Annotated in this window: 109 protein-coding genes and 1 tRNA gene (2 of these 110 cut by a window edge); 58 read left to right on the forward strand and 52 right to left on the reverse strand. The window is 56.5% G+C overall.

Features of this window, described 5'->3' with window-relative positions; translation table 11 throughout:
* Positions 1–965 carry the 5' portion of a hypothetical protein gene (locus PQU98_RS11310; protein ID WP_272745051.1) on the reverse strand. 238 nt of this gene lie to the left of the window's left edge, so the window shows 965 of its 1,203 coding nt (coding positions 1–965); it begins with the start codon at positions 963–965; its stop codon lies beyond the left edge, outside the window.
* A 64-nt stretch (positions 966–1,029) separates the two neighbouring features.
* Positions 1,030–1,797, reverse strand: coding sequence for a TetR/AcrR family transcriptional regulator (locus PQU98_RS11315; RefSeq protein ID WP_272745052.1), 768 nt, complete (start codon positions 1,795–1,797; stop codon positions 1,030–1,032).
* A gap of 368 nt (positions 1,798–2,165) precedes the next feature.
* Here PQU98_RS11315 and PQU98_RS11320 point away from each other — a divergent pair, with 368 nt between their 5' ends.
* The 8 genes from PQU98_RS11320 (at position 2,166) to PQU98_RS11355 (ending at position 10,960) form a co-directional block, all read left to right on the forward strand.
* Entirely contained in the window at positions 2,166–3,377 is a 1,212-nt protein-coding gene (locus tag PQU98_RS11320; protein WP_272745053.1) for an efflux RND transporter periplasmic adaptor subunit, read from the forward strand.
* Between the two features lie 62 nt (positions 3,378–3,439).
* Positions 3,440–6,670 (forward strand): efflux RND transporter permease subunit, encoded by a 3,231-nt coding sequence (locus PQU98_RS11325; RefSeq protein WP_272745054.1) that lies wholly within the window; start codon positions 3,440–3,442, stop codon positions 6,668–6,670.
* On the forward strand, positions 6,663–8,054 hold the full coding sequence (locus tag PQU98_RS11330) for an efflux transporter outer membrane subunit (protein ID WP_272745055.1): 1,392 nt from the start codon (positions 6,663–6,665) through the stop codon (positions 8,052–8,054). Before PQU98_RS11325 ends, PQU98_RS11330 begins: the two co-directional genes overlap by 8 nt.
* Positions 8,055–8,241: 187 nt before the next feature.
* Positions 8,242–8,655, forward strand: a complete 414-nt coding sequence (locus tag PQU98_RS11335) for a DoxX family protein (protein WP_272745056.1) — start codon at positions 8,242–8,244, stop codon at positions 8,653–8,655.
* 208 nt (positions 8,656–8,863) lie between these two features.
* Positions 8,864–9,418, forward strand: coding sequence for a hypothetical protein (locus PQU98_RS11340; protein ID WP_272745057.1), 555 nt, complete (start codon positions 8,864–8,866; stop codon positions 9,416–9,418).
* Between the two features lie 27 nt (positions 9,419–9,445).
* Complete coding sequence (locus PQU98_RS11345) at positions 9,446–9,631, forward strand: hypothetical protein (RefSeq protein WP_272745058.1); 186 nt, start codon at positions 9,446–9,448, stop codon at positions 9,629–9,631.
* Positions 9,624–9,887 carry a hypothetical protein gene (locus PQU98_RS11350; protein WP_272745059.1) on the forward strand — a complete coding sequence of 88 codons (264 nt, stop codon included), beginning with the start codon at positions 9,624–9,626 and terminating at the stop codon, positions 9,885–9,887. Before PQU98_RS11345 ends, PQU98_RS11350 begins: the two co-directional genes overlap by 8 nt.
* Positions 9,888–10,156: 269 nt before the next feature.
* The gene (locus tag PQU98_RS11355; protein ID WP_272745060.1) at positions 10,157–10,960 is read left to right on the forward strand and encodes a sensor histidine kinase; all 804 of its coding nucleotides are present in this window, start codon (positions 10,157–10,159) and stop codon (positions 10,958–10,960) included.
* A 67-nt stretch (positions 10,961–11,027) separates the two neighbouring features.
* On the opposite strand, the gene PQU98_RS11360 is transcribed toward PQU98_RS11355, so the two are convergent.
* The 4 genes from PQU98_RS11360 to PQU98_RS11375 form a co-directional block, all read right to left on the reverse strand.
* Positions 11,028–11,210 (reverse strand): DUF1328 domain-containing protein, encoded by a 183-nt coding sequence (locus tag PQU98_RS11360; RefSeq protein ID WP_189485023.1) that lies wholly within the window; start codon positions 11,208–11,210, stop codon positions 11,028–11,030.
* A gap of 226 nt (positions 11,211–11,436) precedes the next feature.
* Positions 11,437–12,138 carry a response regulator gene (locus PQU98_RS11365; RefSeq protein WP_267524403.1) on the reverse strand — a complete coding sequence of 234 codons (702 nt, stop codon included), beginning with the start codon at positions 12,136–12,138 and terminating at the stop codon, positions 11,437–11,439.
* Between the two features lie 142 nt (positions 12,139–12,280).
* Positions 12,281–12,613 (reverse strand): YnfA family protein, encoded by a 333-nt coding sequence (locus PQU98_RS11370; RefSeq protein WP_272745061.1) that lies wholly within the window; start codon positions 12,611–12,613, stop codon positions 12,281–12,283.
* Positions 12,610–13,278, reverse strand: coding sequence for a dienelactone hydrolase family protein (locus PQU98_RS11375; RefSeq protein ID WP_272745062.1), 669 nt, complete (start codon positions 13,276–13,278; stop codon positions 12,610–12,612). Before PQU98_RS11375 ends, PQU98_RS11370 begins: the two co-directional genes overlap by 4 nt.
* A 222-nt stretch (positions 13,279–13,500) precedes the next feature.
* Between PQU98_RS11375 and PQU98_RS11380 the strand changes: the two genes are divergently transcribed.
* Positions 13,501–14,532, forward strand: coding sequence for an aldo/keto reductase (locus PQU98_RS11380; protein ID WP_272745063.1), 1,032 nt, complete (start codon positions 13,501–13,503; stop codon positions 14,530–14,532).
* Positions 14,533–14,558: 26 nt separating this feature from the next.
* On the forward strand, positions 14,559–16,529 hold the full coding sequence (locus PQU98_RS11385) for a TonB-dependent receptor family protein (RefSeq protein WP_272745064.1): 1,971 nt from the start codon (positions 14,559–14,561) through the stop codon (positions 16,527–16,529).
* 2 nt (positions 16,530–16,531) lie between these two features.
* Here the strand turns inward: PQU98_RS11385 and PQU98_RS11390 are convergent, their stop codons facing one another.
* Positions 16,532–17,575: a potassium channel family protein gene (locus tag PQU98_RS11390; protein ID WP_272745065.1), complete on the reverse strand. Its 1,044-nt coding sequence runs from the start codon at positions 17,573–17,575 to the stop codon at positions 16,532–16,534.
* A gap of 182 nt (positions 17,576–17,757) precedes the next feature.
* Between PQU98_RS11390 and PQU98_RS11395 the strand changes: the two genes are divergently transcribed.
* Genes PQU98_RS11395 through arsC form a run of 3 tightly spaced genes read left to right on the forward strand, consistent with a single transcriptional unit; the run spans position 17,758 to position 19,194 of the window.
* On the forward strand, positions 17,758–18,090 hold the full coding sequence (locus PQU98_RS11395; RefSeq protein ID WP_272745066.1) for an ArsR/SmtB family transcription factor: 333 nt from the start codon (positions 17,758–17,760) through the stop codon (positions 18,088–18,090).
* Positions 18,091–18,094: 4 nt separating this feature from the next.
* Positions 18,095–18,775 (forward strand): aquaporin, encoded by a 681-nt coding sequence (locus tag PQU98_RS11400; RefSeq protein ID WP_272745067.1) that lies wholly within the window; start codon positions 18,095–18,097, stop codon positions 18,773–18,775.
* Positions 18,772–19,194, forward strand: a complete 423-nt coding sequence (gene arsC / locus PQU98_RS11405) for an arsenate reductase (glutaredoxin) (protein WP_272745068.1) — start codon at positions 18,772–18,774, stop codon at positions 19,192–19,194. Before PQU98_RS11400 ends, arsC begins: the two co-directional genes overlap by 4 nt.
* 41 nt (positions 19,195–19,235) lie before the next feature.
* On the opposite strand, the gene PQU98_RS11410 is transcribed toward arsC, so the two are convergent.
* Together PQU98_RS11410 and PQU98_RS11415 are read right to left on the reverse strand one after the other, a co-directional pair.
* Positions 19,236–19,311: transfer RNA gene (locus tag PQU98_RS11410), tRNA-Ala, on the reverse strand.
* Positions 19,312–19,488: 177 nt separating this feature from the next.
* Positions 19,489–19,977: a TIGR02300 family protein gene (locus tag PQU98_RS11415; RefSeq protein WP_272745069.1), complete on the reverse strand. Its 489-nt coding sequence runs from the start codon at positions 19,975–19,977 to the stop codon at positions 19,489–19,491.
* Positions 19,978–20,254: 277 nt separating this feature from the next.
* On the opposite strand from PQU98_RS11415, the gene PQU98_RS11420 reads away from it, so the two are divergent.
* The 10 genes from PQU98_RS11420 to PQU98_RS11465 all read left to right on the forward strand — a co-directional run bounded on the left by PQU98_RS11420 (position 20,255) and on the right by PQU98_RS11465 (position 32,276).
* A complete protein-coding gene (locus tag PQU98_RS11420) occupies positions 20,255–21,520 on the forward strand; it encodes a 3-phosphoshikimate 1-carboxyvinyltransferase (RefSeq protein ID WP_272745070.1) in 1,266 nt (421 codons plus the stop codon).
* 33 nt (positions 21,521–21,553) lie between these two features.
* On the forward strand, positions 21,554–22,369 hold the full coding sequence (locus PQU98_RS11425; RefSeq protein WP_272745071.1) for a hypothetical protein: 816 nt from the start codon (positions 21,554–21,556) through the stop codon (positions 22,367–22,369).
* A gap of 91 nt (positions 22,370–22,460) precedes the next feature.
* Complete coding sequence (gene cmk / locus PQU98_RS11430; protein ID WP_272745072.1) at positions 22,461–23,099, forward strand: (d)CMP kinase; 639 nt, start codon at positions 22,461–22,463, stop codon at positions 23,097–23,099.
* A 231-nt stretch (positions 23,100–23,330) separates the two neighbouring features.
* A complete protein-coding gene (rpsA, locus tag PQU98_RS11435; protein WP_272745073.1) occupies positions 23,331–25,022 on the forward strand; it encodes a 30S ribosomal protein S1 in 1,692 nt (563 codons plus the stop codon).
* 299 nt (positions 25,023–25,321) lie between these two features.
* Entirely contained in the window at positions 25,322–25,618 is a 297-nt protein-coding gene (locus PQU98_RS11440) for an integration host factor subunit beta (RefSeq protein ID WP_272745074.1), read from the forward strand.
* Between the two features lie 75 nt (positions 25,619–25,693).
* Positions 25,694–26,083, forward strand: a complete 390-nt coding sequence (gene mscL / locus PQU98_RS11445; RefSeq protein ID WP_272745075.1) for a large-conductance mechanosensitive channel protein MscL — start codon at positions 25,694–25,696, stop codon at positions 26,081–26,083.
* Between the two features lie 93 nt (positions 26,084–26,176).
* A complete protein-coding gene (gene gshB / locus PQU98_RS11450) occupies positions 26,177–27,133 on the forward strand; it encodes a glutathione synthase (protein ID WP_272745076.1) in 957 nt (318 codons plus the stop codon).
* 170 nt (positions 27,134–27,303) lie between these two features.
* The gene (locus tag PQU98_RS11455) at positions 27,304–28,884 is read left to right on the forward strand and encodes a YifB family Mg chelatase-like AAA ATPase (RefSeq protein WP_272745077.1); all 1,581 of its coding nucleotides are present in this window, start codon (positions 27,304–27,306) and stop codon (positions 28,882–28,884) included.
* A gap of 53 nt (positions 28,885–28,937) precedes the next feature.
* Positions 28,938–30,491, forward strand: coding sequence for a response regulator (locus PQU98_RS11460; protein ID WP_272745078.1), 1,554 nt, complete (start codon positions 28,938–28,940; stop codon positions 30,489–30,491).
* Positions 30,492–30,566: 75 nt separating this feature from the next.
* Positions 30,567–32,276 carry an AmpG family muropeptide MFS transporter gene (locus PQU98_RS11465; protein WP_272745079.1) on the forward strand — a complete coding sequence of 570 codons (1,710 nt, stop codon included), beginning with the start codon at positions 30,567–30,569 and terminating at the stop codon, positions 32,274–32,276.
* A gap of 22 nt (positions 32,277–32,298) precedes the next feature.
* Here PQU98_RS11465 and PQU98_RS11470 read toward each other — a convergent pair whose 3' ends face one another.
* On the reverse strand, positions 32,299–34,581 hold the full coding sequence (locus PQU98_RS11470; protein ID WP_272745080.1) for an NADP-dependent malic enzyme: 2,283 nt from the start codon (positions 34,579–34,581) through the stop codon (positions 32,299–32,301).
* Between the two features lie 244 nt (positions 34,582–34,825).
* Between PQU98_RS11470 and mutS the strand changes: the two genes are divergently transcribed.
* On the forward strand, positions 34,826–37,555 hold the full coding sequence (gene mutS / locus PQU98_RS11475) for a DNA mismatch repair protein MutS (protein WP_272745495.1): 2,730 nt from the start codon (positions 34,826–34,828) through the stop codon (positions 37,553–37,555).
* Between the two features lie 51 nt (positions 37,556–37,606).
* Positions 37,607–40,429 carry a [protein-PII] uridylyltransferase gene (locus PQU98_RS11480; RefSeq protein WP_272745081.1) on the forward strand — a complete coding sequence of 941 codons (2,823 nt, stop codon included), beginning with the start codon at positions 37,607–37,609 and terminating at the stop codon, positions 40,427–40,429.
* On the opposite strand, the gene PQU98_RS11485 is transcribed toward PQU98_RS11480, so the two are convergent.
* The 9 genes from PQU98_RS11485 to miaB all read right to left on the reverse strand — a co-directional run bounded on the left by PQU98_RS11485 (position 40,430) and on the right by miaB (position 49,281).
* Complete coding sequence (locus PQU98_RS11485) at positions 40,430–41,035, reverse strand: hypothetical protein (protein ID WP_272745082.1); 606 nt, start codon at positions 41,033–41,035, stop codon at positions 40,430–40,432.
* Positions 41,036–41,199: 164 nt separating this feature from the next.
* The gene (trmB, locus tag PQU98_RS11490; protein ID WP_272745083.1) at positions 41,200–41,931 is read right to left on the reverse strand and encodes a tRNA (guanosine(46)-N7)-methyltransferase TrmB; all 732 of its coding nucleotides are present in this window, start codon (positions 41,929–41,931) and stop codon (positions 41,200–41,202) included.
* Between the two features lie 76 nt (positions 41,932–42,007).
* Positions 42,008–43,183 carry a methionine adenosyltransferase gene (gene metK, locus PQU98_RS11495; RefSeq protein WP_272745084.1) on the reverse strand — a complete coding sequence of 392 codons (1,176 nt, stop codon included), beginning with the start codon at positions 43,181–43,183 and terminating at the stop codon, positions 42,008–42,010.
* Positions 43,184–43,317: 134 nt separating this feature from the next.
* Complete coding sequence (locus PQU98_RS11500; protein ID WP_189484996.1) at positions 43,318–43,737, reverse strand: helix-turn-helix domain-containing protein; 420 nt, start codon at positions 43,735–43,737, stop codon at positions 43,318–43,320.
* Between the two features lie 87 nt (positions 43,738–43,824).
* Positions 43,825–45,516 carry an apolipoprotein N-acyltransferase gene (gene lnt, locus PQU98_RS11505; RefSeq protein WP_272745085.1) on the reverse strand — a complete coding sequence of 564 codons (1,692 nt, stop codon included), beginning with the start codon at positions 45,514–45,516 and terminating at the stop codon, positions 43,825–43,827.
* A 9-nt stretch (positions 45,517–45,525) separates the two neighbouring features.
* A complete protein-coding gene (locus PQU98_RS11510) occupies positions 45,526–46,431 on the reverse strand; it encodes a hemolysin family protein (protein WP_272745086.1) in 906 nt (301 codons plus the stop codon).
* A gap of 14 nt (positions 46,432–46,445) precedes the next feature.
* The gene (ybeY, locus tag PQU98_RS11515; RefSeq protein ID WP_272745087.1) at positions 46,446–46,931 is read right to left on the reverse strand and encodes an rRNA maturation RNase YbeY; all 486 of its coding nucleotides are present in this window, start codon (positions 46,929–46,931) and stop codon (positions 46,446–46,448) included.
* On the reverse strand, positions 46,931–47,893 hold the full coding sequence (locus tag PQU98_RS11520) for a PhoH family protein (RefSeq protein WP_272745088.1): 963 nt from the start codon (positions 47,891–47,893) through the stop codon (positions 46,931–46,933). The genes ybeY and PQU98_RS11520 overlap by 1 nt, the downstream gene beginning before the upstream one ends.
* Positions 47,890–49,281, reverse strand: a complete 1,392-nt coding sequence (gene miaB / locus PQU98_RS11525; protein WP_272745089.1) for a tRNA (N6-isopentenyl adenosine(37)-C2)-methylthiotransferase MiaB — start codon at positions 49,279–49,281, stop codon at positions 47,890–47,892. The genes PQU98_RS11520 and miaB overlap by 4 nt, the downstream gene beginning before the upstream one ends.
* Positions 49,282–49,446: 165 nt before the next feature.
* On the opposite strand from miaB, the gene PQU98_RS11530 reads away from it, so the two are divergent.
* Positions 49,447–50,862 (forward strand): glycoside hydrolase family 28 protein, encoded by a 1,416-nt coding sequence (locus PQU98_RS11530; protein WP_272745090.1) that lies wholly within the window; start codon positions 49,447–49,449, stop codon positions 50,860–50,862.
* Here PQU98_RS11530 and PQU98_RS11535 read toward each other — a convergent pair whose 3' ends face one another.
* The 6 genes from PQU98_RS11535 to PQU98_RS11560 form a co-directional block, all read right to left on the reverse strand.
* Complete coding sequence (locus PQU98_RS11535) at positions 50,863–51,282, reverse strand: Fur family transcriptional regulator (RefSeq protein ID WP_272745091.1); 420 nt, start codon at positions 51,280–51,282, stop codon at positions 50,863–50,865.
* A 104-nt stretch (positions 51,283–51,386) separates the two neighbouring features.
* Positions 51,387–51,830 carry a GNAT family N-acetyltransferase gene (locus tag PQU98_RS11540; RefSeq protein ID WP_272745092.1) on the reverse strand — a complete coding sequence of 148 codons (444 nt, stop codon included), beginning with the start codon at positions 51,828–51,830 and terminating at the stop codon, positions 51,387–51,389.
* Positions 51,827–52,522: a tRNA (adenosine(37)-N6)-threonylcarbamoyltransferase complex dimerization subunit type 1 TsaB gene (tsaB, locus tag PQU98_RS11545; protein ID WP_272745093.1), complete on the reverse strand. Its 696-nt coding sequence runs from the start codon at positions 52,520–52,522 to the stop codon at positions 51,827–51,829. The genes PQU98_RS11540 and tsaB overlap by 4 nt, the downstream gene beginning before the upstream one ends.
* Before the next feature lies 1 nt (position 52,523).
* Positions 52,524–53,093, reverse strand: coding sequence for a NifU family protein (locus PQU98_RS11550; RefSeq protein ID WP_272745094.1), 570 nt, complete (start codon positions 53,091–53,093; stop codon positions 52,524–52,526).
* A gap of 164 nt (positions 53,094–53,257) precedes the next feature.
* Complete coding sequence (locus PQU98_RS11555) at positions 53,258–53,725, reverse strand: universal stress protein (protein WP_272745095.1); 468 nt, start codon at positions 53,723–53,725, stop codon at positions 53,258–53,260.
* Positions 53,718–58,667, reverse strand: coding sequence for an NAD-glutamate dehydrogenase (locus tag PQU98_RS11560; RefSeq protein ID WP_272745096.1), 4,950 nt, complete (start codon positions 58,665–58,667; stop codon positions 53,718–53,720). Before PQU98_RS11560 ends, PQU98_RS11555 begins: the two co-directional genes overlap by 8 nt.
* Before the next feature lie 445 nt (positions 58,668–59,112).
* On the opposite strand from PQU98_RS11560, the gene PQU98_RS11565 reads away from it, so the two are divergent.
* From PQU98_RS11565 to PQU98_RS11575, 3 genes are all read left to right on the forward strand, one after another.
* The gene (locus PQU98_RS11565; protein WP_272745097.1) at positions 59,113–60,600 is read left to right on the forward strand and encodes a helicase HerA-like domain-containing protein; all 1,488 of its coding nucleotides are present in this window, start codon (positions 59,113–59,115) and stop codon (positions 60,598–60,600) included.
* A gap of 146 nt (positions 60,601–60,746) precedes the next feature.
* Positions 60,747–61,157, forward strand: a complete 411-nt coding sequence (locus tag PQU98_RS11570; protein WP_272745098.1) for an MAPEG family protein — start codon at positions 60,747–60,749, stop codon at positions 61,155–61,157.
* 13 nt (positions 61,158–61,170) lie between these two features.
* Positions 61,171–61,803, forward strand: coding sequence for a hypothetical protein (locus PQU98_RS11575; protein ID WP_272745099.1), 633 nt, complete (start codon positions 61,171–61,173; stop codon positions 61,801–61,803).
* A gap of 14 nt (positions 61,804–61,817) precedes the next feature.
* Here PQU98_RS11575 and PQU98_RS11580 read toward each other — a convergent pair whose 3' ends face one another.
* Complete coding sequence (locus PQU98_RS11580) at positions 61,818–62,948, reverse strand: MltA domain-containing protein (RefSeq protein ID WP_272745100.1); 1,131 nt, start codon at positions 62,946–62,948, stop codon at positions 61,818–61,820.
* Positions 62,945–63,598, reverse strand: coding sequence for a Tim44/TimA family putative adaptor protein (locus PQU98_RS11585; RefSeq protein ID WP_272745101.1), 654 nt, complete (start codon positions 63,596–63,598; stop codon positions 62,945–62,947). The genes PQU98_RS11580 and PQU98_RS11585 overlap by 4 nt, the downstream gene beginning before the upstream one ends.
* Positions 63,599–63,836: 238 nt before the next feature.
* Between PQU98_RS11585 and secB the strand changes: the two genes are divergently transcribed.
* Positions 63,837–64,349, forward strand: a complete 513-nt coding sequence (gene secB / locus PQU98_RS11590) for a protein-export chaperone SecB (RefSeq protein WP_272745102.1) — start codon at positions 63,837–63,839, stop codon at positions 64,347–64,349.
* A gap of 99 nt (positions 64,350–64,448) precedes the next feature.
* On the opposite strand, the gene dnaQ is transcribed toward secB, so the two are convergent.
* The 5 genes from dnaQ to PQU98_RS11615 form a co-directional block, all read right to left on the reverse strand.
* A complete protein-coding gene (dnaQ, locus tag PQU98_RS11595) occupies positions 64,449–65,153 on the reverse strand; it encodes a DNA polymerase III subunit epsilon (RefSeq protein WP_272745103.1) in 705 nt (234 codons plus the stop codon).
* A gap of 6 nt (positions 65,154–65,159) precedes the next feature.
* A complete protein-coding gene (gene coaE, locus PQU98_RS11600) occupies positions 65,160–65,789 on the reverse strand; it encodes a dephospho-CoA kinase (protein WP_272745104.1) in 630 nt (209 codons plus the stop codon).
* The gene (locus PQU98_RS11605) at positions 65,786–66,631 is read right to left on the reverse strand and encodes a shikimate dehydrogenase family protein (protein ID WP_272745105.1); all 846 of its coding nucleotides are present in this window, start codon (positions 66,629–66,631) and stop codon (positions 65,786–65,788) included. The genes coaE and PQU98_RS11605 overlap by 4 nt, the downstream gene beginning before the upstream one ends.
* Entirely contained in the window at positions 66,628–67,218 is a 591-nt protein-coding gene (locus PQU98_RS11610; RefSeq protein WP_272745106.1) for a Maf family protein, read from the reverse strand. The genes PQU98_RS11605 and PQU98_RS11610 overlap by 4 nt, the downstream gene beginning before the upstream one ends.
* A 114-nt stretch (positions 67,219–67,332) precedes the next feature.
* Positions 67,333–68,202 carry a pyruvate, water dikinase regulatory protein gene (locus PQU98_RS11615; RefSeq protein ID WP_272745107.1) on the reverse strand — a complete coding sequence of 290 codons (870 nt, stop codon included), beginning with the start codon at positions 68,200–68,202 and terminating at the stop codon, positions 67,333–67,335.
* A gap of 484 nt (positions 68,203–68,686) precedes the next feature.
* Here PQU98_RS11615 and hemE point away from each other — a divergent pair, with 484 nt between their 5' ends.
* The 10 genes from hemE (at position 68,687) to PQU98_RS11665 (ending at position 79,058) form a co-directional block, all read left to right on the forward strand.
* Positions 68,687–69,730, forward strand: a complete 1,044-nt coding sequence (gene hemE, locus PQU98_RS11620; protein WP_272745108.1) for a uroporphyrinogen decarboxylase — start codon at positions 68,687–68,689, stop codon at positions 69,728–69,730.
* Positions 69,727–70,755, forward strand: coding sequence for a ferrochelatase (gene hemH / locus PQU98_RS11625; RefSeq protein WP_438263876.1), 1,029 nt, complete (start codon positions 69,727–69,729; stop codon positions 70,753–70,755). Before hemE ends, hemH begins: the two co-directional genes overlap by 4 nt.
* A gap of 1 nt (position 70,756) precedes the next feature.
* Positions 70,757–71,203: a CopD family protein gene (locus PQU98_RS11630; RefSeq protein WP_272745110.1), complete on the forward strand. Its 447-nt coding sequence runs from the start codon at positions 70,757–70,759 to the stop codon at positions 71,201–71,203.
* A 320-nt stretch (positions 71,204–71,523) separates the two neighbouring features.
* Entirely contained in the window at positions 71,524–72,918 is a 1,395-nt protein-coding gene (gene rho, locus PQU98_RS11635; protein ID WP_368408154.1) for a transcription termination factor Rho, read from the forward strand.
* Positions 72,919–73,061: 143 nt separating this feature from the next.
* Positions 73,062–73,313: a DUF6489 family protein gene (locus tag PQU98_RS11640; RefSeq protein ID WP_272745111.1), complete on the forward strand. Its 252-nt coding sequence runs from the start codon at positions 73,062–73,064 to the stop codon at positions 73,311–73,313.
* A 9-nt stretch (positions 73,314–73,322) separates the two neighbouring features.
* Positions 73,323–74,657, forward strand: a complete 1,335-nt coding sequence (gene mnmE, locus PQU98_RS11645; protein WP_272745112.1) for a tRNA uridine-5-carboxymethylaminomethyl(34) synthesis GTPase MnmE — start codon at positions 73,323–73,325, stop codon at positions 74,655–74,657.
* A 138-nt stretch (positions 74,658–74,795) separates the two neighbouring features.
* Positions 74,796–76,670, forward strand: a complete 1,875-nt coding sequence (gene mnmG, locus PQU98_RS11650; protein WP_272745113.1) for a tRNA uridine-5-carboxymethylaminomethyl(34) synthesis enzyme MnmG — start codon at positions 74,796–74,798, stop codon at positions 76,668–76,670.
* Between the two features lie 17 nt (positions 76,671–76,687).
* The gene (gene rsmG, locus PQU98_RS11655) at positions 76,688–77,320 is read left to right on the forward strand and encodes a 16S rRNA (guanine(527)-N(7))-methyltransferase RsmG (RefSeq protein ID WP_272745114.1); all 633 of its coding nucleotides are present in this window, start codon (positions 76,688–76,690) and stop codon (positions 77,318–77,320) included.
* Complete coding sequence (locus PQU98_RS11660) at positions 77,310–78,128, forward strand: ParA family protein (RefSeq protein WP_267524687.1); 819 nt, start codon at positions 77,310–77,312, stop codon at positions 78,126–78,128. Before rsmG ends, PQU98_RS11660 begins: the two co-directional genes overlap by 11 nt.
* Before the next feature lie 21 nt (positions 78,129–78,149).
* Complete coding sequence (locus tag PQU98_RS11665; RefSeq protein WP_272745115.1) at positions 78,150–79,058, forward strand: ParB/RepB/Spo0J family partition protein; 909 nt, start codon at positions 78,150–78,152, stop codon at positions 79,056–79,058.
* A 132-nt stretch (positions 79,059–79,190) separates the two neighbouring features.
* Here the strand turns inward: PQU98_RS11665 and holA are convergent, their stop codons facing one another.
* The 4 genes from holA to PQU98_RS11685 are packed head-to-tail and all read right to left on the reverse strand — an operon-like array spanning position 79,191 to position 83,897.
* Positions 79,191–80,243 (reverse strand): DNA polymerase III subunit delta, encoded by a 1,053-nt coding sequence (gene holA, locus PQU98_RS11670; protein ID WP_272745116.1) that lies wholly within the window; start codon positions 80,241–80,243, stop codon positions 79,191–79,193.
* A gap of 15 nt (positions 80,244–80,258) precedes the next feature.
* Positions 80,259–80,762, reverse strand: coding sequence for a hypothetical protein (locus tag PQU98_RS11675; protein ID WP_272745117.1), 504 nt, complete (start codon positions 80,760–80,762; stop codon positions 80,259–80,261).
* Between the two features lie 6 nt (positions 80,763–80,768).
* A complete protein-coding gene (leuS, locus tag PQU98_RS11680; protein ID WP_272745118.1) occupies positions 80,769–83,345 on the reverse strand; it encodes a leucine--tRNA ligase in 2,577 nt (858 codons plus the stop codon).
* A gap of 48 nt (positions 83,346–83,393) precedes the next feature.
* Complete coding sequence (locus PQU98_RS11685) at positions 83,394–83,897, reverse strand: DUF3576 domain-containing protein (protein WP_272745119.1); 504 nt, start codon at positions 83,895–83,897, stop codon at positions 83,394–83,396.
* A 409-nt stretch (positions 83,898–84,306) separates the two neighbouring features.
* Between PQU98_RS11685 and PQU98_RS11690 the strand changes: the two genes are divergently transcribed.
* Positions 84,307–84,759, forward strand: coding sequence for an NtrZ family periplasmic regulatory protein (locus tag PQU98_RS11690; RefSeq protein ID WP_272745120.1), 453 nt, complete (start codon positions 84,307–84,309; stop codon positions 84,757–84,759).
* Positions 84,760–84,771: 12 nt separating this feature from the next.
* Here PQU98_RS11690 and PQU98_RS11695 read toward each other — a convergent pair whose 3' ends face one another.
* Complete coding sequence (locus PQU98_RS11695; protein ID WP_272745121.1) at positions 84,772–85,473, reverse strand: thiamine phosphate synthase; 702 nt, start codon at positions 85,471–85,473, stop codon at positions 84,772–84,774.
* Between PQU98_RS11695 and PQU98_RS11700 the strand changes: the two genes are divergently transcribed.
* Positions 85,472–86,155: a YggS family pyridoxal phosphate-dependent enzyme gene (locus PQU98_RS11700; RefSeq protein WP_272745122.1), complete on the forward strand. Its 684-nt coding sequence runs from the start codon at positions 85,472–85,474 to the stop codon at positions 86,153–86,155. The genes PQU98_RS11695 and PQU98_RS11700 overlap by 2 nt on opposite strands.
* Positions 86,156–86,171: 16 nt before the next feature.
* Here the strand turns inward: PQU98_RS11700 and PQU98_RS11705 are convergent, their stop codons facing one another.
* Positions 86,172–86,705 (reverse strand): L,D-transpeptidase family protein, encoded by a 534-nt coding sequence (locus tag PQU98_RS11705; RefSeq protein WP_272745123.1) that lies wholly within the window; start codon positions 86,703–86,705, stop codon positions 86,172–86,174.
* A 48-nt stretch (positions 86,706–86,753) separates the two neighbouring features.
* On the opposite strand from PQU98_RS11705, the gene PQU98_RS11710 reads away from it, so the two are divergent.
* The gene (locus PQU98_RS11710) at positions 86,754–87,440 is read left to right on the forward strand and encodes a response regulator transcription factor (protein WP_272745124.1); all 687 of its coding nucleotides are present in this window, start codon (positions 86,754–86,756) and stop codon (positions 87,438–87,440) included.
* Positions 87,441–87,530: 90 nt separating this feature from the next.
* On the opposite strand, the gene PQU98_RS11715 is transcribed toward PQU98_RS11710, so the two are convergent.
* The 5 genes from PQU98_RS11715 to PQU98_RS11735 form a co-directional block, all read right to left on the reverse strand.
* Positions 87,531–87,989 (reverse strand): hypothetical protein, encoded by a 459-nt coding sequence (locus PQU98_RS11715; protein ID WP_272745125.1) that lies wholly within the window; start codon positions 87,987–87,989, stop codon positions 87,531–87,533.
* Positions 87,990–88,153: 164 nt separating this feature from the next.
* Entirely contained in the window at positions 88,154–88,954 is an 801-nt protein-coding gene (gene xth, locus PQU98_RS11720; RefSeq protein WP_272745126.1) for an exodeoxyribonuclease III, read from the reverse strand.
* Positions 88,955–89,256: 302 nt separating this feature from the next.
* The gene (locus tag PQU98_RS11725) at positions 89,257–89,925 is read right to left on the reverse strand and encodes a LolA family protein (RefSeq protein ID WP_272745127.1); all 669 of its coding nucleotides are present in this window, start codon (positions 89,923–89,925) and stop codon (positions 89,257–89,259) included.
* Between the two features lie 118 nt (positions 89,926–90,043).
* On the reverse strand, positions 90,044–90,505 hold the full coding sequence (locus PQU98_RS11730) for a hypothetical protein (protein ID WP_272745128.1): 462 nt from the start codon (positions 90,503–90,505) through the stop codon (positions 90,044–90,046).
* Positions 90,506–90,877: 372 nt separating this feature from the next.
* Positions 90,878–93,343: a DNA translocase FtsK gene (locus PQU98_RS11735; protein ID WP_272745129.1), complete on the reverse strand. Its 2,466-nt coding sequence runs from the start codon at positions 93,341–93,343 to the stop codon at positions 90,878–90,880.
* A 184-nt stretch (positions 93,344–93,527) separates the two neighbouring features.
* Between PQU98_RS11735 and PQU98_RS11740 the strand changes: the two genes are divergently transcribed.
* The gene (locus PQU98_RS11740; protein ID WP_272745130.1) at positions 93,528–94,775 is read left to right on the forward strand and encodes a UbiH/UbiF/VisC/COQ6 family ubiquinone biosynthesis hydroxylase; all 1,248 of its coding nucleotides are present in this window, start codon (positions 93,528–93,530) and stop codon (positions 94,773–94,775) included.
* Between the two features lie 34 nt (positions 94,776–94,809).
* Here the strand turns inward: PQU98_RS11740 and PQU98_RS11745 are convergent, their stop codons facing one another.
* From PQU98_RS11745 to PQU98_RS11755, 3 genes are all read right to left on the reverse strand, one after another.
* A complete protein-coding gene (locus PQU98_RS11745) occupies positions 94,810–95,019 on the reverse strand; it encodes a Trm112 family protein (RefSeq protein WP_272745131.1) in 210 nt (69 codons plus the stop codon).
* An 8-nt stretch (positions 95,020–95,027) separates the two neighbouring features.
* On the reverse strand, positions 95,028–95,903 hold the full coding sequence (gene trxA, locus PQU98_RS11750; RefSeq protein ID WP_272745132.1) for a thioredoxin: 876 nt from the start codon (positions 95,901–95,903) through the stop codon (positions 95,028–95,030).
* A gap of 82 nt (positions 95,904–95,985) precedes the next feature.
* Positions 95,986–96,501, reverse strand: a complete 516-nt coding sequence (locus PQU98_RS11755; RefSeq protein WP_272745133.1) for a prolyl-tRNA synthetase associated domain-containing protein — start codon at positions 96,499–96,501, stop codon at positions 95,986–95,988.
* 78 nt (positions 96,502–96,579) lie between these two features.
* Here PQU98_RS11755 and PQU98_RS11760 point away from each other — a divergent pair, with 78 nt between their 5' ends.
* The gene (locus PQU98_RS11760; RefSeq protein ID WP_272745134.1) at positions 96,580–97,347 is read left to right on the forward strand and encodes a DUF6065 family protein; all 768 of its coding nucleotides are present in this window, start codon (positions 96,580–96,582) and stop codon (positions 97,345–97,347) included.
* Between the two features lie 130 nt (positions 97,348–97,477).
* On the opposite strand, the gene pyrF is transcribed toward PQU98_RS11760, so the two are convergent.
* Positions 97,478–98,161 carry an orotidine-5'-phosphate decarboxylase gene (pyrF, locus tag PQU98_RS11765; protein ID WP_272745496.1) on the reverse strand — a complete coding sequence of 228 codons (684 nt, stop codon included), beginning with the start codon at positions 98,159–98,161 and terminating at the stop codon, positions 97,478–97,480.
* 95 nt (positions 98,162–98,256) lie between these two features.
* Between pyrF and PQU98_RS11770 the strand changes: the two genes are divergently transcribed.
* Positions 98,257–98,985: a MarC family protein gene (locus tag PQU98_RS11770; RefSeq protein WP_272745497.1), complete on the forward strand. Its 729-nt coding sequence runs from the start codon at positions 98,257–98,259 to the stop codon at positions 98,983–98,985.
* 88 nt (positions 98,986–99,073) lie between these two features.
* Here the strand turns inward: PQU98_RS11770 and PQU98_RS11775 are convergent, their stop codons facing one another.
* Together PQU98_RS11775 and PQU98_RS11780 are read right to left on the reverse strand one after the other, a co-directional pair.
* Positions 99,074–99,871 (reverse strand): SDR family NAD(P)-dependent oxidoreductase, encoded by a 798-nt coding sequence (locus PQU98_RS11775; protein ID WP_272745135.1) that lies wholly within the window; start codon positions 99,869–99,871, stop codon positions 99,074–99,076.
* A gap of 7 nt (positions 99,872–99,878) precedes the next feature.
* Positions 99,879–100,298 carry an Rrf2 family transcriptional regulator gene (locus PQU98_RS11780; protein ID WP_272745136.1) on the reverse strand — a complete coding sequence of 140 codons (420 nt, stop codon included), beginning with the start codon at positions 100,296–100,298 and terminating at the stop codon, positions 99,879–99,881.
* A gap of 165 nt (positions 100,299–100,463) precedes the next feature.
* On the opposite strand from PQU98_RS11780, the gene PQU98_RS11785 reads away from it, so the two are divergent.
* The 5 genes from PQU98_RS11785 (at position 100,464) to PQU98_RS11805 (ending at position 105,892) form a co-directional block, all read left to right on the forward strand.
* Entirely contained in the window at positions 100,464–102,575 is a 2,112-nt protein-coding gene (locus tag PQU98_RS11785; protein ID WP_272745137.1) for a potassium transporter Kup, read from the forward strand.
* Between the two features lie 94 nt (positions 102,576–102,669).
* Positions 102,670–103,110 (forward strand): hypothetical protein, encoded by a 441-nt coding sequence (locus PQU98_RS11790; protein WP_272745138.1) that lies wholly within the window; start codon positions 102,670–102,672, stop codon positions 103,108–103,110.
* Between the two features lie 95 nt (positions 103,111–103,205).
* The gene (locus PQU98_RS11795; protein ID WP_272745139.1) at positions 103,206–104,441 is read left to right on the forward strand and encodes an argininosuccinate synthase; all 1,236 of its coding nucleotides are present in this window, start codon (positions 103,206–103,208) and stop codon (positions 104,439–104,441) included.
* Between the two features lie 130 nt (positions 104,442–104,571).
* Positions 104,572–105,243, forward strand: a complete 672-nt coding sequence (locus tag PQU98_RS11800; RefSeq protein WP_272745140.1) for a LysE family translocator — start codon at positions 104,572–104,574, stop codon at positions 105,241–105,243.
* Positions 105,244–105,322: 79 nt separating this feature from the next.
* Positions 105,323–105,892: a CC0125/CC1285 family lipoprotein gene (locus tag PQU98_RS11805; RefSeq protein ID WP_272745141.1), complete on the forward strand. Its 570-nt coding sequence runs from the start codon at positions 105,323–105,325 to the stop codon at positions 105,890–105,892.
* A gap of 129 nt (positions 105,893–106,021) precedes the next feature.
* Here PQU98_RS11805 and PQU98_RS11810 read toward each other — a convergent pair whose 3' ends face one another.
* Positions 106,022–106,249: a DUF1674 domain-containing protein gene (locus PQU98_RS11810; protein ID WP_272745142.1), complete on the reverse strand. Its 228-nt coding sequence runs from the start codon at positions 106,247–106,249 to the stop codon at positions 106,022–106,024.
* An 82-nt stretch (positions 106,250–106,331) separates the two neighbouring features.
* Between PQU98_RS11810 and htpX the strand changes: the two genes are divergently transcribed.
* The 5 genes from htpX to purH all read left to right on the forward strand — a co-directional run bounded on the left by htpX (position 106,332) and on the right by purH (position 113,004).
* Positions 106,332–107,231: a zinc metalloprotease HtpX gene (htpX, locus tag PQU98_RS11815; protein ID WP_272745143.1), complete on the forward strand. Its 900-nt coding sequence runs from the start codon at positions 106,332–106,334 to the stop codon at positions 107,229–107,231.
* A gap of 90 nt (positions 107,232–107,321) precedes the next feature.
* Positions 107,322–108,683 (forward strand): RsmB/NOP family class I SAM-dependent RNA methyltransferase, encoded by a 1,362-nt coding sequence (locus tag PQU98_RS11820; protein WP_272745144.1) that lies wholly within the window; start codon positions 107,322–107,324, stop codon positions 108,681–108,683.
* Positions 108,684–108,758: 75 nt separating this feature from the next.
* Complete coding sequence (gene rpe, locus PQU98_RS11825; RefSeq protein ID WP_272745145.1) at positions 108,759–109,418, forward strand: ribulose-phosphate 3-epimerase; 660 nt, start codon at positions 108,759–108,761, stop codon at positions 109,416–109,418.
* Between the two features lie 7 nt (positions 109,419–109,425).
* A complete protein-coding gene (locus PQU98_RS11830; RefSeq protein WP_272745146.1) occupies positions 109,426–111,156 on the forward strand; it encodes a heparinase II/III family protein in 1,731 nt (576 codons plus the stop codon).
* Between the two features lie 234 nt (positions 111,157–111,390).
* Positions 111,391–113,004: a bifunctional phosphoribosylaminoimidazolecarboxamide formyltransferase/IMP cyclohydrolase gene (gene purH, locus PQU98_RS11835; protein ID WP_272745147.1), complete on the forward strand. Its 1,614-nt coding sequence runs from the start codon at positions 111,391–111,393 to the stop codon at positions 113,002–113,004.
* Positions 113,005–113,060: 56 nt separating this feature from the next.
* Here purH and PQU98_RS11840 read toward each other — a convergent pair whose 3' ends face one another.
* Complete coding sequence (locus PQU98_RS11840; protein ID WP_272745148.1) at positions 113,061–113,651, reverse strand: nitroreductase family protein; 591 nt, start codon at positions 113,649–113,651, stop codon at positions 113,061–113,063.
* Positions 113,652–113,763: 112 nt separating this feature from the next.
* Between PQU98_RS11840 and PQU98_RS11845 the strand changes: the two genes are divergently transcribed.
* Positions 113,764–114,531, forward strand: a complete 768-nt coding sequence (locus PQU98_RS11845; RefSeq protein WP_272745149.1) for a dienelactone hydrolase family protein — start codon at positions 113,764–113,766, stop codon at positions 114,529–114,531.
* Positions 114,528–115,265 carry a dienelactone hydrolase family protein gene (locus tag PQU98_RS11850; protein WP_272745150.1) on the forward strand — a complete coding sequence of 246 codons (738 nt, stop codon included), beginning with the start codon at positions 114,528–114,530 and terminating at the stop codon, positions 115,263–115,265. The genes PQU98_RS11845 and PQU98_RS11850 overlap by 4 nt, the downstream gene beginning before the upstream one ends.
* Here PQU98_RS11850 and PQU98_RS11855 read toward each other — a convergent pair.
* Positions 115,262–115,343, reverse strand: the 3' portion of a protein-coding gene (locus PQU98_RS11855; RefSeq protein WP_272745151.1) for a copper chaperone PCu(A)C. 431 nt of this gene lie beyond the right edge of the window; the window shows 82 of its 513 coding nt (coding positions 432–513); the start codon falls outside the window, past its right edge — the gene reads right to left on this strand; it ends in the stop codon at positions 115,262–115,264. The two genes, PQU98_RS11850 and PQU98_RS11855, sit on opposite strands and share 4 nt — an antisense overlap.

Consider the following 115,343-nt stretch of genomic DNA (forward strand, 5'->3'; position numbering starts at 1 on the left):
CCCGGCTGGAGTTTTGCCAGCATATGGCCGTATTCCGGCCCATCCCGTTTCAGCAACCGGTTGATATCTAAAACCTCACCCCGGCGCAGGTCATAGAGCGCATAGCGGAAACTATTGTTGGGATAGGCCCCGCCACAATATGTCGAGCCGCCTTCGCGGATGACCATGAGGCTTTCGCTAATAAAGCTGACCTCGGAGTCATAGTCTTCCCAGCCGCCCAGCGTACCGCCACCGGCGTCTTCGGACTGCGCCCGGCAATCGAGCCCGTACTGGGTCATCCGGTAGCGCTCACGATCCAGCAGACGATTGACACGTGCCATAATGTCCGGTGACGGATGCCGTGACAGACGCGGATAGTGAATGCCCGTCCCCTTATCCGTCGCCATGACATAGCCAACCATACCGCTGCGCCGCTCCGGCCCATAGGTGGTCGTGGCCGCCAGTTGCCGCCACAGATAGGGGTTATCGCTGACCTCATAGTCGGACAGGTCATCAAGGGCGTAATAAAGCTCCGCCGCCTCGTGGACAGGTAAAAGGGCCACCACCTTACGATCTCCGACCGATTTTAACATCACTGGCAAACCGCTCAGGCGTCCGGTGGCAATCCATTGTCCGCTCAGGCCATTCGGACGGGGCGTCAGGGTAAAGCTGGCTTTGGCCGGGCACTGATCACTCTGAAGGTAGCAGGCCGGGTCATATTCACGCAGGATCAGGCGCACCCCGCGCCGTTCCACACCCAACTGAATATGGGTACGGTGTTGACGGTAAAAATAACGGGCGGCCGAGACGTCCTGACCCGCTTCTGTGCGGGTGCTCAAAATCTCCAGCACAATGGGGTGTTTACCGAGCGTGCCTTCATAGACCTGCTGATGGATCGCGGGGACAGCTTGCGCCGCAGCGGGGCTGCTGAACGCGGCCATGACAGCCCAGATGGCCAATGCTGTGATATGCGCAGTAATACGCAAAGCGCGCCTTCCCCTCCGTGACGATCAGAGCTTTATACCCTCCGAACCTCTGATTGCAAAGGCCTTACGCGCCAAACAATAACGCCGTTGTCCCACGCACCATGTCCTGAAGCGTTTCGCGGCTGGCCCCGGCGCGGGCACGCACGCCCAGATTGGCGGTCAGGCCGATAATCATCTGCGACAGGGCTTTGGGATCCTGATCCTGACGAATGAATCCCAAATCGCGGGCCTGAGCGAAAAAGGTCTCAAAGCGGTTATCAAACTGATCAATGGTATTTTGCAGCATCTCAAGGATGCTCTCGTGCTGGGGCGCTTCGTTCAGCGCCGTACACATGAAAGCGCACCCCAACGGATGCTCCGCCTCGCCGGTATAGGTGTCGATCATAATATCGAAATAGCGCCGAATGATCGAACGCACCGTATCATTTTGCCCGCTACAGGTCAGCACCGCATCAAGCTGACTGTCCGTACGGGCGCGGTAGCGCTGCATGGCTTTGAGATAGAGCGATTCTTTGTCGCCAAACCCGGCATAAAGGCTGGGGCGATTAACGCCGGTCGCTTCGACCAGATCATCCAGAGACGTGGCGGCAAAGCCTTTCTGCCAGAAAACCTTCAGCGCCTTATCGAGAACTTCACCCGGATCATAGGCACGCGGGCGGCCACGGGCCCGGCTGACGCGGGCATAGGCGCAGGCGGCATCATCAACGGCTTTGCCGGCACATTCCGCCGTTTCCGGCAGTTCCAGCTCCGCTTCAACCTCAATCCCATCGGACTTAATCCCATCAGATTGGGACGATGCCTTGGACCAGACGTCGGCACGATAGTGAACCATGATACCCAATACTCCTAAACGCAGCCACATCCGTGCAGCGCGCGACACCCCTTAATCTTATTATTGCCCGCCCGTGTTTCAAGTCACAGCCTTAAAGTCACTGCGGGCATTGCCTCAAGTGTAACCGCATCTAGCATTAATAGCCAATGCGTAAATGCCCCACCCGTTATGAACTAATTTTATGCGAATTAGTACAAAATTATTTACAAAACGGGGTTTGGGGTCTATTAATTTGCGAACCAGTACATAAATAGATCACGTTGGCGGTTATTCAAGAGCTAAAATGACCCTTTTCCGCGCTGACAGCGGGCCTTGCGTGATCGCATACCTTTAAGAATTTTACCCCTTTCTCCCCGAAGGACACTCACATGCGCACTTTCTCTTTTTCCCAGTTCTATAAGGAACGCCGTAAGACCCTCGTGGTCGCCGGTGCGTCGCTTCTGGTGCTCGGCGCTGCCACCGGCGGCCTGATCATCGCGTCATCGTCAACCGCGGCCTCAGATAAAACCGCCACCGCCGCCGCACCGGCCATTCCGGTCGGGGTCGCCATCACCACCGAGAGCAATGTCACGGCCTGGGAAGAGTTCTCCGGCAGATTAGAAGCCGTTGAACGCGTCGAAATTCGCCCGCGCGTCGCCGGTCAGATCAAGTCGGTGCATTTCCGCGAAGGCGCTCTGGTTCGTCAGGGCGATCTTCTGTTCACGATCGATCCGGCCCCTTATGCGGCTGAATATGCCCGCGCCAAGGCGCAAGTGGCCGCAGCCAGCGCCCGCCTTAACCTGACCCGCTCAGAGGAGGCCCGCGCCCAGCGTCTGCTGACGGATAACGCCATTTCGCGCAGTGAAGCCGAAAGCCGCCAGAACGACCTGCAGGAGGCTCAGGCCAATCTGGCCGCCGCCCAGGCCCAGTTACAATCGGCCAGCCTGAACCTCAGCTACACTCAGGTGCGCGCACCGGTTTCCGGCCGGGTCGGGCGCATTGACGTCACGCAAGGCAACCTTGTGGCCGCCGGGCCTTCGTCGTCCGTTCTGACCTCGCTGGTGTCGGTATCGCCGATCTATGCCAGCTTTGATGCCAACGAAGAGGTGATCACCCGCACCCTGTCTGAACTTAAGTCAGCGGGCGGCAGCGTGGCCTTTGAGCGCGTGCCGGTCACGCTGGAGGTCGGCGGCGGTGAGCCGGTAACCGGCAAGCTGCAACTGATCGACAACCAGTTCGATGCCTCAAGCGGCACGGTCAGGGCCAGAGCGGTCTTTTCCAATGCCGACGGCAAGCTGATCCCCGGTCAGTTCGTGCGCGTGCGCATGGGCGAAGCCTCAACCAAGCCCGCCGTGCTGATCCACGAACTGTCGGTCGGCACGGATCAGTCCAAGCGTTTTGTGTGGGTCGTCGGCAAGGATAACGCCGTCGAATACCGCGAAGTTACGCTCGGCGCCTCGGTCGACGGCCTGAAGATCGTCACCTCCGGCCTGAAAGCGGGAGAGCGGATCGTGGTCACCGGCCTGCAAGCCATCCGCCCCGGTGCGGTCGTGGCCCCGCAGATCGTCGCCATGACTGACGTTGGCAAGCCCAAGGCCTAATCCAGCCCCTTATCCCATTTTCAAAATTCTCGCCCACAAAGGGGCCCAAAAGGCACAAAGCCATGAATCTGTCCAAATTCTTCATCGACAGGCCCATTTTCGCCGGGGTTCTGTCGCTTCTGATCCTGGTGGCGGGGCTGTTAAGCTTACGCACGCTGCCGGTATCGGAATATCCCGAAGTCGTACCACCACAGGTTGTCGTGCGCGCCGTCTATCCGGGCGCCAGCCCGAACGTGATCGCCGAAACCGTGGCCACGCCTATTGAGGAAGCCGTCAACGGCGTTGAGAACATGCTCTATATGTCCTCGACCGCCACCTCTGACGGCGCCATGACCTTAACCGTCACGTTCAAGCTCGGCACCGATGCCGACCTTGCCCAGCAGATGGTGCAAAACCGCGTCTCTCAGGCCGAAGCCCGCCTGCCGGCCGATGTGCGCGCTCTGGGTGTGACGACGCAAAAGAGCCAGTCGTCCTTGCCGTTGGTGGTGCATCTTTATTCGCCCAATGACCGCTATGATGTGAACTACCTCAGGAACTACGCCCTGATCCACATCAAGGACCGCCTGCAATCGGTTAAGGGCGTCGCCCCTGTGCAGATGTTCGGCGGCGGCGAATACTCGATGCGCATCTGGCTTGATCCGCAAAAGGTCGCTGAACGCGGGCTGTCCGCCTCTGATGTCGCGCAGGCCATCCGCTCTGAGAACGTGCAGGCTGCCGCCGGTACCATCGGGTCTTCACCCGGCGTGCCTGATATCACCCTGCAAATGTCGGTCAATGCCCAGGGCCGCCTCAAGACCGAAGACGACTTCCGCGAAATCATCGTCAAGTCAGAAAACGGCGCGGTCACCCGTCTGGGCGACATTGCCCGCATTGAGCTGGGGGCTGCCGATTACGCCCTGCGCTCTCTGTTGAACAACAAAGCCGCGGTCGGTATCCCGATCAATGAAATGGCCGGGGCCAACTCGCTGCAATTGTCACGCGACATCCGCGCCACTATGGACGAACTGAAAAAGTCCATGCCCGAAGGTGTCGATTATCGCATCGCCTATGACACGTCGGAATATGTGCAAGAATCGATCGATTCCGTCATCCACACCCTGCTTGAGGCCATCATTCTGGTGGTGATCGTGGTCATCATCTTCCTGCAAACCTGGCGCGCCTCGATCATCCCGCTGCTGGCCGTGCCGGTCTCGGTCATCGGTACGTTCGCCGTGATGCACCTGTTCGGGTTCAGCATTAATGCGCTTACCCTGTTTGGTCTGGTGCTGGCCATCGGGATCGTGGTCGATGACGCCATCGTCGTTGTCGAAAACGTCGAGCGCAATATCGAAGCCGGTAAGACCCCGCGTGAAGCCACCTATCAGGCCATGCGCGAAGTCTCCGGCCCGATCATCGCCATCGCTCTGGTGCTGGTGGCCGTGTTCGTGCCGCTGGCCTTCATCACCGGCCTGTCGGGTCAGTTCTATCGTCAGTTCTCCCTGACCATTGCCATCTCGACCGTCATTTCGGCCATCAATTCGCTCACCCTGTCGCCCGCCTTGGCGGCTCTGCTGCTCAAAGGCCATGATGCCCCAAAGGACGGTCTTACCCGTTTCATGGACAAGTGGCTGGGTGGGTTCTTCAATGGCTTTAACAAGCTGTTCAAGACTGGCTCGAACAACTACGCTAAGGGCCTCGGCGGTATCATTCCGCGCAAAGCTTTGATGATGGGGATTTATCTCCTTCTGGTCGGCCTGACCATGGTCATGTTTAAGACTGTCCCTACCGGCTTTATTCCGGCGCAGGACAAGGCTTACCTTGTCGGCATGGTGCAACTGCCCGAAGGGGCCACGCTGGACCGCACCGAAGCCGTCGCCCGTGAACTGAGCGCCATTGCCATGAAGCAGGACGGGGTTGCCGATACGCTGGCCTTCCCCGGTTTGTCGATCAACGGCTTTACCCTGGCGTCCAATCAGGCGGTGGTATTCATGCCGCTGAAATCCTTCCATGACCGCACCTCCAAGGAAACCAGCGCCGGCGCGATTGCCGGAGCCTTAAACCAAAAGTTCCAGTCGATTGCCGGCGGCTATGTCGTCGTCTTCCCGCCCCCGCCCATTCTGGGGCTTGGCACCACCGGCGGCTTTAAGATGCAGCTTCAGGATCGCGGCGCTTTGGGCTCCGACGTGCTGGATAAGGCCGCCAAGGATTTTGTGGCCAAGGCGTACCAGACCCCGGAACTGGCCGGTGTGTTCACCAACTATCAGGTCAATGTCCCGCAAATCTATGCCGACATCGACCGCACCAAGGCCCGTCAGTTGGGCGTTAATGTCAATGACGTGCTGGAGACCATGCAGATCTATCTGGGGTCGCTTTATGTCAACGACTTCAACCGCTTTGGCCGCACCTATTCCGTCCGTCTGCAAGCCGATGCCCCTTACCGCGCCCGCGCCGAAGACATCGGTAAGCTACAGGTACGCTCCAACACCGGTGAGATGATCCCGTTATCGGCCCTGATGAAGATCGACCCGTCGTTCGGGCCGGTGACCGCCAGCCGCTATAACGGCTATCTGACAGCAGATATCAATGGTGGCCCGGCGCCTGGCTTCTCGTCCGGTCAGGCTGAGGCTGCGGCCATGAAGATCGCCGCCGAAGTCCTGCCGCCCGGCATTGAGTATGAATGGACCGACCTGACCTATCAGCAGATTTTGGCCGGGGACTCATCGACCATCATCTTCGCTCTGGTCATCCTGCTGGTCTTTCTGGTGCTGGCGGCTCAGTACGAAAGTCTTGTCCTGCCGTTATCGATCATCCTGATCGTGCCGATGGGTCTGCTGGCGGCCATGTTCGGGGTGTGGGTATCGGGGGGAGATAACAACATCTTCACCCAGATCGGCCTGTTCGTCCTGATCGGGCTATCGGCCAAGAACGCCATTCTGATCGTGGAATTTGCCCGTGAACTGGAACTGGCGGGACGAAAACCGCTGGCGGCGGCGATTGAGGCCTCGCGCCTCAGACTGCGGCCGATCCTGATGACGTCGATTGCCTTTATCATGGGCGTGCTGCCGCTGGTCACCTCCACCGGTGCCGGTTCGGAAATGCGCCATGCGATGGGGGTTGCGGTGTTCTCAGGCATGATCGGGGCCACTATCTTTGGCCTGTTCTTAACGCCGGTTTTCTACGTCACCTTACGCGCCATCAGCGGCAACCGTCCGCTGAAAGCCCATACACCCCACACCGACGATGCCGGACATCCGGTGATCGAAGGTACGCCGGTATCACTGTCGGCAAATTCAGAGGGAAATCCTCATGCTTAAGTCCATTACCACCTTTTCATTGGCCGCCCTGCTCCTCGCAGGGTGCGCCACCGAACCCCTGAACTCTGCCGCACTTACCCCGCCGCTGGCCTTTAAGGGCGAAGCAACTCCCGCCACCGCCGCCACAGCGCCGGTTGAGATGGGTCAGTGGTGGAAGGTGTTCGCCGATCCGACCCTTGATGGCCTGATCGAGCGGTCACTGGCCCGCAACACCGATATCCGCATCGCCGCCGCCCGTCTGGAACAATCAAAAGCTCTGGTCAAATCGGCCCGTTCCAGCCTGTTCCCGCAGGCCGGTATCGGCTACGGGGCATCGCGGGCCACGGAAGTGGGCCAGGACCCGAAAGCCTCGACCCTGCACAGCGCCGGTATCGATCTTTCTTACGAGGTCGATATCACCGGCAAGCTGTTCAGTGCGGCCAAGGCGGCCCGTCTGGATGCGCAGGCGTCCGAGGCACTGCTTGACGATACGCGGCTTTTGATCACAGGCTCTGTGGCGGAAACCTACTTTGCCCTGCGCGCTCTGGATGAAGAACGGGCTATTGTGCGCGACACGCTTACCGCCTACCGCACTACCTTAGACGTTACTCAACGGCGTTTTGAAGCCGGTGATGTGGCCGAACTGGATGTGGCCCGCCTTCAGACCGAAGTGTCGTCCAACGAGTCCGAGCTTCTGGCCCTTGATCGTCAGCGCGCCCAGATCGAAAACGCGCTAGCTGTGCTGACGGGTGAGGTTGCCACGACCTTTGATGTGGAATCCCAAAGCTGGGCGTCGCAGCCGTGGGCCGGTCATGTGCCGGTTGTACCTGCTGGTATCCCGTCCGATGTCCTGAAACGCCGTCCGGACGTTCAGGCCGCGGAGCTTTCGATGCAGGCCGCCCAACGCCGCGTCGGGATCGCCAAGGCCGCGTGGTTCCCATCGCTGACGCTAACCGCCTCTGGCGGCTATGCGTCCTCAGACCTGAGCGATTTATTCGAAGATGCAGGACGCAACTGGTCCCTGACCGGATTGCTCACTCAGGCGATCTTTGACGGGGGCCGCCGCAATGCCGGTATAGCGCTTGCCAAGGGTGATCTTGAGATTGCCTTTGCCGGGTATCAGCAGCAGGTTCTGGTCGCCTTTGCCGATGTCGAGGATCAACTGGCCGCCCGCCAGACGTTAGAGGCGCAGGCCCGCACCCAGACCGAGGCGCTGAACGCCGCGACCCGTGCGCTTAACCTGTCGCAGTCGCGTTATCGCAACGGCTATGTGTCGCAGCTTGATCTGCTCGATGCCCAGCGCTCAGAGTTACGCACGCGCCGGCTGGCCTTGCAGGTCAAGGCGGCCCAGTACCAGTCCAGTGTGCGCCTGATCCGCGCGCTGGGCGGAGACTGGACGGTATAAGCCACCTTATCTTCGATACGATGACCTCAACCCTCCCCTATCCGGGGGAGGGTTTTTCGTTGCATTTTCTGCAACACTGAATCAGCATTTGATTATCTTCTGAAACGCATGGATTGAGCGTACATATTCGCCAACGACCTGATGTCGCAGGCCGTCCTTGAACTCAGATTTGAAAGGAACCTGTGTCATGTCTAAATTGGAAACCGCAACCCCCGCCCTTGCCCGCACACTTATCGCGGCCATCTTTATCGTCTCTGGCCTCTCTAAGCTGGCCGCCCCCGAAGGCACGATTGGATATATCGCTTCGGTCGGCCTGCCCCTGCCGGAAGTCGCCTATATCGGGGCCGTGGCTGTCGAAGTGGTCGGCGGTTTGATTTTCCTGCTCGGCTATCAAACCCGTCTGGTAGCGCTGCTGCTGGCTGGTTTTACCATCGCGACCGCTGTGTTTTTCCATAATGCCCTGGGTGATCAAAACCAGTTCATCCACTTCATGAAGAACATCTCGATCGCCGGTGGCTTCCTATATGCCGCGGTATATGGCGGCGGGGTGTTAAGCGTCGATCATCTGATCAGCAGAGGCCGCAAACCCGTCGCCGCATAACCCGCAACCTCTCCCCCAAACCTCACGCCTGCCGCACCCCCGGCAGGCGTTTTGTTTTTGCGATAAATATCGGACAGCCGCCCCTAAGAAACCCGTAAGCGCCTGTGCTTACTCAGCCCTGATTTTCCGCTCGCGACTCACGCACTGATGCCTTGTGAGGCTGCGCCTATAGTCGGCTTAACAACCCACAGCGCAAGGAGAGCCTGCCGTGCTTGATGTTCAAAAAACACAAACGCTCGATACCGCATCCGACCATGAGGTTGTGGGATCTATCGTGCCACAAGCCCCGCAGCCGGCTGAAGATACTATAGTGGCCCCCAATACGGACTATGCGACCTCTCTTGATGCCGCCCAGTGTCTGGCCAAAGATATCCGTCGCCTGATGGATGGCGTGGAAAACACCGCCCTTAAAGGCGACGTGAAATCGCGCATCGAGAATCTTAACCGCTGGGCCAAGACCTATTGCGAAGGGCTCAATGCCGCCCGCAAAATTGGCAACCGCGGCCTGAGCGGACTTTATGAAGCGCAAAAGGAAATATCCCTAGCCCTCGAAGAATATTTGCGCCTCGATGACGAAGGTGGTCTGCCGTCGAACGACGATGACGCCCGTAAAACCGATGAACTGAGATACGCCCTTAAGCGGATCAACAAGCTCATCCCGGCCATCGAAAATTCGTTCGGTCAGCCAACTGAACTAAGCCCCGCAACTGGCCCCGTAACTGGCCCCGTAACTGGCATTGCCTCAGCCCTCAAGCCGTCCTGAACGCAAAAAGATAAAAAGGAGACACCCATGACTGCCTATAATGCGGCCCGTTACACACCCCCTGCACATCCTGTGGTACAGCCTTACGCCGGTGGATATGACGTGCCCGAACCCCGGCCCGAACCGCTGTTTGCAGACCTTTATGATGTCCATGACGATTTTAACGATATTGCGCTCTATGTGACGCGCGCGGAGGGTTATCGCGATGAATAAGAACCTTGTCATTGCTTCACTTATCGGCCTGCTGGTCATCGTGGCCGCCGCCGTATTCATGAACATGCCCGACAATCGCACCGCCGGAGAGCGGGTCGGTGATGCGGTCGATACCCTGCCGCAAGGGGTGGATAAGGCGGCTGAACAGCTTGAGGACCGCACCCCGGCCGAGCGCCTCGGTGATGATATTAAGGAAGGCGCTGAGACCACCGAACAGAAGGTCGATAAGGCTACCGACGGGAATCCCAAAACATAGGCCCAAAATCATAGGTGAGTAGATTATGAAACCGATTTTTCTTTGGCTTTTAGGCATCCCTATCCCGGTTATTATCCTGCTTTATGTTTTCGGGGTGTTTTAGCCTACGCCATTCAGGTTTGCGATCGCGCTCAGTCCCCGTCCGCGTCAGCAACCTGATCCGAGAGGGAGCAAGTTCACCGCTTGCTCCCTCTTTTTCCGCTTAAATCTTATCGCGTGATCACCGTCTTTGTTTGACCTTGGTGGCGTTGTGTTGGTATTGAAATCCTATGAAAAGTGATCACACGCCCACGTCGAAAGCCAGTGAAAATGGCACATCGACGAGCAATGCCTCCGGTACGGCGTCAATAGACGGGCAGTCTCATGACGAAATCCGTGAGCACCTGCACCGGCAGATGCTGTCGGCGGTGTCCCATGACCTTAAGACGCCTCTGTCGACCGTCATCGGATCTCTGGAAGTGATCAACCTGATGGGCGCACGCCTGTCCGAAGATAAGCGTAAAACCCTGATCGGGTCGGCCCTGACCGAAGCCTACCGGCTGGATAACTTCATCACCAATATTCTCGATATGGCCAAGTTTGAAGCAGAAGCCGTGAGGCCCCGACCGCAGCCGGTGGGACTGCATCAGCTCATTCAGGATGCCCTGACGCGGCTGGGCCCGCTCAAGGCGCGTGGGCGGATCGAAGTCATTCGCGGCGTCGGAGACGACGGCCTTACCACCGATCCCATGTTGTCGGCCCGCGCCATTGGCCTGGTGATCGAAAATGCCTTAAAACACGGCGGCAGCCGTGGCCCGGATGGTGCCGAAGCACCGGTCATCGAGATCAGCCTCGGCTTTGAAGAGGGGCACCCGTGCGTGCGCATCCGTGACCACGGCGCGGGCATACCTGCCGATAAGCAAACCATGATCTTTGATAAATATACCCGCCTCAGCAAGGCCGACCAGCAAAACGCCGGCACAGGTCTGGGCTTAACTCTGTGCCGCCATATCATGACGTTGCTGGGTGGGCAGGTGACGGTCACCAACCATGAGGATGGTGGTGCCGTATTCAAGCTGTGCTGGCCAAAGTAATCTTTAAATCACGGCATAAAAAAACCGGCCCTCCCAGGCCGGTTTTGTCGTTTAAAATAGCATAGTTTTAGAGCGGCGGATTGGCGTTTCGGCCGGTAACCATTCTGTAGATCAGGCCCACGACAAACAGCACCACAAAGATAACGGCGATGAATTTGGCGATATCGGCAAAGGTACCAGCCAGACCCCCGAAGCCAAAGAAAGCCGCGACGACCGCCAGAATGAAGAACGTGATAATCCAGTTGAGCATGGTATTCCTCCTTTAGCGCATCGTCCCCATTGTCAGGTCAGAAACGCGCAATTCAGTGTAAACGGCTTAACCGTAACGCGTGCGGCGATGCCTCAACATCCACACTAAATTTCCGCCGATAAAGAAACAAAACCTAGTTTCAATCTGAATATAAGTAAGCGGTAAGGCATGAAAAAACCCCTCGGCTCAAGCCAAGGGGTTGTTAGAAATAGGGGTAAAATTTCGCTTACATCACCAGATCCATACGGTAGCCAATACCAGACTCCGAAACGATGGATTTGCCCAGCCCCGGCACGGTTTCCAGCTTTTCGCGCACCTGACCAATATAAACGCGCAAATATTGCGTATCATCCAGATGCGCCGGCCCCCAGACTTCTTTCAGGATTTGCTTATGGGTCAGCATCCGCCCACGATTGACCAAGAAGTAACGCAGCAGGTCATATTCCTTGGGCGTAAAGGCGACGCGCTCATCATTGATGAAGACTTCGTGGCGCACCAGATCCATGCGGATCGGGCCGTGGGAAATGTCAGGCTCACCAACTTCTTTCACCGCCCACTTGCGCAGGTTGGCATTGATGCGCGCCAGCAGCACTTCGGCCGAGAACGGCTTGGTGACATAATCGTCCGCGCCCATATTCAGGGCCGGCGCGGCATCGAGGTCTTCGGAACGGGCGGTCAAAACCACGATCGGCACATTCGACCATTCACGAATCTGGGTGATGACATCCTTGCCATCCATGTCCGGCAGGCCAAGATCGAGCAGGATCAGGTCAGGGCGCACCGAAGCGCTCATCCGCAGGGCCTGCTTACCCGTCTCACATTCACAAACCTTGAAGTCCGCCACATCGAGAAAGATGTTCAGCATTTTGCGGATTTCTTCCTCATCATCCACGATAAGGATGGTGTTTTTCTTCTCTAACATGGACATGACCTGTCTTAGTGGGTTGTGAGGCGTTGTGGACGAATTTACCGTTTCTGAACGAAGTTTACGACCGCGTTTATGTGTTTAGAACTACGCACCCAAAAATAAAATTTAAATGCGTCCATAAGGGTTTACAAAGCGGTTTCCGCTAAAGGCGAATAAAACGCGGCCCCATCAGAATGATGGCTGCCCCGATCAGGCAAACGGTCGCGCCAATCAGGTCAGTTGCCAGTGGCCGCACCCCTTCGATCCGCCATAACCATACGAGCGAGGCGGCAATATAGACCCCGCCATAAGCCGCATAGGAACGGCCGGCATTATCCGCCTCGATCAGGGTCAGAAGGTACGCAAAAACCGCAAGTGCTGCCATACCGGGGATCAGCCACAGCGGCGACTTATCAAGCCTCAGCCATGCCCAGAAACTGAAACACCCAGCGATCTCGGTCAGGGCCGCCGCCCCATAGATTAGGATATTTTTCACGCCAGATGGGTCTTGAAAAAGGCCAGGGTGCGCGCAAACGACTGCTCGGCGATGGCCGCCTTATAGACCTCAGGGCGGGTCTTATTAAAAAAGGCGTGATCGGCCTCATAGCTGAACAGTTCCGGCGGATTACCGGCACCAACCATAGCAATCTGAATGTCGGAGACCACCTGCGGGGTGACCCAATCGTCCTGGCTGCCGAAGTGACCCTGAAACGGGATCTTGATATCCTTGGGATCAGCAAAGGCTTTCGGAGGCACACCGTAATAGCAGACCGCCGCTGCAAAACCATCAAGGCGGGCTGCTGCCGCAATCGTCAACGCCCCGCCCATACAAAAGCCCATAATACCGATCTTGCCGCCACGGGTGTTGAGATAGTCGCGGGTAGCCACAATATCCTGATGGACCGCGCCCGGAAAGTCGAGGTTGTTCATCATATGGCTGGCTTCATCGGCATCACCGGTGACGCGGCCATGATAGAGGTCGGGAGCGATGGCATTAAAGCCACCTTCAGACGCCACACGATCGACAATCCATTTGATATGATCGTTCAGCCCCCACCATTCCTGCAGCACAATGACGCTGGGTTTTGCCGGATCAAGGTCGGAGACATAGGCCGCAAACGTGCCGCCATCCGGTCGGTTGAGGTCAATAAGCTGTCCCATAAAAACTCTCCTGCAAACATGATCGCCTAAGGGGTACGCCGGTCTTCGGTATAGGATCAAGGTGTTTTTGCAATTGATTTGCGCGCATTTTGATTCTGGCATGGCAGGCGCCGAAACAATTGAGCGGCCCCGTAATGGCGCAGTAAAATAAAGTGACGGCTAACGGTTTAAATCGCATCTTTGCAGACTTAGATGAACAGCATCGGTTCATAGGAGTCACCCATGCAATATCGTCAGCTTGGCCGTTCGGGCCTTAAGGTTCCGCGTTTAAGCTTTGGCACCGGCACCTTTGGTGGCAAGGGCGACATGTTCTCCAAATGGGGGGCGACCGATGTGTCCGAAGCCTCACGCCTGATTGATGTCTGCCTCGATCACGGTCTTAACTTTTTCGACACCGCCGATGTCTATTCGTCCGGCGCATCCGAAGAAATCTTAGGCGCTGCCCTCAAAGGCCGCCGCGATCAGGCCCTGATCTCGACCAAGGCTACCTTTACCACCGGTAAGGGGCCCAATGATAAGGGCTCATCACGCTATCATATTGTGCGCGCCGCGGAAGCCAGCCTGAAACGGCTCGGCACCGATCATATCGATGTCTATTTCATGCACGGCTATGATGCCCTGACCCCGCCCGAAGAAATGCTGTCGGCGCTCGATACGCTGATCACATCCGGCAAGGTCGGCTATATCGGCGCATCCAACTATTCCGGCTGGCACCTGATGAAGTCGCTGGCCACATCTGAGCGTTATGGCCTCAGCCGCTTTGTGGCCTATCAGGGCTATTACTCACTGATCGGACGCGACTATGAGTGGGAACTGATGCCGCTGGCGCAGGATCAGGGCGTCGGTACGATGGTCTGGTCGCCGCTCGGCTGGGGGCGTTTGACCGGCAAGATCCGCCGCGGCGTTCAGGCCAGCGAAGGCCGCATTGCTCAGGGTGGCGACGCCGGCGGCCCGGCGGTCGAGGACGAATACCTTTATAATGTCGTCGATGCCCTGACCGAAATCGCCGCTGAGGTCGACAAAACTGTGCCGCAGGTGGCGCTCAACTGGCTGCTGCAACGCCCGACCGTGGCCAATATCGTCGTCGGCGCCCGTAACGAAGCGCAATTGACCCAGAACCTTGGGGCCCTAGGTTGGGATCTGACACCTGATCAGGTGGCCCGTCTGGATGCCGTCTCTACACGGCCCAAGCCTTATCCCTACTGGCACCAGATGGAATTTGACGAACGCAACCCAAAGCCGGTAAAGTGGTGATCTGAGGCTCAACAAGGGATAACATAATGCGGCAACTGCCTTTGGCCTTGATCTTCATAGGCAGTTCCGCGTTAGCGCAAACCCCGACCGTGGTCGTTGAGGGCAATCGATCGTCCGCAAACCCGATCGAGTCCTTACGTCAAAAAACCGGTGATGTGGCAGGGGCCACCGAATTTCTGAATCAGGACGACTGGTCAAACCGACGGGCGATTACGCTCAAGGACATGGTCGATTTCACGCCGGGCATAGTCGCTCAAGCGCGCAACGGCGCGGAATCGATGCGATTGTCCGTGCGCGGATCGGGCCTTACCCGCACTTTTCAGGGCCGCGGGATTTTGTTGCTTCAGGACGGTGTGCCGGTCAATACCGCCGACGGTAGCTTTGAGTTCAACACAATCGATCCGTGGCTGGTTTCCAATCTGCAAATCCTGAAAGGCGCCAATGCGCTGGAGCAGGGGGCGACCCAGCTTGGCGGATCGATCAATCTGATCACGCCGGTCGGCCGGGATCATGATGGTTACAACGTGCGGTTAGAGGGCGGGCCGGACGGGCACCAACACCATCTTGTACGCTATGGATTTGCGGACGGTTCGATTGATGGATTTATCGCCGCCACCTATCTGGCTCAGGACGGCTATCGTCGCAATAACGCCCAGGAGTCCATGCGTATCGCCGGCAATTTCGGGTGGCAGACCAACGATCAGTTCGAGCAGCGGCTTTATCTGACCCTGAGTCATGCCGAGGCCCAGATCCCCGGCACGCTGAACCTGGATGAAATCGCCACCGATCCCCGTCGCGCCAATCCGGCCAATGTGGCAGGCCGCTTCCGGCGCGATGTCGATCTGGGGCGGGTAGCCTACCGCGCCACCTATACGGACGGTCTGTCCGAATGGCAGAGCATAATCTACGCCAGCTACCGCGATCTGGATACACCGGTGACGGTCGCCATCCAGAGCCAGTCACGCGAAACCGGCGTGCGTTTGCGCTATGGTTACGGCCTGCGCCCCAATCGCTTTACGGCGGGCCTGAATGTCTATTACGGCCTTGAGAAAGAAAAGCGTTTCGTTAATGCGGGCGGAGTCGCCACAACACCCATTGTCCGGCGCGATCTGGAGGCCCTGACGACTGAGGCCTATGCGCAATATGAACACCTGATCGCGCCCCATACCACCGCTATTGCCGGGATTCAGGCCGCCATAGTTGCGCGCAATATTGCGCAGCATTTCCCCACAATTGCGCGCCGCGACCGTGATTTCAACGGCCTCAGTCCGCGCCTTGGACTGCGCTATGACGGCGACGGCGTGACCGTGTTTGGCAATCTCAGCCGCTCCTATGAACCGCCGACTTTGAGCGAACTGTCCGGCGGTAATGGGCCGGGTTTCAACAGTCTGGATGACCAGAGCGCTACTACCTTAGAGATCGGCGCACGCGGCCAACACCGCGACATCCGCTGGCAGGCCGCCGTCTATGATAGTGAAATCGACGGCGAATATATCATCCTGCGTCAGCCCGACGGCTCATCCGAAGCCATGAATGCCGACCGTACCCGCCATGCTGGCCTTGAGCTGGGTGCGGGCGGGCGTTTGAACGAGAAAGTATCGTTTAACGCCGCCTATACCTATAGCCGCTTCCGGTTCCGCAATGATCCGGTTTACGGCAATAATGTTCTGCCAGGCGCGCCGGAGCATTATCTGCGCGCAGAACTGAGCTATGATATCGGCCCTGTGACCGTCACGCCCAATGTTGAATGGACACCGCAAGGTTACCCGGTCGATATGGCCAATTCCTTAAAAACCGAAGCCTATACGGTGTGGGGCCTGAGAGCCAACTGGAAGCCTGTGGATGCCGATTGGTCAGTCTATGCCGACCTGCGCAACCTGACTGATGAGACCTATGTGACCACCACCAATGTCATCGCCAATGCGTTCGGTAATGATGGCCGCCATTTCTACCCCGGCGAAGGCCGTGCGCTCTATATCGGCCTCAGCCTGCGCTGAAGTTAGACGTCAACAGGTGCGGGCGCATTCGTCCGGGCAATCTCCACGATCACGTCACCGGCCTGCAGCGCATGGGTCTCAACCTCCCAGTAGCCATAGATCTTTCCGTGCCGGCAGATACGCACACCCTTGCCCGTAGTCAGCGCCTCCAGAGATTTGCCCACTTCTTTGGCGGTGATTTCGCGCTCACGTAGCACGACCTTACCATCGGCAGAGGCCAGATCGGTGATGTATTCGACGACATGGCGGCCTTCGGACGCGCGCGCCAGCAGATGCCCGCCCATGCTGACCGGATTGATGACATTGCCGGCACCTGCCTGACGCATCAGGTCTTCGTTTTCCGCCGCCCGCACCGCCGCACTGATCGAAACGTGCGGGTTCATCTGGCGCGCACTCAGCACGATCAGAACCGTGGAATCGTCGCGGTGGGTGGAGATAATAACCGCGCGCGCCGTTTTGATGCAGGCCGCGTCTTGTGTGGCATTCATGGTCGCGTCGCCTTCGATGCCGGTGACACCGCGCTCCATCGCCGCTTCAATACGTGCAGGACTTTGATCGACGACCACAATCTCCTGCGGCTTCACCCCCTGCCGCAGCAGTTCGGTGACCGCCGCTTCGCCGGTCGCGCCATAACCATAGACGATGATGTGATGATTCAACCCCTGACGGATCATGCGCGTTCGCAATTGCTCCCATGTACTTTTCAGCACCAGAGTATAGGCCGTGCCGAAGAAAATAATCCATATGAAAAGCCGGATAGGGGTCACAATGAAGGTATCAAACATGCGCGCGCGATCGGTCACCGGCACAATATCGCCGTAGCCCACCGTGGTCACCGTAATGGCGGTGAAGTAGACAACATCAAGGAAGGAGACGTTACCGTCAGTATTATCACGCAAGCCGCCGCGGTCGAACCAGTGACCGGCCATAGCGATCCCCAAAAGACCAATAACCAGCACCGCCCGCAGCCATAGCGACTGCCAGACATTCAAGCCGCCCTTACGTTTCAGCACCACCGGCGATGACGGTTTAGGCGCAAAGTGCATGGGCGCCCACCTTTTGCGAATATTGCCCGATCATTCTCCACGTCCCTTTCAACAGTACCTGACTACATGGCTACTTGATAAAATATCTATAGTCGGTTTTGGGCATGATACCACAGCCGCCCAGCGCCTGCGGAATTGCAACAGTCATTGACAATAGATTTTATATCTAATAATCATGATATATGGATAAATTGCAATCTCTTACCGCTTTTGGCGCCCTCAGTCAGGAAACCCGGCTTGACGTCGTGCGCCTGCTGATCACGTCCGGAAGCGATGGCATGGCGGCGGGCGAAATCGGTGACGCGCTGGGGGTTAAACAAAATACGATGTCGGCGAATCTGTCTGTGCTGGCCCATGCGGGACTGGTCAGATCCGTCCGCGAAGGCCGCAGCATTCGTTACTTTGCCGACTTTGACGGCATCAAGGGACTTTTGGGTTTTCTGATGCAGGATTGCTGCGGCGGTCAAAAGGATCTGTGCCAGCCGTTTATTGATCAGGTCATGTGCGGGTGCTGACGGTATGACCTACGCCTTGGGACGCAGACTGTTGGCCGAAGGCATCGGGACGGCACTACTGCTGGCCACTGTGGTCGGCTCAGGCATCATGGCCGAACGTTTGTCAGGTGGAAACATTGCCCTTGCCCTGCTGGGTAACACGATCGCAACGGGCGCGATGCTGGTCGTGCTGATCACCATGCTAGGCCCGATTTCGGGTGCGCATTTCAATCCGGCCGTGACCCTCATCTTTGCCCTTAGGCGTGGCATTTCTTTACGCCGCTCGATAGCCTATATCACCGCCCAAGGGGTCGGCGCCGTGGCGGGTGTGTGGCTGGCCCACGCCATGTTTGATGAGCCCTTGCTTCAGATTTCGCAGCGCATCCGCACCGGGCCATCACAATGGCTGTCGGAAGGGGTTGCGACCTTTGGCCTTGTCTTCGTCATTATGGCCACGCTCAGAGCCAGAGCCGATTTCATTGCGGTGGCCGTTGGCCTCTATATCACCGCCGCCTACTGGTTCACCGCATCGACCTCATTCGCCAACCCTGCCGTTACCCTGGCGCGCAGCCTGTCCGACAGCTTTGCCGGCATTCGCCCCGTGGACGCCCCGGCCTTTATCGCGGCACAGATCGCAGGCGCGCTTATGGCCTATCGGGTCTGCGCGTGGCTTCTCAAACCCGAAACGGAGCGAACAGCCTCATGACAATTACGATTTACCACAACCCCGACTGCGGCACGTCGCGCAATGTGCTGGCGATCCTTGAGGCTGCCGGTTACACCCCCACGGTTATTGAGTATCTAAAAGTTGGCTGGCAGCGCGATCAGCTTATGGGCCTGCTCACCGAGGCGGGCCTGACGCCGCGCCTGGCACTACGCGAAAGCAAATCCCCGGCAAAAGACCTGGGGCTGCTTGATCCCTCTATCAGCGACGAAGCCCTTCTGGAGGCGATGCTGGAACATCCCATACTGGTTAACCGCCCGATTGTGGTCACAGATAAGGGCGCAAAACTGTGCCGCCCCAGTGAGGCTGTCCTTGATCTGATGGATAGATTCCCAACCGGCCCGTTCTATAAGGAAGACGGAGGCCTTCTGATCGATGCGCAGGGCAACCGCGTCGCCTGACGTGAGCCACAAAAAAACCCCGCACTATGGCGGGGTTGTTTTGGTGGAGCTTAGCGGGGTCGAACCGCTGACCTCTTGCATGCCATGCAAGCGCTCTACCAACTGAGCTAAAGCCCCATTATCAAAATGGTCTCAGACCATATGTCGCGTCCGAGGCGGCGACTTCTAGTGCAGGCATTTTTGGAGCGCAAGCCCTTTTTCAAACTTTTCCAAATTTTTCACAGCCAAATAGCTGAGCCCAAAGAAAAGGCCGCACCCTTTGCAGGATGCGGCCCATACACAGGACAAGCCCGTTTAGATGTCGTCGTCTTTTTCCGGACCGATGCCGTCGATATCTTCATCGAAGGTGTCGTCATCCTCATCTTCGAGGAACGGCACATCATCGTCATCACCATCATCGACCAGATCGGCATCTTCGATGTCCATATCAACCGCATCAGGGGTGATGCGTGCCGGATCGGCGGGATCCAGGTCTTCGTCTTCGTCGATCAGCACCGGATCATCGGCAACGACTTCGTCGATTTCCGGGGTGATGATTTCGGGCTCTTCCTCATCATCGTCCTCATCGCCGGTCTTGCCCTTGACCTGATCCTCGGCCTCTTCGTCCGTATCCTCATAGTCGGTCGGGGTCGCACGTGTGCGCACCCGGCGAACCTTGATCGCTTCTTCAGGATCGAATTCAAAGGCACACTTTGGGCAATGCGCCGGGCGTTTTTGCAGATCGTAGAATTTTGCCGTGCAATTCGGGCAAATCTGTTTGGTACCTAAGGCGGGATCAGCCACGAGACGTCCTTCTTTAGAATATGCGCGTAAAACCATTTAGGATGGTCATCCGGGCACACAGAAATTTTGAGTCTTGGCCCATGCCACTAGAGAGGCCATCTGTCAAAGGCTTAAATATGCCCCGCCCCTAAAATTTATCGTGTTTTTGGTAAGCGCAACGTCTCATCAGAAACGCAAGCCGTGATTTACGGGCCCCACGACGTGGCCATCAGGATGATAAATCAATATTGTGCATTGGCCATTATTTGCTACTAAGCACGCCATGACCTCCTTTCAAATGCCCAATCCTGCTATTGCCGTAAAGCTGAAATGTCCGCAGCAAACCCTGAGCGGCCAGATCGCCCTGCCGGGATCGAAGTCGATCACCAACCGGGTTCTGTTGATCGCGGCTCTGGCAAGCGGCAAAAGTCACATCAGCGGCGCGCTCAAAAGCGATGACACGACCTATATGGCGCGCGCCTTGCGCCAGCTTGGCGTGACCGTTGAGGATGCGGGCGAGACCGATTTCGTGATCGACAGCTCAGGCACGCTTACGCCCTCATCTGAGCCGTTGTTTCTGGGCAATGCCGGCACGGCCGTGCGCTTTCTGACAGCCGCCGCAGCCAATATCACCGGCACGACCGTCCTCACCGGCGATGAACATATGCAGAAACGCCCGATCGCGCCGCTGGTTCAGGCGCTGAATGAGGCCGGTGTGACCGCCACGGCACCTACCGGTTGCCCGCCGGTGACCGTCACCAGCAATGGCGGCTTTGCCAATCGCACTATTGAGGTCGATGCCAGTTTGTCGAGCCAGTATGTCTCGGCCCTGATGATGGCGGGGGTCAAAGGTGATGCGCCGTTCAGCCTTAAGGTCAAGGACGGCGATATCGGCGCGCGCGGCTATATCGACATTACGCTTGAGTGCATGAAGGCGTTCGGTGCCGAGATTGAGCAGACAGGTCCGTTAAGCTGGGACATCGCCAACCGCCCCTATGCGGCCCGCAACTACTGGGTCGAACCGGACGCCAGTGCCGCGACCTATATCTGGGGCATCAATGCCCTGCTCGGCACTCAGATTGATATCGGCATCGCCCCCAAAGATATGATGCAGCCGGACGCTAAGGCCTATGACTTTATTGCGCAGTTCCCGAACCTGCCCGCGGTCATCGACGGCAGCCAGATGCAGGACGCCATTCCGACCATCGCTGTGCTGGCGGCCTTTAATAATCATCCGGTGCGTTTTGTCGGCATCGCCAACCTGCGCGTCAAGGAATGTGACCGCATCAATGCGGTCGCTACCGAACTGAACCGTATCAAGCCCGGTCTGGCTGAGGAAATCGGTGATGATCTGCTGATTACGCCCGACCGAAGTCTGATCGGCAAGACGGTTGAGGCTGACATTCACACCTATCATGACCACCGCATCGCTATGGCCTTTGCCCAGGCGGCCCTCGTGATTGATGGCTTACGCATCCTCGACCCCGCCTGCACCGCCAAGACCTATCCCGGCTACTGGCGCGACCTGAATAGCGTCGGTGTAGAAATGGTGTTTGATAACTAAATTTCGAGAACTGCTTATAATTGGGGCTTTAAGATGAAATTATTTTCGTACGTTTTTTTACTTGTCATTCTATTAGTACCACAAACTTCTTATGCTCAATTCAAAATAAAGCCCCCTAAATCCGGTACCGGTGTTGTCGTGATAGAGCTTATTCAGCCCGAAAAAATGACTATTGAAGAGATCAAAAAAGGTTTGGCTAATGAGCCGTATAGTTCAAACCCTAAAAAACTTCAGGAAAAAGCACTGAAGGAATGGAAGAAAATTAATCAACCAGATTATGGATTATTAATTGCGTATCTCGACGTACCTACAAAATCGTATGAAGTCGTAGATAAAGTTTGGGGTGCTGCATATGGGCGGGGAGCAGGTTTAATCAGTAGTCTGCCTTTGTACCGGGATGATATATCAGGTAGACAATGGTATATTGGCGAAGTTCCTGCGGGCGACGCACTCGTGTATGGTTTAAACGTGCAAATGGCATGGCAGGTCAGATTTGATAATGGTGCCGCTCATTTTGTAGTCCCAGACGGCGGTTTTATTTACATTGGAGCAATTGATGGGGCATTAAATCGTCAGCGCGTTTTTTCAGCCTCTGAAGGAGGCGTTCTACCAGAATCTCTAAAATTATATGATCGCTCGGTCGCTATCTGCAGTCAAAAAATAGAGGGCTACAGTGACCCGTCACACGAAACCTCATCAAGGATAGCTGCTCAAAACTATATCAGACGCATGTTGGATGCAGATATTAATGTGCAGCCTGCTGTTATCGACATAGTGCCGTTTAAAGCCAAAATAAGTAATGGGTGGACGAATGATGCCACTCACGAATGCTTAAAAAGCACGGAATAATCAGAGAATTTATTGGCAACAACCATACTCTCGTTTCAATATTTATTTGATCCGAATTGCTTACTTTACATTTCGCGTTGGATTTCAGTACATGCCCCCCCTCCTGATCGCATTTGATGGTCCGGCCGCGTCCGGCAAAGGCACACTGGCCTCAGTTATTGCCGCCGACTATGGCCTGCCGTTTCTCGATACCGGCCTGCTGTACCGGGCGGTCGGCCATGTGGCGCGCGAACGCGATATCGACCTTGAAGACGCCCAGGCTCTGGGTGAGGCCGCCAGATTCATCCATCCGACCCTGCTGGAAGACGATGCCTTGCGTGGCCGCGAAGCCGGTGAGTGGGCCAGCCGTGTCGCCGCCATCCCCGAAGTGCGCGCTGCCCTAAAGCAGTTCCAGATCGACTTTGCCCATCAGGCGTCCGGCGCGGTACTTGATGGCCGCGATATCGGCACGGTCATCGCCCCGGATGCGCAGGTTAAGCTGTTTGTGACCGCAGACCCTGAGACCCGCGCCAGACGCCGCTTCCTGCAACTGGTCAAGGTCAATTCGGCCCTGACATTTGAGGATGTCTTAAGTGATATCCGCATCCGCGATGAGCGCGATTCATCACGATCCAGTGCGCCGCTGGAGATGGCCCGCGATGCGGTCTTGCTTGATACGACTAATTTAGATATAGAAGCCGCCATCGAAGCTGCGCGATCCATCGTGAAGGCCCGCCGTGGGGACGTCTGACGTCACCAAATTTATCCGGCGTAGCACTTATAAGGATCACTCTTGGTCGCTTACAGGGTCGTATGACCTGCGGTTTCTCATTTGGCGTCCTTAAACCCGGACTCTGAATCTCCTTAAAATTTACACACGAAAGCCGCCCCCTTTGGGTCAGGCCCTGTGCCGGATATCCTTATGTCCCGACGCATTGCCGTAAACGCCCCTGAGACATGCGCCAACCAAAAGCAAGTTTATATGAGCGATTACAATCCCTCGCGCGACGATTTCGCCGCCCTTCTTGATGAGAGCCTTCACGGCCGTGAGATGCTCGAAGGCCAGGTCGTCCACGGTCTCGTCGTCGGCGTCGAAAAAGACTTCGTTATCGTCGATGTCGGTCTGAAGACCGAAGGCCGTATTCCGCTGAAGGAATTCGGCACCGAAGCCGCGGCTGCGTTGAAGGCCGGCGACAATGTCGAAGTTTATCTGGAACGCGTTGAAAACGCCATGGGCGAAGCGGTCATCAGCCGCGAGAAGGCCCGCCGCGAAGAAGCCTGGACCCGCCTTGAAGTTATCTTCAACAAGGGTGAGCCTGTTATGGGTACGATCGTGGGTCGTGTCAAAGGCGGCTTTACGGTTGATATGGACGGCGCTTCGGGCTTCCTGCCAGGCAGCCAAGTCGATATCCGCCCTGTGCGCGACGTGGCTCCGCTTATGGGCAAGGAACAGCCTTTCGCTATTCTGAAAATGGACCGTCCGCGCGGCAACATCGTTGTATCGCGTCGTGCCATCCTCGAAGAAGCCCGCGCTGAACAGCGCACTGAGCTGGTCGGTCAGTTGGCCGAAGGCGAAATCCGTGACGGCGTCGTCAAGAACATCACCGATTACGGTGCGTTCGTTGACCTCGGCGGCATTGACGGCCTGCTGCACGTCACCGACATGTCGTGGAAGCGCGTTTCGCATCCGTCGCAGGTTCTGGCCGTTGGCGATCAGGTTCGCGTTCAGATCATCAAGATCAACCCGGACACCCAGCGCATCAGCCTCGGCATGAAGCAACTGCAATCCGATCCGTGGGAAAATGTTGACGTTAAGTACCCTGTCAACGGCAAGTTCTCCGGTCGCATCACCAACATCACCGATTACGGCGCCTTCGTTGAGCTGGAGTCGGGCGTTGAAGGTCTGGTGCACGTTTCGGAAATGTCGTGGACCAAGAAGAACGTCCATCCGGGCAAGATCGTATCGACTTCGCAGGAAGTTGACGTGGTCGTTCTCGAAGTTGACGCCTCCAAACGCCGCGTATCTCTGGGCCTGAAGCAGGCTCAGGAAAACCCGTGGGAAGCCTTTGTCTCGGCCCACCCGATCGGTTCGACCATCGAAGGTGAAGTCAAGAACGCGACCGAATTTGGTCTGTTTGTCGGCTTTGAAAACGACATCGACGGCATGGTTCACTTGTCGGATCTCGACTGGAACGTGGCCGGCGAAGAAGCCATCGCCAAGTACAAGAAGGGCGATGTCGTCAAGACCAAGGTTCTGGACGTCGATGTCGACAAGGAACGCATCAGCCTGGGCATCAAGCAACTGGCTGAAGATCCGATGACCGGCGACACCTACCGTAAGGGCCAGACCGTGACGGTTACCGTCACCGAAGTCACGACCGGTGGTATCGAAGTCAAGTTCGGTGATGACAATGCCCCGATGACCGCCTTCGTGCGTAAGTCGGATCTGTCGCGCGACCGTAACGAGCAACGCGTTGAACGCTTTGCTGTCGGCGATCGTATCGATGCTCAGGTCACCAACATCGATAAGGCAGCCCGTAAGGTCTCCGTTTCGATCAAGGCGCTTGAAATGGCTGACGAAAAGCAGGCTATCGAGCAGTACGGTTCTCAGGACTCGGGCGCTTCGCTCGGTGACATCCTGGGTGCAGCTCTGCGCGGCGCCACCAAGGAGTAATCCTTAATATAGGGCCATCGGGGCGACTTTAGGTGCCCTGATGGCGTTATCCAATTAAGCTCCCGCATCCTATAGGGTTTTCGAACCCGATACCGGATGCGGGAGCTTTTTTATGGTTTCTATATTTTTTACCAAGGTATAATCGCTTAAACCTTAAACCAGTTGCATTTGTTAGCGGTAACATAAGCGTTAACACTAAATAACCCCTTGAACTGCCTTTAATTTTAAATCATGCTCATGACTTCAAGGTTACATTGTCTGGTTTAACCCATTATCTGCTTTATCTCTTGGGGGAGTAAATGCTGAAGTCCGAACTCATTGAGCGTTTGGCGTCTGAGTATCCGCATATGACTCAAAAAGATGTCGAGCGGGTCGTGAATCTGATCCTGGACTCGATGATCTCGACCCTCGAAGGTGGTGGCCGCGTCGAACTGCGTGGCTTTGGCGCCCTGTCAGTGCGCTCACGCCCTGCGCGCGTTGGTCGTAACCCCCGCACCGGCGAATCCGTCAATGTTCCCGCCAAGCACGTGCCCTTTTTCAAGAGTGGCAAAGAACTGCGTGAGCGCCTGAACCTCAGCGGCGACGACAACGAATAATTTGTAGCTGCCAACATCTGGCGAACTGCCGAAGCTGAAACGTCCGAAGAATTATTAACCATAAGGATGCCGGTTGTGAGCATTATCTCCGAATTCAAAACCTTTCTTATGCGCGGCAATGTCATCGACCTTGCAGTCGGTGTGGTCATTGGCGGCGCATTCGGCAAGATCGTGACGGCTCTGGTCGACAATATCATCATGCCACCGATCGGACTTCTGACCGGCGGTGTAGATTTTTCCCAACTTAAGTGGGTTCTGAAACCGGCCGTTGGTGATGTGGCCGAAGTCGCCATTTCCTACGGCCTGTTTATCAACACCCTGATCCAGTTTGTCATTATTGGTGCCGCCATCTTTATGGTGGTGAAGGCGATCAATCGCCTGATGCCGCCCCCACCCGCAGCGCCGGCTGGCCCGACTGAGGCGGAGTTACTGGCCGATATTCTAGCCGAACTGAAAAAGAAGTAAGTACCGGCCATCTTTGCAAATTTAAAAGCCCGCGCCGTCATTGCGCGGGCTTTTGATTGGCCTATATAAAAAGCTTAAACTAAGAGGTTTGCCATGAGTTTGCGCGTCGCCATCCAGATGGATCCGATTGAAAATATCAATATCGCGTCCGACACCACCTTTCTGCTGATGATGGCCGCACAGAACCGAGGACACAGCCTGTGGGTTTATGATCCCGCCCACCTCTCGCTCGAAAACGGTAAGGTCTATGCCCGTGCCCGCAAAGTGACCCTTCGTCCGGTTAAGGGTGATCATGTCACAGCCGGTGATTATGAAACCCTGAACCTGCACACCGACATTGATGTCGTGCTGATGCGCCAGGACCCGCCATTTGATATCGCCTACATCACCGCCACCTACCTGCTGGATCGCATCCATCCGCAAACCCTGGTGGTCAATAATCCGACCGCCGTGCGCGATTGCCCGGAAAAGCTGTTTGCTACGGCCTTTGATGGCCTTCAGCCCCCGACCCTGATCAGCGCCGACCCGGTCGCCCTCAACGCCTTTCACGAAAAGCACGGCGATGTGATCCTGAAACCCCTGCATGGCGCCGCCGGCTCCGGAATCATTAAGCTTGCCGCTGGTGACCGCAATCTCGACGCCCTGATTGAGTTGCACGCCTCGATCAGTCGTGAGCCACTGGTCTTACAAAAATTCATCCCCGCCGTAAGCCTTGGCGATAAGCGCATCATCCTCGTCGATGGTGAAGTTGTGGGTGCGATCAACCGAGTCCCCCCAAAAGATGCCGTACGCTCCAACCTACGCGTCGGTGGCGTGGCCGAGCCCGTTCAATTAACAAAACGTGATCTGGACATCTGCGCTGCGGTAGGGCCGGTACTCAAAGAAAAAGGTCTTATGTTTGTGGGTCTTGATGTCATCGGCGATTACCTAACCGAAATCAACGTCACCTCACCCACCGGTGCGGTGCAACTTAAGGCGTTTGAGGGGGTTGATGCCGGTGATATTTTGTGGGATCGCATAGAGCATAAACGCCTCCTCAGCAGACCCTAAATCGCTATCCGTAAGCCCTCACGGACACGCCTTAAACGGCGCATGGGCTTTATTGCGCGTTTGTTCATTTTTTGTTCTTGATTTGTCTTTGAGAATATGTTGTGCTGTGGATAAGTTCTGCATTTGATTCCACATTCTCCGCATAATTATTCCGTAAAAGGCATTTCTGCATGCGTGTCACGACCATTGCGTTCGAGGGCGCCGAGGCCCGTCGCGTCGAGGCTGAAATCCAACTCACGTCGGGTCAGGTCGCGTTTTCGATCGTCGGCCTGGGCGACAAGGCCGTGGCCGAAAGCCGGGAGCGGGTGCGCGGCGCTTTTGCAGGCCTAGGCCTCGGCTGGCCGGGTAAGCGTATCGTTGTCAATCTGGCCCCCGCCGACCTACCCAAGGAAGGCTCACACTTTGACCTGCCGATTGCCCTGGCCCTGATGTCCGTCATGGGCATTATCCCGCAAGACGCGCTCGATAACTATGTCTGTGTCGGCGAACTTAAACTCGATGGTTCCATCGGTGCGATCACCGGCGCCCTGCCCGCCGCTATGGCCGCCTCAAGCTTTGGCATGGGGCTGATCTGCCCCGAAGACAATGGTCGCGAAGCCGCATGGGCAGGGGATGTACCCATTCTGGCGCCACGGTCTCTGATTGCCCTGATCAATCATTTCAAAGGCCACAGCCTGTTATCGCGTCCTGAACCGGGCGATGTGGTGCAGCCTTCAAAACCGATGGATCTCAATGAGGTCAAGGGTCAGGAACTAGCCAAGCGCGCGCTCGAAATCGCCGCGGCGGGCGGCCATAATCTGTTGTTTGTCGGCCCACCCGGCTCAGGCAAATCTATGTTGGCCCAACGCCTGCCCGGCATATTGCCGCCCCTGACCTCACGCGAATTGCTGGAAACCTCGCAAATCTGGTCAATGGCGGGCCTGTTGAACAAAGGCGAACTGACCCGCGACCGGCCGTTTCGCGCCCCCCATCACTCGGCGTCTATGGCGGCCCTTACCGGCGGGGGAATGCGCGCCAAACCCGGCGAAGTGTCCTTAGCCCATAACGGCGTGCTGTTTTTAGATGAACTGCCGGAATTTTCACCGCAGGCGCTGGATTCCCTGCGTCAACCCCTTGAGACATCTGAGATTATCGTGGCTCGCGCCAACAACCACATTCGTTATCCAGCACGGGTGCAACTGGTCGCCGCCATGAATCCGTGCCGATGCGGTTACGGTGGCGTTGGGAAGGGCGCGTGTGGCAAGGCCCCAAAATGCCTGCGCGATTATCAGGGCCGGGTGTCCGGTCCGCTTATGGATCGTATAGACCTCCAGATTGACGTACCGCCGGTCACGGCCGCCGACATGGCCCTGCCTCCACCGGCAGAAGGCTCAAAAGAGGTCGCCGCCCGCGTGGTGGTCGCGCGCGAAACTCAAATCAGACGCGCGGAGCAGCTTGGGCTGTCATCCGACAACACACTTAATGCCACGGCTTACGGCGCGGGTCTTGATGCCATTAGCCCGCTGGATAACACCGCCCGCGATCTACTCACCCAAGCCGCACAGCAATCAGGCCTGTCCGCCCGCGGCTGGACGCGGTGTGTGCGACTGGCGCGAACCATTGCGGATCTGGAAAGCACTATATCTGGTATCACCACACCGATCCTACGGCGCCATATGGCCGAAGCCCTCATTTATCGCCGCACCGTGCAAACCGAGGGCCGGCAAGCCACAGCACTGCCAAAAACGGCGGATTTTTTGGCGGGACATTAACTTTTTACGTCTAAGATCAGGGCCGGGTTAGAATTATCTGTACGGGAGAGTCTATGACCGCTCACCAAGGTGCGCAAAATTTCAGTGCGGATGAGTTTGAGGCCAAGCTGGCCGAAACCCTTGCCGCCGAAGAACGGCTCAAAGGCCGCGAAGACTTCCTTAAGCTGTTAAGCCACGAAATCCGTACCCCGCTTAACGGGGTCATGGGCATGATGTCGCTGCTGTCGCGCACCGACCTGAGCGCTGAACAGGAATCCTACATCCGCACCGCCCGCGATTCCGGTGAACACTTGCTGTCGATGGTCAATGACTTGCTGGACTATGCCCGCATTGATGCCGGCCATATTGAACTTGAAACCACGCGGGTTGACCTGGAATCCCTGCTGCAAGGGGTGGCCGAACTGCTGTCGCCCCGCGCCTATAGTGGTGGCATTGAAATCGTCTGGAGCCTTGACCCACGGCTTGAAACCATACAGGCTGACGAAGGCCGCCTGCGTCAGATCCTGTTTAATCTGGCCGGCAATGCGCTGAAATTCACCACCACTGGCGGCGTACTTATTCATATCGGCCTGACCCCCGAAAGTCTTATCCGGTTCAGCGTCACCGACACCGGTCCCGGTATTCCGCTTGAGGCTCGCAGCCGCATTTTTGAAGAATATGGCCAGGTTGATCCCAAACGCGACGCGGCGCGATATGGCGGTGCCGGACTTGGGCTGATGATTGTCAAGAAACTGGTCGCGGCTATGGGGGGGGCGCTGACCCTCGACAGCGAAATGGGCATAGGCTCCACCTTTGCCGTTGAATTTCGCGCGCCCTACTGCCTACGCAAAGCGTCGGTATGTGACATGCCGGCTCAGGTCACATTGGTTTCGGCCAATAACACTCTGCTTCAGGGCGCCAAGGCACATCTGAGTGCCTATGGCACCGAGGTTCACTTGAGTGACACGACGCAAGGGCCAAACATTATCCTTGCCGACCGCAGCCATATGGCCGAAAGGCCCATAACCGCGCCCGGCCCGCGCTGCCTGATCCTGCTCACGCCTGAACAGCGCGCTGAGATCCCACAGTGGCGAGAACGGGGCTGGGCAGGATATCTCATTAAACCGTTGCGCCGGAAATCGCTCAAAGAACAGGTCGAAGCGCTACACAGCCAAAACCCCAATCGCGCTACCACACGCCCAGCCAATGATGACGATGAACGCATCACCGGCACAGATGAAGTAAAGATTAGCGGTGAACCGCATGTGCTTCTGGTCGAGGACAACCCCGTCAACGCGTTACTGGCCAAAATCCTGCTGCAACGGGAGGGTTGTCTGGTCGAGCGGGTGTGCTCCGGTGAAGACGCCATTGCCATCCTGCCTGAGCGAAATTTCGATATTGTCTTTATGGATCTGGGCCTGCCCGGCATCGATGGACTAGGCGCCACCCGCCAGATCCGGGCCATGAACATTACCACCCCGGTCGTGGCGCTCACCGCCAATGCCTATGATGAAGACCGGCGCGCCTGCCTTCAGGCCGGCATGAACGACTTTCTGACCAAGCCGATCGAGATAAATGCCCTGCGTCAGATGCTGGTGACGTGGACACCCAGAACCGCCCAAACTTAAGGCTTTATCCCCGTCCGGTTTCGCGTTACCAAATTGGCTAAAGCGTGATTTAATCGACGGGATTTCATAGCCTTCATGACTGATAAAACCAGTGCGGCCCCCAAAAGGAGTTTCAAGGAGGTTCTGAAAATCTTTTTTCAGCGCCGCACTCTGGTGATGATCGGGCTGGGATTTGCGTCGGGCCTGCCGCTGTCGCTGATCTTCGATACCCTCTCGATCTGGCTGCGCAGCGTGGATTTATCGCTTACCGCCATCAGTTATTTTTCACTGGTGACCTTTGTCTACAGTCTGAAATTCGTATGGGCGCCGGTCCTTGACCGCATCAGCATCCCCGGCCTGACCTATCTGATGGGGCACCGTCGCGGCTGGATATTGCTCAGTCAGGTCGTGATCATGTTCGGACTGTGGGCCATATCGACGCTCAATCCGCAAACCCAGCTTCCCCTCATGGCGCTGGTGGCCATACTGATCGGTTTTGCCGGGGCGACACAGGATGTCGTCATTGATGCCTGGCGGATCGAAACCGCGGGCGATTCCACTGACAATCAGGCGGTGCTGGCCACCGCCACCGCGTGGGGCGCACGCATCGCCCCGTTCGTGTCCGGCATTGTGCCGCTGTTGCTGGCTGACACACTGGGCTGGGGCTTTGCCTATGCGCTGATGGCAGCCCTTATGGGTATAGGCGTTCTGGCCGTACTATTTGCCCCCAAAGAAGCCGAACATAAGGTGCGGTCCATCGACTATGGCGATGCCGAGGCGCGTCCGGGACTGGAAGCGCTGGAATGGGGCGGCCGGTTGCTGGTCATGCTGATCGCCATCTGCCTTTTGGGGGCAGGCCTTACCGCCAATGTCGACCTGTTCAAAGGCCTGTTCCCCAGCGAGTCAGCCTTTGAGGCTGTCAAAACCGTCTGGACCGCCCGCGAAACCGGCATATTCCTGCAATTACCTGCGGTGCTGCTGGGCCTTACCCTCCTGGTCATGGCGTGCCTGCCGCTGCCCGGCACACCGACCCGTCCCGGAGCCTATCTGCGCCAGACCTTTGTGGTGCCTATAGTGGCGTTTTTTGAACGCTACGAAAACATCGCCTGGCTGATACTCGCCATGATCTGCATCTACCGCGTCTCGGATTTCGTACTGAACGTCAACGGTGCGTTTTATGTCGATCTGGGCTTCGACCTGCCGGTTATTGCTGAGGTGCGCAAAATTTTCGGCGTCATCATGACCATGGCCGGTGTCGCGCTGGGCGGGATCGTCATGACCCGTTTCGGCATTAAATTCTCGCTGATTTTCGGCGCCATCGTGGGGTCGTTGTCCAACCTCGCCTATGCGTGGCTGGCGACCAAAGGCAATGACGTGATGGCGTTCTCAATTGCGCTCGGTATCGACAATGCCTCTGGTGGGGTCGCGGGCACGGTGCTGATCGCCTATATGTCGTCGCTGATTTCCAAGGGCTATGCGGCGCAGCAATATGCGCTGTTCACCTCACTCTACGCCTTGCCGGGCAAGCTTTTAGCGTCGCAATCGGGTAAAATCGTCGAAGAGTCAGCCAAGGCTTCGGACGGGCAATCGTGGGTTAGCGGGTTTTTTGCCAATACGCCCGCCATCGCCTATGCCAAACCGGCAGAGACGCTCGGCGTATCGCCCCATGCGTTAGGGGCCGGTTACATGCTGTTTTTCACCTACACAGCCCTGATCGGGGTGGTGGCCATCATATTGGCCGTGTGGGTGATCCGCGCTTATGATCCGGACATGAAAAAACCGGCTGAGAAACCCCAGCCGGTTTAAAAGTTCGGGTTTTAAGGCGCGTTTAACCACCTATGTCGGCACGAACATCATAGGCGGCAAAGGTCGCCATGGTGAGAATCTTTGACACCGAATCCGACAACTGGCAGATCTGCACCGGTTTGGACAGACCGAGCAACAATGGCCCAACCACGGTTGCCCCACCCAGAGCCTCGATCAGCTTGGTGCCGATAGAGGCCGACTGAATGGCCGGCATGATCAGCACATTGGCCGGGGCCGTCAGGCGCTGGAACGGATAGTTGGCCCAGGTGTCAGGATTAAGCGCCACGTCCGGCGGCATATCGCCTTCGAACTCAAAATCGACGCCGCGCTTTTCGAGCAATTCAACGGCGCGGGCCACGCGTTCACCGCGCTCACCCGCCGGGTTCCCAAAGGTGGTATAGCTCATGAACGCGACGCGCGGGGTATGACCCATGCGGCGCACAGCCATAGCGGCCTCAATCGCGATATCGCCAAGCTCCTCCGGCGTCGGCAGTTCAGCCACGGTCGTGTCGGCGATGAACACCGTCTTGCCCTTAGCGAGGATGATCGACATGCCCATGACGCGACCGCCCGGTGCCGGATCGACCACGCGCAGCACATCTTCAAAGGCCTGATCGAAAGACCGCGTCAGGCCCGTCACCATACCGTCGGCGTGGCCGGAAATCAGCATGGCGGCGGCAAACGAATTGCGGTCAAGGTTGATCAGACGCTCGACATCGCGTTTGAGATAACCTTTGCGCTGCAGGCGGGAATACAAAAGCTGCGCATAGGCATCGCGCCGGTCGGTCAGACGGGCATTGATGATTTCAATGTTTTCTTCGGCCGGATTAAGGCCGGCCTTGCGCATGCTTTCATGCACCAGACTCTCACGACCGCACAGGATGGGCGTACCCAGTCCCTGCGCTTTAAAGGCATGGGCCGCGCGGATGACGCGAATGTCTTCGCCTTCGGCAAACACGATGCGCTTGCTTGGGCGCGACCGCACCGAAGCCGTGATGTTTTGCAGGAAACCCGCTGACGGATCAAGGCGCTGGGCCAAAACCTTCCGGTAAGCTTCCATGTCATCGATCGGTTTGCGCGCCACGCCGGTGTCCATCGCGGCCTGTGCCACAAACGGCGGCACATACCAGATCAGACGCGGATCGAACGGCGACGGGATGATGTAATCGCGCCCGAATTTCAGGTGACGGCCCTGATAGGCGGCGGCCACTTCGTCCGGCACATCTTCGCGGGCCAGTTGCGCCAGAGCCTGCGCACAGGCGATCTTCATCTCATGGTTCACGCGGCGGGCCCGGACATCAAGCGCGCCGCGGAAGATGTAGGGGAAGCCCAGTACATTGTTGACCTGATTGGGATAATCCGAACGACCCGTGGCGACGATGGCATCCGACCTGACCTTGGCCACATCTTCGGGCGTGATTTCCGGATCGGGATTGGCCATAGCAAAAATGATCGGCTGAGGGGCCATGGTGGCGACCATTTCCGGCGTCAGCACACCCTTGGCCGACAGGCCTAAGAACACATCGGCCCCGACCATAGCCTCAGCCAGAGTCCGCTTGGGCGTATCGGTGGCGTGGACCGACTTCCATTGATCCATATCGACCGTGCGGCCCTTAAAGACCACCCCGTGGATATCGACGACCGTGGTGTTTTCGGGCTTCACGCCCATCGCCTTGATCAGGCCGAGCGATGACAGACCGGCGGCACCGGCGCCACACAGCACGACCTTAACGTCTTCGAATTTCTTGCCGGTGACTTCCAGCGCGTTGATCAGACCGGCGGCGGCGATGATAGCCGTACCGTGTTGATCGTCATGGAACACCGGGATATCGGCCATGTCCTGAAGCGCGGCTTCGATGATGAAGCATTCCGGCGATTTGATATCTTCGAGGTTAATCCCACCGAACGCACCGGTGATGTTTTTCACGACCGTGATGAACTCATCGGGATCCTGCGTTGAGACCTCAATGTCAAAGCTGTCGATATCAGCAAAGCGCTTGAACAGCACCGACTTGCCTTCCATGACCGGCTTTGAGGCCAGCGCCCCCAGATTGCCCAGTCCCAGAATAGCGGTGCCGTTCGATATCACCGCCACCATGTTCCCTTTGGCAGTATAGTCGTAGGCAAGGTCAGGGTTTTCGGCGATCTTGCGCACCGGCACGGCCACGCCCGGCGAATAGGCCAGCGCCAGATCGCGCTGAGTGGCCATCGGCTTGGTAGCGGACAGGGCAATCTTGCCCGGCTGGGGGAACTGGTGCAGGTTTAGCGCTTCTTCATCACTGAAGGTCTGTTTTTCAATTGGCATGAGATACTCGGTTTCGGCCTTTTATATTATAAATTCCCGGTGATTTTTATTTTACGGGCTTTATATCAACACCTTAACAACAAAGGCGACTAAAATTTGTGCGCACAAAACTTCACTTAAAATATGCGTTTGTTTCTTAGGGTGCGCACACTTACCCCTACGTCAACTAAGGCTCCGAAAAATGACTGTGTAATGTGCCGCATAATAGCTAGGCACAAAGGTTAACAGTGTTTAAGTTATGGACATGAATGCTTCGTTTTCGACCCCCGACATAACCCCTGATGAGTTGGCGGCACGCTTAGAAGGTGCCACGCCCGTTATCGCCCAGTATATTGAAACCAAGGCGTCTCAACCCGATGCGCTGCTGTTTTTCCGCATGGGCGATTTCTATGAGGTGTTCTTTGAGGACGCCGTAAAGGCCGCGGCGGCCTTGGGTCTTGCGCTGACCAAACGCGGCAAATATCAGGGCGAAGACATCCCAATGGCCGGGGTGCCCGCCCATGCTGCCGAAGCCTATATCGCTAAGTTAATCCGCGCCGGTTTCCGCGTCGCCGTGTGCGATCAGCTCGAAGATCCGGCTGAGGCCAAAAAGCGCGGCTCAAAATCAGTCGTCAAACGCGGCATTGTGCGCATCGTTACCCCCGGCACCCTGACCGAAGACAGTTTGCTGGAGGCCAGTGGTGCCAACCGGCTGGTGGCTATATCTGCGCGTGCCGGCGTTATGGCGCTGGCCTGCGTTGAATTATCGACCGGCGAGGTTGAATGTCTGGAGGTCACGCCGGAAAGTCTGGGGTCGCACCTGTCGGCGCTGCGGCCCTCAGAAACCCTGATAGCTGACCGCCTGCTGGGCGATGAGGCGGTTTACGGTCTGGTCAAGGTTTTGGGCGGGGTCATTCAGCCTCAGCCGGGTGCTCTGTCCGATCCGGCGGCAGGTCTGACGCGATTAAAACGACTATACGGGGTTGAAACCCTTGATGGTTTTGGCGCGTTCAGTCCGGCGGAAGTCTCAGCTCTGGGTCTGATCGCCGCCTATATCGATGTTACTCAGGCCGGTAAACTGCCGGTACTCAAAGCGCCGCGCAGGCTGGGGGCCCAGACCTTTCTGGCCATCGATCCGTCAACCCGCGCCTCTTTGGAAATTGATCGCGCCCAGCGCGGGGGCCGCGAAGGTTCCCTGATCGCCGCCATCGACCGCACCATGACATCGGGCGGCTCGCGCCTGTTGTCGGCGCGGCTGGCGCGGCCGCTGATCGATCCGGTCGAGATCAATGCCCGCCTTGATGCCGTTGAGTGGCTGATTGAACGAAGACATCTGCGTCAGGACGTCCGCAATACCCTGCGCAGCCTGCCCGATATGGCGCGGGCCCTGTCACGGCTGGGGTTGGGGCGCGGGGGCCCGCGTGATCTTAAGGTCATCAAGGACTGCCTCAGCCATGCGGGCGGGTTGATCCAACTTTTGCAGTCGGCCGACCGTCAGACTTCGCCGCTGGAAACCCACCCGGCTGAGATCATGGCCCAGATCAGGGCGCTCACTGCTTCCGAAGCCGCCTCGGCCCTGAACTACCGGCTGGAGCAGGCACTGGTCGATGAGCCGCCGCTTATGGCCCGTGACGGCGGCTTTATCCGTCCGGCCTACAATTCCAATCTGAACGAGGCCATCAATCTGCGCAACGATAGCCGTCAGGTGATCCTGCAACTGGAGGCCCAGCTTCAGGTCGAGACCGCCCTGCCGCTCAAGATCAAATACAATGGCGTGCTGGGTTACTTTATCGAACTCTCGGCCAAACAGGCCGAAGGCATAGCTGCCCTACCTAATGCCGCCCACTTTATCCACCGCCAGACTCTGGCCAATCAGGTGCGCTATGCGACCACGGAACTGATCGATCTCGATAGCCGGATTCAGCGGGCGGCGTCCGATGCCCTGAACCTAGAACTGGCCATTTTCGAGGATCTGCGCGAAGAGGTGCGCCATCTGACCCACGAATTGCAGCAGATGTTCGATGCCGTCTGCGCGCTCGACGTCGCCTGTGCCGCCGCCGAATGGGCCGAAGATCATGAAGCCACTCGCCCGGTTATTTTCGATGGCCCGCTGTTTGAAGCCAAGGGCGCAAAACACCCGGTTGTGGTTCAGGCCCTGCGGGCTGAGGGTAAGCCGTTTACCCCCAATGACTGCTGCCTTGATGCGTCGGGGCAGAGCGGGGCGCGACTGTCACTGGTCACGGGGCCGAATATGGCCGGTAAATCGACCTTTTTGCGCCAGAACGCTATCCTGATCATCATGGCGCAGTCAGGTCTTTATGTGCCGGCCGCCTCGCTCAAGCTGGGGGTGGTTGACCGCCTGTTTTCACGCGTTGGCGCCGGTGATGATCTGGCGCAGGGGCGCTCGACCTTCATGATGGAAATGGTCGAAACGGCGGCGATCCTCAGTCAGGCGACCGATCGATCGTTTGTCATTCTGGATGAAATCGGGCGCGGCACGGCGACCTTTGACGGTCTGGCCATTGCGTGGGCGTCCGCCGAAAACCTGCATGAAACTATTCAGTGCCGCGCCCTGTTTGCCACCCACTATCATGAGATGTCAAAGCTGGAGCAATTGCTGTCAGCCTGCGAAAATATCTCGCTCACCGCCAAAGAGCACAATGGCGATCTGATCTTCCTGCACGAAGCCAGAAAGGGCGCGGCAGATCGCTCTTATGGGGTGCAGGTCGCCAAACTGGCCGGTATGCCTGCGCGTGTGGTCGCCCGCGCCCGCGATATTCTTGAACGATTAGAGTCAGAAAACGCCACGCGGCTTAAGCTGGATGACCTGCCGTTGTTTGCCAGCATCCAGCCCGAACCCGTCAAAAATGTTGCATCGCAACAACAATCCGAGGCCGAAAAAGCCCTGTTAGCGCTAAACCCTGATGATTTAAGCCCCCGTGAGGCCTTAGAGGTCATCTATCGTTTACGGAATCTGGTTAAGATAGAGGCTTAAACTTGCTAAACATCCGTTGCCAAATCTTTAGGGCATAACCACCTGTAGTTCATGTTGACCCACACCCACCCGCATCCTTACCAGTTCCGCATCAACGGACAGCTCCTGCGTCAGAAGCTGACGCAGGCCTATGAGGACTCGACGGGCGATGTCTATGATCTCAGGCGGCGGGCGATTGCGATCCTGAAAGAAGCGTGGGATCAGGGCCGCGAAAGCATCCTAAGCCACATCGACCATGAAAAAGGCGGGCTGTCGACCGCGCGCGCCGTGGCGAAATGTGCCGATGAAATCATCAGCGCGCTGTGGGACTTTACCCTGACCCACGTCTACCGCGCCCGCAACCCGACCGAGGGTGAGCGGCTGTCGCTGGTCGCCGTCGGCGGCTATGGGCGGGGTGAGCTTGCCCCCTATTCCGACATCGATCTTCTGTTTCTGCGGGCCTGGCGCGAGACGCCGCACTCAGAAAGCGTGATCGAGTTCATTCTCTACAGCCTGTGGGATCTGGGTTTCAAGGTCGGCCATGCCTCGCGCACGGTCGATGAAACCCTGAAATATGCCAGGGATGACCATACGATCCTGACCGCCGTGCTGGAGTTCCGTCCGATCGCCGGTGATCTGGATCTGGTGCAAAACCTCAAAGACAAGCTGGCATCCGATGTCATCCGCAACGGGGCCTATGACTTCATTGCCGCCAAGCTCGATGAACGCGACAATCGCCACGCCAAGCTCGGCGATGCCCGCTATGTGGTTGAGCCCAATGTTAAAGAGGGCAAGGGCGGCTTACGTGACCTGCATACCCTGTTCTGGCTGGCCAAGTTTCTGGCGGGCACCACGCCGTCACCGGTCAATAAGGGCTGGTTCGCGCTGGAAACCATACTGACCGATAAGGAACGCACGACCTTTTTGGCGGCCTTTGAGTTTTTGTGGAAGGTGCGCATCCTGCTGCACATCATCTCCGGGCGCGGCGATGACCGGCTGGGGTTCGATGTTCAGCCCGAAATCGCCCAGCGCATGGGCTATATCGATAAAAACGGCGAACCGGCCGTGGAGCGCTTCATGCGCCGTTATTTTGTGGTCACCAAAGAAGTCGGTGCCCTGACCCGTATCTTCTGCACCAAGCTTGAGGCCCAGCAGACCAAGCCTTTGCGTAAACTTAGCTACATGATCCAGTCGTCGATCATGTCACTGGCCAAGCCGGATCATCCGGGCTTTATTATCGATGCCGGCCGCTTAAGTGTGCAGTCGCCCGATATCTTCATCAAGTCGCCCGAAGCGATGTTTTCGCTGTTCAAGATGGCCGACCGGCTGGAGCTTGACCTGCATCCGGATGCCTTTACGGCTATCAACCGCAATTTGAAGCTGATCAATCCGGCTTTGCGGCGCGACCCTAAATCCGCCAAGCTGTTTCTTGATATCTTAGTGCGTGGCAAAAACCCGTACCGCACCCTGTCCCTGATGACCGAGACCGGATTGCTGGGGCGCTATATTCCTGAATTTGGCCATATCGTCGCCCAGACCCAGTTCAATATGTATCACGCCTATACGGTTGATGATCATACCCTGCGCGCCATCGGCATTATCCGCGATATCGAAACCGGCCGCTATACCGAAGACCACCCGCTATCGTCGTCGATCCTGCCGCATCTGGCGGACAAGGAAACGCTGTATCTGGCCATGCTGCTGCATGACGTCGGTAAGGGCGGCGAAGACGGTCAGGAAATCGGCGGCGAACGGGCCGCGCGCAAAGCCTGCGAGCGGCTGGGCCTTAAAGACTGGCAGATCGATCAGGTGGCCTGGCTGGTGCGCAATCATCTGGTGCTGTCGGATTTTGCGCAAAAACGCGATGTCTCTGACCCCGAAACCATTGCCGCCTTTGCCCGCATCGTCGAAACGCCGGAGCGCTTAAGGCTGCTGCTGGTGCTGACGGTGGCCGATATCCGCGCCGTTGGGCCCGGCGTATGGAACGGCTGGAAAGGGCAGTTGATGCGCGACTTGCTGCATGCGACCGAAGCCGTCTTCCGCGGTGGCCGCGAAGCCGATGCCGCGGGCTTTGCGCGTGAGAATATCCGCGAACGCTCTGAGGCCATCCGCAGCCATCTGATTGCTCAAAAGCCAGATATCCGCGACTGGCTGGCCACGATGGAAGATTCCTATGTGGTTGCGTTTAGTGAAAGTGAAATCCTGGATCATGCCGTTCTGGCGCGCTCCGCCGAGGCCGGCCAGCCGTCGGCTCTGGCCTATGTCGACCCCAAACGCAATGCCACAGCCTTATCTGTGGCTGCCAAGGACCGGCCCGGCCTGTTTGCCGATCTGGCCCGTGCTCTGGCTAATCTTGGCGCCAACGTCGTCGGTGCGCAGGTGTTCACCTCAAAAAACGGACTGGCGCTCGATATCTTCTATGTTCAGGATATTCAGGGCCTGCCCTACGGCCACGATACCGAACGCAATCTGAAACTGGCCCAGAGCGCGCTTGAAAAGGCGGCTGTAGGCGGAGCCAAGCCGCTGGAGATGGGCCGCAAACCGCTGGCGGCGCGCATGGCGGCGTTTGCAATCGCGCCGACCGTGGTGTTTGACGACGATAGCTGCAACCATGCCACCATTATCGAAGTCTCAGGTCGTGATCGCTCCGGGCTTTTGGCGGATATCGTCGACACTTTAAGTCAGGCGAAACTGAATATCGCCTCCGCCCATATCGATTGTTATGGGGAGCGCGCGGTCGATGCCTTTTATGTCAATCCGGCCAATGACGATCATGCCCACCTGAACAAGAACCAGAAATCCCTGCTAAAAAAAGAGCTGCTGAAAGTGCTTGATCCGGAACTTAAGCAGACCGGCAAGGTGCTGGCTAAGGCTCGGGCCTCTTTAGCCAGATAGCTAAAGCTTAAAGCGGGCATACTCTTCCGGCACCTCAATGCCATAGAGGTATCCACCGTACATGGCCATCAGCAGATAGGTCACATAGCCGCCGATACCAACCACCATCAGCAGCATAATCCAGGCGGCGGGCCGGTTCTTTTTCTTGAAGATATCAAAGGCGATGCAGCCCATATGGGTAAACAACGCCATGACCGCCAGTCCATAAAAACCATAGGCCAGATAGTGCCACGGATAGGCCTGAAACTGGGCGGCGATGAAATAGGCATTGGTGTCGAGGTTCAATACATACCGCGCCACCCCGATCATAGCGACATGCACAATCATAAAGACGGCCATGTAGATGCCGGATGCCGCCTGTAGCTGATGGATGATGTCCTTGCGCTCCGTCCATATCTCACGGCACAGGGCGTAGCCGGTGATGATCTGCATAGTCAGGGCCAGAAACAGGCCCATTTCCACGATCGGATGGCGATAAACCAGACGCACAGCGTCCATGAACTGAAGGCTGGCGTCCATGCCCATCAGTCCCACCAGATGATTTGTCAGATGTAAAATAAGGAAAGCAAAGACGACTGCCCCCGAAGTCTTATGCAGGCTTTCCATCTGTACGCTGCGGGCCCCCGCCCCTCGAAACCGTGCCTTATTTAAGTCTCATTTTCAGTCGGCTGAAAAGAGGTTTTTTCAAAAAACTTATCTAAATCTGATTTTTGTTGCATTCGTGCCGATGTTTAGCGCGTCAGGCGAATTTGACCGCCTGCATTATGGGGTTACCGTGGCTTTCTGACAAAATCGAAGAAGACCGGCGCACAATCGCCCAGCTTTTTTTCCTCATAGCGCGTGGTGACATGATCGGCCGGCGGTATATTCCACGCGGCTTGACCTTCGGCAGGCCAGATGAAATCAGGATTGGCCAGGAACCGCTCCAGCGTCCAATCGGCATAGTCAGCCCAGTCGGTCGCAAAACGCACCCGCCCGCCGTCTTTCAGCACCCGCGCAAAGGCTGCAATGGTTTCCGCTTGAATAAAGCGGCGCTTATGGTGGCGCGCTTTCGGCCACGGATCGGGGAACATGATGAAAATGCGCTCGATAAATCCATTGGGCAATTGATCAATCAGCGGACGCACGTCGCCTGCCAGCAGGCGCACATTGGTCAATCCCGCCTCATCGATGTGGCGCAGGGCCGAGCCGACCCCGTTCAGGAACGGCTCTCCGCCCATGATAAGGGCATGCGGATGACGACCCGCTTGCGCGGCCATATGCTCACCACCGCCAAAACCGATCTCAAGCCACACTTCGCTCGCCTCAGCATGTTCCGCGCGCGGATCGGCCACGATCCTGGCCACCCGCGCTTCATCCAGCACGATCTGCGGCAGAAGGCTATCGAACAGGCTGGCCTGACGCGGCTTTAAGGTGCGCGCCTTGATGCGCCCGAATGAGCGCATCGGCCCCCAAGTAGGAACATCTGTCGGTGTGTCTTGAGATTTAGTGTCGTCGGTCATGCGGCGCTTTTAGGCACTATTTTAAAGAAACTCTAGGGGGCAAGCCCCCTAGAACCCAAAACTTTCCATTGCCTCACTAAAACGACGAGCGCAACGCCTCAACCAGATCGGTCTTTTCCCATGAGAATCCACCGTCATTATCCGGCGTACGACCAAAGTGGCCATAGGCGGTCGTGCGCTCATAGATCGGCCTGTTCAGGCCGAGATGGGTGCGGATCGCGCGCGGCGTCAGACCCCCGATCAGTTCCGGCAGCAGCTTTTCGAGTGCTTCGGCATCGACTTCACCGGTGCCGTGGGTATCGACATAAAACGACAGCGGCTTCGACACCCCGATCGCATAGGACACTTGAAGCGTACATTTTTTAGCGAGGCCGGCTGCTACCACATTCTTGGCCAGATAACGCAGGGCATAGGCGGCCGAGCGGTCAACCTTGGTCGGATCCTTACCCGAAAATGCGCCGCCGCCATGAGGGGCCGCTCCGCCGTAGGTATCAACGATAATCTTACGGCCGGTCAGGCCAGCGTCACCATCCGGCCCGCCAATGACGAAATTACCGGTCGGATTGACCAGCCACTCCGTTTCATCGGTCACCATGCCTTCGGGCAGAACCTCAAGCGCATAGGGCTTTATGATCGCAGCCACATCGGCCGGTGACAAACCATTATGGTGTTGGTGAGACACCAGAACTTTCAGAATGCGGCTGGGCACACCGTTTTCATAAAGCACGGTGACCTGCGACTTGGCATCCGGTTCCAGAGACTTGGCCTCACCGCTGTGGCGGGCCTGTGCCAGACGATGCAGGATATTGTGAGACCATTGCAGCGGTGCAGGGGTCAGTTCTTCCGTTTCATCAGTGGCATAACCGAACATGATGCCCTGATCACCGGCGCCCTCGTCCTTATCGTCGCCTGAATCGACACCCATAGCGATATCCGCTGACTGCGCATGCAGGTGGCAGGCATAGTCCGCCGCGGCCCAGTGAAAGCCCTTTTGCGCGTAACCGATATCCTTAACGGCATGTCGCACCTTGTGCTCAAGCCCGCCAATGATGTCTTCGATCACATCATCATCGGCGCGCACTTCACCGGCCAGAATAATGCGGTTGGTCGTGACCATCGTCTCACAAGCCACGCGCGCTTCGGGGTCCTTGCTCAGAAAGGCATCGACCACGACATCGGAAATACGGTCGGCGACCTTATCCGGATGGCCTTCTGAGACGCTTTCGGAGGTGAATATATAGGAAGGACGCATGACTGGCTCCACCGTGAACTAATGCCATAACCATATAAAGATATGTTTATATGACTTCAAGGCCTATCATGACGCAAATAAGCCCTGCCGTTGGCAGGGCTTATTTATCAGAGTTCAAATATTCAAAACCGCCGTTAAGCGTCTTCGTCTTCCGCCAGCGTGCGCACCAGTTCCAGAATACGACGGCGCTGCTTGGTGCTCTTGATACGAGGGAAGGCTTCAGCCAATTCGATACCCTCGGTCGTCATCAGAAAGCCATGCACGAACTGCTCAGACTCGGATTCCGAAAAGCCCTCAACCGCCTCTGACTGGCCATAACCTTCAAAGAAATAAGCCACCGGCGCTTTAAGTGCCTTGGAAATTTCGTAAAGCTTTGAGGCGCTGATACGGTTCGAGCCGCGCTCATATTTCTGAACCTGCTGGAAAGTCAGATCGATCGTTTCGGCCAAACCTTCCTGTGACATGCCTAAAAATTTACGGCGCATCCGTACACGTGCGCCGACATGCAAATCGACCGGGTTTGGCGACCGGTCCGTTTTTGAGATATCGTCCAATTTCTGCCTCTGTAAAAAACTATACCTGACCTTAAAGGCTGGGGTCCCAGATTTAACAGCACCGGCCACACACGCCGCCGCTATCGTTTAACTGGTTTTTTTGACCGGCCTTAACAAAGTATTATACGGCAGAAGAATCAAGCAAAAAATTGAAATAAAGGTGACATAAATGACATGAAATTTTCCGTGCGCGGTAAGTTTTACCACTTTTGGTATCATTACATCAATGTAACCCGAATGCCCTGTCCCAAGTTTAGTTGACGGTATTACACGACCCAGTGGATCAATAACAACAGATATTCCCGTAGGTGTTGACCTTACCATAGGTAAACCTTGTTCAATAGCGCGATATGCTGACAGATTTAGATGCTGAACCGGCCCGCTTGTTGGCCCAAACCAGGCGTCATTGGAAATATTAACAATCCACTCAGGCCGGTTATCTTTTTTACCAAAGCTGTAGTTACTTTGGTCAAGGGCAGGAAACAGTCCCTCATAACAAATCAGCGGCAGGAATGCTGGCAGACCGTCAACCGACATCGCTTTTGTTCTGTCGCCCGGCGTGAAGCCATCACCAATATTAACCAGATTTTTCAGCCCTATCCTGGCCAGCAGATTTTCAAACGGCAGAAATTCTCCGAACGGGACTAATTTAAATTTATCATATGCTGCTACGATGCGCGTTTCATGCGCTTTTTGTTGAATAACCAGCATGGTATTGCGCCAGACCATATTACCGGACTTATCAAGGTCAGAACGATAGACTCCCATCATCAGCGTCTGATCCGCCTCCAGCAAACGGGCAAAAACCTCAGACGTCCACGAACTGGCCGAAAACAGCTCCTCAGCCGAGGCCGGTAATGCCCCTTCGGGCCAGATCACAATATCAGGCCGACGCCCGTAATCAGCGCCCTGCGCCGACCATTTGGCATATTTGGGCGCCGCACGGGTCATGGCCACATAGTCGCGGACGATGCGGGAAAACTCACTTTCCGTCCATTTGGCCTCCTGCCCGATATTGGTCTGCACCAAACGCACCGAAGTCTCGGACGGTGTGATCTGTGTACTGATCAAACGATACTGGCCGAAAGCAAAACAGACCCCTAAGGCCCCGGCGGCGACCATGACGGGACGATACCCTTTAAGCCCCAGTGCCGGTTTGATGATGGCAATGCTGGCAAAGGCCATGACGGTGATCAGGCTCAGGCCGTAAACCCCAACCACAGCCGCCATCTGCGACATGGCTGAGCCGGCTTCCCAGCTCGCGCCCGCCGGATTCCACGGAAAGCCAGTAAATATCCAGCCGCGGATCATCTCAAATCCGCAGAACCAGACGGCAAAACACAGCAGGCTTTTCACGCCGGATTTGGGCGCGAAACGGGCATAGACCGCACCAAACAGCCCCCAGAAAAAAGCGATCATGGCGGGCAGGATCATGACCGCAAACGGCGCCATCCAGCCAAAGGTTTCGGCATCGACCAGAAAGGCTTCGGCCACCCAGAAGCAACTGATCAGAAAATAGACAAACCCCGCCCAGAACCCGACCGCAAACGCGCGCTTCAGCGGTTTTGGCCCCAGATCACTGTTGAGCACATAAAGCAGCAACCCATACCCGAACAGGCCCGGCAAAAATCCAAACGGCGGATGGGCCAAGGCCGCCAACGCCCCGGCCAGGGCGGCCAGCCGCTTGGGGCCCAGATATTGCGGCCCAAGAAAGCGCATATAAGGCGAAAGTTTTGCACCAAACGCCGCAATCCGTGTCCGGATATCCTCTGAAAGCATGTGGCGCCCTTATTCGTCTTTGTCTGTGTCTTCGGACATTTGCGCCTCAGTCAGCGGATGCAGACGCAGGCGCTTGATCCGGCGGGTATCGGCATCCATGACTTCAATATCAAAGCCGGCAGATTTATGACGCACAACCTCACCCCGGCGCGGCACCCGCCCCGCCAGAACAGCGACCAGCCCCCCCAGAGTATCGACCTCTTCTTCGGTGTCTTCGGGGTAAAGCGTAAGATTCAGCCGCTCCTCAAGGGTTTTAAGCTCAACCCGGCCATCGGCCTCAATCACGCCCGCCCCATGTTCGATAATATCAAGGGCGGCGTCATCATCATATTCATCGTCAATGTCACCGACCACCGCTTCGATCAGGTCTTCCATCGTCACCAGACCGTCCGTGCCGCCAAACTCATCAATGACCATCGCCATGTGCGTGCGTTCAGTCTGCATCCGCAGCAGCAGTTCATGGGCCTTCATCGACACCGGCACATAGAGCACATCCCGTCTCAGTCGGTGCAGTATCGGCTCGGCCCAGTTCGGCCCTGATCCATCGACCGTTTCCGGCGACAGCACCTTGAGCAGATCTTTGATGTGCAACACCCCGATCGGATCATCAAGGGTTTCGCGAAAGATCGGCAGGCGCGAATGTTCGCTCTCAATGCAGATTTTTACAACGTCTGCCAGGGTACATGACACATCCGCTGCCACAATATCCGCGCGCGGGGTCATAACGTCGGCCACGCGCAGGGTCTGAAATTCACGGGCGTGATTGATGAGATCGGCGGCGACATCCTTAGCCAGACTGAGGGGGTCCGCGTCGACGTCCTCAGCGGCGGGCTTGCCCCAGCCAAACAGGGACAGGATGGATTTTTTTGAGGCTATCTGTGACGATTGACTCGCCGGGTCGTCGGAGCTGGGCATGATGTTAAGGGATATCAGGTCTCATCTGTCAAATAGGGATCGGCAATATTCAGGCTTTTGAGGACTTCGCGTTCAAGATCTTCCATCTCCTGTGCCTCGGCCTCAACCATATGATCATAGCCTAATAGATGCAGCGCGCCGTGTATACTGAGATGTGTGACATGGTTAGCCAGAGTCTTATTCTGCTCCTTAGCTTCGCGCACGCAGGTCTCAAGCCCCAGCGCCATGTCCCCCAGATGGGCGATGTCGGTAACCCCTGCGATCTTAGGCGCCGGAAATGACAGCACATTGGTCGGTGCATTCTTCTGACGGTACTGTTTGTTAAGGTCCTTCATCTCGGCATCGTCAGTCAAAAGCACGACAATATCGGCCTGTTGGCTGGTTTCCAGATGGGCAAAAGTCGCCTCGATCGCCGTCTGGATCAGGTACGGCGCATTAGGCAGGACGTCGAGCCAGTCATCATGCTCAACCTCAATATCAACCAGAACTTGGTTCTCCATCAGGATTCCTTAAATTCGTTATCATAGGCGCGCACAATCCGCGCCACCAGTTCATGCCGCACCACGTCATCGGCGGTCAGGCGCGACACGCCGACCCCCTCCAGCCGCCCCAAAAGAGCCACCGCATGGGCCAGACCGGATTCACGGGCATTGGGCAGATCAACCTGTGACGGATCACCCGTCACCACCATCTTTGAGCCTTCGCCCAGACGGGTCAGCACCATCTTCATCTGCTGCTTAGTGGTGTTCTGCGCTTCATCGATAATGACATAGGCGTTTGAAAGTGTGCGCCCACGCATATAGGCCAGAGGGGCCACCTCAATTTCATTGCGTTCACGGCGCTTACGCAAACCATCCGCCCCCAGAATATCATCCAGCGCCTGCCAGATCGGCATCATATAGGGATCGACTTTTTCATTGAGGTCACCGGGCAGGAACCCCAGCTTCTCACCGGCTTCAACGGCAGGACGCGCGATCACCAGACGGTCCACCGCGCCCTTCATCAGCAATTGTGTGCCGTGCGCCACCGCCAGAAAGGTCTTGCCCGACCCTGCCGGCCCAAGGCCAAACACCAGCGATTTGGTCAAAAGCTGCTGAAAATAGTTGGCCTGCCCTTCGGTCTTGGGCACGACAGCACCCTTGCGGCCCATGACAACCACATGGGAGTTTGAGTGATGATCCGCCCAGGCGGGGGTCTTACCCAACGGATTCTGGATCAGTAGCCGCACATCGGCCTCAGAGATATCCAGCCCCTTATCAAAGCGTTTTTTAAGGGCTGCAAATATGGCTTTGGCCTTCTGACGGCCTGCCACATCGCCGGTGATCATCAGCCCGCCACCTGGGGTTTCAACCAGCACATTATAGGCCCCTTCGATCAGGGCCAGATAGCGTTCATTCGGGCCGGTCAGAGCCAGAACCCCGTCTTCGCTCAGTTCGATAAAGTCGTCAGTTACAGTGCTCAAGCCATCTCTCTTATAAGTTCGCCCTGCAAACTGTTGTTGCCCAGAGCGACAATTTTGACCGGGACGATCTGTCCGATCAGGTGGGCGGCGTCTTCAGCAAAGACTGAGTGCAGCCACGGCGAGCGGCCAATGCCCTGTTCATTATGGCGGCCGCGCTTATCAAACAGCACGTCAATGGTGCGGCCCACAAGACCGGCCTTAAAGGCCTGCTGCTGCTCGATGATCAGGGCCTGCAGCGCCTTGAGGCGTTCATCAGCTTTCCTTTCGTCAACCTGACCCGGCATGGCGGCGGCAGGTGTCCCCGGCCGCTTTGAGTATTTAAACGAGAACGCCGAGGCATATTCGACCTGACGGATCAGATCCATGGTGTCCTCAAAATCCTTATCGGTCTCACCGGGGAAGCCGACGATGAAATCACCGGACATGGCGATCTGCGGATTGGCCGCCTTAATGCGGGCGATCAGCTCGATATAGCTTTCGCGCGTATGCTTGCGGTTCATAGCGCGCAGGATCTTGTTCGAACCCGATTGCACCGGCAGATGCAGGTATGGCATCAACTGCGGAATGTTGGCATGAGCCTGGATCAGATCATCGCCCATATCGTTCGGGTGGCTGGTCGTATAGCGGATGCGATCCAGACCGCGGATACCCGCCAGCTCTTCCACCAGACGCGACAGGGTCGATTCCGCACCGCTTGCGTCCGCGCCGTTAAAGGCATTGACGTTCTGGCCCAGCAGGGTGACTTCGCGCACGCCCTTATCGGCCAAACGGCGCGCTTCGTCCATAATCTGCGCCACCGGACGCGACCATTCCGCGCCGCGCGTATAGGGCACCACGCAGAAGGTACAGAACTTGTCGCAGCCTTCCTGCACCGTCAGGAACGCGGTCGGCCCTGAAACTTCGCGGTTGGCGGGCAACTTATCGAATTTCTCATCGGCAGCAAAATCAGCCAGCAGGCGCTCACCACGCGCGCGGGTCGTGCGGGCAATAAGCTCCGGCAACTGATGATAGGCCTGCGGCCCGACCACCAGATCAACCGCCGGCGCCCGGTTCATGATCTCGGCCCCTTCGGCCTGAGCCACGCATCCGGCCACAGCAATGGTCATGCGTCCGCCGCCACGCGCCTCTTTATCTTCGCGCATTTCCTTAAGACGGCCAATCTCAGAATAGACCTTTTCGGCGGCTTTTTCACGGATATGGCAGGTGTTCAGCAGCACCAGATCAGCGTCTTCGGGGGCGTCAGACATGACATAGCCCAGCGGGCGCAGGACATCGGCCATGCGCTCACTGTCATAGACGTTCATCTGACAGCCGTAGGTTTTGATATGCAGGCGCTTTTGGCCCGTCGTTTGAACAGCGGACGGTTCGGGAGATGCGGTTTCACTCATGCCGCAGCTTATGAGCGTTTGGGCCTTTTTTTTCAAGAGAGAAGACAGGATTTTATCCACAAGCCCGCCACGATTCCCATGAACGCCAATTGCTCAATACTGATTGTTGTTGATCATTTTGTATGATAATTGGATGAAAACAATAATACTGAGGAAATGCCGCCCATGACGAATGCCCTAGCCGCCCCTCTGTCACGCCGTTCGGTTTTGTATGCGGGATTTGCCGTCCCGTTGCTGGGGGCGTGCGCCGGATGGCCCCGCAGCCTGTCCGCCAAACAGGTCTCGGTCACCGTTCCGTTTGATATGCCGTCGATCACCGTGCCGGATTTTACGGGTGCGCAGCGTTTTGTGATCACCGATTTTGGTGCCTCGCAAGGTGACCAGACCGCCACCTCCGCCGCCATCGCCAAAGCCATAGATGCCGCCCATGCTGCCGGTTCCGGCACGGTGGTTATCCCCGAAGGCACATGGCCGACCGGGCCGATCCATTTCAAAAGCCATGTTAATCTGTATCTGGCTAAAGGCGCGGTTCTGCTGTTTTCCGAAAAACCCGAAGACTATCTGCCTGCCGTGCAGACCTCATGGGAGGGGATCGAGTGTTTCAACTATTCGCCGCTGGTCTACGCTTTTGAGTGCGAAAATGTCGCCATTACCGGCGAGGGCAAGCTGAAAGCCAAACTCGATGTCTGGCAGCTTTGGTATAAGCGCCTCAAGCCGCACATGGACGCGCTGGTGGCACTCTACAACATGGCCTATCACAATGTGCCGGTGGCTGAGCGCAACATGGCGGTTGGCGACAATAATCTGCGGCCGCATTTTGTGCAGTTCAACCGCTGCCGCAACGTCCTGATCGAAGATATCTCCGTTGAGGACAGCCCGTTCTGGACGATCCATCCTCTGCTGTGCCGCGATGTCGTCATCCGCCGCGTCAAAATCCGCGCTCACGGCCACAACAACGACGGCGTTGATCCGGAAATGAGCCAGAATGTGCTGATCGAGGACTGCCTGTTCGACCAAGGCGATGATGCCGTCTCGGTCAAGTCGGGCCGTGATATGGACGCCTGGCGGCTGAATACGCCTGCAAAAAACATCGTCGTGCGTAACTGCCGGATCAGAAACGGCCACCAACTCATGGCCATCGGCAGCGAATTATCAGGCGGCATCGAAAACGTCTTTGTCGATAATTGCCACTTCATCGGCGACGGCAAGGGTGAGGACGGCTGGGCGGTGCCGATCAACAATCTGCTGTTCGTCAAAACCAATGAACGGCGCGGTGGCTTTGTGAAGAACATCCACATGTCAAACGTCAGCGCCACCACCATCAAGGGCAGTATTCTGGCCGTTGAGACCGATGTGCTCTATCAGTGGCGCACCCTTTTGCCGACCTATGTGCGCAAACTGACCCCGATCGAGGGCCTGCATGTGTCAAACATCGCCGTGGGTGAAGCCAAACACCTGTGTGCCATCTCAGCCGAGGCCGAAATGCCGGTGAAAAACGTCAGCCTGCGGGGTGTGACGGCACAGACCTTAACAGGCGCGCCGGTCGTGACCAAAAATGTCGAAGGGTTTGTAAATAGCTGACTAGGCCTTAGTGTCTTCATCAAGCGGCACGCCGTACAGTTCCAGCTTGTGGCCGACCAGCTTAAAGCCCAGTTTTTTGGCGAGCGCTTCTTTTAAGGACTCGATTTCCTGATCGAAAAACTCAATGACCTGACCGGTCTTGATGTTGATCAGGTGATCGTGGTGATCGTCGCCGGCCTGTTCATAGCGTGAGCGGCCATCGCCAAAGTCATGGCGTTCGACCACACCGGCTTCTTCAAACAGGCGCACGGTGCGATATACGGTCGCCAGCGAGATGTGCGGATCAAGGGCAGCCGCGCGGCGGTAAAGCTCCTCAACGTCGGGATGGTCGGTCGCCTGAGACAGGACACGCGCCACGATGCGACGCTGATCGGTCATGCGCATGCCTTTTTCAATGCACTGCTTTTCGATACGATCCATGAGGATGACGCTCCCGTATTTAGCTTTATTCCAACCGGTTTCGACGCGGTAATGACAGGTTTAAGGATTGATGACCGCAAGTGCAAGACAGAATGTCGCAGGCGTCACGCCAAATTCAGTCTCAGCACATGACCATCGACCGGCGGGCCGATACGGCGGCTGTAATAGGATTTGCGCAAACCCACCCGCTCAAACCCCAGTTTTTTATAGAGCGACAGTGCCGCCGGATTGTCGACGGCGACTTCGAGGAAGATACTCTCGCCGCCAAGGCCTTTAAGCTCGTCAATTACCGCCGTAAGCAGGGCCGTGGCCATACCACGATTTTGCAAGTCAGACCGCGTCGCCAGTGTTAATATTTCTGCTTCTTGAGAAATATACGACAAGAACACAAATGACTGGATTTTATCATTTATTTTTACGTATTTGGCCAAGGTTGTATTTTTGGCCAATATTTCTATAAATTCAGAATCTTTCCAGCCAAAATCAAAGTTTTGTTCGTGAATTATAGAAATATCAGGATCGTAATGACTAATATTTTCGATAATCATGTCACCGGAGGCTCCGTATCGAAGCGCACAATGCGTTTGTCGGACACCTTGGCATCAGGTTCGCGAATATAGACCGGCTTGACATCCGAGCGGTCACGGCCATCGAAAACCAGACGCGCCATAGCTGCCGGAGAGGGGGAAATCTGCGGTATGACTGCGGCCTGAGGCCAGTATGACCGGACGTGGTCGCAACCACTGCCGGTCACAACCGCCACGTCAGACAGGGTATCCGCATAGGCCCGCAAAGACTCATTGTCATTAATATTCAATGCCATAGGCGAAGTGATTGCGGCCATACCGGCAAAGGCCTGCACATAGACCTGACCACGTCCGGCCTCGATCACCACCAGACGCCGTGCGTTCTCCAGCCCCCTAAACGCCGCCATCGCCTCTAAGGTTGAAAAACCACGCAAAGGCACACCCGCCCCTTCCGCCAGACCTTTGGCAAAAGACAAACCGACCCGCAACCCCGTAAACGAGCCCGGCCCCAGCGTTACACCGACAAAATTCAGCGCCTTTGTATTAATTCCCGTTTTATGGAAACAATTCCAGATTTGTGGGCCGATATGCTCCTGATGGCCGCGACTCATTAATGCGGTATCATCATAAAGGCACGTCAGGCCATTCGGGCCATTTTCGTAGAGGCCGACAGTACACGCGCCTACTGAGGTATCAATAACCAGCCCCAGCACCTTAGAGCACCGACTCCACGTGCTTTACTTCCGGAACATAGTGCTTCATCAGCGATTCAACGCCCTGTTTCAGGGTTGCCGATGATGACGGGCAGCCCGAACAGGCCCCGCGCATGTGTAGCCACAGGGTGCCGCTGTCGACATCAAAGCGGTCAAACTCGATATCCCCGCCGTCTTGCGCCACCGCCGGACGCACGCGCGTTTCCAGCAGTTCCTTGATCTCGGCCACAATCTGCCCCAGCTCGCCGTCATAGACGGTTTCTTCTTTAGCAGCCTCGGCCTCATTCAGGATCGGCTTGCCCGATGTGTAGAAATCCATGATCGCGGCCAGAATCGGCGCTTTGATCTGCGCCCAGATCAAGCCAGCCTCAGGATCGCGGCGCACGGTCAGAAAGTCATGGCCGAAATAGACGCCGGACACGCCATCAATCTGAAACAGGCTAAGCGCCAGCGGTGACTTTTCCGCCTCGCTCTCAGTGCGCAGATCAAGCGAGCCGCCCGCCAAGACCTCACGGCCGGGGATAAACTTGATCACGTCAGGATTAGGTGTGGCTTCGGTCTGAATAAACATAGGTGTATTCCTAGAGCGTTTTTCCATCAAATGGAATCATTTGATGGATCAAAAAGAGCGACCGCTAAAAATCCAGAGCATTTCATCTGATGCAATCAGATAGAAATTGGCTCTAGGACTGTAACGCCTCACATGGCCCTAAAGCTTCCGAAAAACAAGCCCCATCAGACCAGATCGAGAATCGCCGCCTCATCCAGATCGCCCGGCACGATGGTGATCGGTATCGGCCGCGCCCCACCGAGGCTGGCCACCCCATCGCGCATCAGGCTGGAAATCAGCGGCCCCGGATCACGACCTGATGCCGAGGCCAGCACCAGAATCTTCAGGCTGCGGTCCTCGGAAATCAGAGCTTTTATGGCCTCACGCACCGCACCGGTCTTGATGATAATCTCCGCCGGATGGCCGGATTTGACGGCAGCAATATCAGCCAGCTTCGACAACAGGCTTTCGGCGTCGGCGCGCTGTTCACGTTCGATCTCATCGCGCACACCGGCCCATTGGGTATAATCGGTTTCCGGCAAAACCCGCAGCAGAGTCACGACCCCTTTCGTCGCCCTGGCTCGCCCGCAGGCATAGGTCAGGGCCGCCTGAAATTCAGGGGAATCGTCGGCAATGATCAAAAACTTACGCACTCTGGGCTTCCTGCAACCTGTTGACCCACTCCCTGAGCACCGCATTGACAATCGTCAGCTTGGCAAAGGTCCACGACGCTTCGGCACCTTGGGTGGATTGTTCTATATCTTCTATCACCTGACGGGCCGGATCGCTAAGGGCTTTGTTGGCCTCGGCCCAGTCGCTCAGTTGCCCCGCCGGATCGGTAAGATTTGTGACGCCCGACAAAACCGCCGCGACAACGCTTTTGTGTTCCGCCAGCAGATCTTCGGTCAGACGGCGCAGGGCCATGCGATCCCACGGATCAGCGCTGAACAACTCATTCGCTCCGGCCCGCAGTCTATCAAAGCCGAACCGCTCACCGGCCAGATAATAGAGCCGCGCTACGGCCTTAAGATCAAAGCCGTGCTTTACCGCCAGATCGATAATATCCGTAGCGCTGGTGAATGAGCGCAGATAGGCGATGCGGTCAGCCAAGGCTTCATCCGCACCCGCCGCTTTCAGCCGCTCAAGCCGGCGCGTGACATTGCCGCTATCGTAAACACTGATCAGATCAGGCCCGTGGGCCAGCAATTCAGTGACACCGGCCTGATAGTCTGAGACCAGCTCATCAACCGTCTTGCCTTCCATACCGAACCGCCGCGCCAGCCAGTAGGTCTGACGGCGCAGGAACAGGGCGATTTCCTGATAAAGTGCCGTCTGGGCCGCCGCCGGGATGATATTATCCCGCGCCGACACCTGATCCCACAGGGCATTAAGGCCAAACAGCCGCCGCGCCGCCTCAAACGCCAGCACAAAGGCGCGCGCATCAACACCGGCGGATTTCATTAACCGCGCCGGGAAGCTGGCGCCCGTCATATTGACGATATCGTTGGCCAGAACAGTTGCGATGATTTCCCGTTTCAGCCGGTGTTCGTTGATCTCTGTGACATAGCCATGCAGAGCGGTCGGGAAATAATCGATCAACATCCGCTCAAAGGCCGCGTCATCTGGTGCTGATGACGCCACGATATCGTCAAACAGCACGATCTTGGCATAGGCTGTGGTCACCGCCAGTTCCGGCCGGAAAAGCCCCTGATTTTGGGCTTTACGGGCTTCGAGCACGGCATTGGACGGCAGGCCCTCGACCTTGCGATCCAGTTTCCCGCGCGCCTCTAACCCCGACATAAACATCTGAGCCGCACCATTATCGCCATAGGCGCTGGCTTCCTGCAAGGTCAGGGTCAAGGTCTGACGGTAATTATGCTGCAACACATGGCTGGCCACATCATCGGTCATGGAGGCCAGCAGCGCATCACGCTCCGGCATGGTCAACCGGCCATTCGTGACCAGAGAGCCGAGCAAGATCTTGATATTAACCTCATGGTCGGAGCAATCGACGCCGGCGGAATTATCGATGGCGTCGGTATTGAGCCGCACACCGTTTTGCGCCGCCGCGATCCGTCCGGCCTGGGTCATGCCAAGGTTGGCGCCCTCACCGATCACCTTGACGCGCAGATCGGTGGCATCGATGCGAATGGCGTCATTGGCCTTGTCGCCGACCTCAAGATGGCTCTGGGCCGGGGCTTTGATATAGGTGCCGATGCCGCCGAAATAGAGCAGTTCGGCCTCGGCCTTAAGGATGGCCTGCATCAGATCGAACGGGGAGACCGCATCGGCCTCGATCCCCAGCAGGGCCTTGATCTCCGGTGTCAGGTCGATCGACTTCAGGCCGCGCGAAAAGACACCGCCGCCCTTTGAAATCAGCGATTTATCATAGTCCTGCCAGCTTGAGCGCGGCAGGGCAAACAGCCGCTCACGCTCTGTGAAGGAGGCCGCCGCATCCGGGTTCGGGTCGATGAAAATATCGCGGTGATCAAAGGCTGCGACCAGCTTGGTCTGGCGCGACAGCAAAAGGCCATTGCCAAACACATCGCCCGACATGTCGCCCACCCCGACGACGGTAAAGGGCTCGGACTGGATATCCTTGCCCCGTTCGCGGAAGTGACGCTTAACCGCCTCCCACGCCCCGCGCGCAGTTATGCCCATCGCCTTGTGGTCGTAGCCGACACTGCCGCCCGACGCAAAGGCATCGCCCAGCCAGAAACCGTAATCGGCCGAAACGCCATTGGCGATATCGGAAAAGGTCGCCGTGCCCTTATCGGCCGCAACCACCAGATAGGGGTCAGGCTCATCCCACATGACGACCGCAACCGGATGCACAATCTCACCCTTTGGTCCGATATTGTCGGTCAGATCAAGAAGGCCCGACAGGAAGGTTTTATAGGCGCGGATGGCTTCGTTACGGACAGCGTCAGGCGTACCGCCTTTGGGCAAGGATTTGGGATAGAACCCGCCCTTCGATCCCACCGGCACGATGACCGCGTTCTTGACCTGCTGCGCCTTGACGAGGCCCAAGACCTCGGTGCGGAAATCATCCTTACGGTCAGACCAGCGCAGGCCACCGCGCGCCACCGGCCCGAAACGCAGATGCACGCCATTGACATCCGGCGACCAGACAAAGATTTCACGGAACGGCTTGGGTTCAGGCAGGTCGATCAGGTCACGGCTTTTGATTTTAAATGAGATATAGGTTTTCGGCTGGCCATCGCCATCGGTCTGATAATAGTTGGTGCGCACCATCGCCCCGATCAGGGCCGCCAGGCGGCGCAGCACGCGATCCTGCTCGAAATTGGACACGGCCTGTAATAGGGTATCGATCTTCGTTTTAGCCGCCCCAACCTCGCTCTGACGGATCGCGACATCACCGCCGCCATCTGGGGCAAATTTCAGCTCAAAATAGCGCCACAGGGCTTCGGTCACGTCACGGTTTTCGCGCAGGGCTTGCTGCTGCACGTCTTGCGAGGGATCAAGGCCCGATTGCTGACGATAGAGGCACAAAGCCCGCAGCAAAGCCGTCTGGCGCCAGTCCGCACCGGTGACCAGAAGGGCGTTAAAGCCGTCGTTTTCGGTCAGCCCCTGCCACAGGGCCAGCGCGCCCTGCTCAAAGCGCTGTTTGAACCCGGCAAAATCGCTGATCCTGGTCGGTGAGTGGACAATAAATTCGCGCACCCAGAAATAGGTTTTGCCATCACCGTCACCCACGATGATTTCGCTACCGTCTTCCTCAAGGGTTTTCAGGCCCATATTGTCGAGGATCGGCAAAATATCGGCCAAAGCGATCGGGGTGCGGGCGCGCTGATAGAGCTTAAACGCAAACTGGGTTTCCGAATCCTCCAGCCGCTGATAGGCGCGCAAATTGAGCGGCGATGGCGCCTCCAGCCGCGACAAATACCAGATATCTTTGACCGCTTCATAGGCGTCATAGCGTTCCTGATAGCCCGCCGGTAAGGCCCGTGCCCAACTGTGCCAGCGGATGTCACCGGGAAACGCCTCAAGACCCAGTATAGTCTGGGGATCGCCCTCATGGATCAGGGCCTCGACCTTTTGTGGCCAGGCCCGCGTCAGGTTTTCAATATCCGATTCCAGATCGGCCACCGATGGGTCGAAATGATCGCCGGGATTTACACCTATAATGTAATGCAGACACGACAGAAGAGTATCAGCTACATACGGATAGACCGCTGACACCCGACCCATAAAGGCATCCGCCAGACGCGCGCCTATGCGGCCATGCAGCGACACCTGATAGAGTTCGCGCGGAATATAGACCAATACGGAAATAAATCGATCAAACGGGTCGGTGCGGGTAAAGACCCGCACTCTGGGCCGATCAGACAGATGCAATATGCCGCGTGCAATGCGCAGCAAATCGGCGGCTTCCATCTGGAACAGTTCATCGCGCGGATAAGTCTCGATAATGTTTCTCAGGCGCTTATCGGCATAGCCGCCATTATTGAACCCGATGACCTTGGATTCACTTAAGACATAGTCTGCCTTCTTGCGGATCAGCGGCACCTCAAACGCCGGACGGTCATAGGCTTCGGATGTAAACAACCCGACAAAGCGAATTTCACCCGACGGCTGGCCATCCGCGCCGTAACGCTTGATGCCGATATAGTCCATGTAAACCCGCCGGTGGACGCGGGCTTTGATATTGGCCTTTGCGACCGTTACCGGCTCTGAGTTTTCAAGCTGATTGAGGATTTGCGCGTTGAGCACCGCAGGCTCAGATGATCGGCGCAGGATCGGGCGATCCGCATCGCGCAATATGCCGTAACCATCCTGAAGCAGGTTAAGCGGCCCTTCCTGCGTATAGCCGCCGTCGGCATCACGCGGATAGACATAGCCTTTGGCACCCAGAAACACAAAATGGTTGTTCTGAACCCAGCGCAGGAAGGCCAGATTTTCCTCCAGTGTCGCCGGATCAAGGGTCAGTGTCTGATGGGTTTTGAGCGCTTCGAGCGCGCTGATTTCCTGCGCCAGCAGTTTCAGCATACGCGGAAAATCGAGTACCGCCAGACGCAGGTCATTTAACGTTTTTTCGACCCCCTCCAGAATACGGACGTGTACCTCAACCGGCTGGCGCTCAATGAACACCATGATCATGGATTCTTTGGAGGCGCCGTCATCACTGCGCCGGCCCTCGCTGTCACGGCCTACGGATACAACGGGATGGAACATGGAACGGATAGATACGCCCTGATCGATCAGTTCCCCCATCAGGCTTTCGACTATAAACGGGGCATCGGATTGGATAATGCTCAATATATCGTAGACATGCGAACGGCCTGGGCCCGCAGGGGAGGGTGTCAAAGACTTAACCACCTGATTGCCGCCCAGGCGAACATTGCCCAGCGCCCAGAAATCAGCGATGACGCGACCGAGATCGCTCAGCGCTATATCCGGCAATTCTTCCGGTTCATAATCTTCGATAATCTGGCGGATAAAACTCAACTGTGCGGGCGATAAATCGTCAGCACCCGTCATTTCCAGCGCCTTGGCAAAACTGTCCGCCAGAGTCTTAAGATTAGGGGTATTAAGTTTTGCGGCGTCCTGAAGGCGGGGCGTATTGTCGTCCATAGGCTCATCTACCCTTATCTGGCCCGGCCTGAGCGGCCGGTTGTCTTTGTAAGATCACGGCGTTTGGGGCGGGATGATGAGCCAATTTGCTTAACAAAACAATCTCCGGCCAGTCTATCAAAATGAAAAGCCGCCAGCCCTTATTCAGAGCTGACGGCTTGTTTGAAAGCGCCTCTATGGGGGAAAGGGGCCTTCAAATTTAAGATCGCCCAAGCTTAAGGGGGAAGTCGTCAGGGCGATCATCAAAGCCTTTCGGGGGACGAAAAGCTTATGATGAAAGGGTACCACAAAAGGGGAATTGCACCATATTGGCTCGCATCACAGTTGTGTGAGTCCCGCCACCCAAAAAACCGCGATAATCCTAAAATTATCTTGAATATCACCCCCTTAAGGCCATAGGGTTTGCAGGCGCGATATTGCACAAAAACGTGAAGGGTTAAGGATCATGGCGGACACAACTGGCGTTCTGGTCGGATATTCACAGTCGCCGACCTCTGGCGGTGCCCAAACCCTTCTTTTCAATCGCGCCAACCGCCACGGTATTGTGGCGGGCGCTACGGGTACGGGCAAGACTGTGACCCTGCAAATTCTGGCGCAAGCTTTTTCCGATGCCGGTGTGCCGGTCTTCGCCGCTGACATTAAAGGCGATCTGTCGGGTGTCGCCGTCGCCGGCAGCCCTAACGAAAAGCTGCTTGAGCGCGCCAAACTGATGAATCTTGATCTGGCGCCCAAGGCCGCACCCGTCATTTTCTGGGATATCTTCGGTGAAAAAGGCCACCCGATCCGGGCGACGATTTCCGAGATGGGGCCGCTTTTGTTATCGCGCCTGTTTGAACTGAACGATGTGCAGGAAGGGGTTTTGAACATCGCCTTCCACGTGGCCGACAAGGAAGGGCTGCTGCTGCTCGATCTGGCCGATCTGCGCGCCCTGCTCAACCATGTGGCTGAGAATGCCAAAGAGATTTCCGCCACCTACGGTCAGGTATCAGCGACCTCAATCGGCGCCATTCAGCGTCAGTTGCTGACACTGGAAACCCAAGGGGGTACGAAATTCTTTGGCGAACCGGCGCTGCGGCTGGAAGACCTGATGCGCACGGATTTATCGGGCAAGGGCTACATCAATATTCTGTGTGCGGACAAACTGATCGGCTCACCCCGCCTCTATTCGACGTTTCTGCTGTGGCTGTTGTCGGAACTGTTTGAGGAGTTGCCTGAAATCGGCGATCCCGAAAAGCCGCGCATGGTGTTTTTCTTCGACGAAGCCCACCTGTTGTTCAACGAAGCGCCCAAGTCCCTGCTGGAAAAGATTGAGCAGGTCGTGCGCCTGATCCGCTCCAAAGGGGTCGGCATCTATTTCGTCACGCAAAATCCCGCCGATGTGCCGGATTCGGTTTTGGCTCAGCTTGGCAACCGCATTCAGCACGCCCTGCGCGCCTATACCCCGTCCGAGCAAAAGGGCCTGAAAGCGGCTGCCAATTCGTTCCGTGCCAATCCGGAGTTTGATACCATTGAGACCATTCAAGGCTTAGGCGTCGGTGAGGCGCTGGTGTCGCTGCTGGATGAAAAAGGCCGCCCGACGGTAACCGCCCACGCCCTGATCCGCCCTCCGGCCTCGCGTTTGGGGGCGGCCACGGAGGCTGAACGTCAGGCTGTGTTTGCCAAGTCTCCGGTCGGGGGCGTCTATGATGAAGCCAAAGACCGCGAATCTGCGTTTGAGATTTTGTCCAAGCGCAAACAGGTCGAAGTGGTCGAACAAGAAACGGTCACCCTCACCAAAACCACCGTCAAAGAACCGGCTCGTAAAGCTTCATCGACCGAAAAAGCCGTCACGTCGGTTGCGGTCTCGGTCATCCGCACCATCGGTGTTACCCTTGGGCGTGAGTTAGTGCGCGGGCTGTTGGGATCGATGAAGAAGCCAACCAAGCGGCGGTAAATCTCCTACCCATCGCTTTGCGACAGGGAGGAGGGTGACTCCTCGTAATGGGTCAAGGGGGCTTGCCCCCTTGTTTTAGTGCCCTAACGCTTCGCTGTTTGAGGGCGGTGGCGTTATCTTAGGAATTTCAGATTATAGTACCGGTCATGTTGCACCCGGTTCTGGCCCTGATTGCGTGGACGATGCTGATGCTGGTTTGGCTTTATGCCGCCCGCATAACGGCCTTGTTTGCGCTCAAAGTCGATCCACAACGCCTGAGCGATAAGCGGCTTTTAGGCCAACTGCCGCCCTATGCCCGTGACCCTGCCGATAATTATGCCAACCTGCTGGAGCAGCCGGTGCTGTTCTATGCCCTGAGCAGCGTCATTCACCTCAGCGGCTGGGGTGATCGCCTGTTTATAACCTTGGCCTGGATCTATGTCGGCCTGCGCATTGTCCATTCGCTAATACAGGCCCTGCATAACATCGTCATTTTGCGCTTTTGCGTGTTTTTGTGCGCCACCGGCATATTGAGCTATATGTTGATACGGACCGTACGCGTGACGCTGAATTTTTAAGGCTGCAATGATCATGTTTGGCGAAGACCTAGACAAAATGCTTGAGCTTGCCAAGAAAGCGAAGGCTGAAAAAGGTTGGGGTGGTTTCGCCGATTACCTAGAACAACATGGAGCCGGTGTTCGCAAGAGGGCGCTAGAAAGCCTGAATCTTTTTTTAAATGATGCGGTTTTATGGCCTTTAGAAGAGAGACTTCGATTCACGCTTTGGCTACTTGACTCAATAGATATAGAAGCTCTGGTTCAGCCACTAAAACTGCGTCTTGTCATTCCTACTATAAGGGAATGGGAGAGTTTAAATCCATTATCACCTGAGCCTCCACTATGGCTCGGCCTTCTGCACTGCGATAAGCCTGAAAATCACATTCGAAGGGCGCTGGAGCTTGATCCCAAGTGTGAAAAAGCAAGAGAAATTTTGTGTCAATGGATCATCGCAGACATCAGCTATAACCAACACGAACTGCCAGCCTTTTATATCCACGACCCACGAGTGGATCTGGCCGACTTAGCTGAGGCAGAAGCACTCTGCTTAAGCTACGAGCATAAAGCTTGGGTTGAACACATGCTTTCTGAGATTATGCAACAGCGCGCATTAGCAGAAGAATGGTTGGAAAACCACCCTAGACTAGGAGACTTCGCATCATACTAGATTGGTGATGCCTATTAAGGCCTTGACACAATCCGCCACATCTTAAGCTTATGTTTGACCCGACCCGCTTCGGTGCCGGCGCGGGTGCCGTGGCCCATATAGAGATCCGCGCGGATTTTACCCTTAATGGCCCCACCGGTATCGAGGGCTGACACCATGCGTTGATATTGCGGGAAAGCGTCCTTTAACGCGCCCGCATTGGCATCAATCCAGTACAGATCACCATACTGATGATGGGCCGGATCAACCGCAATCGCTGATCCGCCCGGCAGAGGTACGCCCGCCGCACCCAAGGGATCATGAGGGTCTTCGATCTTGAAAAACGCATAACGCGGATTGAGATTCATCGTCTCCTGAGCTACCGGTCCGCGATTGGCCGCCAGCCAGGCGCGAATATTATCACCGGAGGATTTGTCTTTTTCCAGTATGCCGCGTTCGACCATCGGCTTGGCTATGCCGACAAACGGGTGACCATTATCTGCGGCATAGGCGGCCAGAAACTTAGACCCATCCGGCAGTTCCAGATAGCCCGACCCCTGAAGCTGCATAAAGAAATAGTCTTCGGGCCGCATATAGAGCGGAGTATCAGCGGGCTGGGCTTCGATCTCAGCGCGGGTGTAATAGGGGACATACTGGCCATCGACCACGCGCGCCGCAACTTTGGTCGCAGTCTGTGGGGGGAACATCTGATCACCACGCACGACCACCAGATCAGCAGGCTTCAACCGTACAGGCTGCGAAAATTCAGCATTAGGCAGACTGAGCGCCTCATATTCCGGCACGAAATAGGCCGTCAGCAACCCCTCGCCGTCCAAGACTTCAACGACGAAATTGACCTCGAAAAAGGCTTTGATATCAGCAGGATCGGCAAAATCGGTGTGGCTTAGCTTATCACACACCACCTTGTAATGCCTGCCTTTTTTATAGGCGCATGTCCCGCGCAGGGCTTCAAACGCCACAAAAGAATCCGACAGCCCCCATCCGGGCAGGCTGCTCAGGGGCTTAAAGGACGAAGGCGGTTCGGGAACCGGAGCTGGTTGCGGTGTTACCGGCGACACAGGGGTTGGTGTTACAGATTTAGGAGTTTGCGCGCACGCCGCCACCATTGCCGACAGCGCAAGGCCCGTTAATAGCTTTAGCCTCACGCCTTGGCCGCCTCTACCTTGGCCAACAGCCACGGATTATTGCCGGATTTCAGGTTTTTCTGGAACGTCCAGTATTCGGCCGTGCGCTTGTGGGTTTTCTTCGCTTCAACTGGCACAGGCAGAACATCAGTTTCAGGCACGGCGGGCTCCGCAGGCTTTAGCGTCTCGGTCTGATAGAGCAGTTCCGACAGGAACCGCACCCGGATATGAGCAAAGTCATCCTTGAAATCGATCAGTTCCATGTCGACCTTGGGGCCATCGACAAAGGTGACCGATTCCTTGGGGGCGGACGGATCGCGGTTCTGCACGGCTTTTGAGAACACATTATAGACATTATCCGCCAGACGATCCTTCACCGGCTCGACATCACCCTTGGTGAAGGCTACGACCACGCCTTCATAGGTTTCGCGGGCCTTTTCGATAAAGTTAATCTCATTAAACTGCGGGTCGCGGGCCTTAAGCGCCTCCAGATTTGGGAACTTCGGCGCTTCGGGCTTTTTTTCGACGCGTACGGGCCCATCAGAGTCTTCGCCTACACGGGGAGCGGGCTTGTCTTCGACCTTGAAGCCCACGCGACGGCCTAAGACATTATAAAGCTGGAACAAAACCACTACGGCTATGACCGCAAATATAACCAGTTCGACCGACATCCCTGTTAACTCTCTTACATTGCGTGCGTGATTTACCATCTATATAGGGAAAGTTTAACGAAACGGAACCTTCCAGTTCGATTGCTTATTGTTTTCTTGCGTGATAGCAGCGTTTTTACACTGTTTGTCGTGATATTATTGCCGAAAAACCCCAGGAAAGTATACTGGCACTTTTCGGCATATCACTTTAAAGCGCGGGTTGCTGCACCCTTGCGCCCATAGCCGGAGTTGTTTTGTTATGACTGATACCGTGGCCCCTGAAGCCAACACCCAAAACGGGGCCCAGGCCGATGGCCTCACCCCCCTGCCCGCTAACATGCAGGTTCTGGCCCAGTTCATCCGCGATTTTTCGTTCGAAAATCCGCGCGCACCACAGTCGCTGCGCATGGATGTCCGCCCCGAAGTCGATATGGGCGTCGAAATGAACGCCAAGGGTCGCCCTGACGGCCTGTTTGAGGTTGATCTTAAACTGTCGGTCAAGGCCACTAACCCCGAAGGCCCGGTGTTCAATATCGAGCTTGTTTATGGCGGTCTGTTCCAACTGGCTAACGTCCCGCAAAACATGGTTGAACCCACCCTGCTGGTCGAATGCCCGCGCTACCTGTTCCCGTTTGCGCGCCGCATCATTGCTGATGTGACCGCCGATGGCGGCTTCTTCCCGCCATTTATGGTCGAGCCGATCGATTTCGGCACGCTCTATATGTCGCAAAAAGCCGCTGGCTCCATCGGTGAAACCGCCGGTCAGGCGTAAAGTCTGTCACTTAAAAGTTGCCCTCCGGGTACTTTTAAGTGGATTTAAATGGTCGCCTCTGATCTCGAAGCAGTTCTTCGATCAGGGGCGGCTTTTTTATTAGTAGTTGGTATCTGTGGGCCAGAGCGCCTTATCTTTCAGATATTTGGCGATAAAAGCCTTGTGGGCCTCGGCTTCTTCGGGATGAATGCGCGGTGGCAAGGGCTTTGCGCGCACACCATAAGGTTTGGCGACAAATTTACCGCCGTCCTCACCAAAGTCACTGGCCATAGCCAGATCAAGGCCGCGCTCCTTGCCGCCCATCAGCTCAAGATAGACTGTGGCCAGCAAACGGGCATCGAGCAGAGCGCCGTGTTTATCGCGTTCAATCAGAGAGATATTATAGCGCTTACACAGGGCATCCAGCGAATTGGCCATGCCGGGAAAGACATTACGCGCCACCTCCAGCGTATCCAGCCATTGCGTGGATGGCAGAGGCGCACGATTTATCCGCTCCAGCTCCATATTGATAAAGTTACGGTCAAAGCTGGCATTATGGGCAATGATGCGGCTATCGCCCACAAACTCCAGAAACTCATCGGCAATAGCTGAAAACTTAGGCTTTCCCGCCACCATTTCGTTGGTTATGCCGTGAATACGAGTGGCATCGGCTTCGATTATGCGCTCAGGATCGACATAGCGGTGAAAGGTGCGCCCGGTCGGCAGCAGGTCTTCGAGTTCAACGCAGCCCAGTTCGATCAGGCGGTGCCCGCCGCGGTGGTCAATGCCGGTGGTTTCGGTATCAAAAACGATTTCTCTGGCCATGGGTTTCTATCGGCCGGTTTGATCTGATTTGTCTATACTGCCGGACAGTAATTTTTGATGCAGGCTCACCACGTCAGTACGAGTGGCCTCAAGCGGTTGATCCGTCAGGATCAGAAAATCGGCGCGCTTGCGCTTTTCCGCATCGCTGATCTGGCGCGACAATATGTCATTGAACTTGGCCTCGGTCATGCCGGGTCGGGCCAAGACGCGCGCCTTCTGAACTTCAGGCGGTGCGCTAACCACCAGAACATAGTCGAGGTTTTTCTCGGAACCGGTCTCATAGAGCAGAGGGATATCAGCGATCACCAGCGCCTCATCCCTGTGGGTTTCCATAAAGGCTGCGCGATCTTCGCGCACCAGAGGGTGCACAATGGCGTCCAGCACCGCAAATTTTGACGGATCGGCTTTCAGGATCTCCGACAGACGGGCGCGGTCAATGCTGTTGTCGGTCAGGATCACCCCAAACGCCGCGCATAGCTTGTCTTTCAGGGACTGTGATGTCGCATAAAGCCGATGGACGACCTCATCGGCATCCCAGACCGGCACGCCCAGATCAGCAAACATCTTTGCGACCGTCGATTTGCCCATGCCGATTGAGCCGGTCAGGCCCAGCCTTATTACAGGCTTTTTGGTCACATAACCTCTCCCAGATAGCGCAGGGCCAGATCGCGGATATCAAACTCAACGGGCGGTGCCACGCCATAAAACGCTTCAAACGACGGCCGCGCCTGTTCGATCAGCATGTTCAGGCCATCGACCAGCTTAAGCCCCCTCGCCTCCGCGGCCTGTAGCCAGGCGGTCTTCAACGGCCGATAGGTCATGTCCATCGCGGTCGCCGTATCGGGTGCCTTATCAAACAAGGGTAATGGCCCGCCGGACGCAGCATTGATGATCGCGCTCACCCCGTCAAATGCCCGGTCGATCTGGGTGACATCATAGGCCGACACGCCGTCCTTAAACGCAAACACCAGTTCTTCGGCGCGGGCAATGGTGCGGTTGACGATGCGCACATCGGTGCACCCCTTGGCCAACAGGGCGGCAATGACCGCGCGCGCCGCACCCCCTGCCCCCATAATGGCCACCGGCTTTGTCAAATCGCAATCCGGCGATTGCAGCTCAAACGCCCGGATCAGGCCAAAGCCATCGGTGGAATCGGCATGGACATGGCCTTCATCATCAAAGGTCAGCAGATTGGCCGATCCACAGGCCAGCGCGATATCGGAATAGCTGTCGGCCAGTTTCAGCGCGATTTCCTTAAACGGTGCCGTGACATTCAGCCCCTTAATACCGTTGGTACGGCACGACAGGATAAGGCGTTCAAAGCCGTGCTCGTCCTTTGGATTAAACGGCGCATAGACCCCATTGAGGCGCAATTCACGCAACCAGGCATTATGCAGAAACGGGCTTAAAGACTGATGGATCGGCTGGCCAACCACGCCGGCCACTTTGGCTGCCCCTGTGGGTAAGGTCTCAATCATAATGCAATGACCTCCAGATGACGCAATTGGTTCAGCAGTGGCAGCATGGGCAGGCCCAGAATTGTAAAATAATCGCCGCGAATGTCATCAAACAGTTGCAGGCCCAGCCCTTCGAGCTGGTAACAGCCGACACTTTTCAACACCTCTTCGCCAGCTTGCGCCAGATAGGTGTCGATAAAGGCATCATTCAGACGGCGTACGCTCAGCTCCGCCGTGCCGACATGGGACCACACAATCTGCCCGCCCTGCGCCAGAGCAACAGCCGAATGAAGATAATGGGTCTGACCGCTAAAACGCTTCAATAGTGTCTTAGCCTGATCAAAATTATCTGATTTGCTGATCAGGTCTCGTTCGATTTCAACCACCGAATCCGCACCGATCACCAAGCCATCGTGACGCAAGGATATGTGGATCGCCTTTTCCTGCGCCAGTTTCAACGCCACCGATTTCGGGCTATGTGCGCGCGCCAGATACTCATCCTTAATCGCCTCTTCGTCGATATGGGCGGGGATGATGTCAAAGCTTAAACCGGCATTGGTCAGCAAGGTGGCGCGTATTTTAGAGCCGGAGGCAAGGATTAAGGTCATAAAGTAAGGCCTTTTTGCAGGGGGCTAGCCCCCTGCACCCGTAACTTGGTGTTGTATCGGCTAACCAGATTAGCCCTGACTATAGTTTCGGGGTGCAGGGGACAAGTCCCCTGCTTAAATCCCGCCTAAACGACCTGTGCGTTTCTCGTTCAACAAACTAATTATCGCGGCTGAGGTTTCTTCGATACTGCGACGGGTGACATCGATCACCGGCCACTCTTTACGCTCAAAAAACCGGCGGGCGGCGATGATCTCATTTCGGACGGCCTCGGTATCAGTATAGGTCGACGGCCGGTCGTCATTGTTGAGCGACAGCAGCCGGTTTTTGCGGATCGAAATCAGCCGCTCCGGTGAGGCAATCAGGCCAACAATCAAGGGTTCGGTCAGATTATCGATTTCTTCGGGCAGGGGCCGGCCCGGCACCAGCGGAATATTAGCCGCCTTGATGCCGCGGTGAGCCAGATAGATGCAGGTTGGTGTCTTTGAGGTACGCGATACCCCGACCAGAATGACCTCAGCCTGAGCCAGACGGTCGGCCAGAGCGCCGTCATCATGAGCGATGGCATAGTTCAAGGCTTCGATACGCTCGAAATACTCATTATCAAGATTATGCTGAGCACCGATCCGCTTGGAGACCGCCGCCCCCAGATAGCGCGAAAACGCCACCACCATCGGATCAAGTACACCAATCGCCGGAATATCCAATTCCCGGCAGCGGATTTCCAGATTGGTGCGCAATTCAGAATCCACAATCGTATGCAGCACAATGCCCGGAAAGCTTTCGATCTCGACCAGCGCCCTATCAAGCTGCTTCGGTGAACGGATCAGCACATAGATATGTTCAATCGGTAAAATGCCTTCAAAACGGGCCGCAGCCGCCTTAGCCAGAGCGTTAAGCGTTTCGCCTGTGGAATCCGAGACCAGATGGACATGAAAATAGGTGCCTATCTTAGAGGATAAGGTTTTCAGGCTGTCCGAGGTCATAAGATCAGGCTTTCAAAAATATATCTGTGTACCGAATTTGGGGAAAACCCGCGTATAAGTTCGTGCGTAATTCCCCCGTCAAGTCAAGCGCCACTCACCTCCCCTCTGATTGGGGAAAAGGATTAAGATATCCTGCAAGCGCCCTCTGATTTTCCCCAATCCTGCGATCTGGGGGTTTTATATCGAGCCCACTGTGAGTAAGTTAATCTTTCATTAACCCTGTATATTTACCTCCCGTTAAGAATTAAGAATTTTTTAAGGATTCCTAATATTTGGTTAATTATCCCGCCTTTTCACAGGCTGTGAAACATAAATTTTTCATTAATTTCGCACTGTGAAAAACCCGTGATAAGCGCGGGCGTGCGCTAAATTGTCCCGTTCATTAAGCCACCTACTACCACTGCTTCCTTTTATTATTTTATTATGTCATTGGAGCCCATATCCGGATAATACGGCAGACTTGACCCAGATAGTTGTGGCAGATATGACGATTGAACCTTCCCCGACCCTTAAGGCGCCGCTTCTCAAAGCCTTAAATGGCCAGACCCAAGCCATACCCCCGGTATGGTTTATGCGTCAGGCCGGACGCTACCTGCCAGAGTACAAAGCCCTACGCGCCACCACGCCTGATTTTATCTCATTCTGCCTCAATCCGGAGAAGGCGGCTGAGGCCACTTTGCAGCCGATTAGGCGCTTTGGATTCGATGCGGCGATTTTATTCTCCGACATTCTGGTCATTCCACAGGCCTTAGGTCAAAACGTAGCCTTTGAAGCCGGTGAGGGGCCGGTGCTTGGAGAACTACCCGCGTTAGAGGCCATGCGCGATCTGGCCGGGCAGGCGGGCATACACCTTAAAAATGTCGGTGAAACCCTGATGCGGGTGAGGTCAGCACTGGATGCTGATAAGACGACGCTGATCGGGTTTTGTGGCGGGCCGTGGACCGTCATGACCTACATGCTCAATGGTCGCAAAGCGCAGGATCGCACCCTGATCCGCGCCTTTGTCTATGACAATCCGGTCTATGTCGCGCAACTGATGGATATCGTTATCGAAGCCTCGGCCCATTACCTGAAGATGCAGGCCGATTCCGGTGCGCAGGTGTTGAAAATCTTTGAAAGCTGGGCGGAAGGTCTGCCCGATCCTTACTTTAACGAACTGATCATTGAGCCGCACAAAAAGCTGATCGCACGGGTGAGGGAACTTGGCGTGACCTTACCCATCATTGGTTTTCCGCGCGGGTCTGAGGTCCGGCTGTTTGATTACCTTGCAGCGGTCAATGTCGAGGCTCTGGCGCTTGGTACCGCCACGCCGCTGAAACTGGGTCGTGACTTACAAAAATTAAAACCAATCCAGGGCGCGCTCGATCCCGTAGTGTTAAGATCAGGCGGGCAGGCGCTCGATGCCGCGATCGACCGGTTACTTGAGGCATGGGGGCAGGGGCCTTACATCTTCAATCTGGGTCACGGTATCTTTCTGGATACGCCGATTGCCCATGTCGAAAATGCACTGAAACGGATCAGAGGCTGATGAAAAAAGTTGCGGTTTTATTGTTCAATCTGGGCGGACCTCTGGAATCAAAGGACGTCAAACCGTTTCTCTACAATCTGTTCAAAGACAAATATATCATCAGCTTGCCGTTTGGCTTGCGTCATTTCGTAGCGCGGATGATATCGACGACGCGCGAAAAACCGGCTCAGGCCAATTATAATTTCATGGGCGGCGGCTCACCGATACTGGCGCAAACCCAGGCGCAAGCAAACGCGCTGGCGGCGTATGCGGAAAAGACCATTAAGGGCGCTGAGGTTAAGACCTTTATTGGCATGCGTTACTGGCATCCGTTTGTTGAGGATACCGTCAAAGACATCGACGCGTGGGGGCCGGATGAGATTGTGCTTCTGCCGCTCTATCCGCAGTTTTCAAAGACCACGACTTTGTCGTCACTGTCGGCTTTCAAAAAAGCCTATAAGGGCCGCGCCAAGGTCACGGCGGTCTGTTGCTATCCGGAAAACGATTTTTTCATCAAGGCGCAGGTCGATCTGATCCGCGCCGCCATCAAGGATATCAAAAACCCGGATGGCTACCGGATTCTGTTTTCGGCGCATGGGTTACCAGAAAAAGTCATCCAGGAAGGTGATCCTTATCAGGCGCAGGTCGAAGCGACCGTGGCCAAGGTGATGGCTGAACTTAAAACCGATATCGACCATGTGATTTGTTACCAGAGCCGGGTAGGGCCATTGAAATGGATCGGACCGGCGACCGATGAGACTATCACTCAGACAGGTCAATCAGGCAAAAACATCGTTCTGGTGCCGATTGCCTTTGTGTCGGAACATATCGAAACCCTGGTTGAACTCGACATCGAATATAAGCATCTGGCTGATGTGGCCGGTGTTTCGTCCTATATCCGGGTGCCGGCAGTGGGCACGAACCCTGACTATATCCGCGCCTTGGGCGATCAGATTCTGAAAGCGCTGGCAACGACCGAGGCGGTCATCAGCGACCATGCCTGTGCAACCTGCCACAGCCACTGCCCGAAACTAAAGGCGGCTTAAGATGAACTACGATCTGTTTCGCGCCCTGCATATCCTGTCGGTGATCGCGTGGATGGCAGGGTTGTTATATCTGCCGCGGATATTCATCTATCACATTCATAACCAAGATAAGGCTGAGGTCGTTTCCGTCTTTCGGGTGATGGAGCGTAAACTGATAAAGCTGATTATGAACCCGGCTATGATTGCGGCGTGGATATTTGGGGCCGGCCTGATCTATATCGATTATAAGGCGAGGGGCCCGGAGTTTTTGACGCAGGCGTGGTTTCTGACTAAGATCGTAGGGATTATCGCCATCACCGGCTGGCATCATTATTTGACCGCTAAATTTAAAAAACTCGACCGTGGGGACAATATCGGTACCGAAAAATACTGGCGTATTGTCAACGAAGTGCCGTTTGTCATTGCCATCATTATGGTTCTGGCAGTGACTCTGGAGTTCGGAGCGTAATACTATTCTAATGGGGCGTGGGGCATTTTAGTTGCGCTACCGCCGCTCGGGCGGCCCCGTATGCTGCTTGAGCGCCAAACCCACAATTGACTTGACCGAAATTCAGCGTGGTGTAAGGGTTCCGCTCAAATTGAGTATGTATCGGGTTTTAATCTGATCCTCAAATCTTAAGACAGGCGCCACGGTTCTGCTGGTTGGCCTTTTCAAGAACAATTCATTCAAGGCGCTTCGCTATTAAGCGCCCTATATAAACCTTATGGGGTTCGCGTATCGCAGACAAACCGTCTGGGGTTATTCGCGGACGCCGCCATCGTGAGACCATGTCTATGCAAGACGAAAACGAATTTGAACCGACGCCTGAGCAAGAGGCCGAAGAGACCGAACTGGAACTTAACGGCGATGAGTCTGAAGGTGATGAGTCTGGGGACGGCACCGAAGAGATCGCCAATCCGCAGTCCATGTCGCTTCAGGAACTGAAGGAAAAATCCCCGGCGGATCTGCTGGCGTTCGCGGAAACGCTCGGTGTTGAAAACGCCAACAATATGCGCAAGCAGGACATGATGTTTGCCATCCTCAAGGTTCTGGCCGAAGAGGGTGTCGAAATCTCAGGTTCCGGCGTGATCGAAGTGCTCCAGGACGGGTTCGGTTTTCTGCGTTCGCCCGAAGCCAACTACCTGCCGGGCCCCGATGACATCTATGTCAGCCCGCAACAAATCCGCCGCTATGGTCTGCGCACCGGTGACACTATCGAAGGCCAGATCCGCAGCCCGCGTGAAGGTGAGCGCTATTTCGCGCTGCTTAAAGTCGCGACCATCAATTTCGAAGACCCCGAAGCCACCCGCCATAAGGTTCATTTCGATAACCTGACGCCGCTCTATCCTGATGAGCGCATGACCATGGAAATGGAAGATCCGACCATCCGGGATCGTTCCGGTCGTATCATCGATATAGTGGCGCCTCTTGGTAAGGGCCAGCGCTGTTTGATCGTGGCCCCGCCGCGGGTCGGTAAGACGATGATGCTGCAAAACATCGCCAAATCCATCGCCGCCAATCACCCTGAGTGTTATCTGATCGTTCTGCTGATCGATGAGCGTCCGGAAGAAGTGACCGACATGCAGCGCACCGTGCGCGGCGAAGTCATCGCTTCGACCTTTGATGAGCCGGCGACCCGCCACGTTCAGGTCGCCGAAATGGTGATCGAAAAGGCTAAGCGTCTGGTCGAACATAAGCGCGATGTGGTCATTCTGCTCGATTCCATCACCCGTCTGGGCCGTGCCTATAATACCGTTGTGCCATCGTCAGGTAAGGTGCTGACCGGCGGTGTTGACGCCAATGCTCTGCAACGTCCGAAGCGCTTTTTCGGGGCCGCGCGTAATATCGAGGAAGGCGGCTCTCTGACCATTATCGCGACCGCCCTGATCGATACCGGCTCACGCATGGACGAAGTTATCTTCGAAGAATTCAAGGGAACCGGTAACTCGGAAATCGTGCTCGATCGGAAAGTGGCCGACAAGCGCGTCTTCCCGGCGATGGATATTCTAAAGTCCGGTACCCGTAAGGAAGACCTGCTGACGCCGAAGGATGTGCTGCAAAAGACCTACGTTCTGCGCCGTATCCTGAACCCGATGGGCCCGCAGGATGCGATCGAGTTCTTAATCGACAAGCTGCGCCAGACAAAAACCAATGGCGAATTCTTCCAAAGCATGAATACCTGATGCGTTAGCATCAGGTTGTTTATGCGCTCAGAGGCCGCGCAGGCTCCTCGCAATAGCTCGGACGGGCGGTCGCCCTTGCCTGATCACAATAAGATTATCATTGTGATCAGGAAATTATGTTTTGCCTTTGTTGGGAGATAGAGATGAAAGTCACTGTAAACTGCGAATGTACACCTGAAGAAGCCCGCGCATTTTTGGGCTTGCCGGATGTAGCCCCGCTGAATGAGTTTCTGGTCGAACAAACCCGCGCCAGCTTTGAAAAGAATATCCACCAGATGCAGCCCGAAGAATTGCTTAAGACCTGGTCGGGTCTGGGCGTTCAGATGCAGGATAATTTCCTTAAGCTGTTTCAGATGTCTGCTTCGGCCGGTTTAAGCGGGTTTCCCAAAAAGTAGGTGTTTCACGTGAAACATACGATTTTTGCTCTGGCCAGCGCACAGGGCCGGGCGGGCGTGTCAGTTATCCGCATTTCTGGCCCGCAGGCGTTTGAGGTGGTCACGGCTCTACTGGGTCGTTTACCAAAGCCGCGTTTTGCCACTTATGGCGCGTTGACCTGGCAAGGCGACCTGATCGATAAAGCGCTGGTGCTGGTCTTTAAAGGCCCGAACAGTTTTACCGGTGAAGACTGTGCCGAACTTCATGTGCATGGTTCGCGGGCGGTTCTGGATCGGCTCTATCATATATTCAACGAGGTGGGTCTGCGTCACGCCGTGGCCGGTGAATTCTCCCGGCGGGCATTTGAAAACAACAAACTGGATCTGACCCAGGCCGAAGCTATTGCTGATCTGGTCGATGCGGAATCCGAAGCCCAGAGACAGCAGGCGCTGACGCAACTGGACGGCGGGTTGAAGGTTCAGTACCAGACCTGGCATGGTGATCTGCTAAAAATTCTGGCGCACATTGAGGCGCTGATCGATTTTCCGGACGAGGATATTCCGCAGCAACTGGCTGATCAGGTGCTGGGTGAAATCATCACCCTGAAGTCCGAAATCGGGCGAGCGATCAATGACTCGTGTAAGGGCCGCCAAATTCGCGAAGGCTTCCGCATCGCGATCTTAGGTAAACCCAATGCCGGAAAGTCGAGCTTGTTTAACGCGCTTCTGCAAACTGATGCGGCTATAGTGACACCCATTGCCGGCACAACGCGTGATGTTATTGAATCCCATATTCATATCGGTGCCTATAGCGCCCTGATCTATGATACGGCTGGCTTGCGTGAAACTGATGATGTGGTGGAATCCGAAGGCATCCGGCGCGCGCGCATCAGGGGAGAGCAGGCAGACCTGCGTATCTGGGTTATCGATAGTTCTGAACCACTTTCTGACCAACAGCCCGAGTTACAAAGCGGTGATTATCTGGTGTTGAACAAGGCCGATCGGTCACCGGCGGCAACACGCGATGCGATCAAGCAAACGCTCGTTGGGTTGGGCCTCAATATTTTTGAGACCGATCTGACAACCGAGCAGGGCGTGAAAGACATTCGGCAGTCGCTGGAAAGCCATCTGGAACAGGCCCTGTCCCTGTCGAGCTTCCCGGCAGCGACCCGCGAACGGCACTTTGAACGCCTACGGGATATCGACCTCAGTCTGGAGCGGGCCTTGGGGGTTGGGTTTCAGGTGCCTGAACTGATGGCCGAAGATATCCGCCAAGCCATGAGCGGATTTGATGCCCTTTATGGCCGCACAGATGTAGAGCAGGTACTGGACCATATTTTCTCAAATTTCTGTATCGGCAAATAAATTGGCCCGTGGTCATGTTTCACGTGAAACACTTCGTTAATGAAGATTATTGCCACCTTAACCTCTGAAGATTCGACGGACAGGCTCCTATCTGATATAGGCAGCGTCCATTCAGTCATTTGAAAGTTTGTACCGAACATGTCGCAATCCCCTTTGCGCTTTTGGGATGTCATTGTCGTCGGCGCAGGCCATGCAGGCTGCGAAGCGGCGGCCGCATCGGCGCGCATGGGTGCCAAAACCCTGCTGTTGACCCATCGCCTTGAAACCATCGGGGAAATGTCGTGCAATCCGGCGATTGGGGGTTTGGGCAAGGGCCATCTGGTGCGTGAGATCGACGCTATGGACGGGGTTATGGGCCGCATGGCCGACAAGGGCGGCATCCAGTTTAAGGTGCTGAACCGCTCCAAAGGGCCGGCGGTGCGCGGTCCACGGGCGCAAATCGACCGCAAACTTTACCGCGAGGCCATGCAGGCCGAACTGTTTGCCACTGAAAATCTCGACATCATAGCCGCGGCGGTCGAAGATCTGATCCTGAATGATGATCAGGTGGTGGGGGTTATCGATGCCAATGGCGGTGAATACCATGCCAAGGCGGTCGTGCTAACAACCGGCACCTTTCTACGCGGGATCATCCATATCGGCGAAAAGCGTATTTCTGCCGGCCGGTTTGGTGACCAGCCAGCCAACGGCCTCGGACAGAAGCTATATGATTTGAAACTGGATATGGGTCGCTTGAAAACCGGCACGCCCGCGCGTCTGGATGGGAAAACCATCAACTGGGACATCCTCGAAAAACAGGAAGGCGACACTCAAATCCAGCCGTTCTCGATGATGACGGCTAAGATTGACCGCCCGCAGATCACCTGCGGGATCACCTATACCAATGCCGTGACCCACCGGATCATCGAAGACCATCTGCATGAATCGGCGGTTTACGGCGGCTATCTGTCGGGCCGCGGGCCACGCTATTGCCCGTCGATTGAGGACAAGGTCGTGCGCTTTGCCGACAGGACTAGCCACCAGATTTTCCTGGAACCCGAAGGTTATGACGACGATACGGTCTATCCTAACGGCATTTCGACCTCGGTGTCTGAGGCCACTCAGGAAGCTTTTTTGCGGACGATTGTGGGGCTGGAAAATGTGGTTATTAAGCGCTACGCCTACGCCATTGAATATGACTATGTTGATCCGCGTGAACTTTATCAGACCTTGCAATTGAAAAAACTGCCGGGTTTGTTCCTGGCGGGACAGATTAACGGCACGACCGGATATGAGGAGGCGGGGGCGCAGGGGCTTATGGCCGGTATTAATGCAGCGGCGTTGGCGGGCGGTTATGCGCCCACGATCCTTGGGCGGGATGAAGCCTATATCGGCGTGATGATCGACGATCTGGTGACTAAGGGCGTGACGGAACCCTATCGTGTGTTTACCAGCCGAGCGGAGTTCCGCCTGAAGCTGCGGGCCGATAATGCCGATCAGCGTTTATCCGATATCGCGCTCAAAATCGGGATGATGGGTGAGGCGCGTAAAAGCCACTGGATGGCGAAAAAGGCTGAACTGGCGACGGTTCGGGTCAGAGCTGCTGAACTCAAACTGACGCCAAATGAAGCCCGTGCCCACGGCATTCAGGTCAATAGCGATGGCCAAAAACGCAATGTCATGCAGCTTTTGGCCTATGACACCTGTGACCGCGCAAAGCTGGAAGCCATCTGGCCAGAAATATGCGGCTGGGCCGATCACCTGTTTGAGCAGGTCGAAATCGACGCGCTATACGCCGGGTATCTGGGCCGTCAGGAAGCCGAGATCAATGCCTTCCGTAAGGATGAAAATCTCGAGCTGCCAGATGACCTCGACTACAATGCCATCGGCGCTCTGTCGAACGAGGCTCGCGAAAAGCTTAACCGTATCCGCCCAAAGACTGTTGGTCAGGCCGGCCGGATTGAGGGCATGACACCCGGAGCTTTGACGGCGCTGCTGTTCCATGTGCGTGGCCTGAAAGCCCGTGTTGCCTGATGAGTGACAGTGTACCTATGACGCCTGAACAGATGGTGTCGCATCTGGTGTTTCACGTGAAACATGAGGCCATCGCTGATCTTACCCGCTTTCAACAGGTATTGGCCGATAAGAACGAGGTCATGAATCTGGTTGGGCCTGCCACGGTGCCGCACTATTGGTCGCGGCATGTGCTCGATTCCGCCCAGTTACTCAACCACGCGCCGGAGGCTAAAGTCTGGGCTGATCTGGGCGCGGGGGCAGGGTTCCCCGGCGTGGTACTGGCCATACTTTTGAAGCACGCCGAACCGTCAGACATCAAACCACATGTCTATCTGATCGACAGCCTGACCAAGCGCTGCCTGTTCCTGAGCGATGTCGTGAAAATGCTTGATCTGCCCGCCACCGTTATCAACGACCGGGCTGAGAATATTAAGCTCAAAGTCGATGTGGTAACGGCCCGGGCCATGGCGCCTTTACCAAAACTGCTGGGCTTTGCTGAGGGCTTTTTTTCACGTGGTGCTGAAGGATGGTTTCTGAAAGGTGAAAATGTGGATAGCGAACTGATTGAGGCCGAAAAGGCTTGGCAATTCGCCTCAAACAAGTATTCATCTCTAAGCGACCCGCGCGGGCGTGTGGTGCATATCCGGAGTTTGAAACATGTCAGATAAGGCCATCCAAAAACCCCGGGTCCTTGCCATCGCCAACCAAAAAGGTGGCGTAGGCAAAACCACGACCGCGATTAATCTGGGTACAGCACTGGCCGCGGTGGGTGAACGCGTGCTGCTGATCGATCTCGACCCGCAGGGTAATGCCTCGACAGGCCTGGGTGTGCCCCGGTCTGCCCGCACCACCACCATCTATGACGTGATTGTTGATCAGCAACCGATCGGCGATATGGCGATTAAGACCCTGGTGCCGGGCCTCTATATCCTGCCGTCCGACCCCGATCTGTCAGGTGTTGAAATCGAACTGGGGCAGGCCGAGCGCCGATCCTATCGTTTGCGCGATGCTTTGGATCGCATGGCGGAATTCGAGATGCTCTATTCCTACGTGCTGATCGACTGCCCGCCGTCGCTTAACCTGTTGACCGTCAATGCCATGTCGGCGGCCGATGCGGTTCTGGTGCCGCTGCAATGTGAGTTTTTCGCGCTCGAAGGTCTGACGCAGTTGATGCGCACCATAGATCTGGTGCGTGGCAGCCTTAATCCCAAGCTTGAGATACAAGGGATTGTGCTGACCATGTATGATCGCCGTAATGCTCTGTCAGGGCAAGTGGCGCAAGATGTGCGTGGTCACTTCGGTGAAAAGGTCTATGAGACGGTTATTCCCCGTAATGTGCGGGTGTCTGAGGCGCCATCGTTCGGCAAACCGGCGCTGATTTATGACCTTAAATGTTCGGGCAGTCAGGCCTATCTAAAGCTGGCCAAAGAAGTGGTCACCCGTGAAAAACGCCGTAAGCGCCAACTGGCGGCCTAACCCAACTTTAATGGAATTGATATGTCAGAAAAACACAGGGGTTTGGGCCGGGGTTTGTCAGCGCTGTTGGGGGAAGCCGCAACACCCGTGCCGGTCACACCGCCGCAGGCTGAAACCAAATCGGCGGACGCACCGGTAGGGCCGGTTTCAATGAGCCTGGAGCAGCCGATTGAGTTGCTGAAACGCAATCCGGATCAGCCGCGTAAGGTTTTCAGTGACGCTGAAATCGACAGTCTGGCGGCATCGATACGTGAAAAAGGTGTTTTGCAGCCCATTCTGGTGCGCCCGATTGCAGGGACGAATGAGTTTCAGATCATCGCCGGTGAGCGCCGTTGGCGGGCCGCCCAAAAAGCGGGCTTGCGCAATGTGCCGGTGCTGGTGCGGGATCTGGATGATCTTGAGGTGCTGGAAATCGGCATTATCGAAAACGTCCAGCGCGAAGACCTGAACGCTATCGAAGAAGCCAAGGCCTATAAGGTGCTGATGGAACGCTTTGGGCGCACGCAGGATGCGGTGGCGCAGGTGGTGTCCAAGAGCCGCTCGCACATCGCCAATATGTTGCGTCTGTTGAACCTGCCCGAAAGTGTGCAGGATCATGTTCTCGAAGGCCGTTTGTCCGCCGGTCATGCGCGCGCCATTGCCACCGCATCCGATCCGGCAGTCTTGGCTGAACTGATCATCGAAAAGGGCCTGTCGGTGCGTCAGGCTGAGGTTCTGGCTCGACAGCAAGGGCAGGGCACGACGTCTAAAACCTCAAAACCTCGGCATTGGGACGATCCGGACACCAAGGCCTTGCAGCAGGATTTGCAGGATGTTCTGGGCCTTAAGGTGCGGCTGGACGATAAGGGCGGTAAGGGCGAGTTGCGCCTGAGCTATGCGTCGCTGGAGCAGCTTGATGAGGTCTGCCGCCGCCTGATGAAGATGTCGTGAAAAAGAACCTCCCCTGATTTCAGCGGAGGAGGTGGCCCGCAGGGCCGGAGGTGGGGTTAATGCTTCTGATAGTTTACCCCCTCTTTCATTTGAGATATCAAATGAAAGCTCCCCCTGCAACAGGGGGAGTTCTTAGAGTCCAAGCCGCTTGGCGCGTCCGGCTATGCTCATATAGAGCCGCTCAGAGATCAGCAGATCGGGCATACCCGTCGATTTACAGGCCTTGTCGGTTTCAATCAGTTCGCGGGCGATAGGGTCAAGCACATCTTCGCGCCACGACCTGACCTGACGCAAGAATTCGGCTTCCTGTTTCCAGAAAACCCCGGCCGATTTCGCGGCTTCTTTCGCGCCAATGCCTTGCCCGATCAGAGTCTGGATCAGGCGGATTTTAGCAAAATGGCCGCTGAGCGCGCGCACGGCATCAGTACCGGCTTCGCCTTCGGCAAAGGCCCGGCGCAGGGCCGCCTGTGCGGGTTTCATCTTGCCGCCAAAGGCATCCTGAGCCGCCTGAAACAGCGACGCTTCGGGCTCTACACCTAAGAAATCCTCTAAGGTCTTGGCATCCAGCGTGCGCTTTGAGCCCGGCCCTATAAACAGGCACAGACGCTCAATCTCCTGACGGGCAACACCGCGCTCACGCGGCAGGCGGGCCACAAAGATGTCGAGCGCTTCGGGGCTGAGGCTGACCTCGTTTTGCTGCAGGGTTTCGCGGGTCATACGCGCCACATCGCCAGCTTCGTCTTCGTAACAGGCGATGGAGGCGACGTGTTTATCGTTATCGGCCTGCCGGCGCAGGGCGGAATCCGTGCCCAATCCGCCGGCCTCAATCAGGAAAAAGGCGTCGGGGTTAAACTCACCGGCGGCATGGGCCTTGAGACTGGCGGCAATGGCCTTATCGAGCGTAGCCTTTTCCGAACTGAACTTAATGCGCACCAGACGCCGCCCGCCCATCAGCGACTGCGCCGTCAGTTCGTCATCAAGACGCGCCGGATCATGGTCGATATCGCTGTCGGTCAGGATAGAGACGTTGAACGGGTCTTTGGGATCAGCCACGATCTTTGAGGCCAGCAGATTGGCGCGTTCTAAAACCTGCCCGCGATCCTTACCATAGATCAGGCAGGCATTGATCGGCGCTTGCGGCTTGGCCAGGAAGGCTTCGATTTCAGGACGTTTAACCAGCTTCATAAGCGGATATTCCGCTTACTTTTTATTGTGGAAATAGAGCGCCAGATCGGCCTGAATCTTTTGCGAAATGCCGACGGCGGCGCGCTCTTGTCCGTCCTGCTGTGACGCCATAGACGCATATGGGCTTTCGGCGGCGTCATAGGTGGTGGCGTCGACAAAATTCGATTTATAAACCACTTGCCGGGTCGTCAGATCCGTCAGGCTATAGGCCACGGCGTTCGAGATCTCGTAGCGCGACGCCGTATCATCAAGCCCCAGACCGACCCCGAAACGACGCTCGGTCAGGGTGACCTCCAACTTATAGCGCTTGGCAGCCTTGGCATCTTCGAGCAAGCCCTTGGACAGATCCTGTTTCAGGAAATAGCCGGTGCGGGTATCGGGGACAACAATATCGACTTGCGACAATGTGGTCACCAGACCACGATCGGCATAGAGCGGCTGAAACCCGCAGGCGCTTAAGAGAGCACCGGTGCCTATAAGGGCGGTGCCGATCAGTACAGCTTTAGCGGGCTTTATCATGACCTGTTATCCTACGACAAAGTTCAGGATGCGGTTCGGCACCACCACGACCTTACGGATCGTAACGCCTTCAAGATGTCGCTTAACGGCTTCATCTTCAAGCGCCAATGTGCGGATTTCTTCTTCGGTCGCTCCAAGCCTGACCAGAAGCTCGCCGCGCTTCTTACCGTTGACCTGAACCGGCAGGGTGTAAACATCGTCCTGCGCCAGGGCCGGATCGAACTTCGGCCAGGCGGCGTCAACGATCAGTCCGTCGTGGCCCAGGCGTGTCCAGCATTCTTCGGCCAGATGCGGTGTCACCGGGGCGATCAGTCCAGCGAGGATCGTGAGGGCTTCACGGCGGGCCTCGGTGCCGGTCTCATTGACATCAGAATTGCGCAAAACATTAACAAATTCATATAGTTTTGCGATAGCCGAGTTAAAGCGGAACGACTCAAAACCGTCTGTGACGAATTTGGCGGCCTTATGTGCGGCCTTGCGAATTTCCTGCGCGGCAGTCTCGTTTTTTGCGGTAATATGTTCCGCCGGAAAACTGTCAACCTGATCCCAAACGCGCGAGGTGAAGCGCCACGACCCTTCGACGCCCGACGCCGTCCATTGCACGTCGCGCTCAGGCGGCGAATCCGACAAAACGAACAGACGCGCGGCATCGACGCCGTAGGTATCGAAAATGTCTTCGGGAGCGACGACATTCTTTTTCGACTTTGACATTTTTTCAATGTCGCCGATTTTAAGCGTTTCACCGGTCGAGAGTTTAATGGCGGTGCGTTTATTGCCTTCAGCCGTCAACTCGACATCAGCCGGTTCGACCCAGTCACCGGAAGCGGTCTTATAGGTCTCATGGGTCAGCATGCCTTGGGTGAACAGGCCGGCAAACGGCTCCTTCACATCCAGATAGCCACAGGTATTGAGCGCTCGCGTAATAAAGCGCGAATAGAGCAGGTGCAGGATGGCGTGCTCGATGCCACCGATATACTGATCAACCGGCAGCCAGTAATCCGCTGCGGCCTTATCGATCGGTGCTAAAGCCTTCGGATCGGTAAAGCGGGCGAAATACCATGACGAGTCGACAAAGGTATCAAGCGTGTCGGTTTCGCGGCGCGCATCCTTTTGGCAGTGCGGGCATTTAACGTGCTTCCAGGTCGGGTGACGATCCAGCGGATTACCGGGCACATCAAAGGTTACGTCTTCGGGCAGGGTCACTGGCAATTGATCGTCCGGCACCGGCACGACGCCGCAGTCATCGCAGTGAATGACCGGGATCGGGCAACCCCAATAGCGCTGACGCGATACGCCCCAGTCACGCAAGCGATAGACGGTCGCCCCGCGGCCCAGATGCTTGGCCTCAATGGCGGCAATCGCGGTTTCCTTGGCCGTTTCGATATCCAGTCCGTCGAGGAAGCCGGAGTTAAAGATCGTGCCGGGGCCAGTATAGGCCTCTGTACCGACCTTAAACACGTCGGGGTTTTCACCGTGTGGCAGGACAACCTCAATCACCGGCAAGTCGTATTTGCGGGCGAAATCGAGATCGCGCTGATCATGGGCGGGGCAGCCGAAAATGGCGCCGGTGCCGTAGTCCATCAGGACGAAATTGGCGATCCAGATATCGAGTGTCTTATGGGCATCGAACGGATGCACAACCTTTAGGCCGGTATTGAACCCAAGCTTTTCGCCGGTATCAATCTCTTCCTGAGTGGTGCCGCCGCGTTTGACGGTTTCCAGAAATGCCGTCAATTCAGGCGTTTGCGGAAGGGTCTTGACCAGCGGATGATCGGCGGCCACGGCCACAAAGCCCGCGCCATAAAGCGTATCCGGTCGGGTGGTATAGACCTCAAGGCCGGTTTCAAACAGGTCGGTGCGCGGCTCAGCAAACTGAAACTTAAAGCGCAAACCCTTGGAACGGCCGATCCAGTTGGCCTGCATCAGGCGCACCTTATCCGGCCAGCGGTCGAGTGTTTCCAGCCCTTCGGTCAGGTCATCGGCATATTGGGTGATCTTGAGGAACCACTGGGTCAGCTTTTTCTTTTCGACGACCGCACCGGAGCGCCAGCCCTTACCGTCGATGACCTGCTCATTGGCCAGCACAGTATTATCAACCGGGTCCCAGTTGACGACGCTTTCCTTACGATAGACCAGTTCGTGTTTCAGCAGGTCAAGAAACCACTTTTGCTGCTTACCGTAATAGGCGGCATCACAGGTCGCAAATTCGCGCGTCCAGTCAATCGACAGGCCTAAGCGTTGCAACTGCGCGCGCATGGCGGCGATATTGTCGTATGTCCAGCCCTTGGGGTGGATGCCGCGTTCCATAGCCGCGTTTTCCGCCGGCATCCCAAACGCATCCCAGCCCATCGGGTGCAGCACGTTAAAGCCGCGTGCACGCTTATAACGGGCGACAAGGTCACCCATCGCGTAGTTGCGCACATGGCCCATGTGAATCCGGCCCGAAGGATAGGGAAACATTTCAAGGACATAATATTTGTCCTTGCCCTTAGCGTCTTCGGGGGTGCGTGTCAGGAACACGCCTTCATCATCCCATCTTTGACGCTGACGGGGTTCGGACTCTTTGGGATTATAACGTGACATTAAACCGGTGGGTTTTGGGAAGTTAAGGCTTAAAAAGCGGTCTGGTTATTACTTATTGACGTTGGACAGACGCAACTGACGGGCACGGGTCAGGATGGCGTTTTCCACGTCGATTTCAGTCTGGGCCGATACCGCTGAGTCAATCCAGCCGCCATTTTGCATGACCTGCTTATTGACCGTGACGTTGAGCGCGTCGGCGCGCAGACGCGAGTCCAGAATATAGACCGTGGTCTTGAAACGCTCATCGGGCTTTTCAGGATTAGCGTACCAATCAGAAATGATCACGCCGCCCCACGGATCGGCCGAGGCCAGAGGCATAAAGGAAATGGTATCGAGCGACGCGCGCCACAGATAGGCATTCACCCCGATGCTGGCTTCGGTTGTGTTGGTCGAAGTTTGGCTGTTGCCACTGAACAGGCCCAGAAAGCCCTTGCTCTCGGACCCTGTAGCCACAGGTGCGGTGTCATCCTTTTTGGCGAAGGTCGAACAGGCGCTCAAGGAAAGCAGGGATAACGCGGTAAAACCAAACACTGCGCTACGAATAATGGTCATCTGAAGGATCACTCCGCATTAGTCTTTTTAGGATGATCACCCTTATCGTCGCGAAACTGGACTTAAGTGTGTCAAGATTATTAACCGCATTAAATGGCTGCTAAAACGTCATTTGGCAACCGTTGAGCGTTCTATAGCATGGCGATGCGGGGGTCTGACAAGCGTTTCGTGAACTTAAACTCAGATCAGAACGGTTAAGCTCGGTTAGCCATAAGGCGTTGCTAAAGTAACACATTGTCTGAGCGAATCCGGCATAGCCGGTTTGACTCTTCGTGATTGGCTTGACCACTGATATGATCAGACTTAATTGATTTTTGACATATATCCGTCGCAAAATCTGACTAAGGGTGACTTTAGCCTGGTACGGACGATATTCAGGTCGTGTAGCGCGTTCTAACGAGTATAAAAGATGAAACGGTTCGGGCAAATATTGGCAGGAGTTGCAGTGCTGGCGCTGGCTGGTACGGCTATGCCTGCGCTTGCTCAGGGTAAATCCGCAAAACCGTCCGCATCTACTCAGGTGGCTGGACTCTCTGAGTCCACTCTGGCGCTGGCCTCCAACGTGACGGCTGAGCCCGCTGTCAGTCCGGCATCGAATTTCAACAAACCTCAATCCAAGTCGATCCAGCTCAACGGCCGTGGCCGCTGGGGCGTGCAGGTCGATGTCAGCGAGCAACCGGTTCGTCCATCCGGCTGGAATGATGTCGAAGCCGGGGCCTTTTATAAGGTGAACCCCAAGCTGCGTGTGGGCGGATCAGTGGGCTTTGGTGAAAAAACCAACGCCTTGAAGCCAGTGACCAAGCAGCAGCAGGAGTCTGAGGACAAACCGCGCGTCCGTCTGGAAACCCGTTTTAAATTCTAAGCGTTTTACGACTTAAACCCTCATCTCATCTTCGATCATAAACGCATCGACGGCGCCCAGGCCGCGTAAGCCCGTGCCCATTAACGCGTCAACCGTATCCACGCCGATACCGCCCAGACCATAAACCGGCACAGGCGACAGCTCGCAAAAGGCCTTAACCCCCTTGGCACCTAAAGGCTCAGCTCCGTTGGCCGACGGACTGTTTGACGCGAATACTGGCGAAATAAACACAGCATCGAGCGCATTAATCCCGTCGTTGTTCAGAGTAGCCAAGCTATGACAGGCGGCGGTGATGTAAAGCTGTGGATGCAGGCGACGTATGTCTGTCGCGGCCTCCAGGTTACGTTCCGGCAAATGCACGCCGTCGGCACCGACCTCCAGAGCCAGATCGACATCGTTGCCGATGAAAAGTTTCAACCTGCGCTGCTCGGCTATGCTTCTAAGCACACGGGCGTGGGCAGAGGCATGTTTGTCGCCAAAGCTGCGATAGATAATGCCGCAATTTTCGGGCAGGAGGCTGGCGACATCTTCCGGGTGCGGAGTACGCTCAGGGTCGGTGAAAAAGAACAGTGGCGGCAGATCCGCCGCAGGTTCATGACCCTGAATCTGCGGGGCATGGCCATTGAGATGTATCAGGGGGCTGGACATATGCGCACTTCGGGCTATGTCTTTGGCCTTATTCATCAGGAATGCAAAACGGGTTTTGTAGGTCATGGTCATCAGCACCCAGCCGGCGGCATCGGCCGTCGCTTACGGCCGCATTGTAGCGCAAATGTCGAAGGCCTTAAAGCTTGCTGCTCGCCCGTCAGGGGCTGCGCGCTTGACCGCCGTGTCTAAAAACCAGCCCTGGGAGGTGATTGAGCCGGTATTATTGGCGGGCCACCGTACCTTTGGCGAGAACCGTGTGCAGGAGGCCATTGAGCGGTGGGAGCCGGTGCGGGACGATGTTTATGCTGATTTAGATCTGCGCCTGATCGGGCCGTTGCAGTCCAATAAGGCCGAAGAGGCCGTCGCCTTTTTCGATGTGATCGAAACCGTCGATCGTGAAAAAATCGCGCGCGCTATTGCTGATGCGGTGCAAAAAAAAGGCCGCTGCCCGCGGTTATTCATTCAGGTCAATATCGGCGAAGAGCCTCAAAAAGCAGGGATTTTACCCTCAGAGGCCGATCAGTTCCTGCACAATTGCCGCAGCATTTTCGGGTTAAAGATTGAGGGGCTGATGTGTATCCCGCCGGTTGATGGCCCCAAGGGGCCGTACTATGCCCTGATGCAAAAAATTGCCGCCCGCAACGGGATCGGCCACCTGTCCTATGGCATGAGTGACGATTTCGAAGTCGCGTTACGGTTTGGATCGAACGAAATTCGGGTCGGCACGGCTATTTTTGGCCATCGCTAGTCAGTACACGCAATACTCACGCAGATTTGATCTCAATTGCGCTGTCCGGTTCGGCCAGTTCCAGAAGCGTCAGAACATCTTCGATTTTCATCGCCACACAACCCTCCGTGCCGACATAACCCGCGCGCGCGACGTGGGCAAAGATGGCTGACCCATGCCCCGGCACGACCGGATCATCGTTATAGCCGAGCACGATAATGACATCATAGACATGGTCTTCGCGCCAAAGGCTTTCCGTGCGCGCCTTATAGGGCAGTTTGACCGGCTGGTTGTAGGCCTCATCCGCCGCATCGTCGCACCAGCCGTCATCGGGCGTGAGCGCCACAAGCGGAAGCACGGTCTTCGGCGGTGCGATCCGGTCGGGGCGATAATATACAAACCTTATTGGCCAGACCCCCAGCGGAGAGCGTAAATCGCCCTCTCTTTTCTGATCCGCGGCAATAACGCCCTCTTTCCCCAGCGCGCAACGCACCCTATGTTGGTTTAGAGAGACCTCTCCGCGGTTTTGCTCTGGTATATCATGGGCGGTTGCGGTAAAAATCTTGACCATTTCGTCACTATTGTTGGCAAAACTCAAAGAAAAATAAGTTACAGGAATATGGTGCAACAAAAAACCCTGCTTATAGTTGATGACGACGATGAACTGCGCGAAGCTCTGGCTGAACAGCTTGAGCTGCACGAAGAGTTCAAAGTGACCCAGGCCAATAACGGCACCGAAGGCATTCGGTTGGGTAAGACGATCAATGCCGATATCATTTTGCTGGATGTCGATCTGCCGGATATGGACGGGCGCGAAGCTTGCCGCCTGCTGCGCAAATCGGGCCTGACCACGCCGGTGATCATGCTGACCGGGCAGGCCTCAGATTCCGATCAGATTTTGGGGCTGGACGCGGGCGCCAATGACTATGTGACCAAGCCGTTCCGGTTTGCAGTGCTTTTGGCCCGCATTCGTGCGCAGGTCCGCAGCCACGAAACGTCAGAGGACGCCACCTTCCGCATCGGGCCGTATGAGTTCAAACCGGCGCTGAAGCTGCTGATCGATCAGGCCCAGAAAAAAGTGCGCCTGACCGAGAAAGAAACCAACATCCTCAAATATCTCTATCGGGCGGGCGGCAAACCGATTACGCGCGAAGAACTGCTGACCGAGGTCTGGGGCTATAATGCCGGCGTCACCACCCACACGCTTGAAACCCACGTCTATCGCTTGCGTCAGAAGATCGAACCCGATCCGGCCAATGCGCGGCTGCTGATGACCGACGCGGGCGGGTATAGGTTGCAGTTTTAATATCTCCGTTCAAAGTCCCTCTCTGCGCTTAGCGTACTTTGAACGGTAAAAGATAATCCCGCAGGTCAAAGCCTGCGGGATTTTTTGTGGCTATTCTTCTGTTTGGGCTTCCTGAAACGCCTTATCGCCCGCTTCGTCCATGACGTACCAGACGAACCAGGTGGCGTCTTCGATTTTGCCGCCGCTGGCCAGATAAGGCTCGACGTGGGCGGGGAAGGCTTCACGGATTTGCTGATGAAAATCAAAGTGCTGTTGCAGGTCGGTCATTTCCTGATGGGATAGCTCAGCCGCCATGCGTACGCGCACGTCCCACGGCAGGTCAGGTGGCACCATTGCGGCCGGATCAGCGTCAACCCAGTCACATTCGCCAATACATCCCGGAATACGGATCTGAAGCTGGCCGCCAAGGTTCAGAAAACCGGCATCGGCCACGGCCTTGATGACTTCGGGGATGTCTTTGACCCGCCAGGCATATTCACCATGCTGAAAATCAGCCTTGGCTAAGATATGGGCAGGCAATTGGGCTTCTAACGGGGTCGTTTCAGTCATTGTGTGGCCTTTAATTAGAACCTCCCCTCAAGGAGGGGAGGGTGGCAGACGATTCCTTGGGATCGGATGACGGGTGGGGTTAACCCCCGGCAAAGAATAACCCCCTCTTCTGTTTAAGCCAGCTTAAACAGAAGCTCCCCCTGCTTCAGGGGGAGTTCTTGAGGTCATATCGTAAACTCTACCTGAATAGGGGCGTGGTCGGACGGGCGCTCCCACTCGCGCACCCAGTCGTGGATTTTAGCGGTGATATCGCCGGTGGTGCGGGCTTTCAACGCCGGATTAAGCAGAATGTGATCCAGCCGAAGGCCGCGGTTGGATTTGCGGAAATCGGCAGCACGGTAACTCCACCATGTAAAAATCTTTTCGGGCACAGGATAGGCGTCGCGGAACGGATCATACAACTCACCCGAAGTTATGAACTCACCGAAGGCGTCGATTTCCTGCGGAGTGTGGCTGACGATTTTCAGCATCTGGCGGTGGCTCCAGACATCAAATTCACCGGGGGCGATATTGAGATCGCCGCAGATCAGCAGCGGATGGTCTTTGTTGCGGGTTTTCAGATGGGCACTGACGCGTTCATAGAACTCCAATTTGTGGTCGAACTTGTCATTGGCGGCCCGATCCGGCACATCACCACCGGCGGGGATATAGAAGTTCCAGATTTCGACGCCGCTGACCACAATCGCCTGAACGCGGGCTTCGCCGCGGCGACAAAATGGCAAAAGCTCATTCGCTTCAAATGGGTAGCGTGAGGCGATGGCGACGCCGTGCCAGCCTTTTTGACCGGCGATATGAATGTACGGAAAACCTATGTCGGCAAAGGCCTGACGCGGAAACTCATGCTCCTGGCACTTGATTTCCTGAAGGCAGATGACGTCGGCATCAATGGAATTGAGGAATTTGGCAATCTGCTCCATGCGCAGGCGCACCGAATTGACGTTCCATGACACCACTGACAATCGCATAGAGTCTCCAGTATGAAATTTCCAAACCGTAAGGTTTGGCAAGGGCGCCCGCCCGAGCTTTATGCGAGGAGCCTGCGCGGCCTCTGAGCGCATATTAAGCGCATATAAAGAAAAAAGCCCGCTCTGCAAACAGGGCGGGCCTTAAAGGATTGGCATTTAACACGAAAGCGTAAGGAAATGCACACAAGAGAGATGCGTCGGGCTCTGCAAAGCCGCTAACCTAAGCAGGTTGCCTCAGCATATGACGAAACCGTAACACCCTTACGGTTTTTCGCAAGGGCTAAATTCCCCCGTCAGGCGTATCAGTTTCGGGAGGCTGATGGCTTATTGAGCACAAACAACGACGGTTTGAGGGATGCGGCGGTGTTAAGCGTCAGCAGATTGACGCGGGTCGATTTACCCTGCGCATCAACCACCGTCCAGTCGCCAAGCGTCAGCTTACCGCCCTGATCGCGGAAGGTCATGGTGATAGCGCCTTCGACGTCCTTGCGGCGATCGCGGGCTTTGAGGCGAAACCCGTCGGTGGTGCGGGTGACTTCGGTGACGATAACGCCCTGATCCAGACGGATTTGCTTCGACAGAAACAGCGACAATGGCGTGAAAGATAGCGGGTACTGATCAAACGATTTCAGGCGCGGGTCCCACATATTGACATTCTTGCCGTCGGCCACGACCAGTACGGAATAGGGCGCGTCATATTCAAAGCGGATCTTGCCCGGCCGTTGCAGCCACCACTGACCGGTGGTCACGCGGCCACGAAAATCGGTCTGCTCGAACCGGCCGGAGGCAGCGCTTAAAGCTTGCAGATAGGCGGTGGCGCGTTTGATACGGGCCTGATCCTCAGCCGCAAAGGTCGGCACACGCACAAATGTGGTGCCGGTGGTTTTGTTCTGGGCGAGCGCGGGCAGGGCAGGGGTGGCGGCAAGGGCCGTCAGCCCCAGAATGAAAGCACGTTTGGTATGTTGCGTCATAAGCTTACCCATAAATCCAAAATCATAATTATCGAATGCCTTAAACGTTTAGAACGGCATTTTTTCGACGGTGATTTATGGTTTAGCGGATTTGGCCTGAATGGGGCGTGAATGACAATTAAGGTTTAGCCGCTTCAGCGGCCAGATTTTCGATTTTTGCCATATCCATATTGGCAGCTAGGCTTTCCAAGCCCGCAGCGACTTCCGGAGCCGTGAACAAGCCAACTGAGGCAATCTCACCCAAAAGTTTGAAGCCGCTTTCGATAGCATTTGGCCCCTCATATTTTATGGCAGCAATGGCTTCCGTGCGGCAGTCTTCTGCAAGTAAACGGACAAAGAGAGCGCCGCCTTGCTTATCAATATCTATACGCTGTTGAGGCGTAATATTTGAAAGACTACTGATATCCGGATGCAAGGCTATGGCTGAAAACATCCAGCGAACAAGATCAGTCTTGTCCTTTGCGCTGGCTGATTTGACCAGGCATTTACCTAGGTCGTCGCCGTACACACCCGCTTGCGCAGACGCACTGAAAAACAGACCTGCCGAGACGGCAAGGCTACAAAAAATAGGCTTGGACATTAGATTTCCCCACAAAGTTTTCTACGTGATCATAACTACATACCGGAATGGCGTAAAGTTATATGCGCTTTCTATAATCGATGTTATTTTCGTTTTATAACCACGGCTACAAACACTTCGCTTCGAAATCTTGTCCTTAAGACTCCGAATGAGGCCAGCAAGAATATAATGCGTGGGCTTATTACTGGTGGGCTAAACTCACCAACTGGCCGTCCTTGGTCAGAAACGAAAGCCCAATTGTTGAGACGCGCACAGGCTGACATTTAACCCCACCCGTCATCCGATTCTAATGGATCGCCTGCCACCGGCAACGGCCGCCCGGCTCCCCTGCATCAGGGGAGGTTCTTAAGTTCCGGTTCTAGGGGCTTGCCCCTAGTGGCCGGGGGGCGGGCCGACCAGGATATCGCGTTTGCCGACATGGTTAGCGGGGCCGACCACGCCTTCCATCTCCATCTTTTCCATCAGGGAGGCGGCGCGGTTATAACCGATTTGCAGCTTTCTTTGGATGTAGGAGGTCGAGGCCTTGCGGTCGAAGGTGACATAATAGACGGCCTTGTCATACAGGTCGTCACCGGAGCCGCCGCCTTCACCCATGCCGCCATCACCAGAGCCATCGCCGTCATCATCGCCACCGGCGGTAATGTCCTCAAGATATTGTGGTGACCCTTGCGAGCGCAGATACTGCGCCACCGCTTCGACTTCGTTATCGCCGACGAACGGGCCGTGCAGACGGGTGATGCGACCACCGCCGGCCATATAGAGCATGTCGCCCTGACCCAGCAGTTGTTCAGCGCCCTGTTCCCCCAGAATAGTGCGGGAGTCGATTTTCGAGGTGACCTGGAACGAAATCCGGGTCGGGAAGTTGGCCTTAATGGTGCCGGTGATAACGTCAACCGAGGGTCTTTGGGTCGCCATAATCAGGTGAATACCGGCGGCGCGGGCCATCTGGGCCAGACGCTGAACCGCACCTTCGATGTCCTTACCCGCCACCATCATCAGGTCGGCCACTTCGTCGATAATGACGACGATATAGGGCATGGGTTCGGGCACCATTTCCTCGGTCTCAAAGATCGGCTGGCCGGTTTCATCAAAGCCGGTCTGAACTTTGCGGATAAAGTTTTTGCCCTCGGCGGCGGTCGCCTTGGCGCGCTCATTGAAGGAGGCTACGTTACGCACACCGATCTTGGACATGCGGCGGTAGCGGTCTTCCATTTCCTTGACCGTCCATTTGAGCGCGACCACCGCCTTTTTCGGGTCGGTCACTACGGGGGCGATCAGGTGCGGGATGCCATCATAGACCGACAATTCGAGCATCTTGGGATCGATCATGATGAACTTGCACTGCTCAGGATCGAGGCGGTACAGAATCGACAGGATCATGGCGTTGACGCCGACCGACTTACCCGAACCGGTGGTGCCCGCGATCAGAAGGTGGGGCATTTTGGCCAGATCAGTGACATAGGGCTCACCGCCGATATTTTCCCCCAAGACCATCGGCAGGATGTGACCGGCTTTTTCAAACTCGGCTGAAGCCAGCATATCGCGCAGGTACACGGTTTCACGCACAGCGTTGGGCAGCTCAATCCCAATGGCATTACGGCCCTGCACGATCGACACGCGGCAAGAGCGGGCCGACATATTGCGGGCGATATCGTCGGCCAGAGCCACGACGCGCGCGCCCTTGACACCGGCGGCGGGGGCCAGCTCATACAGGGTAACCACAGGGCCGGGGCGGATCTGATCGATCACGCCTTTGACCCCAAATTCAGCCAGGACGCTTTCCAGCATACGGGCGTTCTGGCGCAGGGCATCTTCGTCAAAGCTGGTGGCGCGGGGTTTGGGCTTGGACAGGATCGACAGTTCCGGCAGGCGGAAGTTGCCGGGTTTAAGGAACTCAAAGCTGGACTGGCGTTCATCAACCACCGGCTTTGGGGCCTTGGGCATTTTGATGGCAAGCTTGGGCTCATTAGATGCCGATGGCAGCGGTGCGGGGGCGACATAGTCGTCATAAGGCGGTATATCCGCGTCGTCAGCATCGTAGGGTGCCGCATCGCGGGTGGCGACCATCGGCTCGGTTTGCGGCGTCACATCAAAGGGCGGTTCGTCATCGATGAAGGTCTTGGGGGTCTTTGCCTTGGATTTTTTGCGTACCGGTTCATCGATATCGGCATCGGGCTCATAGGCCTTGACGCCGATCGTGGCGGCAAAATTCTGAATACCGAAGGCGATTTTAGAGCCGATCTTCATATAGGTATCGCCGTTCAGGCGCAGGGCATTGTTGAAACACCACAGACCTAATGCCGCGAAGATAATAGCCGCAATAATGTCGCCATAGGGTAGTTTCATAAAGGCAAACAGGCTGGCCAGCAGGCCGTGAATACCTTCGCCCCAGAACCCGCCCCAGCTTTGGGCCAGAACCGGATCGGGATTGCCGGTATGGATGGGGGCCAGCGTCGCCGCCAGCGCCAGACCAAACAGGAATGACCAGAAACTATGGCGGCGCAGGAAGTTGCGGGTGGCGTCCGGGTCAATCTCCATCATGCGCAGAAAACCGAAATAGGTCATGAACAACGCCATTGGCCATGCGGCGACGCCAAGGGATTGCAGGCCGACATCGGCTATGGTCGCGCCAAAGCCGCCCAGGATATTGTGCGGGGTCTGGGACGAGGCGGTATTCAGGCTGGGATCGCCCGCGTCGAAACTTGCGAACGCAAACAGACAGGCCAGACCCATTAACATGACAAGGGCTCCCCGCAGACGCGCCACAGGTACAGAGCGCCAGATCAGGCGGGCATGGGTTTCCAAATGAGTGAAAATCGTCGCGGTCAGGCTGGCCATAGGTTTTAGTGAACTCGAAATTATTTTTTTGCGCGCATTTGAGTCCGAAAACCGCTTCACACTTTTCGGAATGCGCTAATTTGCCACGGATATGGTTAAGAGCTGTTTACGAAGTCAAAAAAAGCTTATCATTTTGGCAACTCATTTTGCCTGTTTTCACCGGCCGAAAGTGGTAAGAGCGACTATGGAAAAAAACTGTGACGTAATCATTTCCGGTGCCGGCATGGCGGGCATGACTCTGGCGCTGGCTCTGGCACAGAATGGCCTGAAGCCCGTGCTGATCGAGCGTCAGCCGGTGACCGATCAGTTGGACGCGGGCTATGACGGTCGCGCCTCGGCCATTGCCTATAGCTGCTTCCGGCAATGGAATGTGCTGGGCGTCGGGGAAAAACTCGCACCCCTATCGTGCCGGATGGATGAGATCATGGTCACGGATGGCCATTTGCCGGGGGCGGCGACTAAGGCCCCTTTACCATTTTATCTGCATTTCCGGGCGCAGGAAATCTCGGACCGTTCCGGCGATGAACCGCTCGGCTATATGGTTGAAAACCGCCATATCCGTACGGCTCTTTATGAGGGTATTATGGCGGCGGGGATTGAGGTCATTGCCCCTGCGGCCATTGAAACCATTGAAGAAAATCCTTCGCGGATTTCGGTGACGCTGAACACCGGCGACGTTTTAAGTGCGCCTCTGCTGGTCGGGGCCGAAGGGCGGCAATCGCGCTTAAGAGAATGGGCCGGTATCCGTAATATCGCCTGGGACTATGGCCAAAGTGCCGTGGTGGTGACGGTCAAGATGCAGCATCCGCATAACCATGTCGCCTATGAATATTTTCTCACGTCCGGCCCGTTTGCGATCCTGCCGCTGACCGATAATCGCGCCTGCATCGTCTGGTCGGAAAGCCACGATAAGGCCAAGGCCCTGATGGGTGTGCGCGATGAGTTGTTTTTCGCCCATTTTCAGGAACGGTTCGGAGAGTTTCTGGGCGAGATCGAATTGGTCGGCCCGAAATTCATCTATCCGCTGGGCTTAAGTCTGGCCGAAGATATGCACAAAGGCCGGTTGGCGCTATTGGGGGATTCCGCCCACGGCATTCACCCGATCGCGGGCCAGGGGTTAAATCTGGGCCTGAAAGATGTGGCGGCTCTGGCCGAGGTGGTGATTGAAGCGGCGCGTCTGGGCGAGGATATCGGCTCGGAACTGGTGCTGGAACGCTATGCCAGATGGCGCCGGTTCGATAATGTGACGACCTCACTGGCCACCGATGGCTTTGTACACCTGTTTTCCAACAATAACCCGATTCTGCGGCCTTTGCGTGGGCTCGGCATGGGTGTGGTCAACCAGATCGGGGTATTTCGGCGCTTCTTTATGGAAGATGCGGGCGGGGCCACGGGCGATTTGCCGCGGTTGTTGCAAGGCCAAGAGCTGTAATTTCCCCTCTCCCCGCATGCGGGAGAAGGAAATATCAGCTCTTCTGCGGCTCGAACTTGCGGGCCTGATCGACCAGCATGATCGGCACGCCGGAACGGATCGGGAAGGCCAGACCGGTGGTCGGGCTGATCAGTTCTTGCGCTGTGCGATCATAGGTCAGCGGGCGGCGTGTGACCGGACAGACCAGAACCTCCAGCAGGCGCGGGTCGATTTCGATATTGGGCTTTTCGGTTGTCTCGGTCATGCAGGTACTCAGCTAAACAGAATGGAGGACAAACGGCGGCGGCCGGACTTGGCCAGCTCCGACATCTGACCGATGGCAAAGAAAATTTTCACCAGATAGTCACGGGCGGCGCTGTCATTCCAGTCAGGTGAGGCCTTGATGATGGTCAGCAGTTCATCGACCGCTTTTTCCATATCGCCGTGGGCCGCGAGGCCCTTGGCCAGATCAAAGCGGGCCTGATGATTGACCGGATCGGCGTGGATGGCATCATAGAACGGCGACAGATCAGCGGGCGCATCTTCGGCCAATTCAAGGGCGGCGCGCAGGCTCAAGATGTCACTGTCCTTGGTGTCGGCCGGGGCCATATCCAGAAAACCCTTGGCCTGATCGGGCTCACCGACCTTGAGGTAGATGCGCGCTACGCCGGCAATAGCTTTCAGGTTTTGCGGGTCTTGCTCCAGCACAAAACTAAACGCTTCCATAGCGCTGGTGACATCGCCCTGAGCGGCGGATTGGGCGGCCAGTTCGAGGGCATCATCAATGGTTGGGCCATCACCGGCACTACCGACACCGAGCCGTTCGATAAAGGTGCGCAGTTCGGACTCAGATTTCGCGCCCAAAAAGCCGTCCATCGGTTTGCCGTCGACGAAGGCATATACGGTGGGGATGGACTGCACGCGCAACTGACCGGCAATCATCGGGTTCTTATCGACGTCGATCTTGACCAGTTTAACCGCGCCCTTGGCGTCCCTGACGACCTTTTCGAGCGCAGGCGTCAACTGCCGGCAGGGCCCGCACCAGGTCGCCCAGAAATCGACGATGACCGGGCGGATTTTGGATTCTTCGATGACGTCGGCCAGAAAGTTGGCGTCGGAGCCGTCGATAATAAGGTCGCTGTCGGCCATTGAGATTACCTGTGAATTGGAAAGTTTGTTTACATCAAGATGGGGTGCGGCCGCAACCGGCGCAAGGGTTTAAGTCACAACCTTAGCTGATCGGACGCGCTTCGACCTGATCAAAATCAAATACCGTAAGATCGCGCTTCAGATGGGTGATGAATGTCCGAAAATCGGGCTGAGATAAGGTGGTGGTCGCGGTATTGACCAGCGGATGGAAATTGACGAATTCAGCGTCGGCCAGATGTTTATCCAGAATAAATTGCACACGGTGGTCAGGATCATTGATGAGTCCTAAAGCAGTCACCGATCCCGGCCTGACGCCTAGCGCGTCATAGAGCCGATCTTCTGACCCGAACGATAACCGCCCTGAGCCGATATATTTGGGCAGGGCCTTGAGGTTGATGGTTGTCGATTGCTCGGCACTGATCAGCCACAGCTTTCCCTTGTCGTCCTTAAGGAACAGGTTTTTGGTGTGGGCACCGCGCAATCCGGCCTTGATATCATCGCCTTCACCGACCTTAAAGACGGCCTCGTGCTCTAGGGTTTCGGTGTCGAGCCCCAGATCATCAAGGGTTTTCAGTAAGCTGTCTTTGGTATGTGGCATTTTCTCAGGTTGATTTTCGCAAAATCTAATGGTTTGAAAAGGTCATTACATGAGTGTGGCGATTAAGGGAATTGTGCAATGGAATTGGAATGCTTCAGGATGCAGGACCCGGCGCCGGAAATCGTACCGGGCCGGCCTGACCGGGCATGGATGGATGCGTTTCAGTCGCGCTTTCCTTACCGTTGCCTGCCTTTGACCATGGCCAATACGACCGGTTGGGAAATCCTGTGTCCGGTCGATTTTATGGCCGAATGGAACGGCGGCCCGCGCAACGAAGACCTGAAACTGACACCGCTTGATCCCACCGACAGCCTTGGCCATTTTGTGCAGTCGCACTTTACGCACGGTATTTTGACCATGCACACGGGCTATCTGTTTCGCACGCCGCCAGGCTGGGCCGTGTGGTGTTCGGGCGCGCCCAACCACGTTAAGGACGGGGTGCAGGCTCTGGAAGGCCTGATCGAAACCGACTGGCTGCCGTTTCCGTTTACGATGAACTGGATCATGACGCGACCGGGGCGGGTTTACTTCAACAAGGGTGAGCCGTTTTGTTTTATCAATCTGGTTGAGCATCAGAAAATGGATACGGTGCAGCCGGTTCTGAAATACCTCGATGCCGATCCGGAGCTTCTCAAGCAATATCAGGTCTGGACCGAAAAGCGCACCGAGTTCAATGCCAAGCTGGAAGAACGCGATCCGGAAACCATGAAACAGGCCTGGCAGCGCTTTTACTTTAAGGGCGAAATTCCGGTCGAAGACGCCGATGCCCCGGCAGAGCATATGGTGCGGCGTAGACTGAAATCAGCGATTGAAGCGCCGCGGCCTAATTTAGGTAAGAAAAGATAGGCAGGCTCTCCTCCTCCCCATTTTATGGGGAGGTGCCGAGTTTACGAGGCGGAGGGGTATGGGTAAGCTGAGGATACCCCTCCGTCACGTCGTTTCACGCCGTGCCACCTCCCCACACGTGGGGAGGAGATTAAGTGATCTCAGCCAAAATCTTCTGTGCCGCTTCAACCGGATCAGCCGCCGCGGTGATCGGACGACCAACGACAAGGTGAGACGCGCCGTCGCCCAGCGCCTGTTCAGGGGTAGCGATGCGTTGCTGGTCATTGGCGGCGGCCCAGACCGGGCGCACACCGGGGGTCACAATCAGAAAGTCTGCAGGCACCCGTTCGCGAATAATTTTGGCCTCCAACGGTGAGGCAACGACCCCGTCCATGCCGCAATCCAGTGCCTGATCGACGCGTTTCAGCACCAGATCCATAGCTTTGTCCGTATACCCCATTTCAATGAGGTCGGCGTCGGTCAGGGTGGTCATGACGGTGACGCCCAAAAGTTTGGTGTTCGATGACCCGCGCCCCTTAACGGCGGCGCGCATGACTTGCGGCTCGGCATGGACGGTCAGGAAATCACAGGCCCCCAGGGATGCCGCCCGCGCGGCCCCTTCGACCTGCGCGCCGATATCGTGCAACTTCCAGTCCTGAAAGACCATCTTACCCTGATCGCGCAGTTCGTAAGCCAGTTTCAGGCCGCCCTGCGCCATCAGGGTCAAGCCGATTTTGAAAAAGCTGACCTGATCACCCAGCCGCTTCGCCAGATCGCGGGCACCATCAAGGGTCGGTTCATCAAGGGCGACAATCAATCGGGGGTCAGCCTTGATCATGGTGCAATCCTCAAAGTTTCTGCTGTAACCGAACGGTAGGATTTGATAGGGTCATGCAATCTCTGCTTCGCCGCCTCAAATTCGGGTCACCCATGAACCTGGTCGAGTTCTACGTCAACTTTTTTATCACCCTGTTCGCCCTGCTGGATCCGATCGGCAATGTGCCTATTTTCGCCGCGGCGACGCGTTCGCACTCAAGATCGACGCGCAAGTGGCTGACGTTTTATATCGCGATATTTGCAGCCCTGTTTTTGAGTTTCTTTTTCTTTACAGGGCTGAAACTGCTGCAATTTTTCGGCATTTCAATGGATGCGTTCCGCATTGCCGGCGGGATTTTGCTGTTTCTATTGGGTCTTGATATGACGCGCGGCGACTTTTTGGCCATGTTCGAAGAGGTCGAGCACGTCAATGAAAAGCCGGACGCAGACAAGCAGGTCAAAATCCTGACCGGCCGCGCCTCAGCCAATGTCAGCTTTGAAAAGCTGGTCGTGCCGTTTGCAATACCCCTGCTGATCGGGCCGGGGGCGATTTCGACCGTCATCATTCAGGCCGGAGAAGCACAAAAGCACGGCTGGGCCGGTATGCTGGTGGGTCTGGGGGCGATTGTCTCGACCGCTGTGGCGATATTTGTGACCTTCGTGTTTACGGGCACGATTTCAAAACTATTGGGCCGGGTCGGTATGGTGGTGGTGATCCGCGTGCTGGGCCTGATCCTGTGTGCGCTGGCCATTCAGATCATCATCTCGTCCTTAAGCGTCATCACGCAGGACATCATTACGCCGTCCGCCGCCCATCCTTATGAAACAGCGCATGGGGCGTAATTTCCCCTCGCCGGGCGGTGGCTAGGCCACCTTGGCCGCCGCCTCAATGGCGGCTTGAGCAGAATGATTTTTGAGAAATCATTCTGCTTTACCGATTAATTTTACGCAGGCGATCAGACGCAAACTCCAGCGTCCAGTCGTCGGGCAGAACCTTAAGCACGGCCGCCGCGACCTTATTGGGTGCACCGGGGACACACGCCGCGCGATTGGCCTCAGCGGCGAGGTAGCCTTCACGGGCCACTTCGTCGGCGCCCATCCACACCCATTCCGGGAACGACTGCGACAGCTTTGAGCGCGTGCCGTTGACGTCATGGAACTCGGAATAGGTCCAGCCGGGACAAAGTGCCGAGACGTGGACGCCGTGGTCGCGGGTTTCCAGATGAAGCCCTTGCGAAAATTTCAGCAGATAGGATTTGACCGGGCCGTACAGGGTATCACCCGGCGATCCGGGCAGATAGGCCGCAAGCGACGCGACATTGATGATCCGGCCAAATTTGCGCTCGATCATGCCGGGCAGGACGCGGTGGGCCAGCTCGGTCGGCGCGTGTAATAAGACCTGAAGGAAGTTACGGTGACTGTCCCACACATTGCCGACAAAGCCTTCGGGGACGCTGTAACCGGCATTGTTGACCAGACCATCTACCTGACGGCCCAGAGCGGTTATGGCCCCCAGCAGTTTTTCAGGGGTGGCGGGGTCGGACAGGTCGCCGGGTACGGCAAAGGCTTCGACGCCAAAGCGCAGCTTTATTTCGTCGACCAGTTTTTCCAGCCGCTCAGCCCGCCTGCCGGTCACCACGACATCCCAGCCGTGGGACGCATAGACCCGCGCAAAGGCCAGACCGATACCGGCGGAAGCGCCTGTGATTAATGCAAGACGTCGCGACACGGGAACCTCAGATACTATTAATCAGATCGGCCACGGTGATTTTAGACAAAGCCCCGGACGCTGCGCTGTTGGCAACCTTCATGGCTTCATTGACCGCCTTGGGGATGGCTTGGCCTACGGGGCAGCCCTTTGCGCCGGGAGGAGCGCTGCCCAGATGCGCGCAGCCGTGAACGGCGGACAGCACTTCATCCAGATGAATGGCGTCAGCTTTTTTCAATAGCCATGCCCCACCGGAGACTCCTGAGCAGGTCGCCACAAGCCCGGCCTTGGAAAGCTGAGTGGTCATGCGGCGGATGACGACCGGATTAGTCGGTATGGAGGCCGCCAGCACAGACGATGACACCGCCTGTTCGCGTGAATAGGCGCCTTTGTGAGCCAGATAAGCCAGCGTATGTGCGGCTACGGGAAATCTTTGACTATCAGACATGATCAAAACATTGTTACGATAATTTTAAGACGGTTCCTAGTGAAAAGCAGGGAGAACGATTGAAAGAGTCTTAAAAAGGGCGTAATAGGCCCGCCGTTCAAACGAGGGTATTTACGTAGTGCGTGTGTGCGTAACGTAGTTTCCGCCCTCAGGAGAGTACACCATATGATCGGGGATACCCCAAAAGACGACGCAACCTCCTCCGCGTCGCCAACACCCGGAGCCACTTCGGGCGAAACCGCTCCTCACACCACTATATCTAAGGATGCTGCGGCCTCGAATAAAGAGGCGGCTGCAAAAACAGATTGCGGTGATGGCGCCCGTGCGGACGAATCCGTACCGCCTGGCCACAATGGTGGTCATGGTAATAGCGGGCACGGGGCTAAATCCGCCGGATTTCTGGCGCTGGCGATCGGCTCGGTAGGTGTTGTGTTTGGCGATATCGGCACGTCGCCGCTTTATGCCTTCAAAGAAGCGCTTCATGCCGCAGCTCACGATGGCGTGACGCGCTCTGAGATTTTAGGCGTGGTGTCACTGGCCCTGTGGGCGCTGATCCTTGTCGTGACCGTCAAGTACGTCTTTTTCATCATGCGCGCCGACAACAAGGGCGAAGGCGGGGTGTTGTCGCTGATGGCGCTGGCCATGCAGGCGATCGGTAAGCGCACGACGCTGGTGTTTGTGCTGGGGGTCATAGGGGCGGCGCTGTTTTATGGCGATGCCGTCATTACGCCGGCCATTTCGGTGTTGTCGGCGGTCGAGGGCCTACGCACCATTCCGGGCCTTGAAAACGCCATCAGCACCCAGATGGTGATGATAATCGCCATTGTCATGCTGCTGGGGCTGTTTTTTATCCAGAGCCACGGCACAGAAAAGGTTGGTCGCTTCTTTGGCCCGATCTGTGTGTTGTGGTTTGCGGTTATGGCGGCGCTCGGTATAAGCCAGCTAATGACTCACCCCGATATCCTGATGGCGATCAGCCCGCACTATGCCGCCAAGTTTCTGGCCGAGCACGGGGTCGCCGGTTTTATCGTTCTGGGGGCTGTATTCCTGACCGTGACGGGGGCCGAGGCCCTGACCGCCGATATGGGCCATTTCGGGCGCTGGCCCATTCAGGCGGCGTGGCTATTCTTTGTACTGCCGTGTCTGGCGGTTAATTATCTGGGGCAAGGCGCTCTGGCCCTGACCATGCTCGACTTGTCGATTGAAAGCGGCGCGCCGTTTCAGGAGTTGAACTGGTTCTTTGAAATGGCGCCTCTGGCCTTGCGTCTGCCGCTGGTACTGCTGGCCGGTGCCGCGACCTTTATTGCCTCTCAGGCCGTAATCACCGGCGCGTTTTCCCTGACGCAACAGGCGATCCAGCTTGGCCTTCTGCCGCGTCTGGATGTCCTGCGCACTTCGGAGACCCAATCCGGTCAGATTTACGTGCCGCAGATCAATTCTATGCTGCTGATCGGGGTGTTGGTGGTCATGCTGAGCTTCCAGACCTCCTCGGCGCTCGCCCATGCCTATGGTCTGGCGGTAACCGGCACGATGGTGGTGACTACGGCTATGGCCGGGATCGTCATGCGCCAGTTGTGGAAGTGGCGTTGGGCGCAGGTTCTGGCCTTCCTCATCCCGTTCATGATTCTTGATCTGGTGTTTCTCACGGCCAATATGCTGCGCTTTTTCACCGGCGGCTGGCTACCGATCCTGATTGCGACGGCGCTGTTCATCCTGATGGCGACCTGGATGCGCGGCACGCAGATCCTGACCGAAAAGACCCGCCGCGACAGTGTGGGCCTGAACGATCTGGTCGACATGATGCAAGCCCGCCCACCGCATCGCGCGTCCGGAACAGCCATATTTTTAACCTCAGATCCTGATGTGGCGCCGGTGGCGCTTATGCACAACCTCAAGCACAATAAGGTTTTGCATGAAAAAAACGTCATCCTGACCGTTAAGACCGCCAACACCCCGCGCGTGGCTCCCGAAGACCGGGTGACGATTGAAATTATCAATGCCGATTTCAAAAAAGTGGTGATTTCCTACGGCTTTATGGAAAGCCCCAACCTGCCCAAAGCGCTTGGGCTGTGCCGCAAACAGGGGCTGAAGTTCGATATCATGTCGACCTCGTTCTTCCTGGGGCGGCGCTCGGTGGTGCCGTCGGCCAATTCCGGCATGCCGCTGTGGCAGGACAAGCTCTATATCTTCCTGATGAAGAACGCCGCCAACCCGACCGAATATTTCCATATTCCGCCGGGACGGGTGGTGGAGCTGGGCACACAAGTAACGGTTTAATGAAAGCGCCTCTGATTTGTGTCAGGGGCGCTTTTTTATGTACTTCACAGTATCATTTGGTAGGCTGCTATCCAGAACTTGGGCGGGGGCTGCGATGATTTTCAAACGTATGGGTTTAGTGCTGGCACTGATCGGCGTGGCTTTTGAGACGCAAAGCGCCTCATTGAATTTAAGCCCGATCACGACTGAGGACAGTTGTGAATGTGACTGTTTTGTGGGTTTATCTCGCGCATCAGACAAAGCGGGCAAAGAGGGCTTCAAACCTGTCCTTGTCGAGTTCACCAGCAAAGCGACACTGCGCCTCAATGGTAAGGTGATAAAATTACACCGAACAGAAACCAAGACCGCTGCGGGTTGGTATATCTATGAGGATATAAGAATAAAAACCCGGCTTGAGCCTATGATGCGCACCACCGGCAAGAATAAGTACGGGCAAGAGCTTTATTCAGGAAAGATCCGGGTTACGCAAAATGCACTAAGCGTGATTGTCGATGTGACCGGCATGGATTATTGCGTCAGTGATGATGATCTTTAAGCGGATGCGCCCGCATTAATCCTTGCATCACGCCCCCTCTGGCCTTAAACGCGCGGACATAGTTTGTCCCCTCTTGTTTAAGGCGGTTTTGCCCCATGACCTCGGCCCCTAAACCCTCTGTGAAAAAAGTCGTCCTTGCCTATTCCGGCGGCCTGGACACCTCGATCATCCTGAAGTGGCTGCAAACCGAATACGGCGCGGAGGTCGTGACCTTCACTGCCGATCTGGGGCAGGGCGAGGAGCTGGAGCCGGCGCGCAAAAAGGCTGAACTGCTCGGCATCAAGCCGGAAAACATCTATATCGAAGACCTGCGTGAAGAGTTTGTGCGCGATTATGTCTTCCCGATGTTCCGCGCCAATACGGTCTATGAAGGCCAGTACCTGCTCGGCACCTCGATCGCCCGTCCGCTGATCGCCAAGAAGCAGATCGAAATCGCCCGCAAAGTTGGCGCCGATGCCGTTTGTCATGGCGCGACCGGCAAGGGCAATGATCAGGTCCGGTTCGAGCTGGGTTATTACGGCCTTGAGCCCGATATCAATGTGATCGCGCCGTGGCGGGAGTGGGAGTTTGCCTCGCGTGAATCCCTGCTGGCCTTTGCCGAAGCTCACCAGATTCCGATCGCCAAGGATAAGCGCGGCGATGCGCCGTTCTCGGTCGATGCCAATCTGCTGCACTCCTCAAGTGAGGGCAAGGTTCTGGAAGATCCGGCGGTTGAAGCGCCTGAGTTTGTCTATCAGCGTACCATTTCGCCGGAAGCCGCCCCTGACACCCCGACCGTCTTCACCATCGACTTTGAGCGCGGTGATGCGGTCGCCATTGATGGCGTGGCCCTGTCGCCAGCGGCTTTGCTGACCAAGCTTAATCAACTGGGCCATGACAATGGCGTCGGTCGTCTCGATCTGGTGGAAAACCGCTTTGTGGGCATGAAGTCGCGCGGTGTATATGAAACCCCCGGCGGCACGATCCTGCTGGCGGCGCACCGCGGTATCGAATCCATCACGCTCGATCGCGGCGCCATGCACCTGAAAGACGAGCTGATGCCGAAATATGCCAGCATCATCTATAACGGCTTTTGGTTCTCGCCGGAGCGCGAAATGCTGCAAGCCGCGATTGACTACTCTCAGGCCAAGGTCACCGGTCGCGTGACGGTCAAGCTCTACAAGGGCAATGTCACCATCACCGGCCGTGAAAGCCCATATTCGTTGTACGATCAGGATCTGGTCACGTTTGAAGAAGGTAAGGTTGCCTATGATCACCGCGATGCGGCGGGCTTTATCAAGCTCAATGCGCTGCGCCTGCGGGTGGCGGCCAAGCGCGATCAGCGGGGATAAGTTCCGGGGTCTGGGGCTTGTGGCCCCAGCCTTTATCCTTCAATAGAAAAGCCCGGCCATAAGGTCGGGCTTTTCTATTGAATAGTAACTGCGGGGTCTCAGACCCCGCGCCCCATAACGTAGCACCTGCATGACCCTGCCCGTCGATCCGTCCAAGTTTTCTGCCTTTTTGGTCGCCATGTTCGTCATGGCGATTGCACCCGGCCCTGCCAATCTGTTTGCCATAGCGACCGGTCGTTCAGGCAAGCCGTCCCATGTCTTTTCAGCGGTGGCAGGACTAAACGTCGCCACCCTGATCTGGTTTATCGCCGCCGCTTTTGGGCTGCACCTCTTGATACTGGCCGTACCGCTGGTGTTTCAGCTTATTGCGGTGTTGGGTGCGCTCTATCTCGGCTGGATCGGGTTTAATGCTTTCAAAGGCGGGCTGAACCTTGCCGGTGAAGCGGTGGCCCTACCCACGGAGGTGGCGACCGATAGTCTGTGGGCCACGTTTAAGCGTGGTTTCGGGGTGCAGATACTCAATCCGAAAGTCACTCTGTTTTTCAGCGCAGTCCTGCCGCCGTTTGTCGATATCAACCGGCCTATGCCCGCCCAGATGAGCGTTTTTGCCGCCACCACCATTGGTATGGATATGATTTCCATGACCGCCTATGGATTAGGCGCCGTTGGCTTGGCAAAAGTGCTCAATGATCCGCACAACAAACAGAAGTTCGATCTGCTGGTCGGTGTGCTGCTGATGGGGATTGCTGTCATGATCTTTTACCATGCCGCCCACGAACTACTGATGATGCAGCCTTTATAAGTGACCTATTAAAGCCACATTGACGTATAAGCTGTTGGGGGCAATAGTGTATCCGCAAAACAGCGGGGGAGTCTGGATCATGAAACCGATGCGTAAAACCTTAATCGCCTTTGTTGGCATCGCGGCATTATCTCTGGCGGCCTGTGCGACGCCGACGCCCTACCAGCCGGCCGATCCGAAATCGTCAGCCAGCTTTGCGCGCGGCTATCAGGAACAAAAGATCGAGAGCAACCGTTACCGCCTGAGTTTCTCCGGCAATACCTCGACCCCGCGTGAAACGGTTGAGGACTATATGCTGTATCGTGCCGCCGAACTGACCATTGAAAACGGTTATGACTGGTTTACGCTTGCCCACCGCAATACCGAAGAGAACAAGACCTATCGCACGACCGTTACCCGCGATCCGTTTTACAGCCCGTTCTATGGGTCTCTGTCGTGGCGTTACTATCAGCGCAACCGCTGGAGCCGGTGGGGTTTTGGGTATAGCGCCTTTGACGATGTCGACACCCAGGAATTCCGTCGATATGAGGCCAATGCCGAAGTCATTTTTGGTAAGGGCCCTAAACCTGCAAATGATGCTATGGCCTTTGACGCGCGTGAGGTGAAGCAAAACCTTGAACCGCGTATTGTGCGGCCAGTGGCGAAATAAATGTAAGGGATTCGCAGGGGACTTGTCCCCTGCACCCCGATACTCAAAACTAATGACGGGTTCGCTCTAAGTTTAGGGTGCAGGGCCGCGCTCAAGCAGCGTAGCGGTAGTGCCAAAAACTGACCCTGCTCAAAAATCCGTAACTATACCCTTGCGCTCCCAGTCACCGTAGCGGGTGGGTTCTAAGCCTGCGGGACCGCCGTCTTCGATCGCTTTGAGGCGGACTTGTTCGGCGGCGTCAGATTGTGCGCGGCGCTCGGCGGCCTCGGCCAGCGCGCGCTGGGCTTGCGGCGTTAAAACCTTGACGGGAATGGGTTCCGATGTTTCGGAAGCGGTAACGGGTTTATCGCTGGCCATAGGGCGTGATCCTCTTGAAATCGTGGGGACGCATCGCAATATCTAAACCTGAACCCTAATTCTCACAAGGAGATACCACCCGATGAACCCGTTAAAGACCTTTATGCTTTTGGCAGGGATGACCGCCGTGTTCGGCGTGATCGGCCTGACCTTGGCGGGGCCTACGGGGATGTTGATTGCGCTCGGTCTGGCGCTGGCGCTCAACATTTTCGCCTACTGGAACTCGGACAAGATGGTGCTTAAGGCCTACCGCGCCGAAGAGGTCGGGCCGAACGCGTCGTCATCGCTGGTGCGTAACTATTACGACGATATTGTCGAATTGGCTAAGCGGGCCAACCTGCCGATGCCCAAGGTTTACATTATCCAGAACGATCAGCCCAATGCCTTTGCGACGGGCCGTAATCCTGAAAATGCGGCGGTAGCGGCCACGACCGGTCTGCTCCAAATTCTGGATCGTGATGAAATCCGTGGGGTGATGGCGCACGAACTGGCTCACGTTAAAAACCGCGATACCCTGATCATGACGGTCACGGCGACCCTGGCTGGGGCCATTTCGTCGATTGCTAATTTTGCCATGTTCTTCGGCGGGGGTGATGACGAAGACCGGCCCAATATCGTGGTCGTACTGTTGATGTCCATTCTGGCGCCAATTGCGGCCATGATCGTGCAGATGGCCATTTCGCGTTCGCGTGAATACGAAGCCGATCGCGTCGGTGCTGAAATCTGCGGCGACCCGGAAAGCCTGGCGCGGGCTCTGAAAAAGATCGAAGCCTATGCCCGCGGCATCGTCAATCATCAGGCTGAGCACAATCCGGCGTCGGCGCACATGTTCATCATAAATCCGCTGTCGGGGCAGCGTATGGACAATCTGTTTTCGACCCACCCCAATACCGATAACCGGGTCAAGGCGCTGTTTGAGCTGGCCGGTCGCATGGGGGCCAGCCGTAAGCCGCAGGCCTATACCAGCGTGCCTACGGTTTAATTGCCGCCTAAAGGTTGATGTAGAGCCGTCCTTTCCTGTAAAGGACGGCTCTTACTATGCGCGACTAATCAGGTATTCCAAGGATCTTAAATGTCAAAACCGCGTTCTGCCTCGAAATCGGGTGGCAAACCCAATCCCCGCATTCCGGATGATGCCGAAACGCTGGACAATGATATCGGTTTGCGGGCGCGGATTGCCGCCCTTGACCTGATCGCGGCCGCACAAACCAAACGCAACGGGTTTGATGAGGCCGGATCGTCAGCAGAATTTATGGCCTTGAGCGAGTCTGAGCGCGCCTTTGCCCGTGCGCTGGCGCTACTGGTATTGCGCCGTTTGGGTCAGCTTGATTTTATCATCGCCAAGAAAACCCAGAAAATGCCGCCCGATGCGCCGAAGGCTTTGCTGCGTATCGGCATGGCGCAGATTTTCTTCATGCAGGTGCCGGATTTTGCGGCTGTGTCGACGACCGTCAAACTGGCCGAGCGCAATAACAATACCCGCCCGTTCAAGGGCCTGATCAACGCGATCCTGCGCGGCCTGATCCGTGAAGGCGGCCTGAAAGATGTTAACCCGCAGCGGCTGGTACCCGACTGGCTGTGGCAACGCTGGAAGGCGACTTACGGCGAAGAATCCGCCGGAGGGATTGCAAACGTCCTGACCGAAGAGCCGGCGACCGACCTGACGTTCCGCGATGTGGACGCAATGAAGGCCCACACGGAGGCGCTGGAAGGCGAAGCCATCGGCGGGCTGACCCTGCGCTCAAACCTGCGCGGCGATGTGCGCACCTGGTCGGGTTATGAGGACGGCGTGTGGTGGGTGCAGGACGCGGCGGCGGCCATTCCTGTGGCCATATTGGGTGACCTGACCGGCAAAACGGCTATCGACATCTGCGCGGCACCGGGCGGCAAGACTCTGCAACTGCTGGCCAAGGGTGCCGAGGTTGTGGCGCTGGATCGCTCCAAAAACCGTCTGAAGCGCGTTGAGGAAAATCTGACCCGCCTGAATTTCAGCGCTGAAACCCACTGCGTGGACGCCGAAAGCTTTGACGATGATCGGCAGTTCGATGTGGTGCTGCTGGATGCGCCCTGTTCGGCGACGGGTACATTCCGCCGTCAACCGGACGTTTTGTGGGCGGCTAAGCCCTCAGAAGTCTCAAAACTGGCCGATGTCCAGCACCGGATGCTGGATGCGGTGGCCACGCGCGTAAAACCGGGCGGCAGTCTGGTCTTTTCGACCTGCTCGCTGGAGCGCGAAGAGGGCGAGACCCAAATTCTGGCCTTCCTGCGCCGTCACAAAGACTTTACTACCGCCGCCGTTGATCCGGCTTTCGCGAACGCTGAACTGGGGTTAGATGCCCGCGATGTGACGGCTGAGGGCTGGCTGCGGCTGCTGCCCCACCATCGCAAGGGTGGGCAGGACGGATTCTTTGTCGCGCATCTGAAAAGAGTGTGATGATATCCTTGCTATTAGTCTTTCATTTACCATCTGCCGCCCACTGTCTTTAACCTGATACCACCTGAGCCCGTCATGACCACACCCCTCATTTGCCCATCGATCCTTGCCTCCGATTTTTCCAAACTCGGTGAAGAAGTGCGCGCTATTACCGAAGCGGGCGCGGACTGGGTGCATATCGATGTCATGGACGGCCATTTCGTGCCTAACATCACCATCGGGCCGGATGTGGTTAAGGCGCTGCGCCCCCACTCGCATCTGCCGTTCGATGTGCACCTGATGATCGCGCCCGTCGATCCGTACCTTGAGGCGTTTCGCGCGGCGGGTGCCGATATCATGAGCGTCCACCCGGAATCCGGCGCGCACCTGCACCGCACCCTGCGCCAGATCCGAACCCTGGGGGCCAAGGCCGGGGTCGTGCTTAATCCGGCCACGCCAATTGAAGGTTTGGAATGGATCATGGATGACCTTGATCTTATCCTCGTCATGAGTGTCAATCCGGGCTTTGGCGGCCAGAGTTTTATCGATGATCAACTGCGCAAGATTGAGGCGATCCGCGCCAAGCTTGATCGCGTCGGCCATCCGGCGATCCTGCAGGTCGATGGCGGCGTCAACGATAAGAATTACCATAAATGTATCGCCGCTGGCGCCACCGCTATGGTCGCGGGCACGGCGGTGTTTAAGGGCGGCCCGTCGATGTATGCCTCTAATATCAAGACCCTGAAAGGCCTTTAAGCCGCCTATGCTCACCTACGAGTCGTCCAGCCCTGTAAGCCAGCAATCCGGTGCCCGCGTGCCGTGGCTGGCTGTGGTCAAGGCTTTTGCCTTAAAGCAGATCGGGGCCGAAGTGTTTGGTATGCCCGGCTATCGCTTTACCTTGGGCGGGGCGGCTGTGGACGGGTTTCAGGCTGCGCCCCATGAGGTGAGACCTGCGTCCGCTCAGATTGGGAAGGCTATTCTATCCGGGCGTTATGCCTTTGCCGGGGCGCGCATGAGCGTGCAGGGGTCCGGCGATCCGTGGAATCGGCCCAGCCCCAACCGTGGTTTTGCGCTGGAGCTGCACCGCTTTTCATGGCTGATGCACCTGATGACGCAGGGCGATGCCGGGGCGAAAGAGGGGCTAAGGCTCTATATGCTGTGGCATAAGACTTTTCGCACCTGGACGCCGTTTGTGTGGGGACAGGAAATTCTGGCGCGTCGCCTGATTAATGTCAGCGTGTTTGCGCGTAAAATTGCCTCGTTTGCCAGTGAGGAAGAGGCGGGCGTTATGGCCCAGTCTCTAGTGCAGCAGGCGCGCCATCTGCTGCGGCTGCCGCGCAATCTGTCATGGTTTGCGCAAAAGGCGGTGGCGCTGGTACTGGTCGGCTGCGTGCTGGGCGGCAAGGCCGGTGATAATCTGCGCAAGACCGGCTTGAGATTACTACCGAAGGCGCTGAAGCGCACCGTCCTGCCGGATGGGTGCCATGCGTCGCGCAATCCGGAGCAGGGTCTGAACCTGCTCTATGATCTGCTGCTGCTTGAGGATGCCCTGTCGCAACGGGGTCTGCCCCTGCCGGAGTACCTTGCCGATTATATCGAAAAACTGACGCGGGCCGTGCGCACCCTGACCCACCCGGACGGATCGCTGTGCGCGTTTCAGGGCTCGGAATCCTTACCCGCCGAGCAGGTGACACCGGCTCTGGTGCATGAAGATAACCGCCCCAATGCACAGGCGCGGGTCGCCACATTCCTTGAGCATGGCCGTTATCACCGGCTGAATGGGCGATCCTTGCTGGTGTTTGCCGATGCCGGGGAGCCTAAATCGGGGCTGCTGGGTTACGGGGCCTGCGATCATCCACTGACCTTTGAAGTGTCGGGCGGATTTGATAAGCTGATTATCGGGCCGGGCTGGTCCCCGCCGCAGTCTGAGCGGCAGGAATTTCGGGTCGCGGGTGCGGCCAATACCGTCACGATCGGCGAAAGTGCCATTCTCAATCCGGTTAGTGGCAAGTTTGCGGAATTGCTGGGCTTTACGCTGGAGGGGTTACGTTACCGTGTGCGCAGCCGCCGGGTAGAATCCGATGAATCTGGTGCCCTGCTTGAGATGGAGCACGAAGGCTGGCGGCCAAAATATGGCCTGAAACATGAGCGGCGGCTGTTTGTTGATCCGCATAAGGACGAACTGCGTGGCGAAGACCGCCTGGTGCCGGTGGAGGCCAAGCCTGACCTACCGATGGCCGCCCCGTTCACGATCCGCTTCCTGCTGCACCCGGATGTGCAGGTATCTTTGTCGCGTGATCGCAAGAGTGTCCTGTTGCGGGGTCTGAGTGGTCGCGGCTGGACGCTGCGCCATGATGCCAAAGAGGTCACGATTGAGCACGGCAACCTGTTTGAAAAAGGCCAGTTGCGCAAAACCTCGACAGTGGCTCTACGTGGGGTCTGTCGCCTCGACGGGCCGACGAGAATCCGCTGGAAACTGGCCCCTGCCGATTAAAGCGTTGCAACCCTTTAGACCCCCCCTCTTGCCAAGAACTTGGGAGGGGGAGCTGACTTAAACGCTGGCGTTTAGTCAGAGGGGGTAATTGCGGGCCGGGGTTTAACCCCCTCCTGACCTTTAAGCTCTGGCTTAAAAGTCAGGCTCCCCCTACATCAGGGGGAGTTCTTATTTGTCATCCTCGTGTTTGTATTGTAAACCGCGCGCAATTCCTCCCCCACATATGGATGCCCCATGCCTGCCGCGCCTGATTTTCCCCCTGCCCCCGATTTCGCCAAACCCGTCCGCGCCCTGATTTCCCTGTCGGATAAAACCGGACTGGTTGACGCCGCGCAGGCCCTGCACGCGGCGGGCGTTGAGATCATCTCGACTGGCGGGACGCGCGCTGCGATCGCTGCCGCCGGTGTGCCGGTCAAGGATGTGGCGGAGCTTACGCAGTTTCCGGAAATGATGGATGGCCGCGTCAAGACCCTGCACCCGAAAGTTCACGGCGGCTTGCTGGCCTATCGTGATGCGCCGGAACACGCTAAGGCCTTGGCTGATCATGATATTGCCCCGATCGATATTGTCTGGATCGATCTCTATCCGTTTGAAGCGACCATTGCCGCAGGTGGCGCGTTTGAGGCGGCGATTGAAAACATCGACATCGGTGGCCCGGCCATGATCCGCTCATCGGCCAAGAACCACGGCTATGTCGCGGTGTGCGTCGATAAGGCCGGTGTCGATCAGGTGCTGGCGGCGGTTGCCGAGAGCGGCGGCACGACCTTGGCGCTTCGCAAATCTCTGGCGGCCAAGGCCTTTGCCCGCACCGCCGCTTACGATAGTGCGGTGTCGACCTGGTTTGCCGCGCAACTAAACGATGTGGCCCCTGAGCGCCTGACCATCGGGGCGTCGCGCCTGCAAACCATGCGTTACGGCGAAAACCCGCATCAGACAGCCGCGTTTTATAAGACCGGTGAGAACCGTCCGGGTGTGGCGACGGCGAAGCAGCTTCAGGGCAAGGAACTGAGCTACAACAATGTTGCCGATACTGATGCGGCGATCGAACTGGTGTCGGAATTTGATCCGACGGCACACGCTGCCTGCGTCATCGTCAAGCACGCCAATCCGTGCGGCGTGGCGGTGGGTGATGACCTGATCAGCGCCTATCAGCGCGCGCTGGAGTGCGATCCGGTCTCGGCCTTTGGCGGGATTGTGGCCCTCAACCGTCGCCTGGATCGCAAGACCGCCGAAAAAATCGTTGAGGTCTTTACCGAAGTCGTCGTGGCTCCCGAAGTCGATGACGATGTGATCGAAGTGTTTGCCGCCAAAAAGAACCTGCGCCTGCTGGTGACGGGCTCGCTACCGGATCCTTTGGCCGGTGGCAATGTCTTCCGCTCGGTCGCCGGTGGCCTGTTGATCCAGTCACGTGATACGGCCCGCATTACGCCGGCTGATCTGAAGATTGTCACTAAGCGCCAGCCGACACCGACCGAAATTCAGGACATGCTGTTTGCCTTCACCGTGGCCAAGCACGTCAAGTCAAATGCCGTAGTCTTTGCCAAGGATGGCCGCACGGCGGGGATTGGTGCGGGTCAGATGAACCGCCGCGATTCCACCCGCATCGCCAGCTTGCGCGCCAAGGAAGCCGCCGAAGGGTTGGGGCTTACGGATTCGCTGGCCAAGGGTTCGGCCTGTGCGTCGGAAGCCTTCTTCCCGTTCCCGGACGGTCTGCTTGAGGCGGCCGCCGCAGGGGCTACGGCTGTTATTCAGCCGGGTGGGTCGATCAAGGACGCCGATGTTATCGCCGCGGCTGATGAGGCGGGCCTGACAATGGCCTTTACCGGCATTCGCGTCTTTAGACACTAGTCGGGCGGTGGCTTGATTAGAAAGAAGGGCGGGATTAATTCCCGCCCTTTTTCGTTTTACGGAGCTTTGATTTCACCGGAGAATTTGCCCTTAAAGGTCATAGCCTCCAGCGGTTGACGACCGGACGGCGCTTCACGCGCCTGCAAGCCTTCGGGCAGGGTTGACGGATCGCCCTGATAGCCGACCGCCACGCCCATGATCAGCTTCAGATTATCGGGCAGGTTCAGGGCCGTGGTCGCCTTATCAAACTCAACCCCGCCCATACCGTGGGTGATCAGGCCCATGCTGTGGGCTTGAAACGCCAGCGACATCCACGCCGCACCGGCATCGAAGGCGTGGGTGGCGACCGGGCGTTCACCATCAAACGTGGTCACGGCAGCGGTGAAGACCAAAGCGGCGGCAGATTTCGCCCAGCCCTGATTGAACGGCACCAACAGCTCAACCATCTGATCAAATTCAGCCGTGCCTTTGATGCCGTAGATAAACCGCCACGGTTGCAGGTTTGACGCCGACGGGGCCCAGCGCGCGGCTTCCAGCAGGGTCAGAATATCAGAGTCAGTCACGGCCTTGTCCGAAAACGCGCGCGGCGACCAGCGCTCGATAAACATGGGCAGAATCGGGTGTTCAGAGGTTCTGGGTGTGGTCATTGGAAGGCTCATAAGATTGACAGAGGCGTTGTTACCGGCAGTATGGTCTGGATACGGGCCAAATCGCAACTGATAAAGTAACGGTTTGGGTCATTCATCTGTGGGGGACGTATTGGATACCGTAAGCGCACGCTACCATAAGCTGGAGCCGCATATAGAGGTTTTTGGCCCCAAGGATGATCTGCCCCGTCCGGCGATCATCCTGTTTCATGGTTGCGGCGGATTGCGGCCCCATATTCATCTCTATGCCGAAACGGCGGTGCTGGCCGGTGTGCGGGCGTTTGTGGTCGATTCTTTTGCCCCGCGGGGGTGGGGGAGATTGTTTGCGACCAGCATGGTCTGTTCGGGTGCGGTTTTTCAGGGTGATGAGCGGGCGGGCGATGTGCTGGCGTCATTGTGGGGTGTATCCCGTCGCACGGATGTTATCACCGATAAGGTCATGCTGGCTGGCTGGAGCCACGGTGGTTGGTCGATCATGGACCTGATGACCCATAAACTGACCCGCAAGGGTGAGGTGGGGCTTAGCGATCCTGATCCGGCGATTTTGAAATCTGTGGCGGGCTTGTTTCTGGTCTATAGCTATCTGTCGTTTCCGGCGCGCAGTGTCAGCCGCAATTGGCATTATAAACCTGAAACCCTGGCGGTTATTGCCGATAAGGATCATCTGTCGGCGGTGAAGGCTGCTCAAAAAATCTATAAACGCCTGAAAGATGGCGGGGTGCCGCTGGAAACGCTGACACTCAAAGCGACCCATGCCTTTGAGGAAGAAAGCTTCGGCAATTCGATCATGAAATATGATCAGAAGGCGACGGAGGCGTCGCTACAGGCCATGATGGAATTTATCGACCGGGTGTTTGAATTGGCGGAAGAAAAGGCGTGACGCAAAGGTTTGATATCGGCGGGCATTGGGCAAAGCTGATGCCGCATATGACGGTCTATGGCTCGGACGATGATAAACCGCGTCCGGCGGTGTTGCTGTTTCATGGCTCTGGCGGGGTGCGCGCGCATCTGCATGACTATGCTAAAGCGGCGGTGGATGCCGGTTGGCGGGCGTTTGTGGTCGATTCCTACGGCCACCGCGGCTGGAAGCGCTGGTTCTCATTTATATTCATCAGTACACTGATTTTATTTCATGGCCATGAACGGACCGTCGATGTGCGGGCCTCCCTGTGGGGGGTGAAACAGCGCGGCGATGTTGATCAGAACCGGATCGTGCTGGCTGGATGGAGCCACGGGAGTTGGACGATCATGGATCTGATGACCTTGGAGCCGGAAGACAGCGATCTGTTGCACGGCGTTGCGGGGTTGTTTCTGGTCTATCCCTATATTGGGCCAAAATCGCGCACGCCAACACATGGCTGGCGGTGGTGGCCAAAGACGATGCTGGTCATCTCGGATCAGGATCATATTACGGCCAAAGACTTTACCCAGTCGGTGTTTGCTGACCTGAAGGCGCAGGGCTTGCCACTGGAGATCAGAAATTTCGACGCCACCCATGCCTATGATGAGCCGGGCTTTGCCATCGACTGGCCGCCGAACCAGCCGATGCGCCATCACCCGCAGGCGACCAAAGACACCATCGCGGCCTTTGTGGATTTCCTGAGAAAGATTTAGTGTGCGGCCGGAGCGGCAGGTGTCATTGACACTGGCATATCGATGGTGACCTCACCGGCTTTTTCAAACACGAGGGTG

Source organism: Asticcacaulis machinosus (genome assembly GCF_028550435.1).
GTDB classification, from domain to species: Bacteria; Pseudomonadota; Alphaproteobacteria; order Caulobacterales; family Caulobacteraceae; genus Asticcacaulis; species Asticcacaulis machinosus.

Bases quoted from the DNA above. Each gene is read 5' to 3' on its own strand.
- PQU98_RS11315 (WP_272745052.1), bottom strand. From the start codon at position 1,797: ATGGTTCACTATCGTGCCGACGTCTGGTCCAAGGCATCGTCCCAATCT.
- PQU98_RS11320 (WP_272745053.1), top strand. From the start codon at position 2,166: ATGCGCACTTTCTCTTTTTCCCAGTTCTATAAGGAACGCCGTAAGACC.
- PQU98_RS11325 (WP_272745054.1), top strand. From the start codon at position 3,440: ATGAATCTGTCCAAATTCTTCATCGACAGGCCCATTTTCGCCGGGGTT.
- PQU98_RS11330 (WP_272745055.1), top strand. From the start codon at position 6,663: ATGCTTAAGTCCATTACCACCTTTTCATTGGCCGCCCTGCTCCTCGCA.
- PQU98_RS11335 (WP_272745056.1), top strand. From the start codon at position 8,242: ATGTCTAAATTGGAAACCGCAACCCCCGCCCTTGCCCGCACACTTATC.
- PQU98_RS11345 (WP_272745058.1), top strand. From the start codon at position 9,446: ATGACTGCCTATAATGCGGCCCGTTACACACCCCCTGCACATCCTGTG.
- PQU98_RS11350 (WP_272745059.1), top strand. From the start codon at position 9,624: ATGAATAAGAACCTTGTCATTGCTTCACTTATCGGCCTGCTGGTCATC.
- PQU98_RS11355 (WP_272745060.1), top strand. From the start codon at position 10,157: ATGAAAAGTGATCACACGCCCACGTCGAAAGCCAGTGAAAATGGCACA.
- PQU98_RS11360 (WP_189485023.1), bottom strand. From the start codon at position 11,210: ATGCTCAACTGGATTATCACGTTCTTCATTCTGGCGGTCGTCGCGGCT.
- PQU98_RS11365 (WP_267524403.1), bottom strand. From the start codon at position 12,138: ATGTCCATGTTAGAGAAGAAAAACACCATCCTTATCGTGGATGATGAG.
- PQU98_RS11375 (WP_272745062.1), bottom strand. From the start codon at position 13,278: ATGGGACAGCTTATTGACCTCAACCGACCGGATGGCGGCACGTTTGCG.
- PQU98_RS11380 (WP_272745063.1), top strand. From the start codon at position 13,501: ATGCAATATCGTCAGCTTGGCCGTTCGGGCCTTAAGGTTCCGCGTTTA.
- PQU98_RS11385 (WP_272745064.1), top strand. From the start codon at position 14,559: ATGCGGCAACTGCCTTTGGCCTTGATCTTCATAGGCAGTTCCGCGTTA.
- PQU98_RS11390 (WP_272745065.1), bottom strand. From the start codon at position 17,575: ATGCACTTTGCGCCTAAACCGTCATCGCCGGTGGTGCTGAAACGTAAG.
- PQU98_RS11395 (WP_272745066.1), top strand. From the start codon at position 17,758: ATGGATAAATTGCAATCTCTTACCGCTTTTGGCGCCCTCAGTCAGGAA.
- PQU98_RS11400 (WP_272745067.1), top strand. From the start codon at position 18,095: ATGACCTACGCCTTGGGACGCAGACTGTTGGCCGAAGGCATCGGGACG.
- arsC (WP_272745068.1), top strand. From the start codon at position 18,772: ATGACAATTACGATTTACCACAACCCCGACTGCGGCACGTCGCGCAAT.
- PQU98_RS11420 (WP_272745070.1), top strand. From the start codon at position 20,255: ATGCCCAATCCTGCTATTGCCGTAAAGCTGAAATGTCCGCAGCAAACC.
- PQU98_RS11425 (WP_272745071.1), top strand. From the start codon at position 21,554: ATGAAATTATTTTCGTACGTTTTTTTACTTGTCATTCTATTAGTACCA.
- cmk (WP_272745072.1), top strand. From the start codon at position 22,461: ATGCCCCCCCTCCTGATCGCATTTGATGGTCCGGCCGCGTCCGGCAAA.
- rpsA (WP_272745073.1), top strand. From the start codon at position 23,331: ATGAGCGATTACAATCCCTCGCGCGACGATTTCGCCGCCCTTCTTGAT.
- PQU98_RS11440 (WP_272745074.1), top strand. From the start codon at position 25,322: ATGCTGAAGTCCGAACTCATTGAGCGTTTGGCGTCTGAGTATCCGCAT.
- gshB (WP_272745076.1), top strand. From the start codon at position 26,177: ATGAGTTTGCGCGTCGCCATCCAGATGGATCCGATTGAAAATATCAAT.
- PQU98_RS11455 (WP_272745077.1), top strand. From the start codon at position 27,304: ATGCGTGTCACGACCATTGCGTTCGAGGGCGCCGAGGCCCGTCGCGTC.
- PQU98_RS11460 (WP_272745078.1), top strand. From the start codon at position 28,938: ATGACCGCTCACCAAGGTGCGCAAAATTTCAGTGCGGATGAGTTTGAG.
- PQU98_RS11465 (WP_272745079.1), top strand. From the start codon at position 30,567: ATGACTGATAAAACCAGTGCGGCCCCCAAAAGGAGTTTCAAGGAGGTT.
- PQU98_RS11470 (WP_272745080.1), bottom strand. From the start codon at position 34,581: ATGCCAATTGAAAAACAGACCTTCAGTGATGAAGAAGCGCTAAACCTG.
- mutS (WP_272745495.1), top strand. From the start codon at position 34,826: ATGAATGCTTCGTTTTCGACCCCCGACATAACCCCTGATGAGTTGGCG.
- PQU98_RS11480 (WP_272745081.1), top strand. From the start codon at position 37,607: ATGTTGACCCACACCCACCCGCATCCTTACCAGTTCCGCATCAACGGA.
- PQU98_RS11485 (WP_272745082.1), bottom strand. From the start codon at position 41,035: ATGGAAAGCCTGCATAAGACTTCGGGGGCAGTCGTCTTTGCTTTCCTT.
- trmB (WP_272745083.1), bottom strand. From the start codon at position 41,931: ATGACCGACGACACTAAATCTCAAGACACACCGACAGATGTTCCTACT.
- metK (WP_272745084.1), bottom strand. From the start codon at position 43,183: ATGCGTCCTTCCTATATATTCACCTCCGAAAGCGTCTCAGAAGGCCAT.
- lnt (WP_272745085.1), bottom strand. From the start codon at position 45,516: ATGCTTTCAGAGGATATCCGGACACGGATTGCGGCGTTTGGTGCAAAA.
- PQU98_RS11510 (WP_272745086.1), bottom strand. From the start codon at position 46,431: ATGCCCAGCTCCGACGACCCGGCGAGTCAATCGTCACAGATAGCCTCA.
- ybeY (WP_272745087.1), bottom strand. From the start codon at position 46,931: ATGGAGAACCAAGTTCTGGTTGATATTGAGGTTGAGCATGATGACTGG.
- miaB (WP_272745089.1), bottom strand. From the start codon at position 49,281: ATGAGTGAAACCGCATCTCCCGAACCGTCCGCTGTTCAAACGACGGGC.
- PQU98_RS11530 (WP_272745090.1), top strand. From the start codon at position 49,447: ATGACGAATGCCCTAGCCGCCCCTCTGTCACGCCGTTCGGTTTTGTAT.
- PQU98_RS11535 (WP_272745091.1), bottom strand. From the start codon at position 51,282: ATGGATCGTATCGAAAAGCAGTGCATTGAAAAAGGCATGCGCATGACC.
- PQU98_RS11540 (WP_272745092.1), bottom strand. From the start codon at position 51,830: ATGATTATCGAAAATATTAGTCATTACGATCCTGATATTTCTATAATT.
- PQU98_RS11550 (WP_272745094.1), bottom strand. From the start codon at position 53,093: ATGTTTATTCAGACCGAAGCCACACCTAATCCTGACGTGATCAAGTTT.
- PQU98_RS11560 (WP_272745096.1), bottom strand. From the start codon at position 58,667: ATGGACGACAATACGCCCCGCCTTCAGGACGCCGCAAAACTTAATACC.
- PQU98_RS11565 (WP_272745097.1), top strand. From the start codon at position 59,113: ATGGCGGACACAACTGGCGTTCTGGTCGGATATTCACAGTCGCCGACC.
- PQU98_RS11570 (WP_272745098.1), top strand. From the start codon at position 60,747: ATGTTGCACCCGGTTCTGGCCCTGATTGCGTGGACGATGCTGATGCTG.
- PQU98_RS11575 (WP_272745099.1), top strand. From the start codon at position 61,171: ATGTTTGGCGAAGACCTAGACAAAATGCTTGAGCTTGCCAAGAAAGCG.
- PQU98_RS11585 (WP_272745101.1), bottom strand. From the start codon at position 63,598: ATGTCGGTCGAACTGGTTATATTTGCGGTCATAGCCGTAGTGGTTTTG.
- secB (WP_272745102.1), top strand. From the start codon at position 63,837: ATGACTGATACCGTGGCCCCTGAAGCCAACACCCAAAACGGGGCCCAG.
- dnaQ (WP_272745103.1), bottom strand. From the start codon at position 65,153: ATGGCCAGAGAAATCGTTTTTGATACCGAAACCACCGGCATTGACCAC.
- PQU98_RS11605 (WP_272745105.1), bottom strand. From the start codon at position 66,631: ATGATTGAGACCTTACCCACAGGGGCAGCCAAAGTGGCCGGCGTGGTT.
- PQU98_RS11610 (WP_272745106.1), bottom strand. From the start codon at position 67,218: ATGACCTTAATCCTTGCCTCCGGCTCTAAAATACGCGCCACCTTGCTG.
- PQU98_RS11615 (WP_272745107.1), bottom strand. From the start codon at position 68,202: ATGACCTCGGACAGCCTGAAAACCTTATCCTCTAAGATAGGCACCTAT.
- hemE (WP_272745108.1), top strand. From the start codon at position 68,687: ATGACGATTGAACCTTCCCCGACCCTTAAGGCGCCGCTTCTCAAAGCC.
- PQU98_RS11630 (WP_272745110.1), top strand. From the start codon at position 70,757: ATGAACTACGATCTGTTTCGCGCCCTGCATATCCTGTCGGTGATCGCG.
- rho (WP_368408154.1), top strand. From the start codon at position 71,524: ATGTCTATGCAAGACGAAAACGAATTTGAACCGACGCCTGAGCAAGAG.
- PQU98_RS11640 (WP_272745111.1), top strand. From the start codon at position 73,062: ATGAAAGTCACTGTAAACTGCGAATGTACACCTGAAGAAGCCCGCGCA.
- mnmG (WP_272745113.1), top strand. From the start codon at position 74,796: ATGTCGCAATCCCCTTTGCGCTTTTGGGATGTCATTGTCGTCGGCGCA.
- rsmG (WP_272745114.1), top strand. From the start codon at position 76,688: ATGACGCCTGAACAGATGGTGTCGCATCTGGTGTTTCACGTGAAACAT.
- PQU98_RS11660 (WP_267524687.1), top strand. From the start codon at position 77,310: ATGTCAGATAAGGCCATCCAAAAACCCCGGGTCCTTGCCATCGCCAAC.
- PQU98_RS11665 (WP_272745115.1), top strand. From the start codon at position 78,150: ATGTCAGAAAAACACAGGGGTTTGGGCCGGGGTTTGTCAGCGCTGTTG.
- holA (WP_272745116.1), bottom strand. From the start codon at position 80,243: ATGAAGCTGGTTAAACGTCCTGAAATCGAAGCCTTCCTGGCCAAGCCG.
- PQU98_RS11675 (WP_272745117.1), bottom strand. From the start codon at position 80,762: ATGATAAAGCCCGCTAAAGCTGTACTGATCGGCACCGCCCTTATAGGC.
- leuS (WP_272745118.1), bottom strand. From the start codon at position 83,345: ATGTCACGTTATAATCCCAAAGAGTCCGAACCCCGTCAGCGTCAAAGA.
- PQU98_RS11685 (WP_272745119.1), bottom strand. From the start codon at position 83,897: ATGACCATTATTCGTAGCGCAGTGTTTGGTTTTACCGCGTTATCCCTG.
- PQU98_RS11690 (WP_272745120.1), top strand. From the start codon at position 84,307: ATGAAACGGTTCGGGCAAATATTGGCAGGAGTTGCAGTGCTGGCGCTG.
- PQU98_RS11700 (WP_272745122.1), top strand. From the start codon at position 85,472: ATGGTCATCAGCACCCAGCCGGCGGCATCGGCCGTCGCTTACGGCCGC.
- PQU98_RS11695 (WP_272745121.1), bottom strand. From the start codon at position 85,473: ATGACCTACAAAACCCGTTTTGCATTCCTGATGAATAAGGCCAAAGAC.
- PQU98_RS11705 (WP_272745123.1), bottom strand. From the start codon at position 86,705: ATGGTCAAGATTTTTACCGCAACCGCCCATGATATACCAGAGCAAAAC.
- PQU98_RS11710 (WP_272745124.1), top strand. From the start codon at position 86,754: ATGGTGCAACAAAAAACCCTGCTTATAGTTGATGACGACGATGAACTG.
- PQU98_RS11715 (WP_272745125.1), bottom strand. From the start codon at position 87,989: ATGACTGAAACGACCCCGTTAGAAGCCCAATTGCCTGCCCATATCTTA.
- xth (WP_272745126.1), bottom strand. From the start codon at position 88,954: ATGCGATTGTCAGTGGTGTCATGGAACGTCAATTCGGTGCGCCTGCGC.
- PQU98_RS11725 (WP_272745127.1), bottom strand. From the start codon at position 89,925: ATGACGCAACATACCAAACGTGCTTTCATTCTGGGGCTGACGGCCCTT.
- PQU98_RS11730 (WP_272745128.1), bottom strand. From the start codon at position 90,505: ATGTCCAAGCCTATTTTTTGTAGCCTTGCCGTCTCGGCAGGTCTGTTT.
- PQU98_RS11735 (WP_272745129.1), bottom strand. From the start codon at position 93,343: ATGGCCAGCCTGACCGCGACGATTTTCACTCATTTGGAAACCCATGCC.
- PQU98_RS11740 (WP_272745130.1), top strand. From the start codon at position 93,528: ATGGAAAAAAACTGTGACGTAATCATTTCCGGTGCCGGCATGGCGGGC.
- PQU98_RS11745 (WP_272745131.1), bottom strand. From the start codon at position 95,019: ATGACCGAGACAACCGAAAAGCCCAATATCGAAATCGACCCGCGCCTG.
- trxA (WP_272745132.1), bottom strand. From the start codon at position 95,903: ATGGCCGACAGCGACCTTATTATCGACGGCTCCGACGCCAACTTTCTG.
- PQU98_RS11755 (WP_272745133.1), bottom strand. From the start codon at position 96,501: ATGCCACATACCAAAGACAGCTTACTGAAAACCCTTGATGATCTGGGG.
- PQU98_RS11760 (WP_272745134.1), top strand. From the start codon at position 96,580: ATGGAATTGGAATGCTTCAGGATGCAGGACCCGGCGCCGGAAATCGTA.
- PQU98_RS11770 (WP_272745497.1), top strand. From the start codon at position 98,257: ATGAACCTGGTCGAGTTCTACGTCAACTTTTTTATCACCCTGTTCGCC.
- PQU98_RS11780 (WP_272745136.1), bottom strand. From the start codon at position 100,298: ATGTCTGATAGTCAAAGATTTCCCGTAGCCGCACATACGCTGGCTTAT.
- PQU98_RS11785 (WP_272745137.1), top strand. From the start codon at position 100,464: ATGATCGGGGATACCCCAAAAGACGACGCAACCTCCTCCGCGTCGCCA.
- PQU98_RS11790 (WP_272745138.1), top strand. From the start codon at position 102,670: ATGATTTTCAAACGTATGGGTTTAGTGCTGGCACTGATCGGCGTGGCT.
- PQU98_RS11795 (WP_272745139.1), top strand. From the start codon at position 103,206: ATGACCTCGGCCCCTAAACCCTCTGTGAAAAAAGTCGTCCTTGCCTAT.
- PQU98_RS11800 (WP_272745140.1), top strand. From the start codon at position 104,572: ATGACCCTGCCCGTCGATCCGTCCAAGTTTTCTGCCTTTTTGGTCGCC.
- PQU98_RS11805 (WP_272745141.1), top strand. From the start codon at position 105,323: ATGAAACCGATGCGTAAAACCTTAATCGCCTTTGTTGGCATCGCGGCA.
- PQU98_RS11810 (WP_272745142.1), bottom strand. From the start codon at position 106,249: ATGGCCAGCGATAAACCCGTTACCGCTTCCGAAACATCGGAACCCATT.
- htpX (WP_272745143.1), top strand. From the start codon at position 106,332: ATGAACCCGTTAAAGACCTTTATGCTTTTGGCAGGGATGACCGCCGTG.
- PQU98_RS11820 (WP_272745144.1), top strand. From the start codon at position 107,322: ATGTCAAAACCGCGTTCTGCCTCGAAATCGGGTGGCAAACCCAATCCC.
- rpe (WP_272745145.1), top strand. From the start codon at position 108,759: ATGACCACACCCCTCATTTGCCCATCGATCCTTGCCTCCGATTTTTCC.
- PQU98_RS11830 (WP_272745146.1), top strand. From the start codon at position 109,426: ATGCTCACCTACGAGTCGTCCAGCCCTGTAAGCCAGCAATCCGGTGCC.
- purH (WP_272745147.1), top strand. From the start codon at position 111,391: ATGCCTGCCGCGCCTGATTTTCCCCCTGCCCCCGATTTCGCCAAACCC.
- PQU98_RS11840 (WP_272745148.1), bottom strand. From the start codon at position 113,651: ATGACCACACCCAGAACCTCTGAACACCCGATTCTGCCCATGTTTATC.